Consider the following 110,858-nt stretch of genomic DNA (forward strand, 5'->3'; position numbering starts at 1 on the left):
CGGCCCAGGCCGCCGAGCATGCCGGCACCACGGGCGCGGCGGTGGCGCAGTCCACCGAGGCGATGCGCGCCATCGCCGAGAAGATCGCCGTGGTGCAGGAGATCGCCCGCCAGACCGACCTGCTCGCTCTGAACGCCGCGATCGAAGCCGCCCGCGCCGGCCAGCACGGCAAGGGTTTTGCGGTGGTGGCCTCCGAGGTGCGCAAGCTCGCCGAGCGCTCTCAGGCAGCGGCGGCCGAGATCGGCGACTTGTCCTCGCGCACGCTGGTGGTGGCGGAAGATGCCGGGGCGCGGCTGGAGCGGCTGGTTCCGGACATCCGCAAGACGGCGGAGCTGGTGTCGGAGATTTCGGCGGCGTGCCGGGAGCAGTCGATCGGCATCGAGCAGATCAACCAGGCGATCGGGCAGCTGGATCAGGTGACGCAGTCGAACGCCGGGGCGGCCAACGAGATGGCGGCCACCGCCGACCAGCTGTCCACCGAAGCGGGCCGGCTGGAGGAGCGGGCGGGCTATTTCCGCATGACCGACGCCGAGCGCGAGCGGTTGCTGCAGGACGAGGCGGTGGAGATCGAGGCGACGAACCGGCAGGCGGAGCGGCAGAAGACGCGCGGCGAGGGCGGCGCGGCCAAGCCAGCCTCGACCTCGGCCCCGGCAGCCGGCAAGGCGGCTCCGAAGTCCGCCCCGACGTCTGCCAAGTCAAACGCGCCCAAGACCACGCGGGTGCTGGGCAAGACCCCGGTGGCGGTGAGCGCGGAGACGGACCAGGATCTGTTCGAGACCGGCGCGGGCGAGAACCCCGTTCACAGCCTTCAGGCGCAGGCGGCCAGCGCGCTGGCGCGGCCGGCGCCAGCGGGTGGGGCCAAGGGCGGCTTCTCGCTGGATCTGGGCGGCGACGAAGGCTTCGAGCGCATGAGCCGCTGAGCCAAGGCTGCCTCAAATCAATCGACAGGAAAAAGCCCGGCGAGAGACATCTCTCGCGCCGGGCTTTTTCGCGACTGGAGCCCCAACAGACCAAGGCTCCGGCTGCTGGAGCGATGCTTCCCGCGCCAACAACGCAACTGGCCGATGTTTCCGCGTCCTCTTCCCAGCCTTTCGAGTGGGCACATCACGTGGAGACCGCGTGTGGTTGCCAAGCGTGAAGCCGAGCTGCGGCGCGCGGTTCATCTGGCCATGGGCGACCAACCGCAGTGACGACCTACCGGCTTTGCGTGCTCGCTATGACGGCCGAGGCACAATCTGCGACCTGCCGATGGTCGAGGGTTCTGCGGCTCGCGATGGGAAATAGGTGCGGTCGACAACCGCAACTGCGCTTGGCCTCTGCGCCGAAGCGAGAGCGCGAACGACGCGATCGGCCGTTTTCTCGATTCTTATTGCGAGTTCCAGGCAACAGAGAGGGCTTGGCGAAACTGAAACGCGGTTTCGGCTGCTCGATGTCGCGATTGAGCGACCACGGCCGAGCGAAAACTGCAACGTCTGGCGCGGATCGCTCGCGACCAATAGCCGGGCAAGCGCGCGAAGGCTCGATAAAACCAATCGAAGTTTTACAGAAAACGCCGGTGACTGGTGGAGCTGAGCGGGATCGAACCGCTGACCTCGTCATTGCGAACGACGCGCTCTCCCAACTGAGCTACAGCCCCGTCCACCGGTGAGCGGCATTTAGATCGGCGGCGGGGTGGCTGTCAAGCGGGCTGTCTCGATTCAGGTCTCGCCGTCGCGCGCTTGTCAAATCAGCGGCATGGGGGTGCCAAACGTTAGGGAAATCCCCATCTCCCTGGCCGATTGTGCGATAGCACAGTGGTCCACCATCCAAAGGCTCCCCATGCTCGCCGTCGTTCAAGTCGTCCTCCTGGTCCTCAACATTCTCTGGTGGATCATCATCGTCTCGGCGATCCTGTCCTGGCTGCTCGCCTTCAACATTCTGGACTATCGCAACAATTTCGTGCGCACGGTCAGCGACACGCTTTATCGCCTGACGGAGCCGCTCTACCGGCCGATCCGCCGCATTCTGCCCAATCTCGGCGGGCTCGATCTCTCGCCGCTCGTCGTGCTGATCGCGATCTTCTTCCTGCAGCAGATCATCTATCTCTACGTCGTGCCCGCGATCTACCGCGCCGGCATCTGATGCTCCTGTCCGTGCGCCTGACGCCCCGCGCGTCGAGCGACCGGGTGGACGGGATCGAGCTGTCGCCCGACGGCTGGCGGATCGAGGCGCGGGTGCGCGCGGTGCCGGAAAAGGGTTTCGCCAACGAGGCCCTGATCCGTCTTCTGGCCGAGGCGCTGGGCGTGCCGAAGTCCACGCTCTCGCTCGCCTCCGGCTCGAAGGGGCGCGAAAAGCGCGTGCGCTTTGCGGGCGACGAGGCTAGCCTCGGACATGCTCTTCGCGCTCACTCTTGCTTCCGCCCTGCTGGGATCGCCTGACGCACCGCCCCCGCCGTCCCAAGCACGCGCCGAGCCGACCGGGGCGGCAAGCCCCGTCATTTCCAGCCTCTGCATCGCTTCAGGTGAAGTGCTGCGATGCGCCGCGCTGCCAGGCGTCGATCTCTTCCTGAAAGGCCCGCCCGAGCGGCGAAGCGTGTCGCTGGGATCGCCGGACGGTTTCATTCCACCACCGCCCGAGCCCATGGCGCTTGCCTCCACCGCCCGCTGGCGCATGCTGGGCGCCCGCCCGCTCGCCGCAATCCTGCGCTACGCGCTGCCGGGCGCGCCGGACGAGGTTCTCCTCGTGGTGGTCAAGGCGCCGAGCGGCGAAGCGCCAGGCTGCCTCGTCGCCATTCTGGCCGGGATCGCGGGGAGTGAGAACGCGGAGGCCGACGCCTTGGCGGACGGGCGCGCGACGGCGTTCCGCTGCGGGGTCGACCGGCCGACATTCCTGGGCGAGCGCGCCGGCGCCGCTCTCCAGCGCGCGGGCTTGGCCTGGGTCCGCCTGCAATAAGGGCCGGCACTCCCGCCTTTCAAGTCCATGATCTTGCCGCGTCACCCTCGGGCGAAGCCGATCAGCTTCACCTGGAAATGCCCTAGCTCAAACGAAAAGGCGCGGGTCCCTCGCGGAACCCACGCCTCTCGTTCGTCCGGCCGCAAGGGCCGCAAGCCGTGGTGTCAGGCGTTTTCCTGGCCGACCGGCGTCTTGTTCTTTTCCTTCTCAGAGGCTTCGTCATAGCGAACGACGGCCTCGAGGATCAGCCTGCGTGCCTCGGCGGCATCGCCCCAGCCGCCGATCTTCACCCACTTGCCGGGCTCCAGATCCTTGTAGTGCTCGAAGAAATGCTCGATCTGCTTGGTCGTGATCTCGGGCAGGTCGGTGTATTCCTCGACCTTGATGTAGCGCTGCGTCAGGGCCGGCGAGGGGACGGCGATGACCTTCTCGTCCACGCCGCTGTTGTCCTCCATCTTGAGGACGCCGATCGGGCGGCAGTTGATGACGCAGCCGGGGAAGAGCGGGCGCGTCGAGCAGACCAGCACGTCGATCGGATCGCCGTCGTCCGACAGCGTGTGCGGAACGAAGCCGTAGTTCCCGGGATAGGTCATCGGCGTGTACAGGAAGCGGTCCACGAAGAGCGCGCCGGATTCCTTGTCCATCTCGTACTTGATCGGGTGGCCGCCGACGGGCACCTCAATGATGACGTTGATGTCCTCGGGCGGATTCTTGCCCCGGGCGATGGCGTCGATGCGCATGGGAGGTCTCCTCGAAATCGTCGGGCGTGTCTAACCCGCTTGCGGCCTCCGAGGCAATTGGACCGCTCAAATTCCCTGACGAAGGGTTAAAACTTGTGGTGACAATCGAGGGCAGATCGAAGGCCTGCGTCCCCGCCGGGGTCAGGGAAAGGTGAAAGCGAGCTTGCGCAACGTCACGCCTTCAAACGTCTCGGTGCCCGTGGCGACGTCGATGCCGCCCGCCGCCTCGTAGAAATGCACCGCGCCGGGATTGTCCTCCAGCGCCCAGACCGCCGTGCCGTTCAACCCGCGCGAGCGGATCAGCATGCGCGCGGCGGAAAACAGGCGCTGGCCGAAGCCGATGCCCTGGAACTCGGGTCGCAGATAGAGCTCGTAAACCTCGCCCTCGACGCCGAGCGCGCGAGTCCGGTTGCGCCCCAGCGTGGCGTAGCCGCCCATTTCGCCGCCATATTGAAGGACGAGGATCGTCGCCTGGTTCGCGATCGCGCTTTCCCACCAGGCGGCGTTGCGCCGCTCGATCATGCGCGTCAGCGTTCGATGCGGGATAAGACCGGCATAGGCGCCCCGCCAGGACGCTTCGTGCACGCGGCTCAAACCCACCGCATCGCGGGCTTCGGCCAGTCGGATCTCTGCGGCGATCGTCTTCATGGCCGGTTAACCATGTTGGACGACTTCCGATCCAACGCGAGTGTAAAAATCACGCGGTGATTCGGCAGGGGCATGTGTCATCGGGACGGGTCGTACCCCCTCGCAGGCGTGGCGGCAACGGCTTGACGGGGGCGAAAAGCGCGTGATCGCGAATCGGTGTTCGAGCCCGGCCGAGTGACGACGCGGGGCCGCGCCATCCGGGCCGACCCAAGCGTAGCGGGTCGGCGGCGCGGGCGGCTAGCGGCCGAGGACGCCGCCGGCCAGGGCCTTCTGGATGCCGCTCAGATTGGCGCCGCGCGACAGGTTTTGAAGGAAGGGCTGCGGCTGGCCGGAGACCCAGATCCGCAGTTCGGCGTCCGTGTCGAAGGAGCCGGCGGTCTCCACCGAGAACATGGTGACGGCGCGATAGGGAATGGAGTGGTACTGCCGCTTGCGCCCGGTCATGCCCTGCTTGTCGATCAGGATGACGCGGCGGTCGGTGAAGACGATCTGGTCGCGCACCAGCTGGAAGGCGATCTCGATCCCCTCATTGGGCAAGAGGACGGGCTCGAGCTCCGCCGCGAGCGCGCCGACGTCGAGGTCGCTGGCAAGGCCGAGAAGGCCGCTGAGAAATCCCATTCCCTTGTCTCCCAAAGCCCTGTCCCCGGCGAAGCGGGATCGCCTCGCCGGGGACAGGGCGCAAACGCTTGAAGTTCGAGTCTTCCCGGGAATCCGGGCTCAGGCCGCCGGCCAGCCGGCGATCACCAGTTTGCCGAGGCTGGCGCCGCGCTCGCTGATGCGGTGACCCTCGCGCACCGTCTCGGCCGAGATCGGCGAAAGGGTCTGCGTCCGGGTGGAGTGAAGCCGACCCGCATCGACAAGGCGCGAGATCTCCGACAGGAGCCGGTGCTGCTCGATCATGTCGGCGGTCTGGAAGAGCGGGCGGGTGAACATGTATTCGAAATGCAGCGACACCGACTTCTGCCGGATGGGTGCGAGATCGAGCGCCGCACTGTCGATCACGCACAAGTCCCCGAAGGGGCGGATCAGCGCTCCGATATCGGCCATGTGCTGGGGCGTGTGGGTCAGCGCGAAGACATAGTCCACCGGCTTGAAGCCGAGGGCGGCAAGCTGCGGCGCCATGGGTCTGGAATGGTCGATCACATGGTGGCAGCCGTTGCGCAGCGCGAACTCGCGTGATTCGGGCCGCGAGGCCGTGCCGATCACCGTCAGCGCCGTCAGCTGCCGGGCCAGCTGGGTGGCGATCGAGCCCACGCCCCCCGCCGCGCCGATCACCAGCAGCGTGCCGCGCTCGGTCTCGTCGGGCTGGATGCGGAAGCGGTCGAACAGGGTTTCCCAGGCGGTGATGGCGGTCAGCGGCAGAGCGGCGGCCTCGGTGAAGTCGAGCCGGTCCGGCTTGCGCGCCACGATGCGCTCGTCCACCAGCTGGAACTCGGCGTTCGAGCCCGGCCGGTCCACCGCGCCGGCGTAAAACACCGCGTCTCCGGGGCGAAACAGCGTCGCGTCGTCGCCCGCCGCTTCCACCACGCCGCTGGCGTCGAAGCCGAGGACGCGGGGAAAGCGCGCGGGGTCGGCCAGCGGCCCGCGCTGCTTGGTGTCCACCGGATTGATCGATACCGCCTCGACCCGCACTAGAAGGTCCCGCCCCGAAGGGGCGGGGCGGGGCAGGTCGAGATCCGTCAGATGCTCCACGCCCGCGTCGGGCGGCGATGCCCGGTAGCCTACAGCCCGCATGTCCGCTCTCCCCGTCCTGACGGCGCGAGGCCTGATCTACCGCGCCGGCCCGCGCCATCAAGACGTATCGACGGCAAGACATGTTGGGTTCGGCGCCTCAGGTGGCGAGGCCGAGCTCCTGAAGGAGAGCGCCGATCCGGGCCTGCTCGGCGGTGAGGAAGGTGCCGAACTCGGCCGCGTTCATGTAGAGATTTTCCCAGCCGCGCGTGCGGCAGACCTCGTTCCACTGGTCGCTGCGGGCCATCTCGCCCATCGCCTCGTCCAGGGCGGCAAGATCCGCGCCGGCAAGGCCGGGGGCGCCCATGAAGCCGCGCCAGTTCACGAGGTCGGTCGCCACGCCCTGCTCGCGGAAGGTCGGGATGTCGACGCCGGGCAGGCGCTGGGGCGAGGAGATGCCGAGCGCGCGCAGCGCCCCGGTCTTGATGAGATCGGCGAACTCGCCATAGCCGCCGGTCGCCACCGTCACGCGGTTGGTGAGCACGAGCGGCAGCATTTCGGAGCCGGCGCCGACCACGATATAGTTCATCTTCGACACGTCGTTGCCGCTCGCCTTGATGACGAGGGCGCTGACGAAATGATCGGGGCTGCCGAGCCCGAAGCCGCCCCAGGAGACCGAGCCCGGATTCTCCCGGTACATCGCGAGAAGATCGTCCAGCGTCTTCAACGGCGAGGCGGCGGCGACCACGAGCGGCTGGTATTCGCCCTGGAGCCGGGCGACGGGTGTCACGTCGGCGAGCGTCACCGGGCTCTTGTTGATGGCGACCGCGCCGACCATGCCGAGGCCGGCGGTCAGAAGCTGGTCGCGGCGCGCGGCGTTGACGAACTGGGCAAGGCCCACCGTGCCGCCCGCGCCGGGCACGTTGGCGACCTCGACATTGCCGATGATTTCGCGGTCCTGAAGGATGGTCTGCGCGGTGCGCGCCAGCGTGTCGTAGCCGCCGCCCGTGGAGGCCGCCGCCAGGATGCTGGCGTCCTCGAGCTTCGCCGCGAGGGCCGGTCGAAGCGAGCCGAGGCCCATCGCGCCCATCGCTCCGCCAACCGCCAGCCATTTGGAAAGATCGCGCCGCGTCCAGTTCATTTCCATGCCTCCCGCTTGCGCCGCCCTCCCGGCGGCGGGCAAAGCTTAGGAAAGGCCGAGGGCCGGGTCGAGAAAGCACACCAACGAAAAAGGGCGCGACCGAAGCCGCGCCCTTTCAATATGTCGTGACTAGAGCCTGCTGTGGCGCCGGATCAGGCGACCTTGCGGCTCTTCTCGAAGCGCTTGCGCTCGTTCGGGTCGAGATAGAGCTTGCGCAGGCGGATGTTCTTGGGCGTGACCTCGACCAGCTCGTCGTCCTGAATCCAGGACAGGGCTCGGTCGAGCGTCATGCGGATCGGCGTGGTCAGGCGAACCGCCTCGTCCTTACCGGCGGCGCGGATGTTGGTCAGCTGCTTGCCCTTGAGGACGTTGACCTCGAGATCGTTGTCGCGCTGGTGAATGCCGATGATCATACCGGCATAGACCTTGACGCCCGGGTCGATAACCATGGGCCCGCGATCTTCCAGGTTGAACATGGCGTAGGCCACGGCCTCGCCCGCCGCGTTGGCAATGAGAACGCCGTTGGTGCGGCCGGCCAGCTCGCCCTTGTAGGGGGCGTAGGAGTGGAACAGGCGGTTCATGATCGCCGTGCCGCGCGTGTCGGTCAGGAGTTCCGACTGGTAGCCGATCAGGCCGCGCGTCGGCGCCAGGAAGACCAGACGCTGGCGACCGCCGCCCGAGGGGCGCAGCTCCTTCATCTCGCCCTTGCGCTCGCTCATCTTCTGAACGACGACGCCCGAATGCTCCTCGTCGACGTCGATCACGACCTCTTCGATCGGCTCCAGCGTCTCGCCCGACGCTTCGTCCTTCTGCATGACGACGCGGGGACGCGACACGCCGAGCTCGAAGCCTTCGCGGCGCATGGTCTCGATCAGAACGGCGAGCTGCAGTTCGCCGCGGCCCGACACGAAGAAGGAGTCCTTGTCCTCGGACTCTTCGATCTTGAGCGCGACGTTGCCCTCGGCCTCCTTGAAGAGACGGTCGCGGATCACGCGGCTTGTCACCTTGTCGCCCTCGGTGCCCGCGAGCGGGCTATCGTTGACGATGAAGCTCATGGTGACCGTCGGCGGGTCGATCGGCTGCGCGACGAGCGGCTCGTTCACCTGCGGGTCGCAGAACGTGTCGGCCACGGTGCCCTTCTGGAGGCCCGCGATGGCGACGATGTCGCCGGCCTCGGCATAGTCGATCGGCGTGCGCTCCAGGCCCCGGAAGGCGAGGATCTTGGAGATGCGGCCGCTTTCGAGAAGCTGGCCTTCGCCGTTCAGCACCTTGACGGCCTGGTTCGGCTTGATCGAGCCGGACTGGATGCGGCCCGTGATGAGGCGGCCGAGGAAGGGGTTGGCCTCGAGGATCGTGCCGATCATCTTGAAGGGCTCGTCCTTGCCGGCGGTGTCCGGCTCGGGAACATGCTTCAGGATAAGGTCGAACAGGGGCTCCAGGCCCTTGTCCTGCGGGCCGTCCGGCGCGTCCGCCATCCAGCCGCCGCGGCCCGAGCCGTAGACGACGGGGAAGTCGAGCTGCTCTTCGGTGGCGTCGAGATTGACGAAGAGATCGAAAATCTCGTTCAGAACCTCTTCATGGCGCTCGTCCGGGCGGTCGATCTTGTTGATCGCGACGATCGGCTTCAAACCAACCTTGAGCGCCTTGCCGAGCACGAACTTGGTCTGCGGCATCGGGCCTTCGGAGGCGTCGACGAGGATCACCGCGCCGTCCACCATGTTCAGGATGCGCTCCACCTCGCCGCCGAAATCGGCGTGGCCCGGGGTGTCCACGATGTTGATCCGCACGTCCTTCCACACCACCGACGTCGCCTTGGCGAGAATGGTGATGCCGCGCTCCTTTTCCAGATCGTTGGAGTCCATCGCGCGCTCTTCGGTGCGCTGGTTCTCGCGGAACGAGCCGGACTGCGAGAGGAGCTTGTCCACCAGGGTCGTCTTGCCATGGTCGACGTGCGCGATGATCGCGATGTTGCGGAGCTTCATAAAGGGTCACCGAAAGGAGTTGGAACGCGTGAGAGGGCACGTCTCAAGGGAAACGGCCCGGGAAATTCGCGGTCATTGGGCGGTCTCATAACGGATTTTTCGCAAAAGCGAAAGGGAGGGTCCGCAAAGACCCTCGCTTTCGGATTCGCAAACACCAAATTTTCAGCGCTCAGGCCGCAAAGCCCCGCTTGCGCATCATGGCGTCGGGGTCCGGCTGGCGGCCCCGGAAGCGTTCGTAGAGCTCGGCGGGGTCGCGGCTGTTGCCCGCCGAATAGACGAAGTCGCGAAGGCGCTTCGCCGTTTCGGGGTGGAACGGGTCGCCCGCCTCCTCGAAGGCCTCGAAGGCGTCTGCATCCAAGACCTCGGACCACATGTAGGAATAGTAGCCGGCGGAATAGCCGTCGCCCGAGAAGACATGGGCGAAATGCGGCGAGCGATGGCGCATCACCATCTCGGCCGGCATGCCGAGCCGGTCCAAGATTTCGCGCTCGCGCGCCATCGGATCGGCGGGGGCCTCGCCCTCCTGATGGAACAGGAGATCGACCAGGGCCGAGGACGTGTATTCCACCGTGTTGAACCCGGCGTCGTAGGTGCGCGCGGCCTTCAGCTTCTCGGCCTCGGCCTCCGGCAGCGGCTCGCCGGTCACGGCATGGAGCGCGTGGCGCTCCAGGATGGCGGGCACATCCAGCCAGTGCTCGAAGAGCTGCGAGGGCAGTTCCACGAAGTCGCGCGAGACGGCGGTGCCGGCGAGCGAGGGATAGGTCACGTCCGACAGAAGCCCGTGCAAGGCGTGGCCGAACTCGTGGAACAGCGTGCGCGCGTCGTCCACCGACAGGAGCGCCGGCTCGCCGCGCGCGGGCTTGGCGAAGTTGCAGACATTGTAGATCACCGGCAACTGGCCGCCGTCGATCCCGTGCTGCGAGCGCAGCGCGCTCATCCAGGCGCCCGAGCGCTTGGAGGACCGGGCGAAATAATCGCCGACGAAGAGGCCACGCGGGGCACCGTCGGCATCCAAGACGCGCCAGGCGCGGGCGTCGGGGTGCCAGGCGGTCAGGCCGGGAAGCGGCTCGAACCGGAGGCCGAAGAGCCGGTTCGCCACGTCGAACGCGGCGTCGATCATCCGGTCCAGCGTGAAATAGCTCTTCAGCGCGCTTTCATCGATGGCGAACTCGGCATGGCGGCGGCGCTCCGACCAGTAGCGCCAGTCCGCCGCCGTGAAGGGGGCGTTGTCGCCGCTCGCCGCCGCCAGGGCGCGCAGCGTTTCGGCGTCCTGCAGCGCGGCTTCGCGCGCCTTGTCCCAGACGCGGGTCAGCAGCGCCTCGACATGGGCCGGGGTCTTGGCCATCGTGTCGTCGAGCTTGTAGTGGGCGAAGCTCGCAAAGCCCAGAAGCCGGGCCTTCTCGGCGCGAAGGCTGAGCATCTCGGCTATGATCGGCCGGTTGTCGTGGGCGGGGTCCATCTCGCCGCGCCGCGTCCAGGCCGAGAACAGTTCCTCGCGAAGCGCCGCGTTGGGGCAGAAGGTGAGGAAGGGCACGATCACCGAGCGCGACAGGGTAACGACGGGGCCGCCGGTGCCGCGCTCCTCGCCCGCGTCCCGCATGGAGGAGACGAGAAAGCCAGGCAGGCCCGCCAGATCCGCCTCGTCCACGGGGCGCGCGAAGGAGCGCTCGTCATGCAGGACGTTTTGCGAAAAGGCGGTGCCGAGTTCGGCGAGCCGGGCGTTGATGTCCGCAAGGCGCTCGCGCGCCGCGCCTTCGAGCTTGGCACCCGAGCGCACGAAGCCGGCATGGGTGCGCTCCAGAAGCCGCAGCGCCTCGCCCGAAAGGCCGAGCGCGACGCGCTTCTCGAACACGGCGTCGATGCGCGCGAAGAGGTCAGCGTTCAGCGTAATGCGGGAGGAATGGCGCGAGAGTTTGGGCGAGACCTCGCGTTCCACGCTCTGCAGCTCGTCGTTCGTGTGGGCGCCGGCCAGGGCGTAGAACAAGGAGGCGACGCGGCCCAGCGGGCGCCCGGCGCGCTCCATGGCCAGGATCGTGTTGTCGAAGTCCGGCTCGGCCGGGTCGGCGGCGATGGCCTCGACCTCCGCCGCGTGCAGCGCGATGGCCCGCTCGAAGCCCGCCGCGAAATCCGCCGGGGTCAGGGCCTCGAACTGGGGCAGCGTCTCTTCCGATCCGAACGCCAGTCGGGCGTCGAATTGCGAAAGCTTTTGCTCGAGCGCGGATTGTTGTGGCATTTGCGGTCTTCTCTTTGTGAGGGAACACAGATAGGTGATAATCCGCCTTCCCTAGAGAAGTCTCGGGCAAACTGTCCGACTGGGGAAGACTAGAGCCATTCATACCTAAACCGGATCGTGATGGTCTGGAATAAAACCCGATCCCGTAGAGGCCAGTAGCGACGTGTCAGAGCTTACAACCGGAAATATGTTCGGCTTTCTGCTGACGGATACGTCGCGGCTATTTCGTCAGTATTTCGAACGAATGGTGACGGAAAACGGTTTTGGTCTGACGCCCGGCGAAATCCGGGCCCTGGGTTACGTCATCCGCTTTCGCGGCTCGCGTCAGGCGCTGCTGGCCGAGCGCATGGGCGTCGAGCCGATGACGCTCTCGGCCTATCTCGATCGGCTGGAAGGGCGCAGCCTTATCCGCCGGACGATGGACACCAGCGACCGGCGCGCCAAGCTGATCGAGCCGACCGAGGACGCCTATGCCGTGATGCGCGAGCTCGACCCGCTCTTCACGCGCATCTACCAGCAGCTGACGCAGGGGCTCGACGCCGACGAGATGGCCGTCGTCGCCCAGTCGCTGGAAAAGCTGCGCGCCAACCTGACCAGCGATCCGCAAATCAAGGCGCCGTTCAATCTGATCGACCCCAGCGACGCGGCGGCCCGGACCGACGGTCCCTGCTGAGCGAACCGGGCAAGGCGTCGCCCGCGCCCGGCCTCGGCGAGAGCGTAGTGGCGCCTCGGCCGTAAACGCCACCGCTATTCCGCCGCCTGCGAATGCGACGACGCCTCGCCGCCGAGCGACAGCATGGCTTCGGCGGCAATCGCGAAGGAGCGAACGCGCGCCCGGTGATCGTGGATCTGCCCGGTCAGGATGATCTCGTCCGGCTGGTAGCGCGCGATCAGCCCCGCCAACCCGGCGCGCACATTGGCGGGCGAGCCCACAACCGATACGCGCAAGGCCTCGTCGACGCCCGGCCGGAAGGCGGGGTCGATCACGTCCTCGATCGCCTCCACCGGGCGCGGCAGCGGGCCGGGGTGGCCGGAGCGCAGATTGGCGAAGGCCTGCTGCATCGAGCTCTGGAGGCGCTTCGCCTCCGCGTCCGTCTCGGCCGCGAAGACATTGGCCGCCAGCATGAAATAGGGCTTGTCCAGCGTTTCGGAGGGCCGGAAGGTCTGGCGATAGACCTCGATCGCATCGTCCAGCGCGCCTGGCGCGAAATGCGAGGCGAAGGCATAAGGCAGGCCGAGATGGGCCGCGAGCTGCGCGCCGTAGAGGCTGGAGCCGAGAATCCAGACCGGCACCTGCGTGCCCACGCCCGGCACGGCGCGAAGCCGCTGGTTGGGCGCGGCGTCCGCGAAATAGCTCATCAGCTCCACGACATCCTGCGGGAAGTTGTCGGAACTTTCCAGGTTTCGGCGCAGGGCGCGGGCGGTCAGCATGTCGGTGCCCGGCGCGCGGCCGAGGCCGAGATCGATGCGGCCGGGATGAAGCGTGGCGAGCGTGCCGAACTGCTCGGCGATCACCAGCGGCGCGTGGTTCGGCAGCATGATGCCGCCGGCGCCGACGCGAATGCGCTGCGTGCCGGCCGCCACATGGCCGATCACCACCGCCGTCGCGGCGCTGGCGATACCGGTCATGTTGTGATGCTCGGCCAGCCAGAAGCGATTGTAGCCCAGCCGCTCGGCCTCTTGGGCGAGGTGGAGCGTGTTGCGAAGCGCGTCGGCCGCCGTCGCGCCTTCGGGGATGGGCGACAGGTCGAGAACGGAATAGGGGATCATCGTTCGGTATCCTTGGCTTTTTCCTCATCTGGTTGCCAGGATGCCAAAAGTGAAGGGCCGAGGCGCTCGGCCGCCCGGCGGATCGCCCCGCCGGGCCGTCTCGTCCAGCCGTCTTTTAGAGACCGTTGCGCTTGGCCAGCGTGCGCAGGCGCAGGGCGTTCAGCTTGATGAAGCCGGCAGCGTCCTTCTGATCGTAGGCGCCCTGGTCGTCCTCGAAGGTCACGAGCTTGTCGGAATAAAGCGACTTGGGGCTGGCGCGGCCGGTCACCATGACATTGCCCTTGTAGAGCTTCAGCGTGACCTCGCCCTCGACATGCTCCTGGCTGCGGTCGATCAGCGCCTGCAGCATCTCGCGCTCGGGGCTGAACCAGAAGCCGTAGTAGATGAGCTCGGCATAGCGCGGCATGAGCTCGTCCTTCAGATGCGCCGCGCCGCGATCGAGCGTGATGCTCTCGATGGCGCGGTGCGCGGCCAGAAGGATCGTGCCGCCGGGCGTCTCGTAGACGCCGCGCGACTTCATGCCGACGAAGCGGTTTTCCACGAGGTCGAGACGGCCGATACCGTTGTCGCGGCCGTAGTCGTTGAGCTTGGCGAGAAGCGTCGCGGGCGACAGGCGCTCGCCATTGATCGACACGGCGTCGCCGCGCTCGAATCCGACGGTGATGAGGGTCGGCTTGTCGGGCGCGGCCTCGGGCGAGATCGTGCGCATGTGGACATATTCCGGCGCTTCGACGCTCGGATCTTCCAGCACCTTGCCCTCGGAGGAGGAGTGGAGAAGGTTGGCGTCGACCGAGAAGGGCGCCTCGCCCTTCTTGTCCTTGGCGACCGGGATCTGGTGCTTCTCGGCGAAGTCGAGAAGGTCGGTGCGCGACTTGAAGCTCCAGTCGCGCCAGGGGGCGATGATCTTGATGTCCGGGTTCAGCGCATAGGCCGACAGCTCGAAGCGGACCTGGTCGTTGCCCTTGCCGGTGGCGCCGTGGGCGATGGCGTCCGCGCCGGTGCGCTTGGCGATCTCGATCAGGTGCTTGGAGATCAGTGGCCGGGCGATCGAAGTGCCGAGGAGATAGACGCCCTCATAGACCGCGTTTGCGCGGAACATGGGGAACACGAAGTCGCGCACGAACTCCTCGCGCACGTCCTCGACGAAGATTTCCTTGATGCCGAGCATCTCGGCCTTCCGGCGGGCCGGCTCCAGTTCCTCGCCCTGGCCGAGATCGGCGGTGAAGGTGACGACCTCCGCGCCCAGCTCCGTCTGGAGCCACTTCAGGATGATGGACGTGTCGAGGCCGCCGGAATAGGCGAGAACGACTTTCTTGATACCGCTCGGAAGGGCCATGCTTCGGAAAGTCCCCGAAAAAGAGAGGAAACGCTCCTGGAGCCCGGAGCCTGTTCGGGCACTCGGTCGGGTCGGTCCGACGGTGCTTTTCGCCGCCCCTTCGTCGCCTGTCCTCGCGGATGCGCGCTCGCATCGCTCGAGGTCGGCGCCTGGTAGCGTCGAAAAATCCCTCGACGGCCCCCCGCCGACGAATGTCCAATCAGGCTCTTAGCTCAGGCCGCCGCACGAAGAAAGAGTGCGCGCGCCTGCACCGCCGCATCGCGCCCGAACACCCGCAGCCGCTTGAGCGCGCGGGCGAGCGGCGCGCGCCAGCGCCCGTCGATGCCGCCGTCGATCGCCGCCGCATGCCGCGCGAAGACGCGGCCGAGAAGGAGCGTCGTCAGCGCGACGACGAGCCACGACACCAAGACGTCGGACAGGAAATGGCTGCCGAAGGCCACGCGATTCAGCGAGAAGACCAGCATGGGAAGAAGCAGCGTGAGGCCGGCGCGAAGCCGCAGCCCGCGCGGCGCGAGCATCGCCAGCGCCATCATCGCCATGGCGGAGGCCGCCTCGCCGGAGGAAAAGGAGCAATTGGTCCGGCAGGCGTCGGAGAACTGCCAGGCGACGGTGAAGCGGTCCTCGCCGCCGAAGGCCAGAATGTGCTCGGGCCGGGCGCGGCCGACCGTGTTCTTCAGCATATGCACGATGCCCAGGCACGCGACGAGATAGACCGATAGGACATGCAGGATCGCATGGGGCGGGGGGAGGAAGCGCCGCGCACCCCAGAGCCCGCGCGCCAGAAGAAGCAGGGCGAGCGCAGAGGCGATCCAGATCGGCAGCACCCGATTGAGGTCGCGGATCGCCAGCAATCCTTCGTCGCGCGCCAGCGGAAAGCCCTGGCCCGGCACCGCGAAAAGGCCGGACACGGCGAGGTCGAGATGCGGAAAGGCGGCGAAGGCGAGACTGACCAGAACGAGAAGCGCGAAAAGGGCGCTAGCCGGGCGGTCGCGCACAAGGCTCCGGCCACGCGCCAAGGCGTCCTCGAATCGGCCCGGTCGCGCCAAGCTTCGGCACCGATCGAAATTCGAGGTCCCAGTCCAAACCACGCGCTGCTCCCACGTCATGTTCGATTCGCGCGCCGATCCATGGGGAGGGCGCACGTCCATTGCCGTATCGGCGCGGATGATGACGAGGACTTGTTGAATTTATGTCGCGGCTATGAAAATTATATTCAAAGGTAGAATGAAATTTAGGGTGCCTTACTAATAAGAGTATCTTTGATACTTGGCGCCTTGCAGTCGATACCTCGAAGACTGTTTGACAACTCGCTCGTGTCAGTCCGCCGTCGCCCGTCCGCACGGACCGTTGCCAATCCTCTCCGATGGAGCTGGCATCACTCAAGTTCGGCGCCTCGCGAACGCATGAGAAATCCCTCGACGGCTCTCCGCCGCCGGGTCGTCGAACAGTCTCTTAGAACCCGTCCGAAAAGTCCGCCGGGTCGGCTCAACGGGTCTTTTCGCCGTCCACTTTGTTGCCAATCCTCGCCGATGCGCCCTCGCATCGACTGCGTTTGGCGCCTCGTGGAACGACGAAAATCCCCCGTTTATCCTTCGCCGAGGACTTCCCGGACGGACTCTGAGAAACCGGCTTGTTTTCCTTTCGGCTTCGGGCGACATCGAAGGCCACGCGCCCGAAAGACGGTGGCCCATGACCTTTCTGCCCGACGCTTCCGCCCTCCTCGCCTTCACGGTTGCCGCGATCGTGCTCACGATCACGCCGGGGCCGGACATGACGCTGTTTCTGGGGCGCACGCTGGCGCAGGGGCGGCGGGCCGGGATCGCGGCCATGCTGGGGGCATGCTCGGGCGTCCTCGTTCACACCACGCTCGCCTCGATCGGCCTGTCCGCCCTGGTGGCCGCTTCGCCGGAGGCCTTCCTGGCGCTGAAGGTGGCGGGCGCGGCCTATCTCGCCTGGCTCGCCTTCGCCGCCATCCGCAACGGCTCGTCCTTTTCGCTGGAGCGGGAGGCGATGGCGCCGCAGCCCTTTCTGCGCAATTGGCTGACGGGGGTCGGGATCAATCTTCTCAACCCGAAGATCATCCTGTTCTTCGTCACCTTCCTGCCGCCCTTCGTGGCAGCGAACGACCCCTACGCCGGACAGAAGCTGTTCTTCCTCGGCGTTTATTTCATCGTGATCGCGGTGCCCATGTCGATCGGCATGATCTTCGCGGCCGACCGGATCGCCACGACCCTCAAGAAGAAGCCCACCGTGATGCGCGCCATCGACTGGGTTTTCGCCTCGGTCTTCTCGGCCTTCGCCGTCCATATCCTTCTCGCCCGCGTCTGAGGCGGGGCGGGGATGATGCGGCAAAGGTTCAGGTCGACGCCGGCGGCGCTTTGATGGGCTGGCTCGGCTGGGCGCTCGCCTCGGCGGTCTTCGCTGCGCTCACCGCCATCTTCGGCAAGATCGGTGTCACCGGCGTCCAGTCCGACTACGCCACTTTTCTGCGCACGCTGGTGATCCTCACCCTGATCGCCGGCATCGTGACCGTCGGCGGCCATTGGCGCAGCCCCGCCGGATTGCCCGGGCGCTCGCTCGCCTTTCTCGTCCTGTCGGGCCTTGCCACCGGGGCGTCCTGGCTCTGCTACTACCGCGCCCTCCAACTCGGCCAGGCGGCCGAGGTCGCGCCGATCGATAAGCTTTCCGTGGTTCTGGTCGCCCTGTTCGGCACGCTCTTCCTGTCGGAGCGGCTGAGCCTCACGGGCTGGGCCGGCATCGCCCTGATCGCCACCGGCACGGTGCTCGTCGCCTGGCGCTGAGCCGTCTCACTCAGGCATAGGCATAGGGCCCGCCGCGCTCCAGCGCGCGGATATAGGCAGGGCGGGCGTGGATGCGCTCCAGGAAGGCCGCCAGATGCAGCCGTCCGCCGAAGCCGACGCGCGAGCCTGCCGCTTCCAGCGGGAAGCTCATCATGATGTCGGCCAGCGTCGGCTCCGCGCCGGCGAACCAGCCGGTCTCGGCCAGCGCGCCGTCCCAATAGTCGAGAAGCTCCGCCAGCCGAGGCTGCAGCAGGTGTCGGTCGACGCCGCGCATCAGCGCCTTGGCCACCGGGCGCATGAGAAGCGGGGCCTGGCCCGGAATGCGGCGGAACACCAGCGTCATGAAAAGCGGCGGCATGGCCGAGCCCTCGGCATGGTGCAGGAAATGCTGCATCCGCCACCAGTCCGCCGAGCCGCGCTCGGGCTGGAGCCGGCCCTCGCCATAGGTGTCCGCGAGATAGGCGGCGATGGCGCCGGTCTCGGCCAGCGTCAGCGCGCCGTCGGTGAGGATGGGCGACTTGCCGAGCGGGTGGATGCGCTTGAGCTCCGGCGGGGCGGCGAGCGAGGGCAGGCGCTCGTAGCGCTTCACCTCGTAGGGAACGCCCAGTTCCTCCAGCAGCCAAAGCACGCGCTGCGAACGGGAGTTTTCCAGATGGTGGAGCGTGATCATGCCAGCCTCGGCTTGCGGTTTTCGCCAGGCGTGACGGAAGGCCGGCGGTCTCGATGCGGCAGACCTAGCGCGGCAGGGGGCGGGGAACAGGCACCCGTCGTCTCTCCCACTGAGCGTCATCGCGCCGACGCTCGCGGCACCTGCGTCGGGGTGCCTGCATCTTCAGCGCTTGCGTCGGGGCGCGTTCCGGCCGATCCCTCGGACATGAGCGACCCCGCCCCCTTCCAGCTTCGCCCCGCCACGGATGCCGACCGCGAGGCGGTGAACGCGCTGTGGCACGCCAGCGCCGGCCTGCCCTCGGTCGGGGTTCCCGCCCTGCCGAGCCGCGAAGCGCTGCGCAAGCGGCTGGACGCGGAATGGGACGGAGCCTGGCGCGTGACGCTGGCCGTGCGGGAAGCGGCGATCCTCGGCTTTGCCGCCTTGAAGCCGGCGGAGCGAATTCTCGATCAGCTCTTCGTCCACCCCGACGCGCTGGGGCGCGGCGTCGGCTCGGCGCTGCTGGCCCATGCCAAGGCCGAGATGCCGGAGGGCTTCACGCTTCACACGCTGTCGGCCAACGCCCTGGCGCGGGGTTTTTACGAGGCCTCGGGCCTGACGCTCCTGCGCCACGGCACGCTGCCGGCCACCGGCACGCCGATCACCTATTATGGTTGGGGCGGCGCGGCGGGCTGAAGGGGCGAGCCGCAAAAGGGGGCTCTGAGCGGCCGACAAAGCTTCGGGGGGCTCGGTCCTTATGCCATGGGCATCGCGAACGATCGGGCTTCGCGCCCGCACAATCCTCGAACTTCGCCTCCCGCACCGAGGCAACCATCCATCGCCTGTGACAGCGTCGAGTGCTCTTGGAACGTGGAGCGAGACCTGCGGGCGGAGGATGGGCGATTTTTTCGTCCAGAGACGAGGAGCGAAGCTTGAGTGATGCCGGCGGCAGGACCCAGTCTTCGCGACGACGCCCTCGGCGAAAAGAACCCTCCAGCCGACCCCACGACGTTTGTTGGGTGCTTCAGGTGATCTTGGCGGCTCAGCTCAAGCTTTCGCGGCGAGGGATTGGGCAAAGGACCCGCCCGGCCGACACCATAGCTTTTGTCGCTGGGTCTCAGTCGAGCCCGACCGCCTTGCGCAGCGCGGCGTTGATCCGGTCCTGCCAGCCCGGTCCGTCTTCCTGAAAGCGCTCCAGAACCTCGGCGTCGAGGCGCAGCGTCACGCTTTCGCGCGCGCCGGGAATGCGCGGCGCTTCCGCGACGCGGGCGGCGGGCTTGGCGGTGGCGGCCTTGAACGCGGCTTCCGCGGCGTCGCGCGGATTGACGGGGCGTCGTGACATGGGATCAGTCCTTTGCCGGCTGGACCGGGATGGGCGAAGGGGACGGGCGCCGGGGGCGACCGGCGCGGTGGCCGGCCAGGACCCAATAGGTCAACGCGAAGGCAAGGCCCGCGACGATCGTCGCCGTCTGCAGGCGCATGTCGCCCACCGCCGGCCCGGCATGGGCGGCCACCGCGCCGCCGACGAGCCCGGCGAGAAGGTGGATCAGCACCGAGCGCAGCCGAAGCGCCTCGCTCAGCACGAGAAAGATCAGGAAGGGCACGAAGGCCACCCAGCCGATCCCGGCGGCCATGGTGGTGAAGCCCATCGCCAGCTGGATCGTCTGCATCGGGTCGGTGAAGGTCGCCCAGCCGATGTCCAAAAACGGCCAGAGCAGCGCGAAGGCCGCCGCGCAGCAGGCCAGCATGAAGCCGATCGGGATCAGGAAGAGGATGCGAAGAACGGTGCTCACACGGCGACCGCCGCCTCCAGAGCCAGACGATCGCCGCGCTTCATGCGCTCGGACTCCGATTTCAGCTGGCCGCAGGCGGCGAAGATGTCGCGCCCGCGCGGCGTACGGATCGGCGAGGCGTAGCCGGCCTGGTTCACCAGCTCGGCGAAGCGCTCGATCTGCTCCCAGTCGGAGCATTCATAAGGCGAGCCGGGCCAGGGGTTGAACGGGATCAGGTTGATCTTGGCCGGAATGCCCTTGAGGAGACGCACCAGCTCGCGCGCGTCGGCCAAAGAGTCGTTGACGCCCTTCAGCATCACGTATTCGAAGGTGATGCGGCGCGCGTTGGACAGGCCGGGATAGGTGCGGCAGGCGTCCATCAGCTCCTTGATCGGGTATTTCTTATTGATCGGCACGAGCACGTCGCGCAATTCGTCCGTCACCGCATGGAGCGAGATGGCGAGCATGACGCCCATCTCGTCGCCGGTCTTGCCGATCATCGGCACGACGCCGGAGGTGGACAGCGTGATGCGGCGGCGCGACAGGGCCAGCCCGTCGCCGTCCGACACCACGGCCAGCGCGGCTTTGACGTTGTCGTAATTGTAGAGCGGCTCGCCCATGCCCATCATCACGATATTGGACACAAGGCGCCCTTCCGAGGGCACGATCGCGCCCTGAGGCGTCGAGGCTTCGGGGAAGTCGCCCAAGCGCTCGCGCGCGGTCAGAACCTGCCCGACGATCTCGGAGGGCTCCAGATTGCGCACGAGGCGCTGCGTGCCGGTGTGGCAGAAGGTGCAGGTCAGCGTGCAGCCGACCTGGGAGGACACGCAGAGCGTGCCGCGCCCTTCCTCGGGGATATAGACGGTCTCGATCTCCACCGGGCGCCCGGCGCCGCGCGAGGGAAAGCGGAACAGCCACTTGCGCGTGCCGTCCACCGAGATCTGCTCCTCGACGATTTCCGGCCGGCGGATCTCGAAGCGCTCGTCCAGCGCGGCGCGCAGATCTTTGGAGACGTTCGCCATCTGGCTGAAGTCGGAAACGCCGCGCACATAGAGCCAGTGCCAGAGCTGCTGGACGCGCATCTTGGCCTGCTTGGCGGGAATGCCGGCCTCGACCAGCGCCGCGCCCATCTCCTCGCGCGAAAGGCCGAGCAGCGAGCGCTTGGGCGCGGAGGCCGAGGCCTCGGGCGCCGCGGCCGGGCGCGGGCGGGTGGTGGCGTCGGAAAGGTCGATCGTCGCGCTCATTGGGCAAACCCCGTCGCGCGGCGTCGGATACGCCCCGCATGGTGCTGAATGGTCATTTGGCTTCGGATCGAAGTCAAATGAGCCCAAATGCCGGAAATCGCAACCCCTTGGCGGGCGGAAGGCGAGGGCGAACGGCGAAAATGCCGGCGCAAGGGCCGGCATTAAGGAGCGAACCGCCGTCCAAACGGCTGGGCGAACGGTTCGGATGGGCGAGGCGGTGGGTAGACAGAGGCCTCCCACGCCATCATCGGTCAGGCGTTCAACGCCTGCCCGGCCTCGCCGACCCCCGCCTCACTTGCACTTGGCGATGGAGTTCAGCGCCGCCGTCACGCCGGCCAGCGAATAGGTGTAGTTCGTGGCGGTGCCGCGCTGCGAGGTCGCGTCCACCTTCATCGACTTGCCGTTCTTGAGCGCGGCGACGAGCTGAGGCTCTTCGGCGGCATTCTCCATCCAGGCGCTTTCGCCGCGCGTGAACATGGAGAACTTCTTGGTGTCGATGGTCACCACGACCTTGGAGCCGTCGCGCATGGGATAGCCCATCACCACCTGCGGCTCGTAGGTCGGCTTGGCGCCGGGCTTCTGCGACACGAGGAAGAAGATGTCGCCATGGTCGACGCTGGCCGGTTGCATGGTCTTGGGGGTCGACAGGACGTAGCAGACCTTGCCGCCGCTCGCGTCGTAGGAATAGCTGCCCCAATCGTTGAACTGGTTCATGCGCGTCGGCGTCTGCGCGGCGCTCGCCGCGCCCGAGAGCAGGAGCAGTGCCGCTGCAGCCGTCAGTACATGTTTCATGGAGATCCTCTCCCGTCGCAAACCCGATCGCCGCGCGCCTCGATCCCATCGAAACCGCACGAATTCATGAGCGGCATGGTGAACGAAAGCCCTTTCCACAGGGTAAACGATCTGCAAACCAAACCGCTGGAATGCGCGGCAAATGGCTTTTCGATGCGTTCGGCTCGGTTCACCAGCCCGATCGCTTGAGTCTCGCGTCGAGGGCGGCAGTGGCCCGTGGAAACGGGTAAATGGGGCAGGAGTGTGTTGCCTGCCGGGTCGAATCGCGGCCCGCGCCCCGGCGGGCGGTACGAGCGCGGTGCCGCAACGGCGCGATCACGAAACGGTTCACGCCTTGTGAGGCGGGGCGTCGGGCGCCGCTTCGGCGGGAGCGTCCGAGGCCACTTTGGTCTTCAACACTTCGCGCGCCCGGTCGTAATGCTCGGGGCGGATGTTGTTGCGCACCGCAGCCAGCGCGGCGAGCAGCACCGCCGCGTCGTCGGTATAGCCGAGCCCGGCGATGAAATCGGGAATCGCGTCGAAGGGCAGCACGAAATAAGCGAGCGCGGCCAGCAGGATGCCGCGCGAGGCGGCCGGCGTCTGGCGGTCCAGCGCGCAGTAGTAGGAGGCGACCACGTCCTCCGCGAAGGGAATGTGCCGAACGGCGCGCTTCAGCGTGGAAAAGAATCCGCGTCGGACCTTCTCCTCCTGCCGGCGCTGCTCGGTCTCAGTGCCCGGCAGCAGGATCTCTCCCTCCAGCCCCTTGGGCAGGGGCGCCAGGGCGGTCTCGCTCGCCGTCTCGCCGGCGGGGCTGTCCGACATCTCGTCGCGTCGATCCGTCATTCGGAGCGTCTCCATCGGGGGAACCGGCCCGATATGGGGCCGGTCCCGGCGTTTCGAAAGCGGGCGGAGCCCGTTCGCCCGGAAAACCCGTTCGCCCGGAAAAGACGCGTCAGCGAAAGGCGGGTTCCAGCAAGGCTCCGGCCTGTGCGGCCTCGCGCGCGCCGGACGAGCCGATCAGCGGGAAGGCCTCTTCCAGGACATAGGGGCCGCCGCCCACCGAATCGCGCGAGGAGAACAGGACGAAGCGGCCGACCGTGAAGGGCGGCGTGCGGAAGTCGCCCCGTCCGGCGAGATAGCGCGCCACGTCCTCCGCCTTGGGGTTGCGCAGGCGCGCCAGCGTGACATGGGGCGTGAAGCGGCGCGGATCGGCCGGCAGGGCGATGCGCCGCGCCACCTTGTCGATCTCGGCATGGAGAAGGTCGAGCGGGCGCGAGGACTCCACCCCGGCATAGACCGAATGCGGCTTCTTGGAGCCGAACGCGTCCACGCCGCGCAGCGCCAGCGTGAAGGGCGCCTGCCGCACCCGGTCGAGCCCGGCCACCAGCTCGTCGGCCGTGCGCGCGTCGACATCGCCGAAGAAGCGCAGCGTGATGTGGAAGTTCTCCGCGTCGATCCAGCGCGCGGAGGGCAGGCCGCCGCGCAGGAAGGACAGGCTCATCGCGGCATCGCGCGGGATCTCGAGGGCGGTGAAAAGTCGCGGCATGAGAGATCCTTCCCGCTATGGGCCCTCGCTCGCCAAGCCGTTCTCCGGCGTTCCGCGAGCCTTGGGACCGGGTGCCTTTACACGCCTATGATGTTCATCACATGGGGCTGACTTCAAGGTGGCGCATGGCACCCATGCGTGTCCTCCCGTTGCTGTTGCTGCGCTGCACACTTAACCAAGGGTTGACCCGGCGATGACGCCGACGCCCCTCTTGTGCCGTTTGCGATGTCACTCACTCATTCGTCCGACCGTTCCGCCCCGTGGGAGAACAGGAGCCACATCCGGCGCCTGCGCCGCTCCGATCGCGCCGACTTCGCCGCCCATCTCCTGCGGCTCGACGCCGAATCCCGGCGCATGCGCTTCGGCTCGGCTGTCGGCGACGCCGTGCTTGCGCGCTATGCCGAAGGCGCTCTGGGCGACGACAGCGTGCTGAAGGGCGTCTTCATGGACGGCACGCTGCGCGGCGCGGCGGAACTGCGGGCCATCCGCTCGCCGCTGCCCGAGGCCGCCTTCAGCCTGGAGCAGCCCTGGCAGGGGCAGGGCCACGGCGCGCGGCTCTTCGCCAGTCTGGTGGACACGGCCCGCAATTCCGGCCTGCGCCGCTTCACGCTCCAGTGCCTCAGCGGCAATGTCGCGATGCAGAAGATCGCCCGTCGGCATCAGGCGCAGCTGCATTTCGAGGACGGCGAGGTGACGGCCGAGCTTCGCCATCCCGGCGGCGACATGGCCTCGCTCACCCGCGAAGCGGCCGAAGAGCGCTTCGCACAGAGCCTGGCCGCCGCCGACCGAGCCCTCTACCGGCTCGCCACCGAAGTTGGCGTCGACCTGCGCCTGCGGCGGGTCTGAGGCTCAGGCTGCATTTCGACAGTATGGATCGCGTCTGACATGGGAGACGGAAGGCGATCACTCGTCTTCGAGCTCATGAGCGAGCCGACGCGTTTGTTCGCTCAGTGCAATCCCAAAGGAGCCGGATCGAAAAGCAGGGGGGACACCCCGAAGCGGGAGGGCTTCGCGGTCGTCAGTTCCCGCGCGAGTCGGGGGTCGCGTTCGGTCCCAGTTTGACCGCCTTTCGAATGCCGTCCAAGTCCACGCTGACGATGGGACTGGGGATGTTGTAAAGGGATTCCGGTCCTGTCCCCGCGATGCTCTGGAACGTGCTGCCGGCACGGCCCGATGACGACGCGGTGCGACCGCCGATCGTCGTGGCCGCGCCGAAATTCCCGGATCTGGCCACGGCATCGGCATTGGCACTGCTGACGGAACTCGATCCCTCGGTCGCTCGCTGCTGCGTCGAGCCGCGTTCGGAACCGACGACATTGGTCGCGTTCCCCAAGGAAGGGGGCCATGGCGATGGAGGCCAGCTGCCGCCCGGTGCGGAAGAGCCGGTGATGCTACTTTGAATGCCGCTACCGCCGGAAGAAGAGGTTCCGAGCCCGCTGGACGTTCCAAGCGCCTGAGCCTGTGCGGAGACGACGCCCGCACCCAAGGCAAAACCCAGCCAGACTATTGATGATGCCTGCATGCCTGCCTCCCACATCTTCATGGAACAGGTTCGGTCGGCAAATGCTGAAAGATGCAAAACCGGTTTTGCTGGATAGTTTCGCGGCACTATGAATTCATCTTACCGCATGACAGCAGTGCCATAGAAGCGACGTCGAACCTTTTGTCAGCAGACCGAGCGAAGAGGGTTCGAAATCCGCCGGTCGGCGCGCTCGCCCCAGCCCCTCAGCCCTTCGGCTTCGCCAGCGTCGCTTGCACCAGCGGCAGCATGCGCTCCACCACGATCGCCACGCCGTCTTTGTTGGGGTGCATGTAGTCGGCCTGGTTCAGCGCCGCGACGGAGGCGACGCCGTCGAGGAAGAAAGGGTAATAGGCAACGGCGTATTTCTGCGCGAGCTCAGCATAGATCGGGTTGAAGCGCTTGGCATAATCCTCGCCCATGTTGGGCGGGGCGATCATACCGGCGAGAAGGACGCGGGTGCCCGGCCGCGCGCTGAGGCGCTTCAGGATCTCGTCCAGATTGCGCTTCGTGACGTCGGGCGAAATGCCGCGCAGCGCATCGTTGGCACCGAGCTCCACGATCACGAGGTCGGCACTCTGGGGCACCGACCAGTCGAGGCGCGCAAGGCCTCCCGTGGTCGTGTCGCCCGAGACGCCGGCATTGGCGACCACGGCCTCGACGCCCGCCTTGCCGAGCGCCGCCTGCAGCTGCTCGGGAAAGGATTCGCCGGGGCCGACGCCGTAGCCCGCCGAGAGGCTGTCGCCGAAGGCGACGATCTCCGCCGGCGCGGCCCGGGCGGGCGCGAGAGCGCCGCAGACCCCGAGGCCGATCGTCACGAAGGCGAGAAGCGATTGGAACCGACCCATCTGCCATCCATATCTTAGCAACTGCGAGATTTCGTCGAACGCGCCAAGCGGCCCCAAGGCCCCGGCTCGCATCGGCATATAGGAAGGCAAGGCGCGTGGCAGAACCGGCGATCCGATTACGAAAGGTTCATCTGACGCTCGGCCAGGGCCGGGGCGCGGTGCATGTGCTGAAGGGCATCGACCTCGACGTGGCGGCCGGCGAAAGCGTCGGCATCGTCGGCCCCTCCGGCTCGGGCAAGTCGACGCTGCTCATGGTGCTGGCCGGGCTGGAGCGCGCCGACGAGGGCGAGGTGGTGATTTCCGGCCAGTCGCTGCGATCCTTGAGCGAAGACAAGCTCGCCGCCTTTCGCGGCCGCCATGTGGGCATCGTCTTCCAGTCCTTCCATCTCATTCCCAACATGACGGCGATGGAAAACGTCGCGGTGCCCCTGGAACTCGCGGGCCGGGCCAACGCCTTCGAGCGCGCCGAGGCCGAGCTCCGCGCCGTGGGCCTCGGGGCGCGCGTCACGCATTATCCCGGTGAATTGTCGGGCGGCGAGCAGCAGCGTGTGGCGCTGGCCCGCGCGCTCGCCCCCGAGCCGGCGCTCCTGATCGCCGACGAGCCGACCGGCAATCTCGACGCCGAGACGGGCGCTCAGATCGCCGACCTTCTGTTTGCCGAGCAGAAGCGACGCGGCATGACCATGATCCTCGTGACCCATGACAAGACGCTGGCGGCACGCTGCGGGCGCGAGGTCGCGGTGCGCTCGGGCGTCATCGAAAGCGGGGGCGCCGCGCCGGCCCGGCCGGAAGCCGCCGTCGCGGGGCCGGCCCTGTGAGCCGCGCGGACGTCGCCCCGGCGGGTCTCGCCGCGTCCGGGGAGGGCCGCCCGGCCGGCTCGCTGAAGCTCGCCTGGCGCTTTGCCTTGCGCGAGATGCGCGGCGGCGTGCGCGGCTTCGTCATCTTTCTCCTGTGCCTGACGCTGGGCGTCGCCTCCATCGCGGCGGTCAATTCCGTGTCCGAGATGATGACCACGGGCATCGAGCGTGAGGGGCGCACGATTCTCGGCGGCGACATGCGCTTCGGCCTCAACGGCCGCGAGGCCGGCGAGGCGGAGCAGGCGTTCCTCGCCCGCTTCGGCACCGTGGCGCAGAGCGCCAATCTGCGCTCCATGGCGCGGCTGCCGGACGGCACGAACCAGACCCTGTCCGAGATCAAGGCAGTGGACGCGCGCTACCCGCTCTATGGCGCGGTGGAAAGCGCGCCCGCTGCCCCCCTCGCCGATCTTCTGGCCGAGCGGAACGGGCGCTATGGCGCGCTCGCCGCGCCGGAATTCTTCGATCGGCTCGGCATCGAGCCCGGCGCGACGGTGCTGATCGGTGGTCTCGAGGTCGAACTGCGCGGTCGGCTCCTGCGCGAGCCAGACGTCCTGTCGGACGGCTTCATCTTCGCCCCGCGCCTTCTGGTCGCCAACGAGGCGCTGAAGGCGAGCGGGCTGATCCAGCCGGGCTCGCTGGTGGAATACGACTACAAGCTTCGCTTCACTGACCCGAACACCGACCCGGCCGATGTGGAAGCGCAGGCCAACGCCGCCTTTCCGCAGGCGGGATGGAGCATCCGCGACGCGCGCGAAGCCGCTCCCTCGCTTCAGCGCAGCATCGACCGCTTCTCGCAGTTCCTGACGCTGGTCGGCCTCACCGCGCTGATCGTCGGGGGCGTCGGCATCGCCAATGCCGTCTCGGCCTATCTCGACGGCAAGCGGCAGGTCATCGCCACGTTCAAGAGTCTGGGCGCCGGCGGCGGCTTCGTGGTCTGGATCTATCTCATCCAGATCGGCCTGCTCGCCGCGGTCGGCATCGCGGCCGGCCTCGTCTTGGGCGCGCTCGCGCCCTTCGCGGCGGCGGGTTTTCTGGAAGCCTATATCCCGGTCTCGACGCAGCCCTCGGTCTATCCCGGCGCGCTTCTGCTTGCCACCGCCTTCGGCTTCCTCACCGCCTTCGCCTTCGCCATCCTGCCGCTCGGCCGAACGCGCGATGTGGCGGCCACCGCCCTGTTCCGCTCCAACGAGGGGCCGGGCGCGTTGCGCACACGCCTAAGCTACGCGCTGGCGGCGGGCGTCCTGGCGCTGGGCCTTGCCGGTCTCGCCTTCCTGATGGCGAGCGACAAGCGCATTGCCGGCGTCTTCCTCGTCGCCACCGCCGTCGCCTTCGTGGTCCTGCGTCTCGTCTCGATCGCCATCCGCGCGATCGCGGCGCGCCTGCCGCGCGTGCGCTCCACGCCGCTGCGCCTTGCCATCGGCAATATCCACCGGCCCGGCGCGCTCACCCATTCCGTAGTCCTGTCGCTCGGCCTCGGGCTGACGCTGCTCGTCACGCTGGCGACGATCGACACGGCGCTGCGCCGCGAGATCGGCACGGGGCTGGCCGCCCGCGCGCCGAACTTCTTCTTCGTCGACATCCAGTCCACCGAGGTCGATCCGTTCCGCCAGCGGATACAGGAGCTTGCGCCGGGTTCGACGCTCGACGCCGTGCCCATGCTGCGCGGGCGCATCGTGAAGCTGAACGGCACGGACGTGGCGCAGCTTCAGGTGCCGCCTGAAGGCGCCTGGGTGCTGCGCGGCGACCGGGGCGTCACCTATTCCGCCGCCCCGCCCGAGAACACGACACTGACGCAAGGGGTCTGGTGGCCCGCCGACTATACCGGCGAGCCGCAGGTTTCCTTCTCCGCCAAGGAGGGAGGGGAGCTCGGCCTGAAGCTCGGCGAGACGGTGACCGTCAACGTGCTCGGCCGCGAGATCACCGCGCGCATCGCCAATTTCCGCGCGGTGGAATGGGAATCGCTGTCGATCAACTTCGTCATGGTCTTCTCGCCCAACACGTTCGCCGGCGCGCCCCATGCGTGGCTGGCGACGCTGGACATGCCGCAGGCCTCCAGTGACGGAGAGCGCGCTGTCCTGCGCGGCATTTCCAACAGCTTCCCGGCGGTGACGACGGTGCGGGTGAAGGATGCGCTGGATGCGGTGAACGCGCTGGTCGCGCAGTTGGCGCTCGCCATCCGCGCGGCGGCGGCCGTGGCGCTGGTGGCCTCGGTTCTCGTTCTGTCGGGCGCGCTCGCGGCGGGCAATCGGACCCGCGTCCACGACGCCGTGGTGCTGAAGACGCTGGGCGCGACGCGCTCGGTCCTGATCCGGGCCTATGTCACGGAATATCTGACGCTGGGCGCGGCGACGGCCCTCTTCGCCATCGGCGCCGGGGCGCTCGCGGCCTGGTACGTGCTCGCCCGCGTCATGCAGCTGCCCTTCAGCTTCGACGGCGGCATCGCGCTCACCGTTCTCGTCGTGGCGCTGGTTCTGACCGTGGGCTTCGGCCTCGCCGGCACGTGGCGGGTGCTCGGCCAAAAGGCGGCGCCCGTCCTGCGGGAGTTGTAGAAAGGGCGGATTGGGAGCCGAAACCGGCCGAATGACGGAAATTTAATGGCACTGGGGCGCCGAATCCGCCGCCCTGAGCGTTGCGTCTCTTGTGAGCGAGGCCGATGCTTCGCATATTTGGGGCCAAGGGCTTGCTGGGCGTCCCGCCAGCGGAGCCAGGCTTTTCGAGGCCGACCCCCACGGGACCCCGGACAACACGGGACACCGAAAAAGGAGACTGTCCATGGCTGACAAGTGGAACAGCGGCGTTCGCAGCGTCCCCCTGTCGCGGGGCCGCGCCGACGTCGCCATCGACCAGGGCCTCCGGAGCTACATGCTCCGGGTCTACAATCTCATGGCCATCGGCCTCGCCTTGACCGGCATCGCCGCCTACGGCCTCTTCTCCGCCGCGACCACGAGCGATCCTTCGCTGGCGGTCGGCGCGGTCAACGGCGTGATGCTGACGCAGCTCGGCGCCACCGTCTTCACGACGCCGCTGCGTTGGGTGCTGATGTTCGCCCCGCTTGCGCTGGTGATGTTCCTGTCCTTCCGCATCCACCGCATGAGCACGGGGGCCGCGCAGGCGACCTTCTGGTCCTATGCCGCGCTGGTCGGCCTGTCGCTCTCCACGATCTTCCTCGTCTACACGCAGGAATCGATCGTGCAGGTGTTCTTCGTCACGGCCGCCGCCTTCGGCGCGCTGTCGCTCTTCGGCTACACGACGAAGCGGGACCTGTCGGGCATGGGCTCGTTCCTGGTGATGGGCCTTTTCGGCCTCATCATCGCCATGCTGGTGAACGTCTTCCTCGCCTCCTCGGCGCTGGGCTTCGCCATCTCGGCCGTGGGCGTGCTCGTCTTCGCCGGCCTCACAGCCTGGGACACGCAGCGCATCAAGGACATGTACTTCGAAGGCGACGACACGCTGGTCGCGGGCCGCAAGGCCATCATGGGAGCGCTGTCGCTCTACCTGAACTTCATCAACATGTTCATGTTCCTGCTTCAGTTCCTCGGCTCCAGCCGCAACTGAGCGGCTAAGCCGACAGGATCGATACGGTGAAAGGGCGGCTCTCGGGCCGCCCTTTTTTGTGCGCGTTCGACGCCCCAGCCTCCGTCATTCGACGCATTGAGCCGCCGGGCCGCCGCGCCTATGGTCGCGCCGTTTCGAATGAGTAAGGCATCCCCTCCATGAGCGCGTTCACCCTTCGCGAAGCCAGCCTGGCCGATATTCCCGCGATCTGCCGGATCTACGAGCACGCCGTCTTGCACGGCACGGCGACCTACGAGCTGGTTCCCCCCGACGAGACGGAGATGACGGCGCGCTTTCTCGGCCTGACGCGGCAGGACTATCCCTATCTCGTCGCCTGCGACGCGGCTGGCGAGGTCGTCGCCTATGCCTATGCCGGCCCGTTCCGGGCTCGGCCGGCCTATCGTTGGTCGGTGGAGGATTCGATCTATCTCGCGCCCGAGGCGCAGGGGCAGGGCATCGGCACGGCGCTGCTCGGCCGGCTCCTGGAGCTTTGCCAGGCCAAGGGCTTCCGCCAGATGATCGCGGTGATCGGCGGGGCCGACAATCACGGCTCGATCCGTCTGCACGAGAAGCTCGGCTTCGCGCGGATCGGCCTGTTCGAGGGCTCCGGCTTCAAGTTCGGCCGCTGGATCGACACGGTGCTGATGCAGTACCCGTTGAACGGCGGCAAGAGCACGGTCCCGGACGAAAGCGTCTATCCCGGCACCCTGTCGTAGTCGGAGAGGCTTTGATCGCCCCGGCCACGCCTCGCGCGGCTTGAACCCCGCGCGCCGGCTTCGCTCGCTGTGAGGGCGGGGGAGGCCGGGTGTCAGGCCGCGTCGGCGACGAGCGGTTGGCTCTCTCGCAGGCGCGGCTCGGGGCGACCGAGCAGATAGCCCTGGCCGGCGTCGCAGCCGATGCGGCGCAGGAGCGCCAGCTGCGTTTCCGTCTCGATGCCTTCCGCCAGCGTCGGGATGGACAGCGCCCTGCCGAGCTGGACGATGGCGGTGAGCACCGCCAGCGAGTTCGCATCGGTGTCCGCGCTCGCCACGAAGGACCGGTCGATCTTGATCCGGTCGAGCGGGAAGTCGCGGAGATGGGCGAGCGAGGAGAAGCCCGTTCCGAAATCATCCATCGCCACGCGAATGCCCATCTCCCGCAGCGAGGCGAGCATATGGGCGATGGCCGGACCGTCCTCGACCATGGCGGTCTCGGTCAGCTCCACCTCCAGCCGCGCCGCCGTCAGGCCGCTGGCCGCCAGCGCCCGCGTCACATGCGCCATGAGCTGCGGCGAGCGCAGCTGCACGGGCGAGACGTTGACCGAGATGTGCAGCGCGCTGTCCCAGGTCGCGGCCTCGCGGCAGGCTTCCCGCAGCACCCATTCGCCGATCCCGACGATCAGGCCGATCTCCTCGGCGAGCGGAATGAAGCGCGCGGGCGAGATGGGGCCGAGGGTGGGATGGTTCCAGCGGATCAACGCCTCGTAGCCGATCACCGCATCGCTCGAAAGCGAAAGGAGCGGCTGGTAGGCGAGGTGGAAGGCGCCCTGCGCCAGCGCCTGGCGCATGTCGCGCTCCAGCTGGTTGCGCTCAGCAACCGCCTCCATCATGCCGGAGAGATAGGCGACCGCGCAGCCACGGCCCTGGCGCTTGGCCTCGTAGAGCGCGATGTCGGTCTGCTGCATGAGAAGGTCGGCGTCGGCCGCCTCGTGCGCGCCGCAGATGCCGATCGAGCAGCCGATGGACAGCATCGTGTCGCCCACCATGAAGGGCACGGACAGCGTGGAGACGATGCCTTCCGCCGTTTCGCGCGCCGTCGCGGCGTCTCCCGCCAGGAGGATGGCCAACTCGTCGCCGCCGATGCGGGCGACGAAGTCGGCCTCGGCCAGGATCACCCGAAGGCGCCCGGCGACCTGCACGAGGAGCTGGTCGCCCATCGCATGGCCATAGGTGTCGTTCACCGGCTTGAAGCGATCGAGATCCAGAAGCAGGAGATGCCACCGCTCGGCGGGCTCCAGCCCCGCCTCCATACGCGCCTGCAGGCCGCGCCGGTTGGCGAGGCCCGTCAGCGGGTCGTGGAAGACCATATGCGAGATCTGCTGCTGCGCCTTTCGGGTGCTCGTCACGTCGTCGAAGATCAGCACCGTGCCGCCGCCCTGCACCGGGCGGCTTTCGATTTCCAGAATGCGCCCCCCGGACATGGCGCATTCCGTGCGCCGCAGCGTGCCGGAACGAATGCGCTCCAGGATGCGCTGGTTCACGTCGGTCTGCTTGTCGGCCGACCAGTTGTTGGCCCGCCCGACCACGCTGAGAAAGGACAGGACCGACATGCCGTTGCTGAGGGAACGCTCGCCCAGGGCGAACAGCTCAAGGAAGCGCGTGTTGAACAGGCCGATCCGGTTCTGGTTGTCGATGAAGACCAGCCCGTTCGACATGTTGTGAAGCGCTGTGGAGAGAATCTGCGCGTGCGCGAGCTTCTGCTCCTCGAAGCGCCGCGCCGTCAGCAGGGCCAGGATGGCGCCGACGAAGAGAACCACGGCGCCGGCGGCGGTGAAGATGCTGAGCGTGACGTTCTCGCCCGCGATCGCCAGTCGGTCGCCATGAGGCATGAGCGAGACGCCGGCGATCGAGATGAAATGCGCGCCGCAGACCCCGAGTGTGACGAGAAGGCAGACCAGGGCGGGATGACGCATCGCGCGGGGCAGGCCGCGAGCCGTCGCAAGGCACAGGCCGCCCATGCCGTAGGCGAGCACCACCACGGGTCCCGCGATCGCCTGCGAGCAGCCTTCGATCGCGGACATGCCGGCATAGTGCATGGCGCCGATGCCCAAGCCCCCGAGCGCGCCGAGGAGAACCCGCGCGCGGAGCGACGAAAAGGAGACCGAAAGCGCCAGCGGCACGCCCACGGCGAGAACCGAGATGAGGGCCGACAGGGCCGTTTCCGACCCGTTGTAGCTGAGCAGCAGATCGGCGCGGTAGCCGAGCATGGCGATGAAATGCGTGGTCCAGACGCCGAGCCCGGCCACCGCCGCCACGGCCCATTGCCAGCGGCGGCGAACCGCACCTTCGCCCGCCTCGGCCGCATCCAGAAGCACCGCCAGAAGCCAACCTGCCACCACGCAGATGGCGGCGGCCGTCAGGACGAATCCGAGGGAATGCTGCGATGCGAGAAGGATGAAGGCTGCCATACCGAAAGCCATAGGGGACCAACGGTATCCACCGCCTCAATCCGGATGGTGAAGAAGCGTTGAATCTCACCCTCGGGAGAGCCGGCCTTGTGGGGCGGAATGACAGGCGCGCCGCCGACCCCCCGATTTCACTGCGGGTTCGGGCTGCCGGACCATTGGCCGGTATGACCAGCGACATCGCGCCGCTCCCCGGCCGGGCCGGCGCGCGGCCATCCTGGCCGAACCGGCCCGCCGACGAGACGTGTCTTCAGCTTTCTGTGAGCTTCAACGCCTTATCGAAGACGCGCAGCACCTGCGACAGCTCGTGGCCGCGCTTCATGACGAGGCCGCCGGCGGCATGCACGCTGTAGGCGCCCTGGCGCCGCGCGAGCTTGGGGTCCTTCTCGATGCGGAAGAGCGGCATTTCCGAGGCGCGGCGGAAGATCGAGAACACGGCGCGGTCGCGCAGCGTGTCGATCGCATAGTCCCGCCATTCCCCGGCCGCCACCATGCGCCCGTAGATGCGAAGGATCTCTCCCAGTTCGTGGCGGTCGAAGCTGACGATCGGCAGGCTGTTGGCGCTGCGCACCTCCGCCAGATTGATCAGCGAGGCGGAGCGTTCGGCTGCAGGTTCGGTCAATCGCTGTCCCTCCGAGGCGCGGCGCGGGGGAGGCGCGGCGCTTCATCATCCTGTCATGGAAATGGGACCGGGCGAAGGGCGTTGCAACGGGACCGCCATGCCGGGGCAAGGCTTGCGGCGCGCCGGACGTGGCTTGTGCGCAGCCGCGTCCGAGGGCGATTCAGGCCCCGGGTCTAGGAAGCTGGCGCTATCTTCTTGTAAAAAGGGATGTTTTCCCGATTGGGGAGTCGCTCGAAGAAACGTCAGAAGCGCAGTGCCGCCGCCGCCAGGATGCGGCCCGGCCGGTCGTCCTTGTCCATCGCCTGGATCAGCGCGACGCAGCCGCCCGCCTCGGCGTCGGGATCGGCCAGGAGTCCAAGCGGCATGTCCACCGACAGGCGCCCGTCCGGGCCGATCACCCCGACCGCGCGCCAGTCGCGCACGGCATGGGTGTTGAGAAGCTGGCGACCCTGGTTCTCGCCGCGCGCGACCTGCGTGCTGGTGGTCTTGGCATAGGTCGCCAGGATCAGCGCCGGGGGGCGGGCGCCTTCCGGTTGCGGACCGGCGGCGACGCGAAGGCTCAGCGTGTCGCCGGACAGGCGCATCTCGATGGTGGGCTGGCCGTCCGCGCCCGGCAGCGGTGCGGCGCCGACGGCGCGCTCGATCGCCGCCTCGTCCGCGCCGCCGAGCGCAGCCTGTCCGTTGACGATGGCCTGGGGCGTCGATAGCCCGCCCAGCCGCATCGCCTTGCTGTAGCCCTTCTGCCGCTCGGCGTTGCGGCGCGAGCCGAGCGGGTCCTCCCAGCCGATATAGTCCCAATAATCGACGTGATAGGCCAGCGCCACGTAGTCCGGCCGCGCGGCAAGGCGCGAGAGAACCGCGTCGGCCTTGGGGCATTCGGCGCAGCCCTGGCTGGTGAAGAGCTCCACGATGCCGCGCACCGTCCGGCTCGTCGCCTCGGCGCCGCTCTCATCCGCGCGCGCGCTGGGGGCGCTCACAAGCGCGGCGGCGGCGAAGGCCAGGGCGGCAAGGCTCGGCGGGGTCATGGGGCGGGGTCTCCTCGGCTTCGGGGCCTGCCCGAAAACAGATGGGACCATGCGGGAGGAACCCCAGGGAACGCGAGCCTTCCCCCGTTCAATTGAGGGTGAAGCTTGCGCGAGGGTGCGCGCATGAAAACGCCGCCGCCCCTGCGTGCAGGAGCGGCGGCGAAATGAGACGCCCGGCCCGCGAAGGGGCCGGGCGGATGGGACGTGACCTCAGGCGGCGAGCTGGCGCAGCACGTAGTGCAGGATGCCGCCGTTCTTGAAGTATTCCAGCTCGTCCAGCGTATCGATGCGGCAGAGCAGGGGAACGGTCAGCACTTCGCCATTGGCGCGGGTGATGACGGCGTTCATGGTCTGGCGCGGCTTGACCTCGGTCAGGCCCTCGATCGTCACCGTCTCGTCGCCGACGAGACCGAGCGTCTGCCAGCTCGTGCCTTCCTGGAAGACGAAGGGCACGACGCCCATGCCGACGAGGTTGGAGCGGTGGATGCGCTCGAAGCTCTGCGCGATCACGGCGCGAACGCCGAGCAGAACCGTGCCCTTGGCCGCCCAGTCGCGCGACGAGCCCGTGCCGTACTCCTTGCCGGCGAAGACGACCAGCGGCACTTCGTCCTGCTGGTACTTCATCGCCGCGTCGTAGATCGCCAGCTGCTCTCCCGAGGGGAAGTGCTTGGTGATGCCGCCTTCCACGCCCGGAACCATCTGGTTCTTGATGCGGATGTTGGCGAAGGTGCCGCGCATCATGACTTCATGGTTGCCGCGACGCGCGCCGTAGGAGTTGAAGTCGATCGGGCGCACCTGATGCGAGACGAGATATTCGCCCGCCGGGCCGTTCTTCTTGATCGAGCCGGCCGGGGAAATGTGGTCGGTGGTGATCGAGTCGAGGAAGAGCGAGAGGATGCGTGCGTTCTTGATGTCGGTGACGGCTTCCGGCGTCATCGACATGCCCTCGAAATAGGGCGGGTTCTGCACGTAGGTCGAACGGTCGTCCCACTCGTAGGTCAGGCCGCCCGACACGTCGATCTTCTGCCAGTGCTCGTCGCCCCGGAAGACGTCGGAATAGCGGCTCTCGAAGAGATCGCGCGTCACCGTCTTGCGGACGATCTCGCTGATCTCCTGCGTGGTCGGCCAGATGTCCTTGAGGAAGACATCCTTGCCGTCCTTGTCCTGGCCGAGCGGCTCCTTGGTGATGTCCACGAACATCGAGCCGGCGATGGCGTAGGCGACGACGAGCGGGGGCGAGGCGAGATAGTTCGCCCGCACGTCCGGGTTCACGCGGCCTTCGAAGTTGCGGTTGCCCGAAAGCACCGAGACGGCCACGAGGTCGTTCTTGTTGATCGCCTCGGAGATCGCCTCCGGCAGCGGGCCGGAATTGCCGATGCAGGTCGTGCAGCCGTAGCCGACGAGGTTGAAGCCCATCGCGTCGAGATCGGTCTGGAGACCGGCCTTTTCGAGATATTCGGTGACGACCTGGGAGCCGGGGGCCAGCGAGGTCTTCACCCAGGGCTTCACCTTGAGGCCGAGCGCGTGCGCCTTGCGGGCGACGAGGCCGGCGGCGACCAGCACGTTCGGGTTCGACGTGTTGGTGCAGGAGGTGATGGCGGCGATCACGACGTCGCCGTCCGAGATGCCGTGGTCCGCGCCCTCGACGGGGTGGCGCACGGTCTCGGGCGTCTGGCCGGGCTGCGTGGCGCCCTCGTCCATGAAGCGCGAATCACCGGTCGAAGCGGGAAGCTCGCTCTTCTTGCGGCCGCCCTGCAGCTCGGTCAGAGCGGTGCGGAACTTCGGCGCGGCCTCGGTGAGGGCGACGCGGTCCTGCGGGCGCTTGGGGCCGGCGAGCGAGGGAACGACGGTGGAAAGGTCGAGCGAGAGCGTGTCGGTGAAGATCGGCTCTTCCGACGAGGCGTCGAAGAACATCCCTTGAGCCTTGGCATAGGCTTCCACCAGCGCGATGCGGTGCTTGTCGCGCCCCGTCGCCTCGAGATAGGCGATCGTGTCCTTGTCGACCGGGAAGAAGCCGCAGGTCGCGCCGTATTCCGGCGCCATGTTGGCGATGGTCGCTTGGTCTTCCAGCGTGAGGTTGGCAAGGCCCGGACCGTAGAACTCCACGAACTTGCCGACGACGCCCTTCTTGCGCAGCATCTCGGTGACGGTGAGCACGAGATCGGTCGCCGTTGTGCCCTCGGGCAGCTTGCCGTCGATGCGGAAGCCGATGACCTCGGGGATCAGCATGGAGATCGGCTGGCCGAGCATGGCCGCCTCGGCCTCGATGCCGCCGACGCCCCAGCCCAGAACCGCGAGGCCGTTGACCATCGTGGTGTGCGAGTCGGTGCCGACCAGCGTGTCGGGATAGGCGATCGTCTCGCCGTTCTCTTCCTTCGTCCAGACGGTCTGGGCGAGGTATTCGAGATTGACCTGGTGGCAGATGCCGGTGCCGGGAGGCACGACGCGGAAGTTCTGGAAGGCGCCCGAACCCCAGCGCAGGAACGTGTAGCGCTCGCCGTTGCGGTCGTACTCGACGCCGACATTCTTCTCGAACGAATCGGGCTTGCCGAAATAGTCCACCATGACCGAGTGGTCGATCACGAGATCGACGGGCACGAGCGGGTTGATCTTCTTGGGGTCGGCGCCGAGATTGGCGGTCGCGTCGCGCATGGCGGCCAGATCCACCACCGCCGGAACGCCGGTGAAGTCCTGCATCAGGACGCGGGCCGGGCGATAGGCGATCTCGTGGCCGGCCGAACCCTTGTCGTTCAGCCATTGCACCACGGCGCGGATGTCGTCGGCCAGAACCGTGCGGCCGTCCTCGTTGCGCAGGAGGTTCTCGAGAATGACCTTCATCGAGTAGGGCAGGCGCGAGGCACCCGAAAGGCCGTTCCGCTCGGCTTCCTTCAGGTCGAAATAGACATAGGGCTTCCCGTCGACCGAGAGGGTCTTGCGGCTTTTGAAGCTGTCGGGGTGGGACATAGGGTTCTCGTTCCTTCTCGAACCAAAAAATGTCCGAAAGGCGAACGACCGCGGCACGCCAAAGCGTGCTTCGGAAAATGCGGGTGCGACCATTTCCGCCCGTCCGCCTCAGTCCTCGCCGGGGAGGCGGGGCACGTGAGATCGGCGCTATGTGATCCACGCCGGTCGCTGGAGTGGGTGAGCGCCTTATAGGCAAGTTTGTAATCGCTATAAAGGGGCTTCGCGCATTCGCCGCGTCGCAATCGACCCGGCGCTCCCGCTTCGCTCCATCTTCGCCGATCACGACCCCTTGCCCGGTGACGGACGATCCCGTTCTGCCGCTTGCCTTTCGTCTCCCGCCTCTCCACAACGAAGCTTCGGGATGTTCGGCGCCTGTCATAGCGCGGGAAGATTGAGGAGTGGTTCCGGCGTGGCGGGCAGGCTCGTGATCGAAGGGCTGGCCTGTGGCCGGGCCGGCCGGCTCGTGGTGCCGCCCCTGACCCTCGCGCTCGCCCCCGGCGAGGCCGTGCTCGTTACCGGCGAGAACGGCGCCGGCAAGTCGACCCTCCTGCGCACGCTGGCCGGCCTCCTGCCGCCGCTGGCGGGTGCGGTTCGCGTCGAGGGTTTCGCCGGAGCCAGTGGCGAGCCCGCCCGCTCCGCATCCGAAATCGCCCATTATCTCGGCCATCGCAACGCCCTGAAGGGCGGGCGCACGGCGGGCGCCGAGCTCGGCTTCTGGCAAAGCTATCTCGGCGGCCGGGCGCTGTCGCCGCGAGAGGCGCTTGAGGCGGTCGGCCTTCCCGGCGCTGTGCCCTTTCGCTGTCACGATCTGTCCGCCGGCCAGGCTCGCCGCGCCGCGCTCGCCCGGCTTCTCGTCGCGCATCGCCCGCTCTGGCTGCTGGACGAGCCGACCACGGCGCTGGACGCCAAGGCGCAGGACGGTTTCGCCAGGCTTTGCCGGCTGCATCTCGCCGAGGGCGGGCTGATTCTCGCCGCCACCCATCAGCCGCTCGATCTTGGGCCCGAGGCGCGCACGCTCCGTCTTGAGCCTCCGGCGCCCTCGACAGCGGCCGATTTCGAATCATCCATCGAGAGCGACGAGACCTGGGAGGCGATCGGCTGATGGGCGCGCTGTTTCGGCGCGACCTCGCGCTGCTTCTCTCGGGGTCGGGCGGCGGCGCGCCGGGCGTCGTGTTCTTTCTGGCGGTGGTGGCCGTCATTCCCTTCGGCGTCGGGCCGGATCTCCAGCTCCTGTCGCGCATCGGCCCGGCCTTTCTCTGGATCGGCGCGCTGCTTTCCACGCTTCTCTCGCTCGACCGCCTGTTCCAGGCCGATCGCGAGGACGGCACGCTCGACCTGCTTCTCGCCGGCCCGCTGCCGCTGCCGCTGGTGGTGCTGGCCAAATCCGCCGCGCTCTGGGTCGCGTCCTGCCTGCCGCTGGTGCTCGCCGCGCCCTTTCTCGGCCTGCTCCTGGCCCTGCCGCCGCTGGCGCTGGGCGCGACGGCGCTGACGCTTCTCGTCGGCACGCCCGCTTTGGTGTTGATCGGGGCGGTGGGCGCGGCTGTGGCGGCCAGTCTGCCGCGCGGCGGCGTGCTCGTCTCCGTGCTCACCCTGCCGCTCGCCATTCCCGTCCTGATCTTCGGCGTCGCCGCGACCAACGGGGCGATCGGTGACCTCGCGCCGTTTCGCGCGCCCTTCCTGATCCTCTGTGCCCTCACGCTTTTCTACGGCGTGCTCGGCCCGCTCGCCGCCGCGCTCGCCCTTCGCCAATCCGCCGACTGAACGACGAGAGACCCATGCCTCGCTTCGACCCCGCGCTCTACTCCTTCCATCGCGAGACGCCGGAGGCCGACGACTATCGTCGCCTTCGCGCCGTATCCGGCCTCAGCCCCAAGAGCGAGGAGGCCGCCCGGCGCGGGCTGCCGAACACGCTCCACGCCGTGGTGGTGCGCTTCGAAGGCCGGGCCGTCGCCATGGGCCGGGTGGTCGGCGATGGCGGCGCCTTCTTCCAGATCGTGGACATGGCGGTTGAGCCGGCGCACCAGGGGCGGGGGATCGGCAAGGCGATCTTCGCCGCGCTGATGGACTGGCTTCACGAAAACGCCCCGGACAGCGCCTATGTCAGCCTGATCGCCGACGGCGACGCCCGGCATCTCTACGCCCAGTTCGGCTTCGAGCCCGTCATGCCCGCCTCGATCGGCATGGCGCTGCGCGTCCAGGCGCGCTGAAAGCGCACATCCGCCGGCAAGCGAGGCGGTTTGCCGCCGCCTGCGAACCGTTCTAGAAAGGCCCTATGAGCGATCTTGCCGCCCGCCCCTCGCGCTTCGCGCTTCTGGCCAACCCGACGCGGTTCCTGGACCTGTCGGGCCGCCTCCAGCCCTGGCTCTATGCCGTGGCGCTGGGCCTATTGGCCATCGGGTTGACGATGGGCCTCCGGGCGCCGGAGGACTATCAGCAGGGCGCGACGGTGCGCATTCTCTTCATCCACGTGCCCTTCGCCTGGATCGCGATGATGGGCTGGACGGTCATGTCGGCCTCGGCGCTCGGCCTTCTCGTCTGGCGCCATCCGATCGCCGAAGTCTCGATCCGCGCCGCCGCGCCGATCGGCGCCGTGTTCACGTTTTTGTGCCTCTTCACCGGCTCGGTCTGGGGCCGGCCCATGTGGGGAACGTGGTGGGTCTGGGACGCGCGGCTGACCTCGGTCTTCGTCCTGTTTCTTCTTTATCTCGGGCTGATCGCGCTGACCCGCGCCTTCGAGGAGCCGCAGCGCGCGGGCCGCATGGCGGCGGTCTTCGTGCTGGTCGGCTTCCTTCTGATCCCGGTGATCAAGTTCTCGGTGGACTGGTGGTCGACGCTGCACCAGCCCGCCAGCGTCCTGCGCCTAGGCGGCTCGACGCTGGACGCGGCCTATCTCCATCCGCTGCTCGTGTGCGCCGCCGGCTTCTCGACCCTCTTCTTCGCGCTGCATCTCACCGCCATGCGCACGGAAATCCGCCGCCGCCGCCTGCGCAATCTCGAGCGCCGCCGCCTCGGCCAGACGGGAGCCTGACGCGCCATGCAGGCCAGCTATTTCGGCTTCATCGCCGCCGCCTATGCCATGGCGGCCTTGGCCCTTGGGGGGCTCGGGCTTTGGATCTTTCTCGACGCGCGGCAGGTGGCCCGCCGACTGAAGGGTTTCGAGGGCGAGGGGCGGGGCGCGAAGCGATGAGCGAGGCCACCCCCACGAGCCCCGAGGCGTCGCCCGCGCCAACTCCGGCCCCTTCCGCGCCGCGCCGCCGCCGGCCGCTTCTGGTGGCGCTGCCGCTTCTCGTCTTCGGCGGTCTGGCAGGCCTGTTTCTGACGCAGCTTCTCTCCGGCCACGACCCCGCGCAGATCCCCTCCGCGCTGATCGGTCAGGCCGCGCCCGCCACGGCCCTGCCGCCGCTGGCCGGCCTCCGCTCGCCGGACGGCCAGCCCGTGCCGGGCCTCGGCGGCGAGCGGGACGGCGTGCCGCGCCTCGTCAACGTCTTCGCCTCCTGGTGCGCGCCCTGCCGCGAGGAGCATCCGATGCTGCTGGCGCTAGCGCGCGACCCAAAGGTCCAGGCCTCCGGCCTGCGCATCGAAGGGCTGAACTACAAGGACAAGCCGGACCAAGCGCTCGGATTCCTTTCCGCCCTCGGCAACCCCTATGCCCGCGTCGGCACCGACGAGCGCGGCACGGCGGCGATCGACTGGGGCGTCTACGGCGTGCCGGAGACCTTTCTCGTCGGCGCGGACGGGCGCATTCTCTGGAAGCAGACCGGGCCGCTGAACGAACGCGCCATCCGGGAAGGTCTGATGCCGGCATTGGCCGGCGCGCGCTGAGGGAGCCGGAGCGACGACCGCCGAGCGTGGCTGAGCTGAACCCTTTGTCGGCTGTTAAAGCGCCCCAAAGACGCTGAAGGGAGCTGAGCGCGTTGCCGCGTCAGGGAATGCGCGGGCCTGATAGAGAAACCGGCGCAGCCCCCTGGGTGGCGTCGTTTCATCCCTATCGCGCATCCGGTGTGACGGCGTCCCGAAATCGCCGGCCAAAGTTCGCACCTTCATTCTTTCCTGTGTCCGGCTCGCCAGCCCAGCCTCCCCGGCCTCCGAACCGCCCTCTTCGCCGGCCAAATGGGAGGCAGACGATCAGCGGAGAACAGCATGTCGCCCCTTCTCACCCGCCGCCGATTCGGTGCCCTTGCCGGCGCCGGTCTCGCCTCCGGTTTCCTCCCGGCCTTCGCCGGGCAGGCGAGGGGCGAGGACGCGTTGAACGCGCTTCTGGCCGATATCGAAAAGCGCTTCTCGGCCCGACTCGGCGCCTTCGTTCACGACACCGGCTCGGGTCGGCGCTGGGCGCGGCGGGCGGACGAGCGCTTTCCCCTGTGCTCGACCTTCAAGGTCGTCGCGGCGGCGGGGCTGCTGGCGCGGGTGGACCGGGGCGAGGCGGACCTGTCGCGCCGCGTGGTGATCGCGAAGTCCGACCTCGTCACCTATTCGCCCGTGACCGAGAAACAGGTCGGCGGCGAGGGCATGACGCTGGCCGAGATCTGCGCGGCCGCGATCACCCGAAGCGACAACACGGCCGGCAACGTCCTGATCGACCAGCTCGGCGGGCCGGAGGGCGTCACGCGCTTCGCCCGCTCGCTCGGCGACGAGACCTTCCGGCTCGATCGGCGCGAGACCGACCTCAACGAGGCGACGCCCGGCGACCCCCGCGACACGACCAGCCCCGCCGCGATGACGAAGACGCTGCACGCGCTCCTGTTCGAGGACCATCTCAAGGACGTCTCGCGCTGGCGACTCGCCGAGTGGATGGTGGCCAACCAGACGGGCGGCGCCAAGCTTCGCGCCGGTCTGCCCAAGAGTTGGCACATCGGCGACAAGACCGGCGGCGGCGACCACGGCACGATGAACGACATCGCCGTGCTCTGGCCCCCCGAAGGCGCGCCGATCGTGGCGAGCCTTTATCTCACGGAAACCGAGGCTTCCTTCGACGAGCGCAACGCCGCCTTCGCCGAGATCGGCAACGCGCTGGCCAGGATCGTGCGGAGATAGGCGGCCAAAGGCGCCGAGCGGGACTGCCGTCGCCCGCAGAGCGCCGAGTGCGAAGGCGGCTCGATGCATGGGCTGGCATTGAGGCTGAACAGGCCGGCAAAACCTTCGCCGTGCCCCGGCGGCGCTCGACCTTGTGAGAATACGGCCCAGCGCGAAGACGAAGAGGAATTGCGGGCCCCCTCCGACTTTGCCTTCGCGCTCCGGCCGCTCGCCTGCGTGCTCACGCCGCTCTTGAGTTCGGGGCGAGACGCGCCAGTTCCATGAAGCTGTCATGAACCAGCGACAGGCCTTGCGCCGGATCGGCGGATCGGGTTCCGAGGCTGCGGGCGACGTCGCCCGGGCGACCCGTTGGCCTGTCCGCGCCGATCCGCCTTGGGGCGTCACTGATGGACCTGCCTGGGTGACGCGAGACCTGTCCCTGGTTCATAACAGCCTCAAGGCTCGATCGGAGAATCGCATTGGTGCAAGCAGGCAACGTCACCTACCGTTCGGAGACCGACCTCCCGGAAACGGTGGCCGTGTTTCCCCTGACCGGCGCGCTGCTTCTGCCGGGCGGGCAGATGCCGCTGAACATCTTCGAACCGCGCTATCTCGCGCTGATCGACGATGCCATGACGGGCGCGCGGGTGATCGGCATGATCCAGCCGCGCCTCGACGGCGCGCTGCAGCCCTCCGGCGAGCCGGAGCTTTGCGCCGTCGGATGCCTGGGGCGCATCACCTCGCTGACCGAGACCGGCGACGGGCGCTATCTCCTCAACCTGCAGGGCATCGCGCGCTTCCGGGTGATCGAGGAGCACGAGAGCGCCGAGCCCTTCCGCCTCTGCCGCATCAAGCCCTTCGCCAGCGATCTGGAGTCCGGCGAGGGCGAGGAGGAGGTGGACCGCGACGCGCTTCTGAAAGCCTTCCGTTCCTATCTCCAGGCCAACCAGCTGGAGGCCGATTGGGAAAGCGTGTCCAAGGCCTCCAACGAGACGCTGGTCAACGCCCTGTCGATGATGTCGCCCTATGGCGCGGCCGAGAAGCAGGCGCTTCTGGAAGCCCCCGACCTCAAGACGCGGGCCGAGACGCTGGTCGCCATCACCGAGATCGCCCTGGTGCGCGAGGGCAGCGAGGACGGAAACGGCTCGCAGACCCTGCAATAGGCGAACCGGGAGACCGTTCGGGCTCTTGGCCGGGTCGGTGCGAGGGCGCCTTTTCGCCGTCGGCCGTCGGCCTGGACCCTTGCGGATAGGACTTCGCATCGCTCGAGTGCGGCGCCTCGCGAAGGTCGAAACAGGCTCTTGCACGGGGCGCGGCGCTTCGAGCCCGAGACTTGGCAGGGTCCGGCCCGGCCTGTATCCAGCCGGCTGAACGCGGCGTTGCCGGAGGCGACGGCAGGCGACCCGACGAAACGAGGAGACTGGCATGGTGGACGACGCGGAACGCAAGGGTCGCCCCGACCCCAAGCTCCTGGAACTCCTGGTCTGCCCGCTGACCAAGACGGGGCTGAGCTATGATTCCGAGCGCAACGAGCTGGTCTCGCGCGCTGCGCGCCTGGCCTATCCCATCCGCAACGGCATCCCGATCATGCTCCCGTCCGAAGCGCGCGAGATCGACTGAGCCCATCGGCCCGGTCTTGACAGACAGAGCCCGTCTGGCCACCCTTCGCGCGTCCGAGGGGTGTCCCATGTGGGGCTGAGATGGCGCGAGCCGAACCCTTTGAACCTGATCCGGGTCATGCCGGCGAAGGGACGGAAAGGGTGCCGCCGCGCGGCATCGCGCCGCCGCTCATCGCAACAGATCCCGGATCTCCTTTTTGTTGGAGATCCTGATGTCCGCTTCCCCCACCCTTCCCGCCACCGTGACCACCGGGCCGATTCGCGGCTCGCGCAAGGTCTATGCCGCGCCGCGCGGCGCGCCGGAGATCCGCGTGCCCTTTCGCGAGATCGCGCTGAGCGACCCGGCCGAGCCGCCTTTGCGCGTCTACGACGCGTCCGGCCCCTACACGGACGCCGACGCCGGCATCGACCTTTCGCGCGGCCTTGCCCCGGTTCGCGACGCCTGGATCGCCGCGCGCGGCTATCCGCTGGTGGAGCCCCGCGCCGTGAGGCCGGAGGACAACGGCCATGTCGGGGCCGACCGGCTGGTCGAGCCTTGCCCCGCCGCCCATGGCGTGCGGCGCGGGCGGGAGGGCGAGCGCGTCACGCAGCTGGAATGGGCGCGGGCGGGAATCGTCACCCCGGAAATGATCTATGTCGCCCATCGCGAGAATCTGGCGCGCGAGGCGGCGCTGGCGGAGGCGGCCGAGCGGCTGGGCGACGGCGAAAGCTTCGGGGCGGCGATCCCCGAATTCGTCACGCCCGAATTCGTGCGCGACGAGGTGGCGCGTGGGCGGGCCATCCTTCCCGCCAACATCAACCATCCCGAGCTCGAGCCGATGGTGATCGGGCGCAACTTCCTGGTGAAGATCAACGCCAATATCGGCAATTCCGCCGTCAGCTCGGGCGTGGCCGAGGAGGTGGAGAAGCTGGTCTGGGCGATCCGCTGGGGCGCCGACACGGTGATGGACCTCTCCACAGGGCGCAACATCCACAATATCCGCTCTTGGATCCTGCGCAATTCGCCGGTGCCGATCGGCACGGTGCCGATCTACCAGGCGCTGGAGAAGGTCGGCGGCGATCCCCTGAAGCTCGACTGGGAGGTGTTCAAGGACACGCTGATCGAGCAGGCCGAGCAGGGCGTCGACTATTTCACCATCCATGCCGGCGTGCGTCTCGCCCATGTGCCGCTGGCCGCCCGGCGCGTCACCGGCATCGTCAGCCGGGGCGGCTCGATCATGGCGCGCTGGTGCCTCTCGAAGCATCGCGAAAGCTTCCTCTACGAGCGCTTCGACGAGATCTGCGAGATCATGCGCCGGTTCGACGTGTCCTTCTCGCTGGGGGACGGGCTGCGGCCGGGCTCGGTGGCGGACGCCAACGACGCCGCGCAGTTCGCCGAACTGGACACGCTGGGCGAGCTGACCAAGATCGCCTGGGATCGGGGCTGTCAGGTCATGGTCGAGGGGCCGGGCCACGTGCCCATGCACAAGATCAAAGCCAATATGGACAAGCAGCTGGCGACCTGCGGCGAGGCACCCTTCTATACGCTGGGACCGCTCGCGACCGATATTGCGCCGGGCTACGACCACATCACCTCCGCCATCGGCGCGGCGCAGATCGGCTGGTTCGGCACGGCCATGCTCTGCTACGTCACGCCCAAGGAGCATCTCGGCCTGCCCGACCGGGACGACGTGAAGACCGGCGTCGTCACCTACAAGATCGCCGCCCATGCCGCCGATCTCGCCAAGGGCCATCCGGCGGCGCGCTTGCGGGATGACGCACTGTCGCGCGCCCGCTTCGACTTCCGCTGGGAGGACCAGTTCAACCTCTCGCTCGACCCCGACACGGCCCGCGCCTTCCACGACGAGACCCTGCCCAAGGAAGCGCACAAGACAGCCCATTTCTGCTCCATGTGCGGGCCGAAATTCTGTTCGATGGAAATCTCCCGCGACCTGAAGCGCGAAGCCGAGGCGCTGGCCGGAATGGAGGCCAAGTCCGCCGAGTTCCTGGCCGGCGGCGCGCGGCTCTATGTCGAGCCGGCGACGGAGAGCGCCTGAGCGGAAGCAGGAGCGGGCGCGGTTTGCGCGCCCGCTCCTGCTTCGATTTGCGCGATGAGGCTAAATCCTGTACCAATCAGTAAAGTCATGACCGACTGGTACAGGAAGGCTCGTCCATGTCTCGTCCGCCCCTCCCGCCGTTCGACCTCGAAGCCGCCGTCCAGAAGGCGCGTCTGGCGGAGGACGCCTGGAACAGCCGCGATCCCGAGCGGGTGTCCCTCGCCTATACGGAAGATAGCCGGTGGCGGAACCGGGCCGAGTTCATCGCGGGGCGGGAGGAGATCGTGTCCTTCCTCACCCGCAAATGGCGCCGCGAGTTGGACTATCGGCTGATCAAGGAAGTCTGGGCCTATCAGGGCGCGCGCATCGCGGTGCGCTTTGTCTACGAATGGCGCGACGACAGCGGACAATGGTTCCGCTCGCACGGCAACGAGAACTGGCAGTTCGACGAGGCGGGCCTCATGTCCGAGCGCCATGCCTCGATCAACGACGTGCCGATCGTTGAGAGCGAGCGCAAGTTCCACTGGCCGCTCGGCCGCCGTCCGGACGATCATCCCGGCCTCAGCGAACTCGGCCTCTAGAGCCCATCCGATGAATAGGGATTCACCCTTGTCCGAAGGTGAGGCGCATCCGCTTTGCCCGGAAAGGCTTTAGCCATGCCGCGCGTGGTGGCGGAGCGGGCCGACAGTCTGGCGCCGCTGGCCGAGGTGTTTCGCCGATATGGCTATGAGGGGGCCAGTCTGGCCCTGATCGGAAAGGCGACGGGCCTCGGCAAGGGAAGCCTCTACCACTTCTTTCCCGGCGGGAAGGACGAGATGCTCTCGGCCGTTCTTGCCGAGATCGAGGTCTGGTTCGAGCGCCATATCTTCGCGCCGCTGGAGAGCGAGGCCGCAGCGGGGCAGGCGAGCGAGGCTATGTTCGACGCGGTGTCGGACTATTTCCGATCCGGCCGGCGGGTCTGCCTCATGGGCACTTTGGCTTTGGGGGAGGGGCGCGATCGCTTCGCTCTGGCGATCGCCCGCTATTTCGCGCGGTGGATCGAAGCGCTCGCCAACGCGCTGCGGCGAGAGGGATCGGGCGAGGAGGAGGCCCTTCTACTGGCCGAGGAAACGGTCGCGGGCATCCAGGGGGCGATCGTCCTCGCCCGCGCGCTGGATCAGCCCGCCGTCTTCGAGCGGGCTTTGGCGCAATGGCGAGAACGGTTGCGACGTCCCGATCCCGTTTAGTCGCACTCTCCTAGTGAAGAATAGAGAACGCGCCCGCCCCTCCCGATCCGCCCGTCAGATCAACCCGCCTAGAAGCGCGGCGCAGAGGAGAAGCGAGGCGGCGAGCAGGGTTCCGTCGAGAACCGCGCGCGGGCGGCGCCATGCGGCGACGCGCTCGGCCCTGGCGCGCAAGGTCGGGGCGCGCAAGGCCGGTGCCTCCTGCGCCAGGGCGCCCTCGTCGCGGCAGCAGGGGGAGGCGGCCGACATCAGATGCCCTCCCCATCGCGCACGGTGGAGGGGTCCACTACCGGCACTTCCGTTTCGGCCGGCACCATGAGGCGGCGCAGCAACGGGCGCAGCGCGAAGTCGAGCGCGCCGAGGATGATCGCCTTCCACAGGGCAAGGCCCAGGATCAGCGCCAGAAGAGCCACCAGCACCGCCGCCATGGCGCGGAAGATCGTGACGCCGCGCGCCCGCTCGGGCGAGGCGGCGAGCGCGGGTCCGAGCCATTCCGCCCGGATCGCCTCGAACCGGGTCCGCGGCGCGGCCGCGGCGGACGGTGCCGCTCCGGGCGTCAAACCGGGGCGCGAGGCCGTCGTGGCGGTGGCGGCCGGCGCCTCGCCCTCGCGCGGCAGCGCGGTCACGATGCCTAGCGCCACGGTCTCGTTGGTCAGCGGGTCGATCAGGATGAAGGCGCCGAGCTCGCGGCTTTCGGAATAAAGCGTCGCGACCGGCGGCTTGTCGAACTGCAGCGTGACGCGGCCGATCTCGTTCATGAGAAGGGCGTTGGCGGCGCGCGGCTGGTAGGAGTGGATGTCCACCGCCTCGTCCAGCGAGCGCACGTTGACCGGCGTCTGCGCGGTGGAAAGCTTGGCGACGAAGCGTCCGCCCGCGATCAGCGGCCGATCCACCATCCAGAGAATTTCGGCATGGAGGATGCGGTGCGCGGCGATGGGGTCGCCGACCTTGACCAGGACGTCGCCGCGCGAGGCGTCGATCTCGTCGGCGAGCGTCAGCGTGATCGCCTCGCCGTCCTCGGCCGAATGGGTTTCGCCGTTCGGCCCGTAGACGGCCTTGACCGTGGAGCGCTGCCGGCTCGGCAGCGACAGGACGGCGTCGCCCTTGGCAATGCGCCCGCCCGCCACGGTGCCGCAGAAGCCGCGGAAGTCGAGATTGGGGCGGTTCACCCATTGCACCGGCAGGCGGAAATGCGAAGAGCCGGCCGCGAAGGTCGTGGGCTCCACCACTTCCAGCGTTTCGAGAAGGGTCGGCCCCTTGTACCAGGGCGTGTGGGACGAGCGCTCGGCGAGATTGTCGCCGTTCTTGGCCGAAAGCGGGATGTAGCGCACCTCGGTGAAGCCGAGCTGCGGGCGCAGCGCCTCGTAGCCCTTGACGATCTCGTCGAAGACGGACTGGTCGAACTCGACGAGATCCATCTTGTTCACCGCCACGATCACCGACTTGATGCCGACCATCGAGGTGATGAAGGAGTGGCGCCGCGTCTGGGGCAGGATACCCTTGCGCGCGTCCACCAGGATGATGGCGAGCTCGGCCTGGGATGCGCCGGTCGCCATGTTGCGGGTGTACTGCTCGTGCCCCGGCGTGTCGGCGATGATGAAGGCGCGGTTCTTCGTGTTGAAGTAGCGATAGGCGACGTCGATCGTGATGCCCTGCTCGCGCTCGGCCGAAAGACCGTCCACCAGGAGCGCGAAGTCGAGATCGCTGCCCGTCGTGCCGAACTTCTTGGAGTCGCGCTGCAGCGCCTCCATCTGATCGTCGAAGACGGAGTTCGTGTCGAACAGGAGACGGCCGATCAGGGTCGACTTGCCGTCGTCCACCGAGCCGCAGGTGATGAAGCGCAGGAGCGAGGCTTTCGCGCCGGCGGCCGCCACGGCGGCGGCGTTCTGGCGGAGCGCGCCGAGGCTGGGGGCGAGCGGCGCGTCGCCCGTCGCGTCGGACGCTTCATCGAGCAGCGCCTCGTCGGGGGCGGGGCCGGCAAAGGCCTGGTCCTCGGCGAGCGCGGACGGATTGGTGCTGTGGTCCAGCGCCTCGTCGGCGGCGAGCGAAGCGGGGGAGGCGGAGGAAGGGCGGACGACGGACATCAGAAATAGCCTTCCTGCTTCTTTTCTTCCATGGAGGCGCCGCCGTCGCGGTCGATCACCCGGCCCTCGCGCTCGGAGGAGCGCGACGCGCGCATCTCGGCGATGATCTCGGGCAGCGTCGTCGCCTCCGAGCGCACCGCGCCGGTGAGCGGATAGCAGCCGAGCGTGCGAAAACGCACCAACTCGTCACGCGTCTCTTCGCCCTCGCTCAGCTTCATGCGCTCGTCGTCGCGCATGATCAGCGTGCCGTCGCGCGAGACGACGGGCCGGTGCTTGGCGAAATAGAGCGGCACGACCGGAATGTCCTCCAGCGCGATATAGTCCCAGACGTCGGCCTCGGTCCAATTGGATAGGGGGAAGACGCGGAAGCTCTCGCCCTGGCGCTTGCGGGTGTTGAAGAGGTGCCAGGGCTCGGGCCGCTGGTTCTTGGGCTCCCAGCGATGCTCGGCCGAGCGCAGCGAGAAGACGCGCTCCTTGGCGCGGCTCTTCTCCTCGTCGCGGCGCGCCCCGCCGAAAGCGGCGTCGAACTTGTACTTGTTCAGCGCCTGCTTCAGCCCTTCGGTCTTCATCACGTCGGTGTGGAGGCGCGAGCCGGAATCGAACGGGTTGATGCCGGCCTTCAGCCCGTCCTCGTTGGTGTGGACGAGAAGGTCGAGATCCCATTCCCGCGCGATGCGATCGCGGAACTCGATCATCTCGCGGAACTTCCAGGTCGTGTCGACATGCAGAAGCGGGAAGGGCAGCTTGCCCGGCGCGAAGGCCTTGCGCGCCAGATGCAGCATGACCATCGAATCCTTGCCGATGGAGAAGAGCATCACCGGGTTCTCGGCCGTCGCCGCCACCTCGCGGATGATGTGGATCGACTCCGCCTCGAGGCTCTGGAGATGGGTCATGTGCTTCATGGCAGGGACCTTTGGCGCCCGAAGGGGTGGGCGCGGCAGAAGACAAGAAAGGGGGGACGACCGGATCGCCGGGAAAGGCGACCCCTCAGGACGGGATCGTCTCGAAGGCGCTGTCGCCGGGGGCCGGGCGGCCGTCCTCGGCGCGCACGGGCTGGCCTTCGCCGTCCACATGCAGGCCGCATTCGCGCTTGGTTTCCTCTTCCCACCACCAGCGCCCGGCCCGCTCGACCTCGCCGGGGCGGATGGCGCGGGTGCAGGGGGCGCAGCCGATGGAGAGGAAGCCCTGCTCGTGCAGCGGGTTGACGGGAACCTCGTGGTCGGCGGTGAAGACGCGGATCTCCTCGCGCGTCCAATCGAACAGCGGATTGGCCTTGATGAGGCCGCGCGCGCCGTCGAAGGAGACGAAGTCCAGCCGCTCGCGATTGGCCGACTGGTCGCGGCGAAGGCCCGTGATCCAGCCCGAGGCGCCGGCCAGCGCCCGGCCGAGCGGCTCCACCTTGCGCACGCCGCAGCAGGCTTTGCGCATTTCCGGCGCGAAGTAGAAGCCGTTGATGCCCTGGTCGTCGATCAGCTCTTCCAGCGCCTCGGCCTGCGGGTACTTCGCCTTGATGCGGCGGCCGTACTTTTCTTCCGTCGCCTGCCAGAGCGAATAGGTCTCGGGAAACAGGCGGCCGGTATCGAGCGTCACCACGTCGATCCTCAGCTTCTCCCGGAAGATCAGATGGGTGAGCATCTGGTCCTCGATGCCGAGCGAGGTCGTGAACACGATCCGGCCCGGCAGCGCCTCTGTGAGAAGCCGCAGCCGCCCGACCGGATCGAGCGTGGCGAAGCGCTCGTTCAGCTGGTCGGCCAGTTCCGGCGCCGAGCCGTTGGGCTCCGATGCAGCGGCGGTGCTCACGCGAGGGCTCCGGCGCGGGCGGCGAGGCGCTTCTGCAGGATGCTTTGATCCTCGCCATAGCCAGTTTGGTAATGGTCGTGGACGATGTCCTTGGCCTTCATCCACTGCTCCAGCGGCTGGCGCTCGGCCATCGCGTCGGGCAGCCAGACCTCGTCGAAGCCGCAGGCCAGCGCCTCGGCGAACTGGTCGGCGATCAGCGGACCGCTGGCGCGCAGGCGGCCGGTGAAGCCGGCGCGGCGCAGCCGCTTGGCCAGCGAGAAGCCGCGCCCGTCCGAGAAGGAGGGAAAGCGCACCGCGATCAGCTCGACCTGAGCGAAATAAGGCTCGATGGCGCAGACCGGCGTGTCGCCGGCGACGCTGAGGCCCAGCGGGGCGTTGCGCCGGTCGGCGATCGCCTGGTCGATGACCGTGAGCGGCACGAGAACCGCGCCTTCGCTCAGCGACAGGTCGGCGATGTCTTCCACCGGGCTGAACTCGTCGGCGCGCTCGCCGGCGGGAGAGACGAGAAGGCTCATGCGTGTACTCCTTCCGGCGCGGTGCCCGCGACATAGGCGGTGAAGCCCTGCTTGAAGGGCTCCAGGCCCGCGCGCTTCACCGTGTCGATGAAGGTCTCCGAACCCTGGCGCTCGGCCATGTAGACGCCCACCAGCGCCTCGATGGCGCCGGGCACCTGCTCGGCGTCGATGCCGGGGCCGACGCGCTCGCCCAGCGCGGCCTGCTCGGACGCATCGCCGCCGACCGTGATCTGGTAGTTCTCGCGGCCGGACTTCTCGAGGCCGAGAATGCCGATATGGCCGACATGGTGGTGGCCGCAGGCATTGATGCAGCCCGAGATCTTGATCTGCAGGGGACCGACCTCCTGCTGACGCGCCTCGTCGGCGAAGAGGTTGGAAATGTCCTGCGCGATCGGGATCGAGCGCGCCGTGGCCAGCGCGCAATAGTCGAGGCCGGGGCAGGCGATGATGTCGGTGACGAGACCGGCATTGGCGGTGGCGAGCCCGGCCGCCTTGAGCGCGGCGTAGACCGCCGGCACGTCGTCCTTCCGCACATGCGGCAGAACGAGGTTCTGGACGTGCGTGACGCGGAACTCGTCGAAGGAATAGCGCTCGGCGATGTCGGCGAAGGCGCGCATCTCGGCGTCCGACATGTCGCCCGGCACGCCGCCGATGGGCTTGAGCGACACGGTCAGCGCGATGTAGCCGGGCTGGCGATGGGCAAAGCCGTTCTGCTCCACGAAGCGGTCGAGCTCCGGGTCGCCCGCGCGGGCGGCGTCCAGCACCAAAGAGGTCTCGGGCAGGGTCTCGTAGGCGGGCGGGGCGAAGTAGCGGGCGATGCGCTCCACCTCTTGCGCCGGCGCGTTGATCGTCGGCCCGTTCAGCTCGGCGTATTCCGCCTCGACGCGGGCCTTGAACTCGTCCGTGCCGATCTCGTGGACGAGGATCTTCACCCGCGCCTTGTATTTGTTGTCGCGCCGGCCTTCGGCGTTGTAGACGCGCATCACGGCTTCGAGATAGGCGAGCAGCTCTCCCTTGGGCAGGAAGTCGCGGATCACCTTGCCGACCATCGGCGTGCGGCCGAGGCCGCCGCCCACGATCACCTCGTAGCCGATCTCGCCCGTCTCGCCATGGCGAAGGATGCGCAGGCCGATATCGTGGACCTTGATCGCCGCGCGGTCGTGCTCGGCGCCAGTGACAGCGATCTTGAACTTGCGCGGCAGCCAGGAAAACTCAGGGTGCAGGCTCGACCATTGGCGGATGAGCTCGCCGGTCGGGCGTGGGTCCTCGACCTCGTCGGCGGCGACGCCGGCGAACTGGTCGGCCGTGACGTTGCGGATGCAGTTTCCCGACGTCTGGATGCAGTGCATCTCGACATCGGCCAGAAGGTCCAGAATGTCGGGCACGTCGCGCAGCTTGGGCCAGTTGTACTGAAGGTTCTGGCGCGTGGTGAAATGCGCGTAGCCCTTATCGTACTTCTCGGCGATCAGCGCCAGCTGGCGCATCTGCTTGGAGTTCATCGTGCCGTAGGGCACGGCGACGCGCAGCATGTAGGCGTGAAGCTGGAGATAGAGGCCGTTCTTAAGACGCAGCGGCTTGAACTCGTCGTCCGACAGGGAGCCGTCGAGCCGGCGCTCCACCTGATGGCGGAACTGCTGGACCCGTTCGCGCACGAAGCGCTCGTCGAATTCGTCGTAACGGTACATCTGTCGTCCTCGTTCGGGTTCCGGCTCATGACCGCGAGGGGAGGGCGCGTCCGCCATCCCCGTCCGAAAAGCTCAAAATTCCGCCTGCTTGCCGTATTGGGTCAAAATGCTCGGCCCCTTCTGCCGGATCGCCTCGCGAAAATGCGTGGCGAGCGGCAGGCCGCCCTCGTCCAGCCTGACCTCGACGAGATAGGGATCGACGATCCGGTTGGCCTTGAAGCCCTTGGCGCCTTCCGCTTCCATGAAAGCCACGGTCTCGGCGTCGTTCGCCACCAGCGCGGCCCTGGGATCGAGGCTCCAGCCCTCGCGGGTCAGAAACACCACGTCGCCGTCCAGAAGGTCGTTGGCGCTCATGATGACGGGGAGCTTCGGCCCCTTGGTCTTCGCGCCCGCCTTCACGTCCGTCGCCATGGGGAGTGATCCTTGTTCCCGCACCGTTGCCGACCCTTGGGCGAAGGCCGGACCCGGCCGGACAGCGCAAAGGGCAAGGCACGGCCTGATGGCCATGCTGCCGGCTTGTTACCGTTCTAAATAATCCATGGCCAGTGCGGTTGCGCCGAAGAGGATTTCCTTCGGCGGCTTGCAAGCGGATGTTTTTGCTCTGAAGGCCCCCGGCGGCGCAACGAAGCGCATGCGCTGGGCCCTGTGGATCAGACCGGCTCGCCGCGCAGGAGGCGGGGCGTGTTGGAGTTGAGGCCCGAGGCCTGGCCGATGAAGTAGCGCTTGGCGAAGGGCGCGCGGTCCACCAACGACAGGCCGAAGGAGCGCGCCGCGCGCAGCATCGGATTGTCGTTGGAAAAGAGCCGGTTCAGGATGTCGGTGGTGACGCCCATCTGCACCGTGTCGAACCGGCGCCAGCGCTCGTAGCGCTGCAGCGTGTCGAGCGCGCCGATGTCGAGCCCGAGGCGCGCGGCCTCCACCACTGTCTCGGCCAGCGCCGCGACATCCTTGAAGCCGAGATTGAGACCCTGGCCGGCGATCGGATGGATGCCGTGGGCCGCGTCTCCCGCCAGCGCGATGCGCGGTTTCACGAAGTCGCGCGCCAGCGTCAGCCCGAGCGGGAAGGCGCGGGGCTTGCCCTCGACGGTGAGCGCGCCGAGCTTCAGGCCGAAGCGCTGCTCCAGTTCCAGCTCGAACACCATCTCGTCGGCGCGCAGCAGGCGCTCCGCCTCGGCGGTGGATTCGGTCCAGACCAGCGAGGACCGGTTGTCCTTCAAGGGCAGGATGGCGAAGGGGCCGGCGGGCAGGAAATGCTCCTCGGCCCGGCCCTCGTGCGGGCGCTCGTGGCGCACCGTCGCCACGATGCCGCTCTGCCCGTAGTCGGTGTGGACGGTGCGGATGCCCGCCATGTCGCGGATGGCCGAGCGAACGCCGTCGGCCGCGATCAGAAGCTTGGCCTCGATCGTGCCGGTCGCGGTTTCCACCGTGACGGAGGCCGGCCCGACCTGAAGGCCCGTCACCGCCGCGCCGGAGCGGATGGCGACGCCGAGCTCGGCGGCGCGCGCCCGCAGCGCGCCGTTGAGCGCGACGTTCGGCACCATGTGCGCGAAGGGCTCGCCCGGCTCGGCCTCGCCGCCGAAAGTCAGAAAGACCGGGCGAACCGGATCGTTGTTGCGCGAATCGGTGACGATCATCTCGCGGATCGGCTCGGCCTCGACCCGGATCGCGTCCCAGACACCGAGCCGGCCGAGCATGCGCACGGCGGCGGCGGCGATGGCCGAGGCGCGCCCGTCCTTCTGCCAGACCCCCTCGGGCGCTGCGTCCACCAGCACGACGTCGAGCGTCGGCGCCGCCTGGCGGATGGCGACGGCGATGCCGAGCCCGACATAGCCCGCGCCGGCCACGACGATGTCGGCCCGCTCGGGCGGGGTCTGCGAGGCGAGGTCGGACATGGGGCGGCTCCCGTTCGAGATGTGGGACGCGGCCGCTGGTGCGGCCGTTCTCCCTCCGCCTGATCTAGAGGGTGCGAGGGGTTGGGGACAAGGGTGGGGTCGCCGCGCGCCGCTTCAACCCGCCCGGTCCGGTCTCGGCGTCGCGCGGGGGGCGGGTTGGGGTCCGCGGGCCGACGAGAGAGATCATCAGTAAAACTGAGAATAATTCTCTGTTGACCACGGCGTGAAGACTTATCAAACGATCTATTCCAGCGGTGGAACGGGATCGCGAGGAAGGAAATGGTACGGGAAGCGCGCGACGATTCGGCTGATCACCTTCCATTTTGGCGTGGTTCCTCGACGGAAGGTCGAGGGTCCGTAGCGGAAGTAGGCTTTCCCTCAGCTGACCGACGACGCGGCAAGGCCGCTTTCCGACCCTCCAAGCCTCGTGTGCGAAGCGGCGCGACCGGACGGCTGCGCGCCGAGCCGTTCCTTTCGAGCCCGGGACGGGTGCCGCTGGGTTCCGTGTTCGACCGGGCATCGACCGGGAGGCAAGCGTGAACCGCCAGAACCCGAGTGCCGGTCCGAACGCCGAGTCGGAAGGTCTTTACACCACCCTCGTCGCCGGCCTTGCCCATAGTCTCGTCCCCAGCACGATCATGGGCCTGACATTGGTGACCGTCGGCGCCTTCGCCTATTCCATCTTGGAGTCTCTCGGCGTCCTGGCGGCCACCTGCATCGGCGGTCTGGCTTCCAGTGCCAAGGTCGCGCTCGTCGCGCTGCATCGCCGGCGGCTGCGCCGTCCCTTCGTCGGGCTGGAGGAGGCTCGGATCTGGGAGATCGCGCATCTCGTGACGACCTGCGCCGTGGCCTCCTCGGTCGGTGCCCTGGGAAGCGGCCTGTTCGCGCGCTCCGACGAGTCCCTGCACATGCTCGCGACCGGAGTGGTGTTCGGCTATGGACTGGGCATCGTGGCGCGCATCTTCATCCGGCCCAGAATCGCCATGGCGGCCCTGTTGATCGCCGCCTTGCCGACCGCCGCTTCGGCCTTTGCCTTCGGCGCTACGCCCGATCGCATCCTCGCCGTGATCCTCCTGGCCTTCCTCGGCGCGGGTCTCGAGAGCGTGCGCTATCTCTACAACGTCTCCGCCGCCGAGATCGCGTCGCGCCTCCAGATGGGCCATCTCGCCCGCACCGACGCGCTGACGGGCCTTGCCAACCGCTTCGTGCTGCAGGAGGCCGCGCAATGGTTCGACGTACGGCGGGAGGGTTTCACCGCCGTCCACTGTTTCGACCTCGACGCGTTCAAGTCCATCAACGACCAGTTCGGCCATGACGCGGGGGACGACCTCCTGCGCGAGGTGGCCTCTCGGCTGCGGACCTTTCTTGCGGAGGGGGACCTCGCCATCCGCACCGGAGGCGACGAGTTCGTGGTGCTGCAGATGGCGCTGGAGCGCGCGGACGACGCCGATGTCTTTGCCGGCCAGCTCGTGGAGGTCCTCACCCAGCCCTATCCGCTGAGCGGGCGCTCCGTCCGGGTCGGCGTCAGCCACGGCTATGCCGTCTCGCCGGCCGGCGCGGCCAGTCTCGACGCCCTGATGCGCTCGGCGGACGCCGCGTCCTACCGTGCCAAGTGGCGCGGCGGCGGCCTGGAACAGGCGGTCTGGTCCGCCGAGCCGGCCGGCGCCCTGAAGGCGGGCCGCTCGCTGAAGAGCAATTGACCGGCTTCTTGTCCCTGCGGCCTGCGGAGGTGTCGCCGGGCTTCGCTCGAAGTCGGCGCGAGGCCTGAGTGTCGCCCCGCCCCGTGCCCTTGCCGCACGCCGCCCCATAAAGCATGGAACGCCCGCGCCGCGCCGGCCCTTCGCCGGGGAAGCGTGCTTTGTCCTGAAACGAGGAAAACCGCATGAACGATCTGGTGGCCAAGCTGGTGGCGACGCTCGATCTGGAAAGGCTGGAGGAAAACCTCTTTCGCGGCACCAGCCCCGATATCGGCTGGCAGCGCATCTTCGGCGGGCAGGTGATCGCGCAGGCGCTTGTCGCCGCGCAGCGCACAGTGCCGGCCGACCGCCCGGTCCATTCGCTCCATGGCTATTTCATGCGCCCGGGAGATCCGCGCGTGCCGGTGATCTACGAGGCGAGCCGCCTGCGCGACGGCGGCTCCTTTTCCACGCGCCTCGTCACCGCGATCCAGCACGGGCAGGCGATCTTCACGCTGTCGGCCTCGTTCCAGCGGCCCGAGGAAGGGCTCGACCATCAGATTGCCATGCCCCTCGTGCCGGGGCCGGACGACCTGCCCTCGGGCGAGAGCCTGGGCGCCGACATCCTGCGCCACGCGCCCGAGCCGATCCGGCGCTACTGGATGCGGCCGCGCGCGGTGGAGTTCCGCCCGGTCTCGACCGAGCACTATTTCACGCGCGACAAGCTTGCGCCGGAGCAGCGCATCTGGGTGCGCGTGACGGCCGATGTCGGCGAGGACGCCGCGCTCAACGCCGCCGTCATGGCCTATCTCTCCGACATGACCCTGCTCGACACCTCGCTCTTCGCCCATGGCCTGTCGGTGTTCGACGAGCGCATCCAGGCCGCCAGCCTCGACCATGCCATGTGGTTTCACCGGCCGCTGCGCGTCAGCCAGTGGCATCTCTACGCGCAGGACAGCCCCTCCTCCTCCGGCGGGCGCGGGCTGACGCGCGGCTCGCTCTTCTCGATGGACGGAACGCTCGTCGCCTCGGTCGCACAGGAAGGGCTGATCCGCCCGCGACGCGCGCCGTCCTGAGGCCTTTCCGCTCAAAAGGCAGGCAATTGCCGAAAAACCCGGCAATCGTTACGGGGCCTTCACCGTACCCCTGACCATCGCATCGGCAAAAAGCGCTTTCGCGCCGCACAATTACGGCCGAAATCCGGCCGTCGCTTAATTGGCACGCATCTTGAATAGAGTCGGGATAGTCCCGTCGGCCGCCCGGCCGGCACGGGCCCGTCTCTCGGTCGAACGCTTCGCAGGAAGGGTTCGATCCCTCCAGGTTCGAGGTGCTCATGAAAATCGTGATGGCGATCATCAAGCCATTCAAGCTGGACGAGGTGCGCGAAGCGCTCACCGCCGTCGGCATCCAGGGTCTGACCGTCACCGAGGTGAAGGGCTACGGCCGCCAGAAGGGCCACACGGAAATCTATCGCGGCACCGAATATGCCGTCAGCTTCCTGCCCAAGCTGAAGATCGAGCTCGCGGTTCCCACCGACATGGTGGACCGCGCGGTGGACGTGATCGCCTCGGCCGCCAAGACCGGCCAGATCGGCGACGGCAAGATCTTCGTGTTCGGCATCGAGCAGGCCGTTCGCATCCGCACCGGCGAAACCGACGCGAACGCGCTTTGAGGGGACCGAGAGTCACATGCGTTTTCTGAAATCCATCGTTCCGGCACTGGCGGCGGCGAGTCTCGCGCCCTTGGCCGCCTTCGCGCAGGACACCGGCGTCGCGCCGGCGCCCGAGACGGTCGCACCCGCCGTCGCCGCAGCCGCGGCCGACGTCATGAACAAGGGCGACGTCGCCTGGATGCTCGTCTCGACGCTGCTCGTCCTGTTCATGATCCTGCCCGGCCTCGGCCTGTTCTACGGCGGCCTGGTGCGCGCCAAGAACATGCTTTCCGTGCTCATGCAGTGCGTCACCATCACCGCCGTGGTGATGATCGTCTACGTGCTCTACGGCTATTCCTTCGCCTTCGGCGGCTCCACCAGCGCCTTCTGGGGCGGCACGGGCAAGCTGTTCCTGGCGGGCATTACCAAGGACACGATGGCCGCGACCTTCACCAAAGGCGTCGTCATTCCCGAATATGTCTTCATCGCCTTCCAGATGACCTTCGCCTGCATCACGCCGGCGCTGATCGTCGGCGCCTTCGCCGAGCGCATCAAGTTCGGCGCCGTGGTGCTGTTCACCATCCTCTGGGTGACGATCGTCTACTTCCCGATCGCCCATATGGTCTGGGACGCGAACGGCTTCATCTTCCTGGGCCATCATGCGGGCGGCGTCGCGGCGCTGGACTTCGCGGGCGGCACGGTGGTCCACATCAACGCCGGCATCGCGGCGCTGGTCGGCTCCTTCCTGGTCGGCAAGCGCACGGGTCTCGGGCGTGACAACATGGCCCCGCACTCCATGACGCTCACCATGGTCGGCGCCTCGATCCTCTGGGTCGGCTGGTTCGGCTTCAACGCCGGCTCCAACCTCGAGGCCAACGGCGGCGCGGCGCTCGCCATGCTCAACACGTTCACGGCGACGGCCGGCGCGGCGGTGGCCTGGGTGGTCATCGAAGCCATGGCGCGCGGCAAGGCCTCCATGCTCGGCGCCGTGTCGGGCATCGTCGCCGGCCTCGTGGCCGTGACGCCGGCGGCCGGCGCCGTCGGCCCGATCGGCGGCATCGCGCTCGGCGCCATCGCCTCGGCCGCCTGCTACTTCTTCGTGGCGGTGGTGAAGCCCAAGGTCGGCTACGACGACTCGCTCGACGTGTTCGGCATCCATGGCGTGGGCGGCATCATCGGCGCCATCGGCACGGGCGTCTTCGCCTCCACCTCGCTCGGCGGCGGCGGCTATCTCGAAGGCGTCACCATGGGCACGCAGGTCTATTCGCAGATCGTCGCCGTGCTCATCACCCTGGTCTACAGCGGCGTCGTCTCGGCGATCCTCTACAAGATCGTCGACGCCGTGATCGGCCTGCGCCCGACCGTGGAAGCCGAGCGCGAAGGTCTCGACCTCACCTCGCATGGCGAGGCGGCGTACCACGCCTGATCACCATCAGGCCGCCTAATCACCATTAGGCCGCCTGATCTCATCAGGTGACAGATCGACGGCAGGCGGAGCGATCCGCCTGCCGTTTTCGTTTGCAAGGATCGTCAGACGCGGCCGAAGGGCTTTTCCTCGCGCACGGCGAGATCGGCGTAGCGCTCGGGATGGCGCTCGAAGACGCGCCGGACATAGGAACAGGCCGGCACCACCGTCATGCCCTTTTCGCGGGCATAGGCGACGGCGCGCTCCAGAAGCGTCTCGGCGATGCCTTGGCTGCGCAGGTGTTCGGGAACATAGGTGTGGTCGAAGACCAGCGAGTTCTGGAGGCCGGCGGGCGAATAGGTCAGCTCCGCCCGGTCCTCGCCCTCGCCGGTGGTGAACAGCCCGCCCCGGCCGTGATCCTCGTGCCTGATCTCCATGATCGTCTCCTTTCCGGTTCGCAGATGGCTCCCGGCACTATGTCGCAGGGGGCGGCATCGGTTCCATCACGCTCGCGCCAGTGCCTCCCTTCGCAGCCAGCTCGCCCGCATGTCAGCCGGCAGCCCGTGATCATCGAGCGGCGGAGCGGGCAGGGCTTTTCGGCCCTCCCTGTCGGCCGCTTTCCTGCCGCTGCGCCTGCGAAGACCCATGAGAAGGGACCGCCTTCGCGCCCGCTCTGCGCCTCAAACCTCGTCGCCACGAGCGTCCCGAATGCGCCCGGCGGCATCGACGCGTCAGCTCGGTCTCGGCAGACCCCAAAGCGCGTGCCCGGGCAGGGGCACCATCCCTGATCCGTCCTAGAACCGCTTGATCTCGTTTCGCGGCGGCGAGAGGGTTAAACGCGTCTTAACCAGCTTTCTTTACCTTGCCTGGATCAAGGCCGCGTTCCGCGCGGGCCGCCGCCTCGCGCCTTCGCGCGCCGGCGCGGCCCGCATCGTTCGGGCGCGGCATCGGGCACATGCGGGTTCGTCCCGCCGGACTTCAGGGCTCAAGGGCATGGCGATGGCATCGATCGACGCAAGGGATGAGGGCACGGGCCGGCTCGGCCGCCCGGCACAGGTGTTGGTGGGCCTGGCGCTGGTCGCCACGTCGATCTGGCTGACCGTGTCCTTCGTGAGCTGGACGGTGGACGATCCGTCCTTGAGCTATTCCAACAGCAATCCGGTTCGCAATCTGGCGGGCGCGTCCGGCGCCATCGTCGCCGATCTCGCCATGCAGCTCTTCGGCCTCGGCGCCGTGCTCCTGCCGCTGCTTCTCACCGCGCGCGGGCTGCTTCTCGTCATGGGCCGGCGCGTCGGGCGCGCGGGCGCGCGCGCCTGGTGGGCGCTCGCCGGCATGGCGCTGGCCAGCGCGGCGCTCGGCTGTCTTCAGGCGCCGGGCGGCTGGCCGCTGCCGATCGGCCTCGGCGGCGTCGTCGGCGATCTCGTCCTGAAGATTCCCGCCATCGTCACCGGCTCCTATCCCGAGGGCTCGCTCGGCGTGGTTCTGGCCGCCCTGTTCTCGCTGCCGGCCGCCTGGTGCGTCCTCAACGGCGCCGGCCTCGTCGCCCGCCAAGCCGACGAGTTCGAAGCCCAGGCCGGCGGTCGCCACGCATCCGGCCGCGACGACGAGTTCGAGCGCGAAGGCCCGCTGCAGCTGCTGGCGGGCGCTGCCGGCCATTGGCTCTATTCCGCCCGTTCCGCGCTGGGCCGCCGGGTCGGCGACATGGCCGAGGCGCGCCGCCGGCGCGAGGACCCGTTCGCCCACCGCGAATGGGATCGCGACGCGCCCCTGATGCCGCCCGCCCCGGAGGCGCGCCTGCGCGACGCGCTTCGCGCCGTGGAAGAAGAGGAGCGCGCCCCCGCCGCCCGCGAGCCGCGCGTCGCCCGCGTCGTGCAGCCGCCCCGGTTCGAGGAGCCGGTGGAGTTCGGCGAGCCCGTGGAATACGACCCGCACGAGGAAGAGGCGTCCTTCGTGCCGCAGCCGGCCGCGCGCCCGGCAGCCCGCGCACCCGCCGCCGGCACCCGCGCGACGCCGGTCGCCCCGCCCGTGGTGCCCGCGCCCGAAACCCCGGCGCGCCGCACGGTGGACACGAGCCGCGCCACGGTTCGCCACGGCCGCTCGGACTGGAACGGCTCCTACAAGATGGCCCAGCGCGAGGCTGCGCTCGCCGCCGCGGAAGCCGCCCGCACCGCCCAGGCCGCCGAGCCGAACGGCACCGCGGCCGACGCCTTCGAGACCGAGGCCGCCTATCAGGAGGCCGCGCGCCAGCTGGACGAGGCGCGGCTGGAGGAAGCGCGCTACGAGGACGAGGCGGGCTATGACGACGCGCGCTATGCCGACGACGAGGCGCCGTTCGAACTCGAAACTCATCCGACCTTCGGCGACGAGAGCCGGCCGACGCTGGAAGAGCGCATCGCGCTGGAGGAAGACGAGGACGATTTCGCTGTCGACGCCGACATGCGCCGCCAGCCGGAGCCCGAGCCGGAGGAACAGGGCGGCTGGCGCGGCTTCATCGCCAACAACATCGTGGCCTTTCCCGGCCTGAAGCGCGGCGGACGGGCCGAGCCCGAGCCGGCGCGCGCCCCCGCGCCCCAGCCCCGCATGGCCCCGCAGGCGCCGGCGCCGGCGGCGGCGCGGCCCAGCGCCATCGACGCGCGCCCGGCCCGGGTCCAGATGCAGCCGGCGGCCGAGATGCTGTCGCGCCAGTCCTCCCGCGCGCGCCTTGCCGAGCTCGGCAACCCCGAGCTGAACGAGGAGTTCATCCTCCCGCCGATCGAGCTTCTGGCGCCGCCGAAGCCCCGTGGTCGCGACAATTCGCTGACGCCCGAGATCTTGCAGGAGAACGCGCGGCTGCTCGAAGGCGTGCTGGACGATTTCGGCGTGAAGGGCGAGATCATCGAGGTTCGCCCCGGCCCGGTCGTGACGCTCTACGAGCTGGAGCCGGCGCCCGGCATCAAGTCGAGCCGCGTCATCGGCCTCGCCGACGACATCGCCCGCTCCATGTCGGCCATCGCCGCGCGCGTCGCCGTCATTCCCGGCAAGAACGCCATCGGCATCGAGCTGCCGAACCAGCGCCGAGAGACCGTCTATTTCCGCGAGATGATCGGCTCCGACACGTTCGCCGGCTCCAAGGCCAAGCTGCCGCTGGCGCTCGGCAAGACGATCGGCGGCGAGGCGGTGATCGCCGATCTCGCCAAGATGCCGCATCTTCTCGTCGCCGGCACGACCGGCTCGGGCAAGTCGGTCTCGATCAACACGATGATCCTGTCGCTCCTCTACCGGATGACCCCGGCCGAGTGCCGCATGATCATGATCGATCCCAAGATGCTGGAACTCTCGATCTACGACGGCATCCCGCATCTTCTGGCCCCGGTCGTGACCGATCCGAAGAAGGCCGTGGTGGCGCTGAAGTGGACGGTCCGCGAGATGGAGGACCGCTACCGCAAGATGTCGAAGCTCGGCGTGCGCAACATCGACGGCTTCAACGCCCGCGTCGCCACCGCGATCGAGCGCGGCGAGACGATCTCGCGCACGGTGCAGACCGGCTTCGACCGCGAGACCGGCGAGCCGATCTTCGAGTCCGAGCAGTTCGACCTCGCGCCGCTGCCCTATATCGTCGTCATCATCGACGAGATGGCCGACCTCATGATGGTGGCCGGCAAGGACATCGAAGGCACGGTCCAGCGCCTCGCTCAGATGGCCCGCGCCGCCGGCATCCACGTCATCATGGCGACGCAGCGCCCCTCGGTCGACGTCATCACCGGCACGATCAAGGCCAACTTCCCGACCCGCATCTCCTTCCAGGTGACCTCGAAGATCGACTCGCGCACCATCCTGCAGGAGCAGGGCGCCGAGCAGCTGCTCGGCATGGGCGACATGCTCTTCATGGCCGGCGGCGGTCGCATCCAGCGCGTCCACGGCCCCTTCGTCGGCGACGACGAGGTGGAAGAGATCGTCAAGCACCTGAAGACGCAGGGCGTGCCGGAATATCTCGACGCGATCCTGGAGGACGAGGACGAGGAAGGCCCGGCGCCGGCCTCCGGCGGCGGCTCGGCGGGCGGCATGGAGGAAAGCGCCGATCTCTACGACCAGGCGGTGGCGATCGTGCTGCGCGACGGCAAGGCTTCGACCTCCTACGTTCAGCGCCGCCTCCAGATCGGCTACAACCGCGCCGCTTCGATCATCGAGCGCATGGAGCGCGAAGGCATCGTCGGCCCGGCCAACCACGCCGGCAAGCGCGAGATCCTTGTACCGACCGACAACGCCTGATCACGACGGCGCGCGGTAGGAGCGCGCCTCTGGGGAGCGACACGAAGGCGGGCGCGAGCGATCGCGCCTGCCTTTGCGTTTGGGGCCCGCATGAGCCTTGCGTTGGGAAGATCGCTTCACCTCAACTGGGATTCGCGGGCGCATGATTGGTGAATGCTCGAATCGCCATTGGATGTGGCCGTCTCACATTGGCTCTCGGTCGGGGAAGCATGTCAAACTGCAGCGATGAATAAGAAGCCGAGCCATCGTTTCGACGATCAACTTATACAAGAGCTCATGGCCAAGATGAGCGCGCTCCGTATGCGTTTCGATGAGGAGCGCAACGACCGAGCTCCTTTCGACATGACGCTGAAATGCACACTTTGTTCGGACGGAGTTGTCACCGGATGGTATCGGGAGCCCCTCTACGGAGGAATGACCTGCAGCACGCCTGGATGCATGAAGTTGCACTTCTAGTCCCATGTGCCGGTCCGATCGCGTATATCTTTTGTGGACGAGTTTCATTCGCCGCGTGGGTTGAAAAGGACTGACCCCACTTCGATCACATCGGCGGGGGCTTTCGCATTCGGGCTTGGCATCGCGCGCGTGGCGCGCCATTTCGGCTATCAGGAAACGAACGCGGCCATGCCGCATTGCCGCCAGAGCGAAGCGCTAGGCTGAAACGATATGGATCGGCGAAGCGCGCGGGGAGGGGCCCGACCCTGCGGCGGCGCCCAAGGCCAAGCACAAGGAAACGGACATGACGACGAGCTTTCCCCGGACCGCCCCCCGGATCGCCAAAGCGGCGCTTGCCGCCACGCTGCTTCTAGGCGCGGCCGTCGCGCCGGCGCTGACGGCGGGACCGGCCATGGCGCAGGCGGCCGGGGCGGCGGCGACGGCGCAGCGCGTCGCCGACCATTTCTCCGCCGTGCGCTCGATGAAGGGCAATTTCGTGCAGTTCGACGCCGCCGGCAACCAGACCGAGGGCACGTTCTTCATGGAGCGCCCGGGCAAGATCCGCTTCGACTACACCGGCTCGCCGGTGCGGGTGATTTCGGACGGCTCCCAGGTCGCGGTCAACAACCGCAAGCTCAACACCTGGGACCTCTATCCCCTGTCGAAGACGCCGCTGAAGCTTCTGCTCGACCAGCGCATCGACCTCTCGTCGGCCAATATCCAGAGCGTGAAGGAAGGGCCGGACCTCACCACGATCGTGATGGGCGACAAGTCGGTCTTCGGCAATTCGCGCATCACCATGATGTTCGACCCCAACACCTACGACCTGCGCCAATGGACGATCCGCGACGCGCAGGGCAAGGACACGACCGTCATGGTCTACAATGTCGAGGACGGCGCCTCGGTGAACAACGACCTCTTCGCCATTCCCTATTCGCAGATCGCCACCGGCCAGACCGGCGGCAAGCGCTGAGTCCAGGCGGGCGGGTCGGCCGTGCAACCGCGCGGCCTCGCCCGTCGTTGGGCGGGAAACAGGGATGATCCCGATGCGCCCGATCCTCATGCTCCTGCCCGCGCTTGTCATGGCCGGCTGCACCACGGTCACGCCCGAGACGCGGCGAGCCGCCGACGAGGCGCGCTGCGCCGACTATGGCTTCCGGCGCGGCACGGACGGATTCGCCGCCTGCCTCCAGCGGATCGACCTGTCGCGCGAGGGCAACCGCCGCGCCCGCCTTTACGACGACCCGTTCTATGTCGGTGGCGTGGTGCCGGGCGGCGGCTATGGGCGGGTGTGGTGACGCTCGACGCTTAGGCCGAGCCGACCAATCCCGGCCTCTCCCGCTTGGCGAGGATGCGGTCGATCAGTCCCCATTCCAGCGCCTCCTCGGCCGAAAGGAAGCAGTCCCGGTCGAGCTTGCGCTCCACCTCCTCGTAGCTGCGCCCGCAATGCTCGGCATAGAGCCGCGTCATGCGGTGCTTCACCTTCCGCGTTTCCTCGGCATGGATCAGGATGTCGGAGGCCTGCCCCTGGAAGCCGCCGAGCGGCTGATGAACATGGATGGAGCTGTTGGGCAGAGCGCAGCGCTCGCCCGCTTGGCCCGCCATCAGCAGGAAGGACCCCATGGAGCGCGCCGTGCCCATGCAGAGCGTGTGCACGGGGGCCTCGATGAACTGCATCGTGTCGTACATGGCGAGCCCGCTGGTCACCACGCCGCCGGGCGAGTTGATGTAGAGATGGATGGGCTTTTTCGGATTCTCCGCTTCTAAAAGCAGAAGCTGCGCGCAGACCAGCGCCGAGACCTGATCGTTCACCTCGCCGTTCAGGAAGATGACGCGCTCGCGCAGGAGCCGGGAGAAGATGTCGAAGGCGCGCTCGCCGCCGCGCGACTGTTCGACGACCATAGGGACGAGTTGCATCGCTTCGCGCATCGGCGAATTCCTTGAGAATGGAGGGAAGAGAAAGGTGGCATTGAACCGGAAAGACGATCCCGTGACCCGCGAAGAGATCACGCTATCGACTGTCGATGAGAGCCATTTCGAGCAGCTGCGCGAACTCTATGCCGTCAAATGGCGCGCGACTTACGAGGATCTTGTCGGGTCTTCTGTCGTGTCGGACATGGTGGCGCAGCTTTCGGGGCCATCCGTCGGCGGCATGGCGCCGGCAGGGGTTCAGGTCTTCGGCGCCTATCCGCCAAGCGGCCAATTGATCGGCGCGTCGATCGTGCGTGAAGCGAGAGACGTTGCTTACCTGTGGGGCATGTATGTTCTGCCACCCTACCAGAGGTCCGGTGTCGGACGGCGCTTGATGACGGCCGCTACCGACTCGCTGACCACCGCGAAGACGGTCGAAGTGCGAGTCCTGAAGAAGAGTCTCGGCGCGAGGGCCTTCTACGAGGCCCTGGGTTTCGTGGTGATCCGCGAAGAGGATGAGGAGATGTTTGCCGGTGTCGTCGAAAGGCTCCTCATCATGGCGTGCTCTCGAACGTGAAGGCCGTGGATCGGGGACGGGCCTTTCACGCCTTGGGAATAGACGTGACTTGCAGGCGAGAGAGTTGCGCCTAGGCGGCGCGGGCGCGCGGCGTACGGTTGCCGTTGGCCGCCATCAGGCAGCGCCCGCCTCCACTGAGTCGATGCAAAATGCGAAGCCGCGTGCCGCCCGAGGGCGTTTCGCAGATGCGGAAGGTCACCGAGCTTTCAAGGAAAGGCGGCGTGTCTTCGCGCAGGCGATAGCTGATTTCGCGGCCGGGAACCGCGGAGAGCGGCTCCGGTTCGGCCAGGGCCGCGTCGGGCAGCCAGGCGTCGCGGAAGGCGGGGATGCTGAGCGCCCGCCAGAGCTTTTCCGGCGGCTCGTCGAACTCGTAGGCAAGGTCCAAATCGGGGGCGAGGTCCAGCCCGGGCTCGAGGGTCGCGCTTTCGCTCATTGGTCCATGTCCCGCAGAAGGGTCTTGAGATCGTCCATGCGCGCTGGCCAGACGCGGCGGTACTTCGCCAGCCATTGCGCCACGCAGCCAAGGCCCGCCGGGTCCACCTCGTAGCGCACGAACCGGCCCTCCCGCGTTTCGCTGACGAGGCCCGCCCCTTTCAGCACCGAGAGATGCTGCGACATGGCGGGCTGGCTGATGCTCATGCCCTCGCGCAGGGCGCTGGCATGCGTGCCGCCGAGCGCCAGCTTCTCGAAGATCGCGCGGCGCGTCGGGTCGGCCAAGGCCTTGAAGATGTCGTCTTCCATCATGTCGATACATAAGCATCGACTTATGTGATTCGCAAGCGGAGATTTTACCTGAGCTTCGATGGATCGACGGTGACGGGTCAGCCCTTGAAGAAGAAGCGCTCCAGCGCGGCCAGCGTTTCCTCCGGCGCTTCCTCCACCAGGAAATGGCCGGACTCGATGGCTTGGCCCTCCACCTTGTCGGCCCAGCTCCGCCAGATGGCGAGCGGGTCGCCGCTCTTGGCGGGCGTGCCGTCGGTGCCCCAGAGGACGAGCGTCGGGCAGGCGAGGCGCCGGCCGGCGTCGCGGTCGGCCGCGTCGTCGGCGGGGTCGATCGTCGCGCCGGCGCGGTAGTCCTCGCAGGGGCCGTGCGCGCCGCCGGGCTGCGAGAAGCTCTTGCGATATTCTGCCAGCGCTTCCGACGCGAAGGGCGCGGTGGATTTCGACTTGGTCCAGCTCGCCAGCGTGTGATCGAGATAGAAGACGGGGTCGCTGGCGATAAGTCGCTCGGGCATCGGATTGGGCTGGGCGAGAAAGGCCCAATGATAGGACGAGAGCATGCCACTCGCGTCGATGCGCTCCCACATTTCCAGCGTCGGCAGGATGTCGAGAAGCGCGAGGCGCCGCACGCGATCGGGATGGTCGAAGGCGAGGCGATAGGCAACGCGCGCGCCCCGGTCGTGGCCGGCGAGGTAAAAGCTCTCGTGCCCGAGCGCGCGCATCACGGCCACCATGTCGGCGCCCATGCGGCGCTTGGAATAGCCTTCGCCCCCGGAGGATTCCGGCGCGCTCGAGCGCCCGTAGCCGCGAAGGTCGGGCACGATCACGGTGAAGCGCTTGGCCAGCCTTTCGGCGATCGGTGCCCACATGGCGCCGGTCTGGGGATAGCCGTGGAGGAGCAGAAGCGGCTCGCCCGAACCCTTGATCCTGCAGAAGATCGTCGCGCCCTCGCCGGGCACGTCGCGCGTCTCGAAGCCTTCGAACATGCCTGGCCTTCCCCTCCGCCCACTTGCCGGGCTTCAACGCGTGAGATCGGCCATCCGTTGCCTTGCGAGCAGACGCCTTCTCCCTTACGCAGCCCTTGCCCCCGAATGCGAAAGCCGCCCATGCCCTTCACCATCGCCACCTGGAACATCAATTCGGTGCGCCTGCGCCTGCCGATCGTGGAAGACTTCCTGCGCCGCGAGGCGCCGACCGTGCTCTGCCTGCAGGAGACGAAGTGCCCGAACGAGCTCTTCCCCGAAGAGGCGTTCCGCGCGCTCGGCTACGAGCACATCGCGCTGCACGGGCAGAAGGGCTATCACGGCGTCGCGACGCTTTCGCGCCTGCCCTTCGACGACATCCTGCGCCAGGATTTCTGCGCGATCGGCGACGCGCGCCACCTCTCGGTGCGCCTCACGGCGCTCGGCGGCCCCTTGCGCATCCACAATCTTTACGTGCCGGCCGGCGGCGACGAGCCGGACCCGGCGATCAACCCGAAGTTCCGCCACAAGCTCGACTTCCTGGAAGAGATGCGCCTGATGCGGGCCGACAGCGAGCCGGGCGTCGCCTCCATCCTGGTGGGCGATCTCAACATCGCGCCTTACGAAGAGGACGTCTGGAGCCACAAGCAGCTCTTGAAGGTCGTCTCGCACACCCCGATCGAGACCGAGGGGCTGATCCGCATCCTCGATGAAGGCAACTGGCGCGATCTCGTGCGCCATCACATCCCGCTTCCGCAGAAGCTCTACACGTGGTGGAGCTACCGCGCCAAGGATTGGGACGGCGCCGACAAGGGCCGCCGGCTCGACCATGTCTGGGGCTCGGACGGCCTGCCCGCCATGGTGCGGGACGTGCGCGTCCTGCGCGAGGCGCGCGGCTGGGACCGGCCGTCCGACCATGTGCCGGTGATCGTGTCGCTGGGGAAGTGATCGTTCCGCTGAGGGGGCTGAGCGTCTCTTCCGCGTTTGGAACCGCTCCAGAACCTGTGGCCGGGCTGCATCGGCGCCGGCAAAGCTGCATGCGAAGCGCAGCGTGGTTTTCCCTTCGGCGGGCATTTCAGTTCTCGTCAACACCCAGCCGCACCGGGCTTTTGGGATGTCGTCCACAGGCCGGGCGCCAGATCGTCATTAAGTTGACTCATATAGTCATCTTTAAATAGCAAGATGGGGACGACCGGCGCGAGGGGCGCTGGCACAGTTCCGGTTCGCCCGCCATGCCTTCCAAGTTCCGTTCCCGGTTCGCCCGTGCCAGCAGCGCGCTGACGCTCCTTCTCCTTATCGGTCCCGCCGGGGCGCAGCAGATCCAGCTCGATACGGTGACGGTGGAAGGCGCGGGCGCCTCCGGCGAGGGGCTGACGGGGAAGGGCGGCGGCGTCGCCGGCGCCTCGGCGGGCGGCTTCCAGACGGAAGGCTATGTCGCCCGGACCACGCGCTCGGCCACCAAGACCGACACGCCGCTGGTGCGCGTGCCGCAATCGGTCTCGGTGGTGACGGAAGAGCAGCTGGAGGACCGCAACCCGCAGACGCTGCAGGAGGCGGTGGGTTATACGCCGGGCGTGCGCATCGACGCCTATGGGCTGGACCCGCGCTTCGACGCCTTCTTCATTCGGGGCCTGCCGGCCACCTATACCGGCATCTTCCGCGACGGGCTGCGCGAGTTCAACAACGGCTTCTCGACCTTCGACATCGAGCCCTATGGGCTGGAGGGCCTGTCGATCCTCAAAGGCCCGGCGGCCGGGCTCTATGGCTCGTCCAATGCCGGCGGCATCGTGGACCTGCGTTCCAAGCGGCCGACCGTGGCGGCGGCGCGCGAAATCGAGGCGCAGATCGGCTCCAACAACCGCTACCAGTTGAACGGCGACGCCTCCGGCCCGCTCGGCGGCTCGACGACCGCCTTCTACCGGATCACCGCGGTCGGGCGCGACGGCGACACCGACTATCCTTTCGCCTCCGACGACCGGCTCACCGTCGCCCCGGCCTTCACCTGGACGCCGGACGGCGACACGTCGCTGACGATTCTGGGCGAGCTCCAGCGTTCGAAATCGGGCGGCACCTTCGCCTATGTCAACGAGAACAACCGCGTCACCGATGTGGCGGCAGGCGATCCGTCCTTCAACGATCTCGACCAGACGCAGGGGCGCATCGGCTTCGAGCTGGAGCAGAAGCTCGGCGAAGGCGTGACCTTCCGCCAGAAGGCGCGCTACCAGGCGCTCGACGTCTATGGCGAATATGCCTATGCGATCGGCGCGCCGGTGGGCGACATCGTGCGGCGCGGCTCGGGCAACGTGAAGCAGACGCTGAAGGGCGCGGTGTCCGACACGCAGCTTCAGGTCGAGGCCGAGACCGGCCCCTTGAAACACACGATTCTCGGTGGCGTCGACGCCTCCTACGCCCTCTACACCAATCGCGAAGGCTACGGCTCGGCCTCGTCGCTGCGCTTCTCCGCACCGGTCTATGCCAGCCCGATCTCGACGCCCGCCTATTCCGTCGCCGCCGACCAGGAACAGGCGCAGGTCGGCCTCTATCTGCAGGACGAGATCCGCTACGACCGGCTGACGCTGACGCTGGGCGGACGGCACGACTGGGTGTGGACCGACACCGCCGCCGGCACGCCGGAGGCGCTGAGCGACGCGCCCGAGCAGCGCGACGCCCAATGGTCGGGCCGCGCCGGCCTGTCCTATCTCTTCGACAGCGGCATCGCGCCCTATGTCAGCTATTCCACCGCCTTCACGCCCAATATCGGCACCAGCCGCACGGGCGCGGCCTTCGTGCCGACCGAGGCCGAGCAGGTCGAGGCCGGCGTCAAATACGCCATTCCCGGCTGGAGCACGCTCCTCACCGCCGCCGTCTTCAACATCGACCAGAAGAACGGCGTGTTCTTCGACGTGAACCCGCTGACCGGCACCAACGAGCAGGTGCAGCGCGGCAAGCTGCGCTCGCGCGGCGTCGAGCTGGAAGGCACGGCGACGCTGCTCGACGGGCTCAACGTGACGCTCGCCTATGCCTATACCGATCTCGAAATCGTGGAAGGCACGGAGACCACCACCGGCAAGACGCTTTCCTCCACCCCGCGCCACACCTTCTCGCTCTGGGGCGACTACACCGTGCAGACCGGCGCGCTGCAAGGCCTCGGCTTCGGCGCCGGGCTTCGCTATCTGTCGGAGAGCTTCGGCGACGACGCCAACAGCTTCACCAACGACGCGCGCGTCTTCGTCGACGCCACGGCCCATTACGACGTGCCCTCGGTCGAGGGCCTGAGGCTGCAGGTGAACGCCACCAATCTCTTCGACGAGGACACGCAGATCTGCTCCTCGGGCTTCTGCTACAAGGAGCCCGAGCGCAACGTCATCGGCTCCGTGCGCTACCGGTTCTAGCCTCGCCTTTTCCGCCCGGGGCATCTCCAGCCGGGCGGACCTGCGAAGGCGCCGGGCCACCCGCCCGGCGCCTTCGTCGTTTGCCGGGCAAGGCTCGGCTTGGCGGCGGAAAAACGGGTGGCGGCGGCGGGGCGGCGGGTTCAGGATGGCCCTTCGAGAAGGAAGCCGCGCCATGACCGCACTTGCCCGCATTCCCAGCGCCACGCAGTTTCAGGAACTGGCGCCTCCGGTGGACTATCCCCTGGTGCGCCGGACCATCGAGTTCATCTCGCAGCATTATCAGGTGCAGCCGAGCCTGGGCGAAGTCGCCGAGGGCGTCGGCGCGACCGAGGCCGAGCTGGAGGCGGCGCTGCGGCGCTGGGCGGGGCTGAGCCCCAAGGCCTTTCTTCAGGCGGTGACGCTGGACCACGCCCGCCGGCTCCTCGCCGAGGGCCTGCCGCTTCTGGACGCGGCGATCGAGGTGGGCCTCAGCGGCCCCTCGCGGCTGCACGATCTCTTCGTCAAACACGAGGCGGTGAGCCCCGGCACGCACAAGGCGCGTGGCGAGGGGATGAACCTGCAGTATGGCTTCGCCGAAGGGCCGTTCGGCCGAACGCTCGCCATGTGGACGGAGCGGGGCCTCGCGGGCCTTGCCTTCAGCGACGAGGACCGGGGCGGCGACGACCATGCGCTGGCCGACATGCTGGGCCGCTGGCCGAGGGCGCGCACCGAGCGCGACGACGAGGGAGCGGCGCTTCAAGTGTCGCGCGTCTTCTCGCCCGAGCGCTGGCGCGCCGACCAGCCACTGCGCGTCGTGCTGATCGGCACGGATTTCGAGGTGCGGGTTTGGCAGCGGCTTCTCGACATTCCGCTGGGCGCCGCCGAGACCTATTCGGCGGTGGCGCGCGATATCGGCCAGCCCTCGGCCTCGCGCGCCGTCGGCGCGGCGGTGGGGCGCAACCCCTTGTCCTTCGTGGTGCCCTGCCACCGCGTCGTGGGCAAGTCCGGCGCGCTTACCGGCTACCATTGGGGCCTGACGCGCAAGCGCGCCATGCTGGGCTGGGAGTTCGGCCTGAAAGGCGCCTGATCGTCGCGGCCGGGAACCCTTGGGCCGGGCTGCCCGTCCTCCCCCAAACGGGAACAGACGGCATGGCGCGAAAGCAGGTGGCGGCGGCAATCGAGGAAACGGCCGAGGCGGTTACGGGCAAGGCACCAGCGGTCGAGGCGGACCACGGAGCCCTAAGCGCGCCCGAGCGCGAGGAGGCGTTCCGGCGTCTCAGCGCCCATATGCCGGGCCGCACGAAGGGCGCCAAGGGGCCGAAGGACCAGCCCGACCCGTTCCGCTCCGTGGTGTCCTGCCTCCTCTCGGCCCAGAGCCGGGACGTGAACACCGCCGCCGCGGTTGAGGCGCTGTTCGCCTTGGCCCGGACACCGGACGAGATGTTGGCGCTCACCGAGGCAGAGATCGCCCGCGCCATCAAGCCCTGCGGCCTCTACAACATGAAGGCGCGCAGCATCGTCCGGCTTTGCCGCGAGCTGATCGAGCGGCACGACCGCGTGGTGCCGCGCGACCGGGCGGGGCTGATGAGCCTGCCCGGCATCGGGCGCAAATGCGCCGACATCGTCATGAGCTTCGCCTTCGACGAGGACGTGATCGCCGTCGACACCCATGTCTTCCGCGTTTGCAACCGCACCGGCATCACCAACGAGCGCACCGCCGACCGGACAGCCGCCGCACTGGAGCGCGACGTGCCGGACTGGGCCCGCCGCGACGGGCATTTCTGGCTGATCCAGTTCGGCAAGAGCGTCTGCCTTTCGCGCCGCCCCCGCTGCGAGACCTGCTTTCTCAACGATCTCTGCCGCTTCTTCACGGCGAGGGGAGGGGTGGCGCCCGCCTCGCCGTAGCCGATTGGCCGCTTACGTCCCTCCGCCGGCCTGCCCGCCGCCGACCCTCTCGCAGCGCGCCTCGACAATCCTCACCGCTGCGGAGCGATCTGAGGTAGGGTCGCTCTTTGCCGGAGGAACGCCATCATGAATTGCCCTGTCTGTGGAGATGCCGCCGCTTCGATCGAGCCCGTCAACGAAGGCGCCGTGGCGGTGAACTGCCCGACCTGCGGCGAATGGGAAGCCTCGCCGCCGGCTGCCGGGGCGATGCGGGATTTCTCCTCGCATCGGAGAATGCAGGCGCTGCGCTTCGCGCAAGTCGATTCGCGGGCCGGCCGCCGCCCCTTCATCCACGGGCTGGGCTGACATGCGGTAATCGCACCCGCCGAGCGCCGCCCGGATGGGAGTTGGCGTAGGGCGCAAAGCCCGCTCGCCTTGCTGCCGCCGGCCCGCCCTCCGTGGAAGGGCGCTCGCCATTCGGCCGGAGGGCGTGGCCAGGCTGAGGCTGGGCGCCTGTCCGCTCGGTCCAACGCCGCCGAACGGGGCTAGGGCAGGGCGGGTTCGGGCACGACGCGGGCGCGGATCGCCGCGCCGTCGCGGCCGGGCGGGGCGCCGAACAGCCGGCGATAGTCGCGGCTGAACTGCGAGGGGCTCTCGTAGCCCACGGCATAGCCGACGCTCGCCACCTCCTCGGCCGCCAAGAGGCGCCGCCGCGCCTCCTGCAGCCGGATCTGCTTCTGGAACTGCACCGGCGTCAGCGTCGTCACCGCCTTGAAGTGCCGGTGGAAGCTGGGAACGCTCATGCCCGCCAGCCGCGCCAGATCGGCGACGCGCAAGGGCTCGGCGTGATGGTTGCGGATAAAGGCGCTGGCGCGGGCGACGCGCGCGGCTTGGCTGTCCTTGGTGCCGATCTGGCGCAGGAGGACCCCTAGCGGACCGCCGAGCAGCCGCCATACGATCTCGCGCCGGATCAGCGGCTCCAGAACCGGCCGGTCGCGCGGCTGGTCGAGAAGCGCGAGAAGCCGCCTGAGAGGATCGTACAAGGCGGGATCGACCCGGCCCGCTCCGAGCGCGGCGAAGGACGCGGGTTCGGACAAACTGTCGGCCTGTTCGCTGAGCAGCGCCGTCACCTCCGCCGGGGGCAGGGCGAGGCTGAGCGCGAGATAGGGTCGCTCGGTGCTGGCTTCGAGGATGCGCGCCGTCACCGGCAGGTCGAGCGAGGCGAGCAGGCCCTCGCCGGCGCGGTAGTGAAAGGCGCTCTCACCGATCATCGAAACCTTGGCGCCCTGCACCACGAGGCAGAAGGACGGGCGATAGACCGAGCGGATCAGGCCGCTCGGCGCGTCGGCCCGGCTGAGGAGGAGGCCGTCGATCGGCGTTTCCCGCCCGAAGCGGGCGAACTGCCGTTCGATCAGCGGGGCAAGGTCGGCAAGTGTCGTCATGCCCGCAGTCTAGCCCGCCGCTCGCGCCCCTGCATCCGATCTTTCGCGGCTTTGAGAGGATCGGGCAAGAGCTTGAGAGGATCGGCGTCGCGCGGTGGGGGCCGGGCGCCCTAGCTTGGGTCCATCGCAACCTCCCATCAGGAGCCAAGACCCATGCGGATGCGTCAACTCGGCCGGAGCGGCCTCTTCGTCTCGGAACTGTGCCTGGGCACCATGACCTTCGGCGGCGGCGACGAGGGTATCTGGGGCCATATCGGCCGCCTCGACCAGCCGGCCGCCGACGCGCTGGTCCGCACCGCGCTGGATGCGGGCATCAACTTCTTCGACACGGCCAATGTCTACGCCGGCGGCGAGAGCGAGCGCATTGTCGGCCAGTCGCTGAAGAATCTCGGCGTGGCGCGAGACGATGTCGTGGTGGCGACCAAGGTTCTGGGGCCGATGGGCGCGGGGCCCAACGCGCGCGGCGCCTCGCGCTCGCACATCCTCTCCCAGGCCAAGCAGAGCCTCGCCCGGCTCGGGCTCGACCATATCGACCTCTACCAGATCCACGGTTTCGACAAGGCCGTGCCGATCGAGGAAACACTGGAGGCGCTGGACACGCTCGTTCGCCACGGGCACGTGCGCTATCTCGGCCTGTCCAACTGGGCGGCCTGGCAGATCATGAAGGCGGTCGGCATCGCGGAACTGCGCCGTCTCGCGCCGATCCTGTCGCTCCAGGCCTACTACACGCTGGTCGGCCGCGATCTGGAGCGCGAAATCGCGCCCATGCTCCTGTCGGAGGGCATCGGCCTCATGGTCTGGAGCCCGCTCGCCGGCGGCTATCTCTCCGGCAAATACGACGGCGAGGGGCAGGCGGCGGATGGGCGGCGCGCCAATTTCGACTTCCCGCCGGTGGACCGCACGCGCGGCGGCGGGGTGATCGAGGCCATGCGCAAGGTGGCGGGCGAGAAGGGCTGCACGGTCGCGCAGGTCGCGCTCGCCTGGCTGCTGCACCAGGAGGTGGTCACCAGCGTCATCATCGGCGCCAAACGGCCGGAGCAACTCGCCGACAATATCGGCGCGGTGGAGGTGAAGCTGAGCACCGACGACCTCGCCGCGCTCGACGCCGCTTCGCGCCTGCCGGCCGAATATCCCGGCTGGATGCTGGAGCGTCAGGGCGCCTATCGCAGCTGAGGCTTGGTAACACAGGGCGGGCCGAGCGGCCCGCCTTCCTCAGGCGCCGATGTCGCTTCCCTTGCGCATCTGGCATCCCGTGATCTTCAGGCTGCCGTCCGGCTGGCGCTCCAGCGTGTAGCTGGCGATCCAGCTCTGGCCGTCCGCGTCCGACAGGAAGACCTCCTGCCGCAGGCCCGCGCCCTCCGTCCGCAAGGGTCCAAAGGTGACGTTGCTGGAGCGGTGGACGGCGGGATAGCCCTTGGCCACCATGGCGAGGAAGATCTCGGGCGAGGGGAAGAGCCGCTGAATGTTGGGCGCGGCATAGGAATAGGCCCGCGCCCCGTCGTCGACGCGCAGCGCGTCGAGCTGCCCGCCGATGGCCGTGCGGGCGTCGCCGGAATCGTCGGCCCAGGCCGGCAGGGCGAAGCCCGGCAGCGGCAGGGCCGGCACGGCGAAGGCGGTGAAGGCGAGACAGGCAAGGAGAGCGCGGCGCATGCGATGCCTCCGTTCAAGGAAGGCAGCAGCATCCGCCGCAAAGGGCCTAGGCCGCAAGCGGGATTTTGACGCAGGGCCAGCCCTGCCTCGCGCGGTTTCTATGATTTTCAGATCACCGGAACCGCGCGAGGTCTGAAGGCCTGGCCCATCGCCCCGCGGCGGAGCGGGGCGGCTTCGCCTGGAAATACTCCAGACGCTGCCGGCCCTCGGCTCGATGTCAGCCGGCCAGCACGTCCTTCGAGGCGACGGTCGAATCGGCGTTGAGCTTGTAGACGATGGGCACGCCCGTCGCGAGTTCCTGCGCCACGATCTCCTCGCCGCTCAAGCCGTCCAGCGCCATGATCAGGGCGCGCAGCGAGTTGCCGTGGGCGGCGACGATCACCGTGCCGCCGTTCAGCACATGCGGCTGGATGCGGTGGATGTAATAGGGCCAGACGCGCGCACCGGTGTCCTTCAGCGACTCGCCGCCCGGAGGGGGCACGTCGTAGGACCGGCGCCAGACATGAACCTGATCCTCGCCCCACTTGGCGCGGGCGTCGTCCTTGTTGAGACCCGACAGGTCGCCGTAGTCGCGCTCGTTCAGCGCCTGATCGCGGATCGTCTCCAGACCCTCCTGGCCGAGCTCGGTCTGGATGAGCTTCAGCGTGCGCTGGGCGCGGGACAGGGCGCTGGTGAAGGCGATGTCGAAATGGAGGCCCGCCGCCTTCAGGCGCTGGCCGGCGGCCTTGGCCTCTTCCACGCCGAGATCGGTCAGGTCCGGGTCGCGCCAGCCGGTGAAGAGGTTCTTGAGGTTCCAGTCGCTCTGGCCGTGGCGGACGAGCACGAGGGTGCGGGACATGAAGACGAACTCCCTTTATGTGGACGAGATGGGGACGGGGTGTGGAAAACCTGTGGAGCGCCCGGGGAGGGCTCTCGGAAGAGCGTCAGAAGCCGAGCACCTGACGCATGGAGTAGAGGCCCGGCGCCTGCGCGCGCGCCCAAAGCGCGGCCCGCAGCGCGCCGCGCGCGAAGATGGCGCGGTCCTCCGCGCGGTGACCGAGCTCGATGCGCTCGCCCTCGCCGGCGAGGATCACCTGATGATCGCCCACCACCGAGCCACCGCGCAGCGTGGCGAAGCCGATCGTGCCGGCCTGACGCGCGCCGGTGTGCCCGTCTCGCACCCGCACGGACTGCTCGCTGAGCGCCACCGCCCGGCCCTCGGCCGCGGCCTGCCCAAGCAGCAGCGCCGTGCCGGAGGGCGCGTCGACCTTGTGGCGATGGTGCATTTCGAGGATTTCGATGTCGAACGCGTCCGGCCCCAACGCCCGCGCCGCCTGTTCGGCGAGAACGGCGAGGAGATTGACGCCCAGACTCATATTGCCGGACTTCACGATCCGCGCGCCGGCTTGCGTCGCCTGCGCGATCGCAGCGTCGTCCTCGGCCGAACAGCCGGTCGTGCCGATCACATGGACGAGGCCGCGCCGCGCCGTCTCCCGCGCCACGGCGACGCTGAGCGCGGGGGCGGTGAAGTCGATCACGCCGTCGGCCGCATCCAGCGCCTTGGCAAGATCGGAGGTAACGGGAACGCCGAGATGCCCACTCGCGGCGAGCTCGCCGCAGTCGGCGCCGAGCGCCAGCGAGCCTTCGCGCTCGATCGCGGCGACGACCTTGGCGCCCTCGCTGTCCTTCACGACGCGCACCAGCGTGCGGCCCATGCGGCCGGCCGCGCCGAGGATCACCAGCTTCATCGCCTCGCTCATCGCGATTCTCCCATGTCGGCAGTTTCCGCTTCGCCGCTTCCACCCTGGAAGCCGTGGAGCCGGGCGTAAAGCCCGTTCGACCGCCTCAAGAGGTCTCCATGCGTGCCGCTTTCGGCGATCCGGCCCCGGTCCACCACCAGGATCTGGTCGGCGCCGACGATCGTGGACAGGCGATGGGCGACCACCACCACGGTGCGGTCGCGCATCGCCGTTTCCAGCGCGCGCTGCACCAGCACTTCGGAGCGCGTGTCGAGCGCCGATGTCGCCTCGTCCAGAAGCAGGATCGGCGCGTCGCGCAGAAGCGCGCGGGCGATCGACAGGCGCTGGCGCTGGCCGCCCGAAAGCGTCACGCCGTTTTCACCCACGGGCGTCTCGTAGCCGAGCGGCTGGGCGAGGATGAACTCTTCGGCCTGCGCCTGCCGGGCGGCTTCCTCGACCTCGGCATCGCTCGCCTCAGGCCGGCCGAAGCGGATGTTGTCGCGGATCGAGCCCTCGAACAGGGTCGGGTTCTGCGGGACATAGGCGATGGCCGAGCGCAGCGAGTGCTTGGTGACGGTGGCAATATCGGTGCCGTCGATCAGGATGCGCCCGGCGCCCGCGTCGTAGAAGCGCTCGATCAGGGCGATGATGGTGGACTTGCCGCCGCCCGAGGCGCCAACCAGCGCCGTGGTGCGCCCGGCCGGAGCCGTGAAGGCGAGGTCGCGCAGCACCGGCTCCTCGGGGTGGTAGCCGAAGGAGACGTTCTCGAAGCGGATTTCGCCGGCCGAAACGCGCAAGGGCTCAGCACCCGGCGCGTCGGCTTGGCGCGGCGTCTCGTCCAGGATCTCGTAGATCATCTTGGCGTTCACCAGCGCCCGCTCCATCTGCACCTGCAGCTTGGCGAGGCGCCGGGCCGGGTCGTAGGCGAGAAGCAGCGCCGTGATGAAGGCGAACATCGAGCCCGGCGAATAGCCGTAGACGATGGCGCGGTAGCCCGACCACGCGATGACGGCCGCGACGGCCAGACCCGCCACGGTCTCGGTGATCGGTCCCGAGCGCTCGGTGATGACGGCGATGCGGTTGTTGCGCTCCTCGGCCTTGGCGATCAGCTCCTCGGTGCGGGCGCGCAGCAGGTGCTCCATGGTGAAGGCCTTCACCACTTGGATGCCTTGCGCGGCCTCCTGCATGGAGCCGAGCACCCGGCTGTTGAGGTCGATCGACTGGCGCGTCGCCTTGCGCAGCTTGCGCGACAGGCGCGAGATCATGATGGCGATCGGCGGCCCGGCGGTGAGCGCGATCAAGGACAGGACCCAGTCCTGCCAGATCATGGCGAAGATCAGGAAGATCAGCGTCAGGAGATCGCGCGCCAGCGAGGTGACCGTGAGGTTCAGCGTGTCGCGAATGCCCGAGACGTTCTGGTTGATGCGCGCGGCGAGCTGGGCCGAGCGGGTCTCGCCGAAGAAGTCCACCGACAGGTCGGTGAGATGGGCGAAGAGCCGGCGCTGGTAGCGCGCCACGACGTCGTTGCCGATCCGCGCCAGGATGACGCCCTGCCCATAGGAGGCGATGCCGCGTAGGAAGAAGGCGACGAAGATCGCCACCGGCAGGGTGAAGAGCATGGCGCGGTTGCCGGCGACGAAGATCTCGTCGATCACGTCGCGCATCACCCAGGCCAGGAAGGCCGTGGTGAGCGCCACCACGACAAGGCAGGCGACCGCCACGGCATAGCCGCCGACATGCTCGCGCCCGTTCTCGGCGATCACGCGGCGCAGGAGCTGCAGCGCCTCGCCCCGCTGGCGGGGTTCGGACAGGGAAAGACTCGTCTTCTTCACGGGGTCGGCCGGCCGGTTCATCGTCGGCTCGCTCTATAGCCTTTGCCGCCGCCCCTGCCTACAGGGCGGCCGAAAGGCAGGTTTTCAGCGAGACCAGCGGCGGTTGACGGTCTCCAGCCCGTAGAAGCCCGGGGCGCGAGCGAAGGTGGCAAGGCCCGCCAGCGCCGCCAGTGGCAGGGTGATGGCGTAGAGCGGCACCTCGCGCAAAAGGTCGGAATGGGGCGCCTTGTCCTCGAAGGCGGCGCGCATGGCGGCCCGGTCCACGTAGGGCGCGATATGGCCGAAGATGCCGCCCGCGATATAGACGCCGCCGCGCGCCATGAAGACCAGCGCCAGATCGCCCGCGACGCGCCCGAGATAGGTGCCGAACAAGTGGATCGCCTCCAGCGCCGCCTTGTCGCCCGCGCCGGCCGCCACTGTCACGGAAGCGGGCGTGTGGGGCTCGGGCTTTCGCCCGTCCGCCTGGGCGATGGCGTTGTACAGATTGACGAGGCCGCGCCCACAGAGAACCTGTTCGGCCGACACGCGCCCCTCGATGCGCTCCAGATGCGGCCAAAGGGCAAGGTCGCGATCGGTGCGGGGGCCGAGATCGATATGGCCGCCTTCGCCCGCAACCGGAATCCACATGTTCCGCGCCCGCACCAGGCCCGCGACGCCAAGGCCGGTGCCCGGCCCGACCACGACGCGCGCGCCCTCATTGGGCGCGCCGACCGGCCCGATCGCCTCGCGCCCGGCTTCGGGCAGGGCCGAGACGGCGAGCGCCTGTGCCTCGAAATCGTTGACGAGGATGATCTCGTCGAAGCCGAGGTCGGAGATCAGCTTGCGCGGCCGCACCACCCAGGGGCAGTTGGTCAGCTCGATCTCCTCGCCGCTGATCGGCCCGGCCAGCGCCAGAACCGCCGAGCGCGGCTGGATCGAGGTCTGGTCGAGAACCGTCGCCTGGATCGCGTCGTCGATATTGGGAAAGTCGGCCGTCTGCACGACCGGAAAGGTCTTGGGATCGGCGAAGGCGTCCACGAGCAGGGCGAACCGGGCATTGGTGCCTCCGATGTCGCCGATCAGGATCGGAAACTTCAGGCTTTCGGCGGATTCGTTCGTCGGAGTCATGCCGGTCCGGTTTCAATCGTGTGAAGACGCAGCGAGCCATAGCACCCTCGGATGTCGGGAAAAAGCCGGCAGCGGGCGGGCGCTCAGACGGTTTCGAAAAGCCGGAATAACCGGTAGCGGGCGCCCGGATCGACGGGCCGCGTTTCATAGATTATTCCGGCTGGATGAAGACGATCCAAGACGACACGCTTGCGGTTCGCATCGGCCGGGCCCTGGCCGAGCGCATCATTTCCGGCGCGATCGAGCCCGGCGCAAAGCTGCGGCAGGACCATGTGGCGGCGGAGTTCAACGCCAGCCATGTTCCCGTGCGCGAGGCCTTCCGCCGCCTGGAGGCGCAGGGTCTCGTGGTGAGCGAGCCGAGGCGGGGCGTGCGCGTGGCGGGGTTCAGCCCGCAGGAGGTGCGCGAGGTGGCCGAAATGCGCGCCTCACTGGAGAGTCTGGCGCTGCGCCACGCCTTTCCGCATCTGACGCCCGCGATCCTCGACGCGGCCGAGGCCATGGTCCGGGCGGGCGATCAGGCGGGCAGCGTCCAGGCCTGGGAGGAGGCGAACCGCGCTTTTCACCGCACCATTCTCGCCCCTTGCGCCATGCCGCGCCTGCTGGGTGCCATCGACGATCTTCAGGCCGCCAGCGCCCGGTTCCTGTTTTCCGGCTGGCGGGCGGAGTGGGACGCGCCGACCGATCGCGACCACCGCGCCATTCTCCTGGCGCTCCGCGCGCGAGACGGAGAGAAGGCGGCCACGATCCTTGCGCGCCACGTTCAGCGGATCGGCCAGTCCGGACATGCGTCGCCGCCGCGTCGTCCCCTCCGTGCGAATAATCTATAATAATTCGAGATGTTGATAGAATCAGTCGAACTAGGGAAGATCGGAGGCAATCCTGCTCTAAATTATAGATAAAGAGATCCCGATGGCATCGACCGTCCTTCCTTCCGACCGGCTCCGCGACCGGCTCGCCTTTCAGTTCGCATCCATCCCGATCGGCGTTGCCCTGATGACGCTCGCGGCGAAGACGCAGATCCCTTTCTGGCCAGTGCCCATGACGCTGCAGACGCTGGCGGTCATGGGCTTTGCCGTTCTCCTTGGCCCGCGCCTCGCGCTCTCGGTCTTCTCGGCCTATCTCGCGGCCGGCGCGGCGGGCCTGCCCGTTTTTGCCGGAACGCCCGAGCGCGGCATCGGCCTCGCCTACATGATGGGGCCGACGGGCGGCTATCTCCTGGGCTTCCTTCTGGCGACGGGGCTGGTGGGCTGGCTGGCCGCCGGGCGCGGCTGGCTCGCGCGGTTCGGCGCCATGCTGGGAGGCCTCGCCCTGGTCTATGCCTGTGGCGCCGCCTGGCTCGCGGCCTTCGTGCCGTTGGACAAGCTCTGGGCGGTCGGCGTCGCGCCTTTCCTTCTCGGCGACGTGGTGAAGATCGCGCTCGTGGCCTTGGCCGGCCATGCGCTCGCGCGCCGACGCGACGCCGGGCGAGGCGAAGCGCAATGAGCGTCGCAGACGGCTTCAAGCGGCACGACTGGTCGGTGGACGAGATCCTGGCGCTCTACGAGGCGCCGCTGCTCGATCTCGTCGGGCGCGCCAACGCCGTACACCGCGCGCATCACGACGCATGCGACGTCCAGAAGGCGAGCCTCCTGTCGGTCAAGACCGGCGGCTGCCCGGAGGATTGCGCCTATTGCCCGCAATCGGCCCACCATCGCGAGGTCGACCTGACGCGCCAAGGCCTCATGGCGCCGGCCGAGGTGCTGGGGCTGGCGGCGCGTGCCAAGGTGGCGGGCGCGACGCGCTTCTGCATGGGCGCGGCGTGGCGCGAGGTGCGGGACGGGCCCGCCTTCGACGCCGTCCTCGCCATGGTGGAGGGCGTGCGGCACCTCGGCATGGAAGCCTGCGTGACGCTCGGGATGCTGAAACCCCATCAGGCCGCGCGTCTGGCCGGGGCCGGGCTCACCGCCTACAACCACAATCTCGACACCGGACCGGACTTCTACGGGAGCATTGTTTCGACCCGCACCTACGCGGACCGGCTGGACACGCTGGCCCAGGTGCGGGCGGCGGGAATCGAGCTGTGCTCGGGCGGCATCATCGGCATGGGCGAGACCACGCGCGACCGCGCCGCCATGTTGCAGGTGCTGGCGTGCTTCGAGCCGCACCCCGAAAGCGTGCCGATCAACGCGCTCGTGCCCGTCGAGGGAACGCCGCTCGCGCGCCGGTCGCGCGTCGATCCGCTCGACCTCGTGCGCATGGTGGCGACGGCCCGGCTGGTCATGCCGGAGGCGCGGGTGCGCCTTTCGGCGGGGCGCTCGGGGTTGGGGCGCGAGGCGCAGATCCTCTGCTTCCTGGCCGGGGCGAACTCGATCTTCTTCGGCGACACGCTGCTGACGACGCCCAATGCCGGGATCGGCGAGGACGAGGCGCTGTTCGCCGCAATCGGCCCGCTGGCCCCGACTGCCTCGATAGTGGCCGCGCCGCCCGCCTGAGCGGCGCGGGGCTCCCTTTCCCCCGGCGCTTTAGTTCGCCGGGCGGAAGCGGGGCATGGGCAGCGCCTCGGCGGGCTCCGGCGCATAGGCGGGGGCCGTCGCGGCTGCCGGGGGCGCCGGCAGGCGCGGGGCGGCGGGTGGGATGGGGGCGGCGCCCGTGTCGAAATCGTCCGACAAGGCGGCGGCTACCGGCTCGCGACTCTGCGCGGGCGAGGCGGCCATCACGGCGCCGCCCTTGTCCGGCGCGTTCAGAACCGCGTTGCAGGCCTTGGGCAGGGCCGACATGAAGATCGGGGGCGGCTTCTTGTAGGGCTTGGCGCTCGGCTTGGGCGGGCGCAGCGCAACGTTGAACCAGTAGTCCAGCTTGTCGCACCCGTCGCCCGTGCCGGTCGGCTCCTGCGGCTGGCAATTGGGCGAGCCCGGCTGGCAGACGATGCGCACGTGGAAATGATAGTCGTGCCCGTACATCGGGCGCACCTTGTTCAGCCAGACGCGGTCGCGCCCCGCCGTCTTGCAGAGCTGCTCCTTGATGCCGGGATGCACGAAGATGCGCTCCACTTCCGGCTCGCGTGCGGCGGTGCGGATGAGCTTCAGCATCTCGGGGCGCCAGCGCGACAGATCGATATGGTTGGTGCGCTTGTCGATCACCGAGGGCAGGGGCATCGTGTCGCGCTCGTGCGGGGACAGTCGGCGCGTCGGCATTTCGGTGAGATAGATGTCGGCGTCGAGGCCGATCTGGTGCGAGGCGTGGCCGTCCTTCATCGGGCCGCCGCGCGGCTGCGCCATGTCGCCGAACAGGAGCCCGCGCCAGTTCGCCTCGCGCGCCGCGTCGCCCGACAGGCGCTGCAGGAAGCGGATCATGGTGGGATGAGCGAAGGCGCGGTTGCGCGAGGGCTTCATGACCTGCCAGGTCGGCCCGTCCTTGGGCATTTCCATGCCGCCCGACAGGCAGCCTTTGGAATAGAAGCCGATGCTCTGGGGCGGGCCGGCATTGGGCCGCGTCTCCGCGCCGAACAGCTCCTTGGCGGCGGTCTGGGCTTCGGCCGGGGCGGAAAGGGCCGTAAGCAGCCCGAGCGCGACGAGCGACAGGCGCGTTCGAGATCCAAGCGTCATCTGATCGTTCCTCCGGGCCGGCGTCGGCCACGCCGCCGGCGGCCAGAGCCAAGCCGGACGGATCGGCCAAAACTATGGCAGGGGGATGGATCGAAGCTTGCCGAGGCGCACGAGGGCCAAGGGAGAGGGACCCGCGATCTCCAGGCGAAACGCCGCAGCCGCGCCGGGTGCCAGCTTTGCGGCGGTGAGAACCGGCGATGCGCCGGAAGATGAGGTGGGACGAGGCAGTCGCCGGCGATGGCCGGGAGCACAGGCTCCCTCACGCCGGAACCCGGCCGCGCCCTGTCTTGGAGCATCTGACAAAAATCTCGCGGGGTCGGCTAGCCGACTTTTTTGTCGTGGACGTCGTCGCGAATGCTTGGGCCTCGCGCCCTCGCATCACTTACGCTTCGCTCCTCGTCCCCGACGAAAGTCCCTCGGCCATCTCTCGCCTAGAGATCTTGTTGGGCGCTTTTAGAGACTGTTTGACAATCCGGTTGGGTCGGCCCCTGGCGCTTTTCCGCCGACGCCCCAGGGGGAGACATGCCGCGCGAGCGCGGCCGATGTTTCGCCCGTCCGCACGGACCGTTGCCAATCTTCACCGATGCGCCCTCGCATCACTCAAGTTTGGCGCCCAGCGAGGGACGAAAAGTCACTCGGCGGCTCTCCGCCGCCGAGTTGTCAAACCGTCTCTTAGACCGCGACCGTGCCGCCGCCCGACGCGTCGGAGCGGTAGAGCGCGTCGATCACGCGCTGGTTGCGGATGGAGTCCTCCAGCGGGAAGATGTCGTCTCCGCCGCCCGCGACCTTGCGCGCGAAGGCTTCGGCCTGAAGCCGGTACTGGTCCGCCCCGCCGAAGCGCGCCGTCTCGGCCCGGCCATGCGAGCGGTCGTGCCAATGGACGGCGGCCTGGGCGTAGAGACCGGCGTTGAAGGCGCCGTCCACTTCGATGAACCCGTCCGTGCCGTGGAACACCATGGTCTGGCGCGCCGCCATCTGGGTCGAGACGTAGAAGTTCAGGCGGAACTCGGGAAAGTCCACCGAGCAGTCGGCGAACATGTCCGTGCCGAAACTCGGGTCGCGCTCGATCGTGGCGCGCGCCGAGACGGCTTCCGTTCCGGTGGCGAGGCGCGTCGTGACCACGGGATAAACGCCGATATCGGGCAGCGCGCCGCCGCCGAGTTCGATCTGGTTGCGCATGTTGGCGGGGTCGACATTGTAGTAGGAGAAGGCGCCCTGCACGTGGCGCAGTTTCCCGATGCGCCCGTCCGCGATCCAATCGCGCACCAAGGCCCATTGCGGGTGATGGCGCACCATGAAGGCCTCCGCCACCTCGACGCCCGCGCGGTCTCGCGCCGCGATCAGCGGCTCGATGTCGCTGGCTCGCAGCGCCAGCGGCTTTTCCACCAGGACGTGCTTGCCGGCCTCGATCGCGCGGCGCGCCCATTCCACATGCTGACTGGTCGGCAGCGGGATATAGACCGCGTCCACCTCCGGGTTCTCAAGCAGCGCCTCGTAGGAGCCGAAGGCGTGGCGCGCGCCGAAATGCTCGGCCAGCGCCTGGGCGCGGCCGAGATCGCGGCTGGCGATGGCCGCGAGCACGCAGCCCTCCGCCTTGACGATCCCCGGAATGACCTGCTCGCGGGCGATCTTCGCGCCCGACAGGATGCCCCAACGCAGCATGGCTTCGTCTCCCAATGAAAAGGCGAAGGCCCGCGCGCGGCGGGCCTTCGAAGAGGTGTCAGCCGCGCAGCGTGCCGCCGGTGGCTTTCGCGACGGCGGCGACGATCTTGCCCGACACGGCTTCCAGATCCTCGTCGGTCAGGGTGCGCTCGGCCGGCTTCAGCGTCACTTCGATGGCGATGGATTTCCGGCCCTCGCCCAGCGCCGCGCCTTCGAAAATGTCGAAGACCCGCACCTCGCCGACCAGCTTCTTGTCCGCGCCCTCGGCGGCACGCACCAGCTTGATCGCCTCCACCTCGGAGGGGACGACGAAGGCGAAGTCGCGCCGCACGGGCTGGAAGTTGGAAAGCTGGAGCACCGGCTTGGTGCGCGTCGCCTTGCGCTTGGGCTCGGGCGCTTCGTCCAGGAAGACCTCGAACCCGGCATAGGTGCCCGCGAGGTCGAGGCTCTTCAGGACGCGCGGATGGAACTCGCCGAACTCGGCCAGAACCGTCTTCGGTCCCATCTTGATGCGGCCCGAGCGGCCGGGATGATACCAGGCGCTGGCCGGCGTCTCGAACTGCAGCCGATCGGCCGGCACGCCGATGGCTTCCAGTGCGGCGATCGCGTCGGCCTTGGCGTCGAACACGCCGACCGGGGCGGCATGGCCGCTCCAGTCGCGCCCCGCGCCGGCATGGCCCGCCGTGCCGCGCCGGACGCCGCCCGCAACGCGCCGCTGCCCGTCCGGCTCCACCGAGCGATAGATCGCGCCGACCTCGAACAGGGCCGTGTCGGCAAAGCCGCGCTGGGCGTTGCGCTGCGCCGCCTGAAGAAGGTTCGGCAGGAGCGAAGGCCGCATGTCGGAGAGATCGGCCGCGATCGGGTTTTCCAGCTTCAGCGCCGGCTGGCCGCCGCCGAAGGCCTCCGCCGCCGGGGCGGAAAGGAAGGAATAGGTGACGGCCTCGGCAAGGCCGCGCGCGGCCAGCGTGCGGCGCGCGGCGCGGTCGCGCAGCTGCGCCTGGGTCAGGATGCGCGTGTTGACGCCCGACAGGCGCGGCAGCGGTTGCGGCTCGATATGGTCGACGCCGACGAGGCGCATGACCTCTTCCACGAGATCGGCCTTGCCCTCGATGTCCGGCCGCCAGGTCGGCGCCGTGACCTCGGCGCCGTCGCCCTGACGCTCGACCTGGAAGCCCAGCGTTTCCAGAATATCGACCTGCCGCTCGGGCGAGACGTCGAGCCCGGTCAGGCGCTTCACCTCGGTGAAGGGCAGGGCGATGCGCGCCATTTCCACCGGCTGCATGGCCTCCACCACGCGCCCGGAGGGCGTGCCGCCGCACAGATCGAGAATCATCTTCGTCGCGAGGTCGAGGCCGGCTTCCGTGAAAGCCGGGTCGACGCCGCGCTCGAACCGGTAGCGCGCGTCGGTGATGATGCCGAGCGTGCGGCCCGTGCGGGCGATCGCCAGCGGCTCCCAAAGCGCCGATTCCAACAACACGTCCGTCGTCGTCTCGTCGCAGCCGGAGTGCTCGCCGCCCATGATACCGGCAATCGATTCCGGCCCTTTGTCGTCGGCGATGATGCAGGTGCCGGCGGGCAGCTTGTGCGTGCGCCCGTCGAGGCCGAGGATTTCCTCGCCCTCGACTGCCGCGCGCACGGTGAGCGCGTCGGCCACCTTCTTGGCGTCGAAGACGTGGAGCGGCCGGCCCCGGTCGAAGGTGACGTAGTTGGTGATGTCCACCAGCGTGTTGATCGGGCGCAGGCCGATGGCGCGAAGGCGCTTCTGCATCCAGTCCGGCGAGGGGCCGTTGGTGACGCCCGAGACGAGGCGGAGCGCGAAGCCCCGGCAGACCGGGCTCTCGATCTTGAGCGCCACCGGGCATGCGCCCTCGCCCTCGATGCGGGCGACAGTCGGCGTCTTCAGCGTGCCGAGGCCCGAGGCGGCCAGATCGCGCGCGATGCCGGCGACGCCTGTCGCGTCCGGCCGGTTCGGCGTCAGGTTGATCTCGATCACGGGGTCGGCGATGCCGGCATAGTCGGCGAAGGCCGTGCCGACCGGCGCGCCCTCGGGAAGCTCGATGATGCCGTTGTGCTCTTCCGACAGCTCCAGCTCGCGCTCCGAGCACATCATGCCGAAGCTCTCGACGCCGCGAATCTTGCCGACGCCGAGCGTCACGTCGAGGCCCGGCACATAGGCGCCGGGCAGGCCGAGCACGCCAATGAGCCCCGCGCGCGCATTGGGCGCGCCGCAGACGACCTGCAGCGGCTTGCCCTCGTTGACGCCGGGGCCGGCATCGACGGTGAGCACCTGCAGCTTGTCGGCGTCGGGATGGCGCTTGGCGTCGACGACGCGCGCGATGGTGAAGGGACGCAGCGCCGCCTTGGTGTCGAGGCTTTCCACCTCGAGGCCGATCGAGGTGAGGCGCTCGGCGATCTCCTCCAGCGTGGCGTCGGTGTCGAGATGGTCCTTCAGCCAGGACAGGGTGAACTTCATGACGGGCCTAACGGAATTGGGAACTGCGGCGGGAAAATGCGGCGAAGAGGGGTGGCGAAGGTCAGGTCCGGTCCGCCGCGTCGGCGGCGGCGCGGCGCACGAGGCCGCTGGCATGCACGAAGCGGTAGACCGACAGGGCGACGAGGGCGAAGACGAGTTCCAGCGTCACCAGCGTGCCGAACGTGTCGGTCCGGTCGAAGGCGAAGCGCACGATCACGACCGGCAGCGCGACGCCGACGGCGAGCGACAGGAGCGTCGCCGGCGTGCCGGGCAGCTTGGCGTAGAACAGCGCGAAGAGCGCCACCGTGACGATTCCGAGGATGTAGAAGCCCGGCGAAGCGGCGATCGCGGCAAAGCCCAGCGACAGGAAGAGCCAGCCGAACAGGGCGGTGGCGAGCGTGCCGATCACCGCGCCGGCGAGGACCGAGATCGTCTCCACCACGGCGAAGCGGGCGGTGTCTGCGGCAGTTCCGGCCATGGCATCCTGTCCTCGTCGGGTTGAAGCGTCTTCGGGGCGAATGCGATTGACCCACCCCCGTCAGAACTCAGCTGCTGAGCCCGCCGAACAAGGTCGGCAGATCGAGCGGGCGAAAACCGTAATGCTCGATCCAGCGCGAATCGGCGTCGAAGAAGGCGCGAAGGTCCGGCATGCCGTATTTCAGCATGGCGATGCGGTCGATGCCCATGCCCCAAGCGAAGCCCTGATACTCGTCGGGGTCGAGCCCGACGCCGCGCAGGACGTTGGGGTGGACCATGCCGCAGCCCAGGATCTCCATCCAATCCGTGCCCTCGCCGAAGCGCACCTCGGAGCCGGATCGGTCGCACTGGATGTCGACCTCCATGGAGGGCTCGGTGAAGGGGAAGAAGCTCGGCCGGAAGCGCATCTTCAGCGAGGGCACCTCGAAGAAGCTCTTGCAGAACTCGGTCAGCACCCACTTCATGTTGGCGATATTGGCCGTCTTGTCGATGACGAGCCCTTCCACCTGATGGAACATGGGCGTGTGGGTGGCGTCCGAGTCCTGCCGGTAGGTCTTGCCGGGAATGACGATGCGGATCGGTGGCTTCTGGTTCTCCATGGTGCGCACCTGCACGGGCGAAGTGTGCGTGCGCAGCAAGCGGCGTTCGCTGCCCTCCGGCGCCTGGAGAAAGAACGTGTCGTGCATCTCGCGCGCCGGGTGGCCTTCGGGGAAATTCAGCGCGGTGAAATTGTAGTGGTCGGTCTCGATGTCCGGCCCTTCGGCAATCGAGAAACCCATGTCGGCGAAGATCGCGGTGATCTCGTCCACGACCTGGCTGATCGGGTGGACGCGGCCGCGCGAGACGGGGCTGGGGCGCACGGGCAGCGTCACGTCCAGCCGCTCGGCGGCGAGGCGCGCGGAGATCGCGGCATCGGCCAGCGCTTCGCGCTTTTCCGTCAGCCGCGTCTGGACGCGGTCGCGCAACCCGTTCAGCAGCGGGCCCTGGTCGCGGCGCTCTTCGGGGCTCATCTTGCCGAGTCCCTTCAGAAGCTCGGAGATCTCGCCCTTCTTGCCGAGGGCTGCGAGCCGCACGGCTTCCAGCGCGGCCTCGTCGGAGGCGGCGTCGATGTCCTCGCCGAAGCGCCGTTCGAGCTTGTCGAGATCCGTCACGGCCGGTGAACTCCTTGAGGCATGAGCCGGGCACTGCTGAAGCGCGCCGGGGCAGGGGATGGCGCCGTAGGGCGCGCGAAGGCGATTTGGAGCCGCCTTCCTAGAGTGTGTCGGGCGGTGGAAGCAAGCCTTGGCGGCAAAAGCCGCCAGGCGCCTGCCGCAAAACGGCAAAAGGCCCGCGCGGAGCGATCCGGCGCGGGCCTTTTGGGAAGCTCAGCGAGGCTGGCCTGGAATCAGGCGGCCTGCTTCTCGCCGACAGCCCGCTCGTAGGCGTTCGGGAACTGGCCGTCCTTGATGTAGGCGAGCGCGGTCTTGGCCTGCTCGACCAGGGCCGTGAAGGCCTCGGGCTCGTGAATGGCGATGTCCGACAGGACCTTGCGGTCGACTTCGATCCCGGCCTTGTTCAGACCGTCGATGAAACGCGCGTAGGTCAGGCCGTGCTCGCGCACGCCGGCGTTGATGCGCTGGATCCACAGGGCGCGGAAGTTGCGCTTCTTGGCGCGACGATCGCGCGTGGCGAACTGCTTGGAACGGTCCACCGCAGCCTTGGCGGCGCGGATCGTGTTCTTGCGACGGCCGTAGAAGCCCTTGGCGGCCTTCAGGACCTTCTTGTGCTTGGCGTGGGACGTAACGCCCCGCTTGACGCGTGCCATGATCTATCTCCTTGAAAAATCAGTAGGCCTTGGAAACCGCTTAGCGGTTGTAGGGCATGTAGACTTTGACGATCTTGGCATCCGCTTCGGACAGGATCATCGTCCCGCGAGCGTTGCGGATGAAGTCGTTGGAGCGCTTGATCATGCCATGGCGCTTGCCGGCGGCACCCGCCTTGACCTTGCCCGAGGCGGTCATGCGGAACCGCTTCTTGGCGGCCGACTTGGTCTTCATCTTGGGCATTTTGCTCTCCTGGGTGTAGGACCGCGAAAAAGCCGGCATCCGGCCCCGGGAAGGGCCGCGCCAGCCACGCATCGAAGGGTTTCGAAGGTCGCGTCAGCATTCGAACAGGCACGGCATGCCCTGCCGGCCAGTTCATACGAACGGGCGGCTTATAGAGGCTGGCCGCCAACGATGCAACCACCTTTCGTCGGCCCGTCAGCTTCCCCCTTTGCGCCGAGGCGGGACGTCACCCATGAAAAAATGGCCATGGAGTCTCGCCATCAACCTTTGAGTCTCATAAGCCCACCCGTGCTCGTTGTGTGCCTAAGCGAAACATGGAACTTTTCTGCTTTATGAGAGTCAGTACGCCATCACCCATCGAGCAAGAGTTGTGTCTTGAACGCTTGTTCGACGTCGTGAGCCGAGCGTCCTATGATTCACGGGCGTGGAGCGGTCTGGTTCAGGCTCTTGCCGATGAATTGACGCCCGGTGGCTGCGAAATTGCATTCCACCCTCGGCACGGCCGCAGCCCTCAAATTCGGTTGAACGTCCTCAGTGCCGTATCCGGGTCTTCCCCGACATCCCAGTCTAGTCGAAATGCGCGCCGCCCGGCCTCGCTGACGTTGGGCGAAGCGCCGAACGGCGTCTGGCGCATCGAGCTTTGGTCCAATGCGGAGGCGGAGGGGGGCGGGCGCGACAGGGCGAAGGCGCTTCTGGCTCTTCTCGGCGCCTCGCTGTGTCAGGCCTTTCAGCTTTCGCTGGCCCTGCGGGCGGGCATGCAGCCCGCCAAGGCCATGTTGTGCGACCTGTGGGACCCGCTGCCCTTCGGCGTCATGCTTGTGGAGCCCTCGCTCCGTCTTCTCTTCGCCAACACGGCGGCGGAGGATTTCCTCCACACGGCCGCCCTGTTCCGTCCCGCCGGGATCGAGGGCTTCGTGCGGCCGGCGCGGCGCGAGAACTTCGCGGCGCTGACGCAGGCCTGCGAGATGGTGCTGGATGGCGCCGGAGACCGCGCGAGCTTTCCCATGCTGGACTATCGCGAGCGCGGCTTTGGCGACGTCACCGTCTTCGCGCCGCCGTCCGGCCTGTTCGGCTGGTCCGGGCCCCGCGTGCAGGACGTTGCCCCGTCCAGGCTGGTGGTCACGTTGAGCCCGTTCGAAGCCTGCCCGGCAAGGGCGGATGAGGATGAGGCGAGCGTGACGGGCGGCGCGTCCTCCGCTTCCAAAGACGCTATGAGCGCGTCCAGCACCGGGGCCTAAGTCCAGGCCGCGCGGCGCTCTTCGAGTATCCAGTTCTTCGATCCGAGCGGATCGGCAAGCCCGGCGCTTTTGGCCGGGCTCGTTGATCGGAGCTTCAACCGGCCGCGGCGCTGCGCGTGATGCGCACCGGCACCGACTTGGCGGCCGGCACATGCGCCGTCTTCTCATGGTGCCAGAGCGGGATCAGCTTGTTCAACTCGGGATAGTAGCCCCCGACATCGCCCTTCGGCAGCTTGAAAGAGTGGACGCGCAGGGCCTCGACACGCCGCTCCACGCCGTCGTCGGCATGGGTTTCGAGATCGATCAGATCCTGGTCCTTCAGGCCGAGGCGCGCCATGTCGTCCTTGTTCATCAGAAGCACCATGCGCGAGCCGGAAATGCCGCGCAGCCGGTCGTCATAGCCGTAGATCGTGGTGTTGAACTGGTCGTTGGAGCGTAGCGTCATCAGCTTGAACACGTCGCGGCCTTCGACATCGATGTCGGGATCGGTGTCGAATCCGTCCGGCACGATGAAATTGGCCTTGCCGGTCTTGGTCTTCCAGATGCGCTTGCAGGCCGGCAGGTCGCGGTGGAAGCCGCCCGGCTGGAGAAAGCGCTCGTTGAAGTTCCTGAAGTCGTTGGGATAGGCGCGCTCGATCTCGTCGCGGACGCGGGAATAGTCGGCCACCCAGTCGTCCCACGGAATGGTGGAGCGGCCGGGCACGGTGGCCTTTGCGAGTTCGGCCACGATCTTGGGCTCGGACAGGAGCTCGGGCGAAGCCGGCGGGCGCCAGCCCTTGGAGCCGTGGATGCAGGCGGTGGAATCCTCGATCGACACGGTCTGGTCGCCGGTCGCCTGCGTGTCGCGCTCGATGCGCCCGAGGCACGGGAGAATATAGGTGACCGCGCCCGGCAGGAGGTGGTTGCGGTTCAGCTTCGTCGAGACCTGCACGTGAAGCCGCAGGTTGCGCCAAGCCTTCTCGATCAGACCCGTTTCCGGCACGGCGCGCGAGAAATTGCCGCCGAAGCCGATGAAGGCCTTCACCGACCCGTCGATGATGCCCTCGCAGGCCTCCACGGTCGCCTTGCCCTTTTCGCGCGGCGGCTCGAACCCGTAGAATTCCTTGAACTTATCGAGCGGGGCGAGTTCCGGCTTCTCGGTGATGCCGACCGTGCGCTGCCCCTGCACGTTGGAATGACCGCGAATGGGCGAGATGCCGGCGCCCGGCTTGCCGATATTGCCGCGCATGAGCAGGAGGTTCACCAGCATCTGCACGTTCTGCACGCCATGCCGATGCTGCGTCAGGCCCATGCCGTAATGCGCGATCACCGCGTCGGATCGGGCATAGACGCGCCCGACCTCCTCCAGATCCTCGCGCCCGAGGCCCGAGCAGCGCTCGATCTCGCTCCAGTCGGACGCTCTGACGTAGGCTTCGAACTCCTCGAACCCATGACCGTGCTCGGCGATGAAGTCCACGTCGAGAACGCGCGGTGCGCCCGTATCCTTGGCCGCGTCGTCCAGCGCCAGCACGGCCTTGGCGATGCCGGTCATGGCGGCGATGTCGCCGCCGCAGCGCAGCTGGAAATATTCCGTCGACATCTTGGTCCCCTCGTCGGGGGACAGCATCTCGCTCGGCGCCTGCGGGTTCTTGAAGCGAACGAGGCCGCGCTCCTCCACGGGGTTGAACGTGTAGACCGGCACGCCGCGCTTGCGCGCCTCCTGCAGCGGGTGCAGCAGGCGCGGCGCGTTGGTGCCGGTGTTGTGCCCGAAGAAGAGCATCATGTCGGACTTGGCGAAGTCCTCGTACTGGATCGTGCCGACCGGCGAGCCGATCGACAGCGGCAGGCCGACCGAGGTCGACTCGTGGCACATGTTCGAGGAATCGGGCAGGTTCTGCGAGCCGTAGACCCGGGCGAAGAGCTGGTACATGTAGCTCGCCTCGAGCGAGGCGCGGCCGGAGGCGTAGAAGATCACGGATTTGGGATCGAGCCGGTTCAACTCCGCGCCGATCTCGCGGAAGGCGCTTTCCCAGGTGACGGGCACATATTGATCGAGCGAGGCGTCGTAGCGCATGGGCGAGGTCAAACGCCCGTGCTTCTCCAGGTCGTGGTCGGTCCAGTTCAGGAGTTCGCTGACGCGGTGGCGCGAGAAGAAGTCGCGATCGGTGCGCTTCTTGGTCTGCTCCCAGATCGTCGCCTTGGCGCCGTTCTCGCAGAATTCGAAGGCGTGGCTGTCGGCGGGCTTGGCCCAGGAGCAGGACACGCACATGAAGCCGTCCGGCTTGTTCTGCTTGAACAGCGTGTTCCAGATGGTCGAGACCGCGAGCCCCTCTGCCACGCTTTTCTCGGCCAGCGACTTGACCGAGCCCCAGCCCCCCGTCGGGTCGTCATAGGGCTCCACCACCGGACGAGATTGTTGTTCGCTGCGGTCCATGGCTCTTCTCCTGACGACGGCCTAAAGACTGTTCGACAATCCGGCGGCGGAGGACCGTCGCGTGATTTTTCATGCGTTCGCGAGGCGCCAAACGCAGTCGATGCCGGGGCATCGGCGAGGATTGGCAACGAAGCGACGGCGGAAAAGCGCCGATGGGCCGGCCCGACCGGGTTGTCGAACAGTCTCTCGACTTGGAAAAGCTCCAAGCCGCGTCCGAGGTTCCCGCCCTCAACGTCGCACGATGAGCCGCAGCCCTGTTCTCAGATGCGGGGCCAGCCGATCGAGATCGCGGCGCGAGAGCGCGATGCAGCCTTCCGTCGGCGCGTAGCCCGGCCGCGCGACATGCAGGAAGATCGCGCTGCCGAGCCCGCGCCTGCGATGCCTCACGTTCCAGTCGAGCACCACGACGCCGTCATAGAGTCGGTCGTCCCGCAGCAGCCGCTCGGCGCTGGCGGGAAAGGGCAGGCGAACGGGACGATTGTAGCAGCCATGTCCCGGCGCGTCGCACCAGCCGGACCGGCGGCCGGGTGTCCGCGTCGGCAGCGCGAAGCGCGGGGCGCCGCGCCTGCCCGGCCGGCCGTAGGCCCAGAGCAGCGCCATGCTCGCCAGCGGCGTCGCGCCGTCGCCCTCGCGCTTGAAACTGGAGACGCCGCCCTTGCCAAGCGCGCAGCGAAGGCGCAACGGCCCGAACTGCAAAACCCCCTTGCGCGAGTCCAAAGCGCTGGCGCGAACGCTGATTTCGGCGGTTTTCGACGCTTTCCTGCGGGTTTGGACTGGAAAAAACGACATCGCGCTCACAAATTGTTTCAAACGGAACGTCGCAAACTATGGCAATCCATTCGCATCGTCATCTGCACAGGACCCCTTCATGAGCGCACGCAGCATTCTGATCGTGGACGACGACGACGATCTCCGCACCACGCTGGTGGACCAGCTCTCCCTGCACGAGGAATTCCTCGTTTCGCAGGAGAACAATGCCACGAAGGGGATCAACGCGGCGCGCGGCGGGCTGACCGATCTCGTCATCATGGACGTGGGCCTGCCCGACATGGACGGGCGCGAGGCCGTGCGCGTGTTGCGCAAGTCCGGTTTCAAGGCGCCGATCATCATCCTGACGGGCCAGGACGCCGACGCCGACACGATCCTCGGCCTCGAGGCGGGCGCCAACGACTACGTCACCAAGCCCTTCCGCTTCGCCGTGCTTCTGGCGCGCATCCGCGCCCAGCTTCGCCAGCACGAGCAGTCCGAGGACGCGACCTTCCAGGTCGGCCCCTATGTCTTCAAGCCGAGCCAGAAGGTTCTGGTGGACGACAAGGGCGGCAAGATCCGCCTGACCGAGAAGGAAACGGCGATCATCCGCTATCTCTATCGCGCCGACCGCCGCGTGGTGACGCGCGACGTTCTACTCGAAGAGGTCTGGGGCTACAATTCGGGCGTCACCACCCACACGCTGGAAACGCATGTCTACCGCCTGCGCCAGAAGATCGAGCCCGAACCGTCCAACGCAAGGCTGATCGTCACGGAGTCTGGCGGCTACAAGCTGATGCCCTGACGCCAGCCTTCGCGCCGCTATCTGTGGCGTTAAGGAAACGCCGGGCCCGGCTTCGACGCCTGGAGGCCCCGGCCTGCGCGTCGGGGGCTTTCGTCCCGGCCGGTTTCTTGCCATGTCGGAAGGAGGTGCGACGGGCCCGATGGTCCGTTGCCCATCCATCCCGAAGACCCGCGCGCGCGACACCCGCGCGCCGCAGGAGAAACGAACCGCGTGGCATGAGCCTCGAAAGCGACATGGAGGTTCTCGGCGAGGTGCCCCTGTTTCAGGAGCTCTCGCGCGACCAACTCCGCCTTCTGGCCTTCGGCGCCGAGCATCGCGCCCTGCGCGCGGGCGAAATCCTGTTTCGCGCCGAAGCCCGCGCCGACGCCGGCTTCGTGGTCGCCTCGGGCGAGGTGCATCTGGTGGAAGGCGAGGGCGAGGAGCGCCGCATCGCCATGACCGTCGGCCGGGGCACGCTGCTCGGCGAAATGGCGCTCATGGCCGACACGCGCCGCCCCTCCTCGGCCGTCACCGCCACCGATTGCGACTTCATCCGCATCTCGCGCCCGCTGTTCCGCCGCATGCTGCAGGAATATCCCGAGATCGCCGTCATCCTGCACCAGCGCATTCGCGACGACTTCCTCGCCATGGCCCACCGCATTCTCGAACTCAACGAAGTGTTCGACTACGACGAAGACGACGACACGCCGGCTGGTCCGCGCGAGTGAGGGCAGGGGACGCCGTCCCCTGCACCCCTGCCAGGGGCCGAGGCCCCTGAACCCCATTTCCTTTTGAGCCTATGTTCGAACTTGGGGAGGGCCCGTGGCCCTCCCCAAGTTCGAAAAGACGTTCCAAAAGAAAGGAAGGGTTCGGGAACTCGTTCCCGAGCGGGGTTCGGGGCGGCAGCCCCGCCAACCTCAACCTCGCTTGGCGTCCGCCAGCGCGCGGGCGAAGGCCTTGGCGAAGCTGTGGCGATCGTCGGGGTTGAGGAAGGCGCCGAGTTCGGTGGCGCGGCCTTCGCCGGTGACGCTCATGTGGGTGACGCCGAATTCGGGATGGCGGCGGACGAGGAAGCGGGCCCAGCCCGGATTGTAATGGGCCTCGCGCACGGCGCCGCGCGGCGAGATCTTGCGGATCGAAAGGTCGGTGCGCGAGACGGAGACTTCCTCGCGGGCCTGGGCGGAGCGGAACGAGGCGCGCAGGGCGAACCAGAGCAACGCCACGTCGAGGCCGAAGAATCCGACGATGGGCCAGGCGCCGTTCAAGACGAAGGCGAGGCCGGATACGAAGCTGGCCCCTCCGAAGAGCGCCATGGTGACGTGGAAGCCGCGCCGCCCGAGCGAGCGATAGGGGGTCAGCAGCGCCTCGAAGAGGGGTGTGTCGGCTGGGCTCCGTTCGGCTGTGCTCATCCGCCCTTGCCTCCCAGGCTGGATTCGTTCCAAGAAAAAGCGATCCGGGCGCTGGGGCTCCCTGTCCGCCCGCCCCGTTCCGAAGGCCGAGCATGGCAGACAAAGACGCCTCCCCGAAAGCCCCCGCGCACAAGGCGGAGCCCACCGCGACGAAACCACGCGCACCTAAGGCCGCCAAGGATGGCGCGTCGGCCTCGGAGGGAACGGACCGCAAGCCAGCCGCGCCGAAGCCGGGCAAGGCCGCCAAGGCGCCCGCCCGATCCACTGCCAAGCCGAGTGCCAAGGCTGGCACCAAGGCCGCTACCAAGTCCGGGGCGACGGTCGCCCGCGAAACTAGGCGGAAGGCGGCGGAGAGCCATCCCGCCATTCCCTATTCGGCCGAGGAGATCGCCGAAATCTTCCGCCGCTTCGCCGTTCAGAGGCCACACCCGACCTCGGAACTGGAGCATGTCAACAATTTCACGCTTCTCGTGGCCGTGGTGCTCTCGGCGCAGATGACGGACGCGGGGGTGAACCGGGCAACGCGCGGCCTCTTCGCGCGGGCCTCGACGCCCGACGCCATGGCGGCGCTCGGCGAGGACGAGATCCGCGAGGCGATCAAGACGATCGGCTTCTTCCGCACCAAGGCCAAGAACGTCCAGCGCCTGTCGGAAATACTGCGCGACGAGCATGGCGGCGAGGTGCCGCGCTCGCGCGAGGCGCTGGAAGGGCTGCCCGGCGTCGGCCGCAAGACGGCCAACGTCATCATGAACACGGCCTTCGGCGAGGAAACGCTGGCGGTCGACACGCATATCCTGCGCATCGGCAACCGGCTGAAGATCGCCCCCGGCAAGACGCCGGAAGCGGTGGAGGAAGGCTTCCTCAAGATCATTCCAGAGGGCTTCCTGCGCCATGCCCATCACTGGCTGATCCTGCACGGGCGCTTCGTCTGCAAGGCGCGCAAGCCCGACTGCGAGCACTGCGTCATCGCCGATCTCTGCAAGGCCGACGAGAAATGGTGCGACCAGCCGGCCCCGCTCATCGCGCTGCCGGATGCTCCTCCCGGGCCGCAACCCTTGCCTCCTGGGGCGACGCGCCCAGGCGGGTGAACTCGGGCGAGGTTTCCCGCTGCGAGATGCGCTGGTGCAGGTGCACCATGGTCGCCGCCGCGAAGAGCGGCGTCAGAAGGTTGAGGATCGGGATCGACAGGAAGGCGGCGAGCACGAGGCCGGCGAGGAAGATCGTCAGCCCGTGCCGGTTGCGCAGCGCCCGCGCTTCCTCCTCCGAGCGATAGCGCAGCGCCGCGAACTCGAAATATTCCCGTCCCAAGAGATAGCCGTTCACCACGAAGAAGGCGCCGAAATTCACCACCGGCACCAGCAGCAGCGTGAAGGCGAGAAGATTGCCGAGGATCACCACGCCGAAGAACTTCAGCGACAGGACCACGCTGCGCCCGAGCGGCAGGGCGCGGCCGACCGGCATGCCGGGATATTGATCCCGCTCCACCACCTCGGCCACGTCGTCCAGAAATAGGCCCGCGATCACCGCGCTCACCGGCGCGATCAGGAACGCGAGCAGCACCGCCAGCAGCAGCCCCGCAGCCCAGCCGGCGAAACTCTCGGCATTGTCCACCCAGGCCGGCATGTCGGGCGCGAAATGCGCGAAGAAGGGGATCGCCACCGTCTGGAACAGCCAGCGCACCGCGAACCAGAGCGCGACCAGCACCACGGCCGTCAGCCCGAGGGATTTCCAGAACACGGCGCGAAACGGGGGCGAGAACACGTCCCGGATCGCAAGAAAGGCGGCACGAAAAATCATCGAAAGGCTCCGGCATTGGCGCAGCGTCAAGATGGGATGGCCTCCGCCTCGCGGCAATGCGATAAGGGCGCTCCGCCCTCCTTTCGGCCCCTCCCACGAAGAAACCCGCCATGTCCCGTTTCGACCTCCTGACGATCGGCAATGCCATCGTCGATATCCTCTCGCGCACCGACGACGCCTTCCTGCGCGAGGCGGGGATCGAAAAAGGGGCCATGACTCTGGTCGACACGGCCCGCGCCCTCGACATCTACGGCCGCATGGGCACGGCTATCGAAATGTCGGGCGGCAGCGCCGCCAATACGGCCGCCGGCCTTGTCTCGCTCGGTGGACGCGGCGCCTATTTCGGCAAGGTCTCGGACGACCAGCTCGGCACGATCTTCGCCCACGACATCCAGGCGCTCGGCGTCCACTACCAGACCCGGCCGCTCGCCGGCGATCCGCCCACCGCCCGCTGCATGATCCTCGTCACGCCCGACGGCGAGCGCTCCATGAACACCTATCTCGGCGCCTGCGTCGAGCTCGGCCCCGAGGACATCGAAGAATCCGTCGTCGCCGACAGCCTCGTCACCTATTTCGAGGGCTATCTCTGGGACCCGCCGCGCGCCAAGGACGCCATTCTCCAGGCCGCCGCCATCGCCCATCGCAACGGGCGCGAAATGGCCATGACCTTGTCCGATTCCTTCTGCGTCCATCGCTACCGTGCCGAATTCCTCGACCTCATGCGCTCCGGCACGGTCGATATCGTCTTCGCCAACGAGTCCGAAGCCCTCGCGCTCTACGAGACCGAGGATCTCGACGACGCGCTCGCCCGCATCGGCGCTGACACCAAGCGCCTCGCCATCGTCACCCGCGGGCCGGACGGCTGCGTCGTGATCGAGGGCGGCCAGGCCACGGCCTATCCCGCCACTGCCGTCGATACGTTGGTCGACACGACCGGCGCCGGCGACCTCTTCGCCAGCGGCTTCCTGCGCGGCTACACCGCCGGCCTCGGCCACGAAAAGAGCGCCGCCCTCGGTGCGCTCGCCGCCGGCCACATCATCACCCAGATCGGCCCCCGCCCCCAGACGCCCCTGATCGACCTGCCCGGCGCGCGAGCGTTGTTGGGCTGAGGGGAGAGGCAGGGGACGGCCGTCCCCTGCACCCCTGCCAGGGGCCGAGGCCCCTGGACCCCGTTTCCTTTCGAGCTGATGTCCGACCCCAGGGAGGGCCGCTGGCCCTCCCTGGGGTCGGAAAAGAGTCCCGAAAGAACGCGGGGGTTCCGGGGCGTCAGGCCCCGGGCGGGGCACGGGGCGGCAGCCCCGCCATTCCCCTCGCCCTCAAGCCGCCTGCAGGCGCTCGGGCAGGCTGCGATAGGAGAGGGCTTCGGCGAGATGCGCGCGGCCGATGGCATCGGCGCCGGCGAGATCGGCGATGGTGCGGGCGACCTTCAGAACGCGGTGATAGGCGCGCGCGGACAGGCGCATGCGCTCGGCGGCGTCGCGCAAGAGGGCGAGGCCCGCGCTGTCGGGCGCGGCGGCCTGTTCCAGCCGGTCGGCCGGGCAGCGGGCGTTGGTGGTGCCGGGGGCCAGGCCAAGGGCTTCGTAGCGTCGGCTCTGGAGGGCGCGGGCGGCTTCCACGCGGGCGCGAACCACGGCGGAGGGTTCGGAGGCGCCGGGCTGGATGAGATCCAGCGCGGTGACGGCGGGCACGTCGACACGCAGGTCGATCCGGTCGAGCAGCGGGCCGGAGAGGCGGCCCTGATAGTCGCTGACGCAGCGCGGGCCGCGCGCGCAGACATGGCCCGGCTCGCCGGCCATGCCGCAGCGGCACGGGTTCATGGCGGCGACGAGCTGAAACGCGGCGGGATAGGTCACGCGATGGTTGGCGCGGGCGATGACGCACTCGCCGGTCTCGATCGGCTGGCGCAGCGAGTCGAGCACGGTGGGCGTGAACTCCGGCAGCTCGTCCAGAAACAGGACGCCGTGATGGGCCAGCGAGACCTCGCCGGGCCGGGCGCGCTGCCCGCCTCCCACCATGGCGGCCATCGAGGCGGAATGATGCGGCGCGCGAAACGGCCGGCGAGCGGAGAGGCGCCCCTCTGAGAGCTCCCCGGCGACGGAGGCGATCATCGAAACGTCGAGCAGTTCGCGAGGGCCGAGAGGCGGCAGAAGCGAGGGCAGGCGCTGCGCCAGCATGGACTTGCCCGAACCGGGCGGCCCAACCATCAGGAGGTTATGATTCCCGGCCGCCGCGATCTCCAGCGCGCGCTTGGGGATTGTCTGTCCCTTGATATCCTGAAGGTCGGGAAGCGGATGGGCGCTGGCGTCCTCGAGCGTCGGCTCGGGCCGGGCGAGGCGCTGCGTGCCGCGAAAATGATTGGCGACCTGGATAAGCGAGCGGGGCGCGAGAATGTCCATCTCGGGATCGGCCCAGGCTGCCTCCGAGCCGCCACCCTCCGGGCAGATGAGGCCGAGGCCGAGCGCGTTGGCGGCCATGGCGGCGGGCAGGACGCCGCTGACCGGCGTCACCAGCCCGTCCAGCGAGAGCTCGCCCAGCACGATGAAGCGCTGGAGGGCGTCGGCGGGAATGGCGCCGAGCGCGGCCATAAGGCCGAGCGCGATGGGCAGGTCGTAATGCGAGCCTTCCTTGGGAAGGTCGGCGGGCGCCAGATTGACGGTGACGCGCTTGGGCGGCATGGCGAGGCCCGAAGCGTGCAAGGCGGCCTGAACGCGCTCGCGGCTTTCCGTCACCGCCTTGTCGGCCAGACCCACGATGCTCATGCCGACCTTGCCGGGCGCCACCAGAACCTGCACATCGACCGGCACCGCCTCGACGCCCTGAAAGGCGACGGTTCTCACGCGCGATACCATGCCCGCCTTTCGATTCCAGTTTCATTCTAAGGGTGAGACTAAGTCGCGCTCGGCGTGTGCGCAAGGACGCTCGAGAATCGTTTGGCCCGGACGCGCTTCCCATGTTCAATGCTGTGATGATCACGACCGAACACCTCCGTCTTCGTCCGCTATCCGCCGCCGATTTCGAACAGCATCACGAACTGAACGGGCATCCCGAGGTGTTTCGCTATCTCGGTGGAAAGCCGACCTCGCGCGAGGCGAGCTGGAACGGTTGCCTGGCCCAGGTGGGCCATTGGGTCAGCTTCGGCTACGGCATGTTCACGATCGAGGAGAAGGCCAGCGGCCGCGTGATCGGACGCGCGGGCCTGTTTCGATCGGAACGTGGGCTCGGCCCCGATTTCGATCCGTTTCCCGAATCGGGATGGACCCTTCATCCGTCCGTCTGGGGCCAGGGCTATGCCCGGGAAGCCGTCCTCGCTTCCCATGAATGGTTCGACATGGCGCATCGCACGGCGCGGACGGTGTGCATCATCAGCCCGGATAACGCCGCCTCGCTGAAGATCGCGCGACAACTCGGCTACGCCGAGACCGGCACTGTTGCGTATCAAGGAGACAATGTCCTGACTCTCACCCGGTTCGTTGCGGCTTAAGCGAACGAAGTCGCGCATTCCGGACGATCGCAGAGAGTTTTCCCGATCGAGCTCGTCAAAACTCCAGGCACACTCCCAAAAGCAAAGGCGGCGCCCTGCGGCGCCGCCTCGATGCGATCAGTAATCTTCCCAGCCGGGCGGCGGTGGGGGCGGGGGCGGCGGGCCGTCCTCGAAACGGTCCCGGTCTCGCCGGCCCTCGAACCGGTCGCGGTCCCGCTCGAAGCGGTCGCGGCGGTCCCGCTCCCAGCCGGGCGGCGGCGGGGGAGGAGGCGGGGGCGGCGCGTCGTAATAGCCGCTGTAGCGCGGGCGCGGCGGCGGGGGCGGGCCACGGTCGAAGATGCGCGGCCCGTAGATGCCGTCCCAGCGCCGGCGGTCGCGGTAGAAGTCGCGGTCGCGATAGTGGTTGTCCCAATAGCGGCCGAAGGAATAGGTGACCGTCGGTGCGCCGATATAGCCGACGACGCGCGGCCCGGTGTAGCGTTGGCCGCCCCGGACATAGGCGAGATAGCTGGAGGAGATCCAGCCGCGCTGGCCGTAGAAGTCCACGTCGCACCAGGCGCGGTTGGCCAAGCACCCGAAGACATGCACCTCCTCGCCGCCGCGCACGACGTTCACCGGCGGATAGGCCGTGGACGGGCCGGCGCGCAGGTTGACGTTCGTGGTGGCGATGGCCGAGGCGGCGCTGGCAAGGCCGGGCACGAGAGCGGCGCCAGCCAGGACCAGGGAGAAGAGACGAGCTTTCGTCATGAGGAACCATCCGGATGGAGGCGCGAGTTCGATGATGCCAATCTAATGCGGCCAAGCCGAACGGGGTCCGAACGCCCCGTTCAGCCCGCGTTCAGAAATGCGCGGAGGCTTCGTCGGTTGCGCGAGGCCGCGCGAGACGCTCAGCGCTTGGCCTCGACCGCGTCCCAGAACAGGGCGGCGATGTCGGCGCCGCCGAAGCGCTTCACCTCGCGGATGCCCGTGGGGGAGGTGACGTTGATCTCGGTGAGATAGTCGCCGATCACGTCGATGCCCACGAACACCTGACCGCGTTCCTTCAGCTTGGGGCCGATGCGCTCGCAGATTTCGCGCTCGCGCACGGTGAGCTCGGTCGGCTCGGCGCGCCCGCCCACATGCATGTTGGAGCGCGCGTCGGTCTCGGAAGGCACGCGGTTGATCGCGCCCACCGGCTCGCCGTCGATCAGGATGACGCGCTTGTCGCCCTTGCGCACGTCCTTGAGATAGCGCTGCGCGATGAAGGGCTCGCGGAACAGGAGCGCGAAGGTCTCCAGGAACGAGGAGAGGTTGCGGTCGTCCTTGGTCAGGTGGAAGACGCCGGCGCCGCCGTTTCCATAGAGCGGCTTCAGGACGATCTCGCCGAACTCGGCGCGGAAGGCCGCGATCTCGGCCGGGTCCTTGGTGATGATCGTCTCCGGCATGAGATCGGCGAACTCGGTGACGAAGATCTTCTCCGGCATGTTGCGGACCCAGGCCGGGTCGTTGACCACCAGCGTCTTCGGGTGGATGCGCTCCAGGATATGGGTGGAGGTGATGTAGTTCATGTCGAAGGGCGGGTCCTGGCGCAGAAGCACCACGTCCATGCTCGAGAGATCGACCTTGTGCGGCTCGCCCAGCGTGAAATGCTTGCCCTGCTCCTCGACGAGGTTCAGCGTTTCCACCCGCGCGGTGGCGACGCCGTCGCGCAGCGACAAACGGTCCGGCGTGTAGTGGAAGAGCTGGTGCCCGCGCCGCTCGGCTTCGAGGCAGAGGGCGAAGGTGGAATCGCCCTTGATGGTGATGCCCGACACATGGTCCATCTGGACCGCGACCTTGAGCGACATGCGGTGTGTTCCCCGAACGGTTCCGTCCCCGCCGAGGTAGAGGGGAACGGGGCCTCTGTCCACGGGGCGGGGCGGATCGTGACCCGCCGGCCACAGGCGCGCCCAAGCGCGAAAGGTCTCACGCCATGGTGATGGCGGGCGCCGCCGCCCCCGTTGCGGCTGAGGGAGGAGGCGCTAAAGCCGACGCTCCATCTCCCCAGCAGAAATCGGTTTCCCATGGTTTTCAGGTTGCTCGCGGCGCTCGCCTTCGCCGCGTTTCTGTCCGGCTGCGCCAGGCCCGTGGTCGAGACGACCGGCCCGCTCGCCGTGCGCGAGGTGAGCGTCAGCGCCATCGAATCGCTGAAACCCGAGACCGACATTCTCTCGCTGGTTCGCCAGACCGTTCCCTCGCAGATCATCGGCATCAGCGAAGGCAAGGCGACGAAGGTGGAGGTGACGCTGGTTCTCCTCGCCTACAAGAACCCGCTCATGTCGCTTCTGGCGGGAGACGCCAACAAGCTGGGCGCGACCGTGGTGCTGCGCGACACGGCCGGCACGGAGCTTTCGCGCTTCAACGTCCTGTCGCTCGACCAGACCCTGGTGAACGGCATTGCCGGGGCCATGCTGTCCATCGCGCAGGACCGGGCGCGGGTGGATCGCGCCCTGGCGCGGGATCTCGCCAGCACCATAGAGAAACGCATCTACGGCCAGACCAGCCGCCCGGTCATGGTGCCGGAACTCGCCGCGCCCTTTTCAAGGGGGCAGGCCGCTTCGCCCGTCGCGCCCTCGATGCCGCCGGAGCCCCATGACCCTCGCCCCGCCAGCAGCCCCGGCGCAGGCGTCTAAGGGGCTCAGGCGGAGCGCGTCTCTAAAGCGTCCCCCGCCACGCGTCCTTCACATGAACCGGCCAGCGGCGTGGGAGGACGGCGACGATGTCGAAGCGCATGGAGAGGCCGGCAGTGCGCTTCTGGCGAGACAGCCAGAGATCGGCGGCGCGCTCGATGCGCGCCTGGGCGGCGGGCGTCACGGCGTTCATGGCGGCCTCCAGCGTCGGGCGCGCCTTCACCTCGACAATGGCGACCAGCGCGCCGCGCCGGGCGACGAGGTCGATCTCGCCGGACGGGGTGCGATAGCGCACGGCGAGAATGCGGTAGCCCTTGAGGCGCAGCGCCCAGGCCGCCAGCGTCTCGGCCCGGTGGCCCTTGCGGAAGAAGGCGCGCTTTCGCTGGAGGCCGGGCTTTGCGCCATCGCCGCCGGCCCGGCTCATTCGCCCTTCAGCTCCAGCGCGCGGGCGTAGAGGTCGCGGCGGGAAAAGCCGGTGAGCTTCACCGCCTCCTGCGCGGCCTTTGCCGGCTTCATCTCGGCGAGAAGCCCGCGCAGGATCGTGTCGACATCGCCGCTGGTCGCGGCCGCGTCCTCGCCCGGCGGGCCGACGCAGACGACGATCTCGCCGCGCACCCGCTCCTGCGCGGCAAACAGGTGGCTCAGTTCGGGCAGCGTGCCGCGATAGATCGTCTCGTAGGCCTTGGTTAGCTCGCGGCAGACGGCGGCCGGGCGCGCGCCCAGCACCTCAGCCATGGCGGCGAGGCTCTCAGCGATCCGGTGCGGCGCCTCGAAGAAGAGAAGCGTGCCGGGAATGCGGGCGAGCGTTTCCAGCTTGGTGACGCGCGCGCCGTCCTTCACGGGCAGGAAGCCGGCAAAGAAGAAACTGTCGGACGGCAGGCCGGAAGCGAGAAGAGCGGCCAGCGGCGCCGATGCGCCGGGAATGGGAATGACGGGAAGGCCCCGCTTGATGGCCTCTTCACCCAGCCGGAAGCCGGGGTCGGAGACGAGCGGCGTGCCGGCGTCGGACACGAGCGCGACCGAGCGGCCGGCTTCCAACTCGGCCAGCAGACCCGCGCCCGCCTCGGCGGCGTTGTGGTCGTGATAGGCGACGAGGCGGCGGCGGATGCCGTAGCGGGCGAGAAGCTTCTGCGTGACGCGCGTGTCCTCGCAGGCGAGCCAGTCCGCCCCCGCGATGACGTCCAGCGCCCGCAGCGTGATGTCGGAAAGATTGCCGATCGGCGTCGCCACGAGATAGAGCGCCGGCTCGGGTTTTTGCGCGCGCAGCGTCGCGCCGCGCACGAGAAAGCTCGCGCCGGACTCCATGGCGTGATCCTCCACCACCGCGTCGTCCGGCAGCGTATCGTCGTTCTGGTGGTCGTCGGCCATGTCGCTCATGCGGCGCCCCGGGGTGCGAAGAGGATGAGGCTCGCGCCGCCGAGACAGAGCGCGGCGCCGGCGAGATCGAACCGGTCGGGCCGCACGCCCTCGACAGCCCAGAGCCAGACGAGCGAGGCCAGGATGTAGACCCCGCCATAGGCGGCATAGGCGCGACCGGCAAAGGCGGCATCGACCCGGGTCAGAAGAACAGCGAAAAGAACGAGGCAGGCAAGGCCCGGCGCGAGCCAGAGGGCGGAGCGCCCGAGCCGCACCACCGCCCAGAAGGCAAAGCAGCCCGCGATCTCAGCGAGCGCCGCCAGGGCGTAGAGCGCCAGCGTGGCGGCCGGGCCGCTCAAGGCCGGGCTTTCCAGGCCACCGCGGCAGCGCGGAGACGACGCGCCGATACGGAGCTCACGGAACGCGGCAGGACAGTTCGCGGCGTCGACGCGTCTCGCAATGTTCGGAGGGCGGGCCGAAGCGTCGTCGCACCCGCTGCGCTGCCGTGCGCGCGAGCCGGCGACGATCCCGCGACCCGGTTCCGCCCGGCACTGCGTTCCGCGCGTCCGGATGTCGACAAAAGGCTGCGCCTCGGACAGACCGGCGAGGCGGGGCCGGAGCGAAGGCACGGAGACTCGGCCGCCGCAGCATTGGAGCGGCAGCGCCTGCCCCGAAGCGACTTCGATGCGTCGCCCAACCGGCGCGCGCCACTTGCCACCGCGCCTCTCACGCCAGATCGGCGACGACCGCATCCAGCACCAGCATGCCGGCGGGCGTGGCGCGCAGCCGATCGGGGCCGATGCGCTCGATCATGCCGTGGCGGGTCAGTTCGGCCTCGACCTCGGCGTCGATGTCGCGCCCGGCCAGCTTGCGCCAGCGCTTGAGGTCGATGCCTTCCACGAGGCGCAGGCCCATGAGCATCAGCTCGTCGGCCTGCTCGTGCGAGGCGAGCGCCTCGTCCTCGACCTCGCCCGAATCCCAGTCCTCGACCATTTTCAGCCAGGTCTCGGGATGCTTCTCGTTGGCCACGGCATGGCGCGCGCCGTCCTTGCCCGGCAGGCGGGCATGGGCGCCGGGGCCGACGCCGGCATAAAGGCCGTAACGCCAATAGGTGAGATTGTGGCGCGATTCCGCGCCGGGCGCGGCGTGGTTGGAAATCTCGTAGGCCGGCAGGCCGTGGAACAGCGTCAGCTGCTGCGTCGCCTCGTAGAGATCGGCCGAAAGCTCGCCGTCCGGCACCACCAGCTTGCCCGCCTTGTGCAGGGCGTGGAAGATCGTGCCTTCCTCGATGGTCAGCTGGTAGAGCGAGAGATGGTCGGCGGCGAGCGAGATCGCCTCCGAAAGCTCGCGCTCCCAGGCTGGAACGCTCTGGCCGGGCCGGGCATAGATGAGGTCGAAGGACAGGCGCGGGAAGATCTCGCGCGCCAGCCGGATGGCACCGAGCGCCTGGGACACGTCGTGCATCCGGCCGAGGCGCTTCAGGTCCGCGTCGTTCAGCGCCTGGACGCCGAGCGAGACGCGGTTGACGCCGGCCGCGCGGTAGCCCCGGAAGCGCTCCGCCTCGACCGAGGTCGGGTTGGCCTCCAGCGTGATCTCGGCGCCCCCGGCGACCGTCCACTGGGCCGAGACCGCGTCGAGGATCGCGGCGACGGTGGCGGGCTCCATGAGCGAGGGCGTGCCGCCGCCGAGGAAGATGGACGTGACGGTCTCGCCCTTGGTGCGCCGGCCCTGCGCTGCGATCTCGCGGCGGAAGGCCTCGACGAAGCGCCCCTGGTCCACCGGCTGGTGGCGCACATGGCTGTTGAAGTCGCAATAGGGGCACTTGGCCGCGCAGAAGGGCCAGTGGACATAGACCCCGAAGCCCGGCTCGCCGGCGGGCGGCGTGTAGGGGCGGATCTGCGAAATGGGGCGGGCAAGGGGGCTGGCGGGCGCCATCATGACGTTCATGCGAGCCCAAGCGCCTCCCGCGCGAAGATCTGGAACGCCCGTGCCCGGTGCGACAGGGCGTCGGGCTGCCCCGGCACCCAGCCGTGCTTCTCCTGCGACTGCATCTCGCCGAAGGTGCGCGTTTCGCCCTCCGGCAGGAAGCAGGGATCGTAGCCGAAGCCGAGCGTGCCGCGCGGCGGCCAGACGATCGTGCCCTCGACCTCGCCGCGATAAAGCCGCGTCTCGCCATCGGGCGAGGCGAGGCAGAGAACGGCGACGAAGCGCGCGGTGCGCCGCTCCGGCGTGGTGGCGCCGGCCGCCTGCAGCTTCTCCTCGATATTGCGCATGGCCATGGTGAAGTCCTTGTCGGGACCCGCCCATCGCGCGGAATAGATGCCGGGATCGCCGCCCAGCGCGTCCACCACCAGCCCCGAATCGTCGCTGAGCGCCAGAAGGCCGGTCGCCTTGGCTGCGGCCAGCGCCTTCAGCGCCGCGTTCTCCTCGAAGGTCGTGCCGGTTTCCTCGGGCTCGGGCAGGGCCTTGTCGGCCGCCGAGACCACCTCGAAGCCGAGCGGCC

Annotated in this window: 110 protein-coding genes, 1 tRNA gene and 1 riboswitch (1 of these 112 running past the window's edge); of the genes, 49 read left to right on the forward strand and 62 right to left on the reverse strand. The window is 68.2% G+C overall.

What is annotated here, in order from left to right:
- The coding region (locus AUL32_RS26280) for a methyl-accepting chemotaxis protein (protein WP_280137583.1) at positions 1-920 on the forward strand (920 nt) is incomplete at its 5' end.
- A 640-nt stretch (positions 921-1,560) separates the two neighbouring features.
- On the opposite strand, the gene AUL32_RS12715 is transcribed toward AUL32_RS26280, so the two are convergent.
- Positions 1,561-1,636 (reverse strand) — tRNA-Ala (locus tag AUL32_RS12715).
- A 182-nt stretch (positions 1,637-1,818) separates the two neighbouring features.
- On the opposite strand from AUL32_RS12715, the gene AUL32_RS12720 reads away from it, so the two are divergent.
- The 3 genes from AUL32_RS12720 (at position 1,819) to AUL32_RS12730 (ending at position 2,931) form a co-directional block, all read left to right on the forward strand.
- Positions 1,819-2,121, forward strand: coding sequence for a YggT family protein (locus tag AUL32_RS12720; RefSeq protein WP_061973425.1), 303 nt, complete (start codon positions 1,819-1,821; stop codon positions 2,119-2,121).
- A complete protein-coding gene (locus tag AUL32_RS12725) occupies positions 2,121-2,417 on the forward strand; it encodes a DUF167 family protein (protein WP_062115537.1) in 297 nt (98 codons plus the stop codon). Before AUL32_RS12720 ends, AUL32_RS12725 begins: the two co-directional genes overlap by 1 nt.
- 88 nt (positions 2,418-2,505) lie before the next feature.
- Positions 2,506-2,931, forward strand: coding sequence for a hypothetical protein (locus AUL32_RS12730; RefSeq protein WP_156421455.1), 426 nt, complete (start codon positions 2,506-2,508; stop codon positions 2,929-2,931).
- A gap of 164 nt (positions 2,932-3,095) precedes the next feature.
- Here AUL32_RS12730 and ppa read toward each other — a convergent pair whose 3' ends face one another.
- From ppa to AUL32_RS12765, 7 genes are all read right to left on the reverse strand, one after another.
- Positions 3,096-3,671, reverse strand: a complete 576-nt coding sequence (ppa, locus tag AUL32_RS12735) for an inorganic diphosphatase (protein WP_061973429.1) — start codon at positions 3,669-3,671, stop codon at positions 3,096-3,098.
- 141 nt (positions 3,672-3,812) lie between these two features.
- The gene (locus tag AUL32_RS12740; protein WP_061973431.1) at positions 3,813-4,319 is read right to left on the reverse strand and encodes a GNAT family N-acetyltransferase; all 507 of its coding nucleotides are present in this window, start codon (positions 4,317-4,319) and stop codon (positions 3,813-3,815) included.
- A gap of 237 nt (positions 4,320-4,556) precedes the next feature.
- Positions 4,557-4,937, reverse strand: coding sequence for a PH domain-containing protein (locus tag AUL32_RS12745; protein ID WP_062115543.1), 381 nt, complete (start codon positions 4,935-4,937; stop codon positions 4,557-4,559).
- Between the two features lie 99 nt (positions 4,938-5,036).
- Complete coding sequence (locus tag AUL32_RS12750; RefSeq protein WP_062115546.1) at positions 5,037-6,053, reverse strand: zinc-binding alcohol dehydrogenase family protein; 1,017 nt, start codon at positions 6,051-6,053, stop codon at positions 5,037-5,039.
- Between the two features lie 97 nt (positions 6,054-6,150).
- Positions 6,151-7,131 carry a tripartite tricarboxylate transporter substrate binding protein gene (locus tag AUL32_RS12755; RefSeq protein WP_062115809.1) on the reverse strand — a complete coding sequence of 327 codons (981 nt, stop codon included), beginning with the start codon at positions 7,129-7,131 and terminating at the stop codon, positions 6,151-6,153.
- Between the two features lie 152 nt (positions 7,132-7,283).
- Complete coding sequence (gene typA / locus AUL32_RS12760; protein WP_061973439.1) at positions 7,284-9,113, reverse strand: translational GTPase TypA; 1,830 nt, start codon at positions 9,111-9,113, stop codon at positions 7,284-7,286.
- Between the two features lie 169 nt (positions 9,114-9,282).
- A complete protein-coding gene (locus AUL32_RS12765; RefSeq protein ID WP_062115549.1) occupies positions 9,283-11,346 on the reverse strand; it encodes a M3 family metallopeptidase in 2,064 nt (687 codons plus the stop codon).
- A 187-nt stretch (positions 11,347-11,533) separates the two neighbouring features.
- Here AUL32_RS12765 and AUL32_RS12770 point away from each other — a divergent pair, with 187 nt between their 5' ends.
- A complete protein-coding gene (locus AUL32_RS12770; protein WP_062115552.1) occupies positions 11,534-12,019 on the forward strand; it encodes a MarR family winged helix-turn-helix transcriptional regulator in 486 nt (161 codons plus the stop codon).
- Between the two features lie 74 nt (positions 12,020-12,093).
- Here the strand turns inward: AUL32_RS12770 and AUL32_RS12775 are convergent, their stop codons facing one another.
- The 3 genes from AUL32_RS12775 to AUL32_RS12785 form a co-directional block, all read right to left on the reverse strand.
- Positions 12,094-13,116: an LLM class flavin-dependent oxidoreductase gene (locus AUL32_RS12775; RefSeq protein ID WP_062115555.1), complete on the reverse strand. Its 1,023-nt coding sequence runs from the start codon at positions 13,114-13,116 to the stop codon at positions 12,094-12,096.
- Between the two features lie 115 nt (positions 13,117-13,231).
- Positions 13,232-14,452 (reverse strand): argininosuccinate synthase, encoded by a 1,221-nt coding sequence (locus AUL32_RS12780; RefSeq protein ID WP_062115558.1) that lies wholly within the window; start codon positions 14,450-14,452, stop codon positions 13,232-13,234.
- A gap of 212 nt (positions 14,453-14,664) precedes the next feature.
- A complete protein-coding gene (locus AUL32_RS12785; RefSeq protein ID WP_192847463.1) occupies positions 14,665-15,468 on the reverse strand; it encodes a phosphatase PAP2 family protein in 804 nt (267 codons plus the stop codon).
- A 673-nt stretch (positions 15,469-16,141) separates the two neighbouring features.
- Here AUL32_RS12785 and AUL32_RS12790 point away from each other — a divergent pair.
- Together AUL32_RS12790 and AUL32_RS12795 are read left to right on the forward strand one after the other, a co-directional pair.
- On the forward strand, positions 16,142-16,780 hold the full coding sequence (locus tag AUL32_RS12790; RefSeq protein ID WP_062115563.1) for a LysE family translocator: 639 nt from the start codon (positions 16,142-16,144) through the stop codon (positions 16,778-16,780).
- A 53-nt stretch (positions 16,781-16,833) separates the two neighbouring features.
- Positions 16,834-17,253 (forward strand): EamA family transporter, encoded by a 420-nt coding sequence (locus AUL32_RS12795; RefSeq protein ID WP_062115567.1) that lies wholly within the window; start codon positions 16,834-16,836, stop codon positions 17,251-17,253.
- Positions 17,254-17,263: 10 nt separating this feature from the next.
- Here AUL32_RS12795 and AUL32_RS12800 read toward each other — a convergent pair whose 3' ends face one another.
- Positions 17,264-17,923, reverse strand: a complete 660-nt coding sequence (locus AUL32_RS12800) for a glutathione S-transferase family protein (protein ID WP_061973453.1) — start codon at positions 17,921-17,923, stop codon at positions 17,264-17,266.
- Between the two features lie 204 nt (positions 17,924-18,127).
- Between AUL32_RS12800 and AUL32_RS12805 the strand changes: the two genes are divergently transcribed.
- Positions 18,128-18,595 (forward strand): GNAT family N-acetyltransferase, encoded by a 468-nt coding sequence (locus AUL32_RS12805; protein WP_062115570.1) that lies wholly within the window; start codon positions 18,128-18,130, stop codon positions 18,593-18,595.
- Between the two features lie 421 nt (positions 18,596-19,016).
- On the opposite strand, the gene AUL32_RS12810 is transcribed toward AUL32_RS12805, so the two are convergent.
- The 6 genes from AUL32_RS12810 to thpR all read right to left on the reverse strand — a co-directional run bounded on the left by AUL32_RS12810 (position 19,017) and on the right by thpR (position 23,232).
- The gene (locus AUL32_RS12810) at positions 19,017-19,241 is read right to left on the reverse strand and encodes a BrnA antitoxin family protein (protein WP_061973457.1); all 225 of its coding nucleotides are present in this window, start codon (positions 19,239-19,241) and stop codon (positions 19,017-19,019) included.
- 4 nt (positions 19,242-19,245) lie between these two features.
- Positions 19,246-19,692: a hypothetical protein gene (locus tag AUL32_RS12815; RefSeq protein ID WP_062115573.1), complete on the reverse strand. Its 447-nt coding sequence runs from the start codon at positions 19,690-19,692 to the stop codon at positions 19,246-19,248.
- A complete protein-coding gene (gene rlmN / locus AUL32_RS12820) occupies positions 19,689-20,915 on the reverse strand; it encodes a 23S rRNA (adenine(2503)-C(2))-methyltransferase RlmN (protein ID WP_062115576.1) in 1,227 nt (408 codons plus the stop codon). The genes AUL32_RS12815 and rlmN overlap by 4 nt, the downstream gene beginning before the upstream one ends.
- Positions 20,916-21,206: 291 nt before the next feature.
- Positions 21,207-21,713: an invasion associated locus B family protein gene (locus AUL32_RS12825; RefSeq protein ID WP_061977615.1), complete on the reverse strand. Its 507-nt coding sequence runs from the start codon at positions 21,711-21,713 to the stop codon at positions 21,207-21,209.
- Positions 21,714-22,034: 321 nt separating this feature from the next.
- Entirely contained in the window at positions 22,035-22,529 is a 495-nt protein-coding gene (locus AUL32_RS12830; RefSeq protein WP_082659631.1) for a YkvA family protein, read from the reverse strand.
- A 109-nt stretch (positions 22,530-22,638) separates the two neighbouring features.
- Positions 22,639-23,232: an RNA 2',3'-cyclic phosphodiesterase gene (gene thpR / locus AUL32_RS12835; RefSeq protein WP_062115579.1), complete on the reverse strand. Its 594-nt coding sequence runs from the start codon at positions 23,230-23,232 to the stop codon at positions 22,639-22,641.
- 225 nt (positions 23,233-23,457) lie between these two features.
- Between thpR and AUL32_RS12840 the strand changes: the two genes are divergently transcribed.
- Positions 23,458-24,078 carry a GNAT family N-acetyltransferase gene (locus AUL32_RS12840; RefSeq protein WP_062115582.1) on the forward strand — a complete coding sequence of 207 codons (621 nt, stop codon included), beginning with the start codon at positions 23,458-23,460 and terminating at the stop codon, positions 24,076-24,078.
- Positions 24,079-24,250: 172 nt separating this feature from the next.
- On the opposite strand, the gene AUL32_RS25260 is transcribed toward AUL32_RS12840, so the two are convergent.
- Together AUL32_RS25260 and AUL32_RS12850 are read right to left on the reverse strand one after the other, a co-directional pair.
- Positions 24,251-24,775: a hypothetical protein gene (locus AUL32_RS25260; RefSeq protein ID WP_156421456.1), complete on the reverse strand. Its 525-nt coding sequence runs from the start codon at positions 24,773-24,775 to the stop codon at positions 24,251-24,253.
- A gap of 182 nt (positions 24,776-24,957) precedes the next feature.
- The gene (locus tag AUL32_RS12850; RefSeq protein ID WP_062115587.1) at positions 24,958-25,599 is read right to left on the reverse strand and encodes an arylesterase; all 642 of its coding nucleotides are present in this window, start codon (positions 25,597-25,599) and stop codon (positions 24,958-24,960) included.
- Between the two features lie 95 nt (positions 25,600-25,694).
- Between AUL32_RS12850 and AUL32_RS12855 the strand changes: the two genes are divergently transcribed.
- From AUL32_RS12855 to AUL32_RS12870, 4 genes are all read left to right on the forward strand, one after another.
- Positions 25,695-26,417, forward strand: coding sequence for an ABC transporter ATP-binding protein (locus AUL32_RS12855; protein ID WP_062115590.1), 723 nt, complete (start codon positions 25,695-25,697; stop codon positions 26,415-26,417).
- 95 nt (positions 26,418-26,512) lie between these two features.
- Positions 26,513-29,005 carry an ABC transporter permease gene (locus AUL32_RS12860; RefSeq protein ID WP_156421463.1) on the forward strand — a complete coding sequence of 831 codons (2,493 nt, stop codon included), beginning with the start codon at positions 26,513-26,515 and terminating at the stop codon, positions 29,003-29,005.
- Between the two features lie 223 nt (positions 29,006-29,228).
- Positions 29,229-30,011: a Bax inhibitor-1/YccA family protein gene (locus AUL32_RS12865; RefSeq protein ID WP_061973475.1), complete on the forward strand. Its 783-nt coding sequence runs from the start codon at positions 29,229-29,231 to the stop codon at positions 30,009-30,011.
- 158 nt (positions 30,012-30,169) lie between these two features.
- On the forward strand, positions 30,170-30,727 hold the full coding sequence (locus AUL32_RS12870; RefSeq protein ID WP_062115596.1) for a GNAT family N-acetyltransferase: 558 nt from the start codon (positions 30,170-30,172) through the stop codon (positions 30,725-30,727).
- A 92-nt stretch (positions 30,728-30,819) separates the two neighbouring features.
- Here AUL32_RS12870 and AUL32_RS12875 read toward each other — a convergent pair whose 3' ends face one another.
- The 4 genes from AUL32_RS12875 to acnA form a co-directional block, all read right to left on the reverse strand.
- Positions 30,820-33,177 carry a bifunctional diguanylate cyclase/phosphodiesterase gene (locus tag AUL32_RS12875; RefSeq protein ID WP_062115815.1) on the reverse strand — a complete coding sequence of 786 codons (2,358 nt, stop codon included), beginning with the start codon at positions 33,175-33,177 and terminating at the stop codon, positions 30,820-30,822.
- 247 nt (positions 33,178-33,424) lie between these two features.
- Positions 33,425-33,763, reverse strand: a complete 339-nt coding sequence (locus AUL32_RS12880; RefSeq protein WP_374700955.1) for a DUF2794 domain-containing protein — start codon at positions 33,761-33,763, stop codon at positions 33,425-33,427.
- 275 nt (positions 33,764-34,038) lie between these two features.
- Positions 34,039-34,821 carry a DUF1223 domain-containing protein gene (locus AUL32_RS12885; RefSeq protein ID WP_062115598.1) on the reverse strand — a complete coding sequence of 261 codons (783 nt, stop codon included), beginning with the start codon at positions 34,819-34,821 and terminating at the stop codon, positions 34,039-34,041.
- A 210-nt stretch (positions 34,822-35,031) separates the two neighbouring features.
- Positions 35,032-37,785, reverse strand: coding sequence for an aconitate hydratase AcnA (gene acnA, locus AUL32_RS12890; RefSeq protein WP_062115602.1), 2,754 nt, complete (start codon positions 37,783-37,785; stop codon positions 35,032-35,034).
- Between the two features lie 409 nt (positions 37,786-38,194).
- On the opposite strand from acnA, the gene ccmA reads away from it, so the two are divergent.
- From ccmA to AUL32_RS12945, 12 genes are all read left to right on the forward strand, one after another.
- Positions 38,195-38,887, forward strand: a complete 693-nt coding sequence (ccmA, locus tag AUL32_RS12895) for a heme ABC exporter ATP-binding protein CcmA (protein WP_244497861.1) — start codon at positions 38,195-38,197, stop codon at positions 38,885-38,887.
- Positions 38,887-39,546 (forward strand): heme exporter protein CcmB, encoded by a 660-nt coding sequence (ccmB, locus tag AUL32_RS12900; RefSeq protein WP_061973486.1) that lies wholly within the window; start codon positions 38,887-38,889, stop codon positions 39,544-39,546. Before ccmA ends, ccmB begins: the two co-directional genes overlap by 1 nt.
- 14 nt (positions 39,547-39,560) lie before the next feature.
- On the forward strand, positions 39,561-39,992 hold the full coding sequence (locus tag AUL32_RS12905) for a GNAT family N-acetyltransferase (RefSeq protein ID WP_062115606.1): 432 nt from the start codon (positions 39,561-39,563) through the stop codon (positions 39,990-39,992).
- A gap of 65 nt (positions 39,993-40,057) precedes the next feature.
- Positions 40,058-40,813, forward strand: coding sequence for a heme ABC transporter permease (locus AUL32_RS12910; protein WP_062115608.1), 756 nt, complete (start codon positions 40,058-40,060; stop codon positions 40,811-40,813).
- A gap of 6 nt (positions 40,814-40,819) precedes the next feature.
- Positions 40,820-40,972 (forward strand): heme exporter protein CcmD, encoded by a 153-nt coding sequence (ccmD, locus tag AUL32_RS24555; RefSeq protein ID WP_082639139.1) that lies wholly within the window; start codon positions 40,820-40,822, stop codon positions 40,970-40,972.
- Positions 40,969-41,607 carry a DsbE family thiol:disulfide interchange protein gene (locus AUL32_RS12915; protein WP_062115610.1) on the forward strand — a complete coding sequence of 213 codons (639 nt, stop codon included), beginning with the start codon at positions 40,969-40,971 and terminating at the stop codon, positions 41,605-41,607. The genes ccmD and AUL32_RS12915 overlap by 4 nt, the downstream gene beginning before the upstream one ends.
- Before the next feature lie 318 nt (positions 41,608-41,925).
- Entirely contained in the window at positions 41,926-42,819 is an 894-nt protein-coding gene (bla, locus tag AUL32_RS12920) for a class A beta-lactamase (protein WP_062115612.1), read from the forward strand.
- 461 nt (positions 42,820-43,280) lie between these two features.
- Entirely contained in the window at positions 43,281-43,961 is a 681-nt protein-coding gene (locus AUL32_RS12925; RefSeq protein ID WP_062115817.1) for an LON peptidase substrate-binding domain-containing protein, read from the forward strand.
- A gap of 262 nt (positions 43,962-44,223) precedes the next feature.
- Positions 44,224-44,418, forward strand: coding sequence for a Trm112 family protein (locus AUL32_RS12930; RefSeq protein WP_082639140.1), 195 nt, complete (start codon positions 44,224-44,226; stop codon positions 44,416-44,418).
- A 46-nt stretch (positions 44,419-44,464) separates the two neighbouring features.
- Positions 44,465-44,567: riboswitch (TPP riboswitch) on the forward strand.
- A 62-nt stretch (positions 44,568-44,629) separates the two neighbouring features.
- A complete protein-coding gene (thiC, locus tag AUL32_RS12935; protein WP_062115819.1) occupies positions 44,630-46,453 on the forward strand; it encodes a phosphomethylpyrimidine synthase ThiC in 1,824 nt (607 codons plus the stop codon).
- A gap of 116 nt (positions 46,454-46,569) precedes the next feature.
- Positions 46,570-47,034, forward strand: a complete 465-nt coding sequence (locus AUL32_RS12940; protein ID WP_062115614.1) for a nuclear transport factor 2 family protein — start codon at positions 46,570-46,572, stop codon at positions 47,032-47,034.
- Positions 47,035-47,109: 75 nt separating this feature from the next.
- Positions 47,110-47,679 carry a TetR/AcrR family transcriptional regulator gene (locus AUL32_RS12945; RefSeq protein ID WP_062115616.1) on the forward strand — a complete coding sequence of 190 codons (570 nt, stop codon included), beginning with the start codon at positions 47,110-47,112 and terminating at the stop codon, positions 47,677-47,679.
- A 54-nt stretch (positions 47,680-47,733) separates the two neighbouring features.
- Here AUL32_RS12945 and AUL32_RS12950 read toward each other — a convergent pair whose 3' ends face one another.
- From AUL32_RS12950 to AUL32_RS12985, 8 genes are all read right to left on the reverse strand, one after another.
- Positions 47,734-47,925 (reverse strand): hypothetical protein, encoded by a 192-nt coding sequence (locus AUL32_RS12950; protein WP_062115619.1) that lies wholly within the window; start codon positions 47,923-47,925, stop codon positions 47,734-47,736.
- A complete protein-coding gene (gene cysN / locus AUL32_RS12955) occupies positions 47,925-49,760 on the reverse strand; it encodes a sulfate adenylyltransferase subunit CysN (RefSeq protein ID WP_062115622.1) in 1,836 nt (611 codons plus the stop codon). Before cysN ends, AUL32_RS12950 begins: the two co-directional genes overlap by 1 nt.
- The gene (gene cysD / locus AUL32_RS12960; protein WP_061973505.1) at positions 49,760-50,662 is read right to left on the reverse strand and encodes a sulfate adenylyltransferase subunit CysD; all 903 of its coding nucleotides are present in this window, start codon (positions 50,660-50,662) and stop codon (positions 49,760-49,762) included. Before cysD ends, cysN begins: the two co-directional genes overlap by 1 nt.
- Before the next feature lie 85 nt (positions 50,663-50,747).
- Complete coding sequence (locus tag AUL32_RS12965; protein ID WP_062115625.1) at positions 50,748-51,560, reverse strand: phosphoadenylyl-sulfate reductase; 813 nt, start codon at positions 51,558-51,560, stop codon at positions 50,748-50,750.
- Positions 51,557-52,075 carry a DUF934 domain-containing protein gene (locus AUL32_RS12970; protein ID WP_062115628.1) on the reverse strand — a complete coding sequence of 173 codons (519 nt, stop codon included), beginning with the start codon at positions 52,073-52,075 and terminating at the stop codon, positions 51,557-51,559. Before AUL32_RS12970 ends, AUL32_RS12965 begins: the two co-directional genes overlap by 4 nt.
- On the reverse strand, positions 52,072-53,760 hold the full coding sequence (locus AUL32_RS12975) for a nitrite/sulfite reductase (protein WP_062115630.1): 1,689 nt from the start codon (positions 53,758-53,760) through the stop codon (positions 52,072-52,074). The genes AUL32_RS12970 and AUL32_RS12975 overlap by 4 nt, the downstream gene beginning before the upstream one ends.
- Positions 53,761-53,832: 72 nt before the next feature.
- Positions 53,833-54,171 (reverse strand): DUF2849 domain-containing protein, encoded by a 339-nt coding sequence (locus AUL32_RS12980; RefSeq protein WP_061973512.1) that lies wholly within the window; start codon positions 54,169-54,171, stop codon positions 53,833-53,835.
- Positions 54,172-54,410: 239 nt separating this feature from the next.
- Positions 54,411-55,652, reverse strand: a complete 1,242-nt coding sequence (locus AUL32_RS12985) for a ubiquinone biosynthesis hydroxylase (protein WP_062115633.1) — start codon at positions 55,650-55,652, stop codon at positions 54,411-54,413.
- A gap of 536 nt (positions 55,653-56,188) precedes the next feature.
- Between AUL32_RS12985 and AUL32_RS12990 the strand changes: the two genes are divergently transcribed.
- The 4 genes from AUL32_RS12990 (at position 56,189) to AUL32_RS13005 (ending at position 60,405) form a co-directional block, all read left to right on the forward strand.
- Entirely contained in the window at positions 56,189-57,352 is a 1,164-nt protein-coding gene (locus AUL32_RS12990) for a GGDEF domain-containing protein (RefSeq protein ID WP_061973516.1), read from the forward strand.
- Between the two features lie 182 nt (positions 57,353-57,534).
- Positions 57,535-58,404, forward strand: a complete 870-nt coding sequence (locus AUL32_RS12995; protein ID WP_062115636.1) for an acyl-CoA thioesterase — start codon at positions 57,535-57,537, stop codon at positions 58,402-58,404.
- Between the two features lie 257 nt (positions 58,405-58,661).
- A complete protein-coding gene (locus AUL32_RS13000; RefSeq protein WP_061973520.1) occupies positions 58,662-59,000 on the forward strand; it encodes a P-II family nitrogen regulator in 339 nt (112 codons plus the stop codon).
- A 16-nt stretch (positions 59,001-59,016) separates the two neighbouring features.
- On the forward strand, positions 59,017-60,405 hold the full coding sequence (locus AUL32_RS13005; RefSeq protein WP_061973522.1) for an ammonium transporter: 1,389 nt from the start codon (positions 59,017-59,019) through the stop codon (positions 60,403-60,405).
- Positions 60,406-60,509: 104 nt separating this feature from the next.
- On the opposite strand, the gene AUL32_RS13010 is transcribed toward AUL32_RS13005, so the two are convergent.
- Positions 60,510-60,821 carry a GNAT family N-acetyltransferase gene (locus AUL32_RS13010; protein WP_062115639.1) on the reverse strand — a complete coding sequence of 104 codons (312 nt, stop codon included), beginning with the start codon at positions 60,819-60,821 and terminating at the stop codon, positions 60,510-60,512.
- Positions 60,822-61,377: 556 nt separating this feature from the next.
- Between AUL32_RS13010 and AUL32_RS13015 the strand changes: the two genes are divergently transcribed.
- The 3 genes from AUL32_RS13015 to AUL32_RS13030 all read left to right on the forward strand — a co-directional run bounded on the left by AUL32_RS13015 (position 61,378) and on the right by AUL32_RS13030 (position 66,365).
- The gene (locus tag AUL32_RS13015; protein ID WP_062115642.1) at positions 61,378-64,632 is read left to right on the forward strand and encodes a DNA translocase FtsK; all 3,255 of its coding nucleotides are present in this window, start codon (positions 61,378-61,380) and stop codon (positions 64,630-64,632) included.
- Between the two features lie 739 nt (positions 64,633-65,371).
- Positions 65,372-66,040, forward strand: a complete 669-nt coding sequence (locus tag AUL32_RS13025) for an outer-membrane lipoprotein carrier protein LolA (protein WP_062115645.1) — start codon at positions 65,372-65,374, stop codon at positions 66,038-66,040.
- 73 nt (positions 66,041-66,113) lie between these two features.
- On the forward strand, positions 66,114-66,365 hold the full coding sequence (locus AUL32_RS13030; RefSeq protein WP_082659653.1) for a hypothetical protein: 252 nt from the start codon (positions 66,114-66,116) through the stop codon (positions 66,363-66,365).
- A gap of 10 nt (positions 66,366-66,375) precedes the next feature.
- On the opposite strand, the gene AUL32_RS13035 is transcribed toward AUL32_RS13030, so the two are convergent.
- Positions 66,376-66,996, reverse strand: a complete 621-nt coding sequence (locus AUL32_RS13035; RefSeq protein ID WP_061973529.1) for an ATP-dependent Clp protease proteolytic subunit — start codon at positions 66,994-66,996, stop codon at positions 66,376-66,378.
- A gap of 61 nt (positions 66,997-67,057) precedes the next feature.
- Between AUL32_RS13035 and AUL32_RS13040 the strand changes: the two genes are divergently transcribed.
- Positions 67,058-67,555 (forward strand): GNAT family N-acetyltransferase, encoded by a 498-nt coding sequence (locus AUL32_RS13040; protein ID WP_062115651.1) that lies wholly within the window; start codon positions 67,058-67,060, stop codon positions 67,553-67,555.
- A gap of 70 nt (positions 67,556-67,625) precedes the next feature.
- Here AUL32_RS13040 and AUL32_RS13045 read toward each other — a convergent pair whose 3' ends face one another.
- From AUL32_RS13045 to AUL32_RS13055, 3 genes are all read right to left on the reverse strand, one after another.
- On the reverse strand, positions 67,626-67,988 hold the full coding sequence (locus tag AUL32_RS13045; protein ID WP_062115654.1) for an SRPBCC family protein: 363 nt from the start codon (positions 67,986-67,988) through the stop codon (positions 67,626-67,628).
- On the reverse strand, positions 67,985-68,299 hold the full coding sequence (locus AUL32_RS13050; RefSeq protein ID WP_061973532.1) for an ArsR/SmtB family transcription factor: 315 nt from the start codon (positions 68,297-68,299) through the stop codon (positions 67,985-67,987). The genes AUL32_RS13045 and AUL32_RS13050 overlap by 4 nt, the downstream gene beginning before the upstream one ends.
- A gap of 77 nt (positions 68,300-68,376) precedes the next feature.
- The gene (locus AUL32_RS13055; protein WP_062115657.1) at positions 68,377-69,261 is read right to left on the reverse strand and encodes an alpha/beta fold hydrolase; all 885 of its coding nucleotides are present in this window, start codon (positions 69,259-69,261) and stop codon (positions 68,377-68,379) included.
- A 120-nt stretch (positions 69,262-69,381) separates the two neighbouring features.
- Between AUL32_RS13055 and AUL32_RS13060 the strand changes: the two genes are divergently transcribed.
- The 5 genes from AUL32_RS13060 to AUL32_RS13080 all read left to right on the forward strand — a co-directional run bounded on the left by AUL32_RS13060 (position 69,382) and on the right by AUL32_RS13080 (position 74,858).
- Entirely contained in the window at positions 69,382-70,185 is an 804-nt protein-coding gene (locus AUL32_RS13060; protein WP_062115660.1) for an exodeoxyribonuclease III, read from the forward strand.
- Positions 70,186-70,469: 284 nt separating this feature from the next.
- Entirely contained in the window at positions 70,470-72,629 is a 2,160-nt protein-coding gene (locus AUL32_RS13065) for a TonB-dependent siderophore receptor (RefSeq protein WP_062115663.1), read from the forward strand.
- A 172-nt stretch (positions 72,630-72,801) separates the two neighbouring features.
- Positions 72,802-73,695 carry a methylated-DNA--[protein]-cysteine S-methyltransferase gene (locus AUL32_RS13070; RefSeq protein ID WP_061973536.1) on the forward strand — a complete coding sequence of 298 codons (894 nt, stop codon included), beginning with the start codon at positions 72,802-72,804 and terminating at the stop codon, positions 73,693-73,695.
- Between the two features lie 62 nt (positions 73,696-73,757).
- Complete coding sequence (locus tag AUL32_RS13075) at positions 73,758-74,513, forward strand: endonuclease III domain-containing protein (protein WP_082659637.1); 756 nt, start codon at positions 73,758-73,760, stop codon at positions 74,511-74,513.
- 126 nt (positions 74,514-74,639) lie between these two features.
- Positions 74,640-74,858, forward strand: a complete 219-nt coding sequence (locus AUL32_RS13080) for a hypothetical protein (RefSeq protein ID WP_061973537.1) — start codon at positions 74,640-74,642, stop codon at positions 74,856-74,858.
- Between the two features lie 179 nt (positions 74,859-75,037).
- On the opposite strand, the gene AUL32_RS13085 is transcribed toward AUL32_RS13080, so the two are convergent.
- Entirely contained in the window at positions 75,038-75,934 is an 897-nt protein-coding gene (locus AUL32_RS13085; protein WP_062115666.1) for an AraC family transcriptional regulator, read from the reverse strand.
- A gap of 153 nt (positions 75,935-76,087) precedes the next feature.
- On the opposite strand from AUL32_RS13085, the gene AUL32_RS13090 reads away from it, so the two are divergent.
- Positions 76,088-77,107, forward strand: a complete 1,020-nt coding sequence (locus AUL32_RS13090; RefSeq protein ID WP_062115670.1) for an aldo/keto reductase — start codon at positions 76,088-76,090, stop codon at positions 77,105-77,107.
- Between the two features lie 39 nt (positions 77,108-77,146).
- Here the strand turns inward: AUL32_RS13090 and AUL32_RS13095 are convergent, their stop codons facing one another.
- From AUL32_RS13095 to AUL32_RS13115, 5 genes are all read right to left on the reverse strand, one after another.
- On the reverse strand, positions 77,147-77,584 hold the full coding sequence (locus AUL32_RS13095) for a DUF4864 domain-containing protein (protein WP_062115673.1): 438 nt from the start codon (positions 77,582-77,584) through the stop codon (positions 77,147-77,149).
- Positions 77,585-77,801: 217 nt separating this feature from the next.
- Positions 77,802-78,422, reverse strand: coding sequence for a 2,3-bisphosphoglycerate-dependent phosphoglycerate mutase (locus AUL32_RS13100; RefSeq protein ID WP_061973540.1), 621 nt, complete (start codon positions 78,420-78,422; stop codon positions 77,802-77,804).
- Between the two features lie 85 nt (positions 78,423-78,507).
- On the reverse strand, positions 78,508-79,323 hold the full coding sequence (gene dapB / locus AUL32_RS13105) for a 4-hydroxy-tetrahydrodipicolinate reductase (RefSeq protein WP_062115676.1): 816 nt from the start codon (positions 79,321-79,323) through the stop codon (positions 78,508-78,510).
- Positions 79,320-81,155, reverse strand: a complete 1,836-nt coding sequence (locus AUL32_RS13110; protein WP_062115679.1) for an ABC transporter ATP-binding protein — start codon at positions 81,153-81,155, stop codon at positions 79,320-79,322. Before AUL32_RS13110 ends, dapB begins: the two co-directional genes overlap by 4 nt.
- A gap of 63 nt (positions 81,156-81,218) precedes the next feature.
- Positions 81,219-82,241: a glucokinase gene (locus AUL32_RS13115; RefSeq protein ID WP_062115682.1), complete on the reverse strand. Its 1,023-nt coding sequence runs from the start codon at positions 82,239-82,241 to the stop codon at positions 81,219-81,221.
- A gap of 164 nt (positions 82,242-82,405) precedes the next feature.
- Between AUL32_RS13115 and AUL32_RS13120 the strand changes: the two genes are divergently transcribed.
- The 3 genes from AUL32_RS13120 to bioB all read left to right on the forward strand — a co-directional run bounded on the left by AUL32_RS13120 (position 82,406) and on the right by bioB (position 84,712).
- Entirely contained in the window at positions 82,406-83,068 is a 663-nt protein-coding gene (locus AUL32_RS13120; protein ID WP_062115685.1) for a GntR family transcriptional regulator, read from the forward strand.
- Between the two features lie 82 nt (positions 83,069-83,150).
- Positions 83,151-83,723, forward strand: coding sequence for a biotin transporter BioY (locus AUL32_RS13125; RefSeq protein WP_062115688.1), 573 nt, complete (start codon positions 83,151-83,153; stop codon positions 83,721-83,723).
- Positions 83,720-84,712 (forward strand): biotin synthase BioB, encoded by a 993-nt coding sequence (gene bioB, locus AUL32_RS13130; protein WP_062115691.1) that lies wholly within the window; start codon positions 83,720-83,722, stop codon positions 84,710-84,712. Before AUL32_RS13125 ends, bioB begins: the two co-directional genes overlap by 4 nt.
- A gap of 30 nt (positions 84,713-84,742) precedes the next feature.
- Here bioB and mepA read toward each other — a convergent pair whose 3' ends face one another.
- The 7 genes from mepA to rpmI all read right to left on the reverse strand — a co-directional run bounded on the left by mepA (position 84,743) and on the right by rpmI (position 92,482).
- Positions 84,743-85,825, reverse strand: a complete 1,083-nt coding sequence (gene mepA, locus AUL32_RS13135; protein ID WP_062115694.1) for a penicillin-insensitive murein endopeptidase — start codon at positions 85,823-85,825, stop codon at positions 84,743-84,745.
- A 672-nt stretch (positions 85,826-86,497) separates the two neighbouring features.
- Positions 86,498-87,487 (reverse strand): Gfo/Idh/MocA family protein, encoded by a 990-nt coding sequence (locus AUL32_RS13140; RefSeq protein WP_062115697.1) that lies wholly within the window; start codon positions 87,485-87,487, stop codon positions 86,498-86,500.
- A 58-nt stretch (positions 87,488-87,545) separates the two neighbouring features.
- On the reverse strand, positions 87,546-89,960 hold the full coding sequence (gene pheT, locus AUL32_RS13145) for a phenylalanine--tRNA ligase subunit beta (RefSeq protein WP_062115701.1): 2,415 nt from the start codon (positions 89,958-89,960) through the stop codon (positions 87,546-87,548).
- A 61-nt stretch (positions 89,961-90,021) separates the two neighbouring features.
- On the reverse strand, positions 90,022-90,438 hold the full coding sequence (locus tag AUL32_RS13150) for a hypothetical protein (RefSeq protein ID WP_062115704.1): 417 nt from the start codon (positions 90,436-90,438) through the stop codon (positions 90,022-90,024).
- A gap of 67 nt (positions 90,439-90,505) precedes the next feature.
- Positions 90,506-91,588, reverse strand: coding sequence for a phenylalanine--tRNA ligase subunit alpha (gene pheS, locus AUL32_RS13155; RefSeq protein ID WP_062115707.1), 1,083 nt, complete (start codon positions 91,586-91,588; stop codon positions 90,506-90,508).
- A 233-nt stretch (positions 91,589-91,821) separates the two neighbouring features.
- Entirely contained in the window at positions 91,822-92,241 is a 420-nt protein-coding gene (gene rplT / locus AUL32_RS13160) for a 50S ribosomal protein L20 (RefSeq protein ID WP_061973550.1), read from the reverse strand.
- A gap of 40 nt (positions 92,242-92,281) precedes the next feature.
- Positions 92,282-92,482, reverse strand: a complete 201-nt coding sequence (gene rpmI / locus AUL32_RS13165; RefSeq protein WP_061973551.1) for a 50S ribosomal protein L35 — start codon at positions 92,480-92,482, stop codon at positions 92,282-92,284.
- 602 nt (positions 92,483-93,084) lie between these two features.
- Here rpmI and AUL32_RS13170 point away from each other — a divergent pair.
- Positions 93,085-93,720, forward strand: a complete 636-nt coding sequence (locus AUL32_RS13170) for a hypothetical protein (protein ID WP_062115710.1) — start codon at positions 93,085-93,087, stop codon at positions 93,718-93,720.
- Between the two features lie 94 nt (positions 93,721-93,814).
- On the opposite strand, the gene AUL32_RS13175 is transcribed toward AUL32_RS13170, so the two are convergent.
- Both AUL32_RS13175 and AUL32_RS13180 read right to left on the reverse strand, forming a co-directional pair.
- Complete coding sequence (locus AUL32_RS13175) at positions 93,815-96,133, reverse strand: FdhF/YdeP family oxidoreductase (protein WP_062115713.1); 2,319 nt, start codon at positions 96,131-96,133, stop codon at positions 93,815-93,817.
- A gap of 228 nt (positions 96,134-96,361) precedes the next feature.
- Positions 96,362-96,922, reverse strand: a complete 561-nt coding sequence (locus tag AUL32_RS13180) for a L,D-transpeptidase family protein (protein ID WP_082659639.1) — start codon at positions 96,920-96,922, stop codon at positions 96,362-96,364.
- Positions 96,923-97,001: 79 nt separating this feature from the next.
- Here AUL32_RS13180 and AUL32_RS13185 point away from each other — a divergent pair, with 79 nt between their 5' ends.
- Positions 97,002-97,685: a response regulator transcription factor gene (locus AUL32_RS13185; RefSeq protein WP_058636803.1), complete on the forward strand. Its 684-nt coding sequence runs from the start codon at positions 97,002-97,004 to the stop codon at positions 97,683-97,685.
- Between the two features lie 215 nt (positions 97,686-97,900).
- Positions 97,901-98,392, forward strand: coding sequence for a cyclic nucleotide-binding domain-containing protein (locus AUL32_RS13190; RefSeq protein ID WP_062115721.1), 492 nt, complete (start codon positions 97,901-97,903; stop codon positions 98,390-98,392).
- A 189-nt stretch (positions 98,393-98,581) separates the two neighbouring features.
- On the opposite strand, the gene AUL32_RS13195 is transcribed toward AUL32_RS13190, so the two are convergent.
- Positions 98,582-99,073, reverse strand: a complete 492-nt coding sequence (locus AUL32_RS13195) for a DUF2244 domain-containing protein (protein WP_062115724.1) — start codon at positions 99,071-99,073, stop codon at positions 98,582-98,584.
- Positions 99,074-99,438: 365 nt separating this feature from the next.
- Between AUL32_RS13195 and nth the strand changes: the two genes are divergently transcribed.
- Positions 99,439-100,161 (forward strand): endonuclease III, encoded by a 723-nt coding sequence (nth, locus tag AUL32_RS13200; RefSeq protein ID WP_062115825.1) that lies wholly within the window; start codon positions 99,439-99,441, stop codon positions 100,159-100,161.
- Here the strand turns inward: nth and AUL32_RS13205 are convergent.
- Positions 100,091-100,870 (reverse strand): sulfate transporter family protein, encoded by a 780-nt coding sequence (locus AUL32_RS13205; protein WP_062115727.1) that lies wholly within the window; start codon positions 100,868-100,870, stop codon positions 100,091-100,093. The genes nth and AUL32_RS13205 overlap by 71 nt on opposite strands.
- A 110-nt stretch (positions 100,871-100,980) precedes the next feature.
- On the opposite strand from AUL32_RS13205, the gene AUL32_RS13210 reads away from it, so the two are divergent.
- Positions 100,981-101,979: an adenosine kinase gene (locus AUL32_RS13210; protein ID WP_061973558.1), complete on the forward strand. Its 999-nt coding sequence runs from the start codon at positions 100,981-100,983 to the stop codon at positions 101,977-101,979.
- Positions 101,980-102,186: 207 nt separating this feature from the next.
- Here AUL32_RS13210 and AUL32_RS13215 read toward each other — a convergent pair whose 3' ends face one another.
- Positions 102,187-103,719 carry a YifB family Mg chelatase-like AAA ATPase gene (locus tag AUL32_RS13215; RefSeq protein ID WP_062115730.1) on the reverse strand — a complete coding sequence of 511 codons (1,533 nt, stop codon included), beginning with the start codon at positions 103,717-103,719 and terminating at the stop codon, positions 102,187-102,189.
- Between the two features lie 56 nt (positions 103,720-103,775).
- On the opposite strand from AUL32_RS13215, the gene AUL32_RS13220 reads away from it, so the two are divergent.
- A complete protein-coding gene (locus tag AUL32_RS13220; RefSeq protein ID WP_156421460.1) occupies positions 103,776-104,351 on the forward strand; it encodes a GNAT family N-acetyltransferase in 576 nt (191 codons plus the stop codon).
- Between the two features lie 117 nt (positions 104,352-104,468).
- Here the strand turns inward: AUL32_RS13220 and AUL32_RS13225 are convergent, their stop codons facing one another.
- Together AUL32_RS13225 and gshB are read right to left on the reverse strand one after the other, a co-directional pair.
- Positions 104,469-105,098 (reverse strand): SH3 domain-containing protein, encoded by a 630-nt coding sequence (locus AUL32_RS13225; protein WP_061973561.1) that lies wholly within the window; start codon positions 105,096-105,098, stop codon positions 104,469-104,471.
- A gap of 140 nt (positions 105,099-105,238) precedes the next feature.
- Entirely contained in the window at positions 105,239-106,177 is a 939-nt protein-coding gene (gene gshB, locus AUL32_RS13230) for a glutathione synthase (protein ID WP_062115736.1), read from the reverse strand.
- Between the two features lie 216 nt (positions 106,178-106,393).
- Between gshB and AUL32_RS13235 the strand changes: the two genes are divergently transcribed.
- Positions 106,394-107,002, forward strand: coding sequence for a hypothetical protein (locus tag AUL32_RS13235; protein ID WP_061973564.1), 609 nt, complete (start codon positions 106,394-106,396; stop codon positions 107,000-107,002).
- Between the two features lie 22 nt (positions 107,003-107,024).
- Here AUL32_RS13235 and AUL32_RS13240 read toward each other — a convergent pair whose 3' ends face one another.
- The 5 genes from AUL32_RS13240 to rdgB form a co-directional block, all read right to left on the reverse strand.
- On the reverse strand, positions 107,025-107,423 hold the full coding sequence (locus AUL32_RS13240; protein WP_062115739.1) for a YraN family protein: 399 nt from the start codon (positions 107,421-107,423) through the stop codon (positions 107,025-107,027).
- Positions 107,420-108,376, reverse strand: coding sequence for a 16S rRNA (cytidine(1402)-2'-O)-methyltransferase (gene rsmI / locus AUL32_RS13245; RefSeq protein WP_374700954.1), 957 nt, complete (start codon positions 108,374-108,376; stop codon positions 107,420-107,422). Before rsmI ends, AUL32_RS13240 begins: the two co-directional genes overlap by 4 nt.
- A complete protein-coding gene (locus AUL32_RS26010; protein ID WP_062115742.1) occupies positions 108,373-108,714 on the reverse strand; it encodes a YnfA family protein in 342 nt (113 codons plus the stop codon). The genes rsmI and AUL32_RS26010 overlap by 4 nt, the downstream gene beginning before the upstream one ends.
- 367 nt (positions 108,715-109,081) lie before the next feature.
- A complete protein-coding gene (gene hemW, locus AUL32_RS13255) occupies positions 109,082-110,302 on the reverse strand; it encodes a radical SAM family heme chaperone HemW (RefSeq protein WP_062115744.1) in 1,221 nt (406 codons plus the stop codon).
- Positions 110,299-110,858, reverse strand: partial view of an RdgB/HAM1 family non-canonical purine NTP pyrophosphatase gene (gene rdgB, locus AUL32_RS13260; protein ID WP_061973572.1) — the 3' portion only. 94 nt of this gene lie beyond the right edge of the window; the window shows 560 of its 654 coding nt (coding positions 95-654); the start codon falls outside the window, past its right edge — the gene reads right to left on this strand; its stop codon occupies positions 110,299-110,301. The genes hemW and rdgB overlap by 4 nt, the downstream gene beginning before the upstream one ends.

The organism is Aureimonas sp. AU40, from assembly GCF_001463785.1.
Lineage (GTDB): Bacteria > Pseudomonadota > Alphaproteobacteria > Rhizobiales > Rhizobiaceae > Aureimonas.

Coding starts and splice junctions, on each gene's coding strand:
- AUL32_RS12720 (WP_061973425.1), top strand. CDS start 1,819: ATGCTCGCCGTCGTTCAAGTCGTCCTCCTGGTCCTCAACATTCTCTGG.
- AUL32_RS12725 (WP_062115537.1), top strand. CDS start 2,121: ATGCTCCTGTCCGTGCGCCTGACGCCCCGCGCGTCGAGCGACCGGGTG.
- ppa (WP_061973429.1), bottom strand. CDS start 3,671: ATGCGCATCGACGCCATCGCCCGGGGCAAGAATCCGCCCGAGGACATC.
- AUL32_RS12740 (WP_061973431.1), bottom strand. CDS start 4,319: ATGAAGACGATCGCCGCAGAGATCCGACTGGCCGAAGCCCGCGATGCG.
- AUL32_RS12745 (WP_062115543.1), bottom strand. CDS start 4,937: ATGGGATTTCTCAGCGGCCTTCTCGGCCTTGCCAGCGACCTCGACGTC.
- AUL32_RS12750 (WP_062115546.1), bottom strand. CDS start 6,053: ATGCGGGCTGTAGGCTACCGGGCATCGCCGCCCGACGCGGGCGTGGAG.
- AUL32_RS12755 (WP_062115809.1), bottom strand. CDS start 7,131: ATGAACTGGACGCGGCGCGATCTTTCCAAATGGCTGGCGGTTGGCGGA.
- typA (WP_061973439.1), bottom strand. CDS start 9,113: ATGAAGCTCCGCAACATCGCGATCATCGCGCACGTCGACCATGGCAAG.
- AUL32_RS12765 (WP_062115549.1), bottom strand. CDS start 11,346: ATGCCACAACAATCCGCGCTCGAGCAAAAGCTTTCGCAATTCGACGCC.
- AUL32_RS12770 (WP_062115552.1), top strand. CDS start 11,534: ATGTTCGGCTTTCTGCTGACGGATACGTCGCGGCTATTTCGTCAGTAT.
- AUL32_RS12775 (WP_062115555.1), bottom strand. CDS start 13,116: ATGATCCCCTATTCCGTTCTCGACCTGTCGCCCATCCCCGAAGGCGCG.
- AUL32_RS12780 (WP_062115558.1), bottom strand. CDS start 14,452: ATGGCCCTTCCGAGCGGTATCAAGAAAGTCGTTCTCGCCTATTCCGGC.
- AUL32_RS12790 (WP_062115563.1), top strand. CDS start 16,142: ATGACCTTTCTGCCCGACGCTTCCGCCCTCCTCGCCTTCACGGTTGCC.
- AUL32_RS12795 (WP_062115567.1), top strand. CDS start 16,834: ATGGGCTGGCTCGGCTGGGCGCTCGCCTCGGCGGTCTTCGCTGCGCTC.
- AUL32_RS12800 (WP_061973453.1), bottom strand. CDS start 17,923: ATGATCACGCTCCACCATCTGGAAAACTCCCGTTCGCAGCGCGTGCTT.
- AUL32_RS12805 (WP_062115570.1), top strand. CDS start 18,128: ATGAGCGACCCCGCCCCCTTCCAGCTTCGCCCCGCCACGGATGCCGAC.
- AUL32_RS12810 (WP_061973457.1), bottom strand. CDS start 19,241: ATGTCACGACGCCCCGTCAATCCGCGCGACGCCGCGGAAGCCGCGTTC.
- rlmN (WP_062115576.1), bottom strand. CDS start 20,915: ATGAGCGCGACGATCGACCTTTCCGACGCCACCACCCGCCCGCGCCCG.
- AUL32_RS12830 (WP_082659631.1), bottom strand. CDS start 22,529: ATGACGGATCGACGCGACGAGATGTCGGACAGCCCCGCCGGCGAGACG.
- thpR (WP_062115579.1), bottom strand. CDS start 23,232: ATGCCGCGACTTTTCACCGCCCTCGAGATCCCGCGCGATGCCGCGATG.
- AUL32_RS12840 (WP_062115582.1), top strand. CDS start 23,458: ATGTCACTCACTCATTCGTCCGACCGTTCCGCCCCGTGGGAGAACAGG.
- AUL32_RS25260 (WP_156421456.1), bottom strand. CDS start 24,775: ATGAAGATGTGGGAGGCAGGCATGCAGGCATCATCAATAGTCTGGCTG.
- AUL32_RS12850 (WP_062115587.1), bottom strand. CDS start 25,599: ATGGGTCGGTTCCAATCGCTTCTCGCCTTCGTGACGATCGGCCTCGGG.
- AUL32_RS12860 (WP_156421463.1), top strand. CDS start 26,513: ATGCGCGGCGGCGTGCGCGGCTTCGTCATCTTTCTCCTGTGCCTGACG.
- AUL32_RS12865 (WP_061973475.1), top strand. CDS start 29,229: ATGGCTGACAAGTGGAACAGCGGCGTTCGCAGCGTCCCCCTGTCGCGG.
- AUL32_RS12870 (WP_062115596.1), top strand. CDS start 30,170: ATGAGCGCGTTCACCCTTCGCGAAGCCAGCCTGGCCGATATTCCCGCG.
- AUL32_RS12875 (WP_062115815.1), bottom strand. CDS start 33,177: ATGGCAGCCTTCATCCTTCTCGCATCGCAGCATTCCCTCGGATTCGTC.
- AUL32_RS12885 (WP_062115598.1), bottom strand. CDS start 34,821: ATGACCCCGCCGAGCCTTGCCGCCCTGGCCTTCGCCGCCGCCGCGCTT.
- acnA (WP_062115602.1), bottom strand. CDS start 37,785: ATGTCCCACCCCGACAGCTTCAAAAGCCGCAAGACCCTCTCGGTCGAC.
- ccmB (WP_061973486.1), top strand. CDS start 38,887: ATGGGCGCGCTGTTTCGGCGCGACCTCGCGCTGCTTCTCTCGGGGTCG.
- AUL32_RS12905 (WP_062115606.1), top strand. CDS start 39,561: ATGCCTCGCTTCGACCCCGCGCTCTACTCCTTCCATCGCGAGACGCCG.
- AUL32_RS12910 (WP_062115608.1), top strand. CDS start 40,058: ATGAGCGATCTTGCCGCCCGCCCCTCGCGCTTCGCGCTTCTGGCCAAC.
- ccmD (WP_082639139.1), top strand. CDS start 40,820: ATGCAGGCCAGCTATTTCGGCTTCATCGCCGCCGCCTATGCCATGGCG.
- AUL32_RS12915 (WP_062115610.1), top strand. CDS start 40,969: ATGAGCGAGGCCACCCCCACGAGCCCCGAGGCGTCGCCCGCGCCAACT.
- bla (WP_062115612.1), top strand. CDS start 41,926: ATGTCGCCCCTTCTCACCCGCCGCCGATTCGGTGCCCTTGCCGGCGCC.
- AUL32_RS12930 (WP_082639140.1), top strand. CDS start 44,224: ATGGTGGACGACGCGGAACGCAAGGGTCGCCCCGACCCCAAGCTCCTG.
- thiC (WP_062115819.1), top strand. CDS start 44,630: ATGTCCGCTTCCCCCACCCTTCCCGCCACCGTGACCACCGGGCCGATT.
- AUL32_RS12940 (WP_062115614.1), top strand. CDS start 46,570: ATGTCTCGTCCGCCCCTCCCGCCGTTCGACCTCGAAGCCGCCGTCCAG.
- AUL32_RS12945 (WP_062115616.1), top strand. CDS start 47,110: ATGCCGCGCGTGGTGGCGGAGCGGGCCGACAGTCTGGCGCCGCTGGCC.
- AUL32_RS12950 (WP_062115619.1), bottom strand. CDS start 47,925: ATGTCGGCCGCCTCCCCCTGCTGCCGCGACGAGGGCGCCCTGGCGCAG.
- cysN (WP_062115622.1), bottom strand. CDS start 49,760: ATGTCCGTCGTCCGCCCTTCCTCCGCCTCCCCCGCTTCGCTCGCCGCC.
- cysD (WP_061973505.1), bottom strand. CDS start 50,662: ATGAAGCACATGACCCATCTCCAGAGCCTCGAGGCGGAGTCGATCCAC.
- AUL32_RS12970 (WP_062115628.1), bottom strand. CDS start 52,075: ATGAGCCTTCTCGTCTCTCCCGCCGGCGAGCGCGCCGACGAGTTCAGC.
- AUL32_RS12975 (WP_062115630.1), bottom strand. CDS start 53,760: ATGTACCGTTACGACGAATTCGACGAGCGCTTCGTGCGCGAACGGGTC.
- AUL32_RS12980 (WP_061973512.1), bottom strand. CDS start 54,171: ATGGCGACGGACGTGAAGGCGGGCGCGAAGACCAAGGGGCCGAAGCTC.
- AUL32_RS12985 (WP_062115633.1), bottom strand. CDS start 55,652: ATGTCCGACCTCGCCTCGCAGACCCCGCCCGAGCGGGCCGACATCGTC.
- AUL32_RS12995 (WP_062115636.1), top strand. CDS start 57,535: ATGAACGATCTGGTGGCCAAGCTGGTGGCGACGCTCGATCTGGAAAGG.
- AUL32_RS13000 (WP_061973520.1), top strand. CDS start 58,662: ATGAAAATCGTGATGGCGATCATCAAGCCATTCAAGCTGGACGAGGTG.
- AUL32_RS13005 (WP_061973522.1), top strand. CDS start 59,017: ATGCGTTTTCTGAAATCCATCGTTCCGGCACTGGCGGCGGCGAGTCTC.
- AUL32_RS13010 (WP_062115639.1), bottom strand. CDS start 60,821: ATGGAGATCAGGCACGAGGATCACGGCCGGGGCGGGCTGTTCACCACC.
- AUL32_RS13015 (WP_062115642.1), top strand. CDS start 61,378: ATGGCGATGGCATCGATCGACGCAAGGGATGAGGGCACGGGCCGGCTC.
- AUL32_RS13025 (WP_062115645.1), top strand. CDS start 65,372: ATGACGACGAGCTTTCCCCGGACCGCCCCCCGGATCGCCAAAGCGGCG.
- AUL32_RS13030 (WP_082659653.1), top strand. CDS start 66,114: ATGCGCCCGATCCTCATGCTCCTGCCCGCGCTTGTCATGGCCGGCTGC.
- AUL32_RS13035 (WP_061973529.1), bottom strand. CDS start 66,996: ATGCGCGAAGCGATGCAACTCGTCCCTATGGTCGTCGAACAGTCGCGC.
- AUL32_RS13045 (WP_062115654.1), bottom strand. CDS start 67,988: ATGAGCGAAAGCGCGACCCTCGAGCCCGGGCTGGACCTCGCCCCCGAT.
- AUL32_RS13050 (WP_061973532.1), bottom strand. CDS start 68,299: ATGATGGAAGACGACATCTTCAAGGCCTTGGCCGACCCGACGCGCCGC.
- AUL32_RS13055 (WP_062115657.1), bottom strand. CDS start 69,261: ATGTTCGAAGGCTTCGAGACGCGCGACGTGCCCGGCGAGGGCGCGACG.
- AUL32_RS13060 (WP_062115660.1), top strand. CDS start 69,382: ATGCCCTTCACCATCGCCACCTGGAACATCAATTCGGTGCGCCTGCGC.
- AUL32_RS13065 (WP_062115663.1), top strand. CDS start 70,470: ATGCCTTCCAAGTTCCGTTCCCGGTTCGCCCGTGCCAGCAGCGCGCTG.
- AUL32_RS13070 (WP_061973536.1), top strand. CDS start 72,802: ATGACCGCACTTGCCCGCATTCCCAGCGCCACGCAGTTTCAGGAACTG.
- AUL32_RS13075 (WP_082659637.1), top strand. CDS start 73,758: ATGGCGCGAAAGCAGGTGGCGGCGGCAATCGAGGAAACGGCCGAGGCG.
- AUL32_RS13080 (WP_061973537.1), top strand. CDS start 74,640: ATGAATTGCCCTGTCTGTGGAGATGCCGCCGCTTCGATCGAGCCCGTC.
- AUL32_RS13085 (WP_062115666.1), bottom strand. CDS start 75,934: ATGACGACACTTGCCGACCTTGCCCCGCTGATCGAACGGCAGTTCGCC.
- AUL32_RS13090 (WP_062115670.1), top strand. CDS start 76,088: ATGCGGATGCGTCAACTCGGCCGGAGCGGCCTCTTCGTCTCGGAACTG.
- AUL32_RS13095 (WP_062115673.1), bottom strand. CDS start 77,584: ATGCGCCGCGCTCTCCTTGCCTGTCTCGCCTTCACCGCCTTCGCCGTG.
- AUL32_RS13100 (WP_061973540.1), bottom strand. CDS start 78,422: ATGTCCCGCACCCTCGTGCTCGTCCGCCACGGCCAGAGCGACTGGAAC.
- dapB (WP_062115676.1), bottom strand. CDS start 79,323: ATGAGCGAGGCGATGAAGCTGGTGATCCTCGGCGCGGCCGGCCGCATG.
- AUL32_RS13110 (WP_062115679.1), bottom strand. CDS start 81,155: ATGAACCGGCCGGCCGACCCCGTGAAGAAGACGAGTCTTTCCCTGTCC.
- AUL32_RS13115 (WP_062115682.1), bottom strand. CDS start 82,241: ATGACTCCGACGAACGAATCCGCCGAAAGCCTGAAGTTTCCGATCCTG.
- AUL32_RS13120 (WP_062115685.1), top strand. CDS start 82,406: ATGAAGACGATCCAAGACGACACGCTTGCGGTTCGCATCGGCCGGGCC.
- AUL32_RS13125 (WP_062115688.1), top strand. CDS start 83,151: ATGGCATCGACCGTCCTTCCTTCCGACCGGCTCCGCGACCGGCTCGCC.
- bioB (WP_062115691.1), top strand. CDS start 83,720: ATGAGCGTCGCAGACGGCTTCAAGCGGCACGACTGGTCGGTGGACGAG.
- mepA (WP_062115694.1), bottom strand. CDS start 85,825: ATGACGCTTGGATCTCGAACGCGCCTGTCGCTCGTCGCGCTCGGGCTG.
- AUL32_RS13140 (WP_062115697.1), bottom strand. CDS start 87,487: ATGCTGCGTTGGGGCATCCTGTCGGGCGCGAAGATCGCCCGCGAGCAG.
- pheT (WP_062115701.1), bottom strand. CDS start 89,960: ATGAAGTTCACCCTGTCCTGGCTGAAGGACCATCTCGACACCGACGCC.
- AUL32_RS13150 (WP_062115704.1), bottom strand. CDS start 90,438: ATGGCCGGAACTGCCGCAGACACCGCCCGCTTCGCCGTGGTGGAGACG.
- rplT (WP_061973550.1), bottom strand. CDS start 92,241: ATGGCACGCGTCAAGCGGGGCGTTACGTCCCACGCCAAGCACAAGAAG.
- rpmI (WP_061973551.1), bottom strand. CDS start 92,482: ATGCCCAAGATGAAGACCAAGTCGGCCGCCAAGAAGCGGTTCCGCATG.
- AUL32_RS13175 (WP_062115713.1), bottom strand. CDS start 96,133: ATGGACCGCAGCGAACAACAATCTCGTCCGGTGGTGGAGCCCTATGAC.
- AUL32_RS13180 (WP_082659639.1), bottom strand. CDS start 96,922: ATGTCGTTTTTTCCAGTCCAAACCCGCAGGAAAGCGTCGAAAACCGCC.
- AUL32_RS13185 (WP_058636803.1), top strand. CDS start 97,002: ATGAGCGCACGCAGCATTCTGATCGTGGACGACGACGACGATCTCCGC.
- AUL32_RS13190 (WP_062115721.1), top strand. CDS start 97,901: ATGAGCCTCGAAAGCGACATGGAGGTTCTCGGCGAGGTGCCCCTGTTT.
- AUL32_RS13195 (WP_062115724.1), bottom strand. CDS start 99,073: ATGAGCACAGCCGAACGGAGCCCAGCCGACACACCCCTCTTCGAGGCG.
- AUL32_RS13205 (WP_062115727.1), bottom strand. CDS start 100,870: ATGATTTTTCGTGCCGCCTTTCTTGCGATCCGGGACGTGTTCTCGCCC.
- AUL32_RS13210 (WP_061973558.1), top strand. CDS start 100,981: ATGTCCCGTTTCGACCTCCTGACGATCGGCAATGCCATCGTCGATATC.
- AUL32_RS13215 (WP_062115730.1), bottom strand. CDS start 103,719: ATGGTATCGCGCGTGAGAACCGTCGCCTTTCAGGGCGTCGAGGCGGTG.
- AUL32_RS13225 (WP_061973561.1), bottom strand. CDS start 105,098: ATGACGAAAGCTCGTCTCTTCTCCCTGGTCCTGGCTGGCGCCGCTCTC.
- gshB (WP_062115736.1), bottom strand. CDS start 106,177: ATGTCGCTCAAGGTCGCGGTCCAGATGGACCATGTGTCGGGCATCACC.
- AUL32_RS13235 (WP_061973564.1), top strand. CDS start 106,394: ATGGTTTTCAGGTTGCTCGCGGCGCTCGCCTTCGCCGCGTTTCTGTCC.
- AUL32_RS13240 (WP_062115739.1), bottom strand. CDS start 107,423: ATGAGCCGGGCCGGCGGCGATGGCGCAAAGCCCGGCCTCCAGCGAAAG.
- rsmI (WP_374700954.1), bottom strand. CDS start 108,376: ATGAGCGACATGGCCGACGACCACCAGAACGACGATACGCTGCCGGAC.
- hemW (WP_062115744.1), bottom strand. CDS start 110,302: ATGAACGTCATGATGGCGCCCGCCAGCCCCCTTGCCCGCCCCATTTCG.